Origin of the sequence: Citrobacter sp. Ce119, from assembly GCF_030334525.1 — a bacterium.
Lineage (GTDB): Bacteria > Pseudomonadota > Gammaproteobacteria > Enterobacterales > Enterobacteriaceae > Citrobacter > Citrobacter europaeus.
In genome coordinates this window covers 1-114,386 of record NZ_JAOWDR010000056.1, presented here as the reverse complement: position 1 = coordinate 114,386, position 114,386 = coordinate 1, and the positions used below count along the sequence as shown (strand labels likewise).

Here is a 114,386-nt window from a genome sequence, read left to right as displayed (position 1 = left end):
CCTGCTGTGGTCATTTTTAATCGCGAAATCAATGTCTGCCAGCGTAATTAAATCAGGGGGTGAATAATGTTCATTCCCCAGATGTTTCGGGGTAAATCTCAGTCTGGTGGTAGTTTCTGGCAGGCGATGCTGGGTGGTGTGAGTTCCAGCCAGAGCAAGGCGGGGATCATTATCACTTCTGAAACCGCAATGGCGTTATCGGCGGTCCGGGCATGTGTAACGCTTCTGGCGGAATCGGTTGCGCAGCTGCCGTGTGAACTTTACAGGCGAGGCGCTAACGGAGGCCGTGAACGGGCGACTGACCACCCTGTTTATGATCTGATTCATTCCCAGCCCAACAAAAAAGACACTTCATTTGAGTACTTTGAACAGCAGCAGGGCCTGCTTGGTCTGGAGGGGAATTGCTACTCGATCATCGACAGGGACGGGAAAGGTTATCCCCGCGAATTAATCCCGGTTAATCCCCAAAAGGTCATTGTCCTGAAAGGCCCGGATGGGATGCCATATTATGAACTACCCGAAATTGGCGAAACGTTGCCAATGCGCATGATGCATCATGTGAAGGTCTTCTCACTGGATGGCTATATCGGCAGTTCCCCAATCCAGACGAACGCGGATGTTCTTGGGCTAAACCTCGCCGTGGAAGAGCATGCTTCTCAGGTCTTTCGCCGTGGTACAACGATGAGCGGCGTTATTGAGCGTCCAAAAGACGCTCCGACGATCAAAAGCCAGGATGCTATCGACCGCCTGCTGGCAAAGTGGACGGACAGATATTCCGGCGTTAGAAACGCCTTCTCTGTTGCATTGCTTCAGGAAGGGATGAGCTACAAGCAGTTATCTCAGGACAATGAGAAAGCGCAGCTGTTGCAGTCCCGACAATGGGGCGTGGAAGAAGTGTGCCGGCTCTATAAAATCCCGCCTCATATGGTGCAGATGCTGGCGAAAGCCACGAATAACAACATTGAGCACCAGGGGCTGCAGTTTGTGATGTACACGCTGTTGGCCTGGCTGAAGCGTCATGAAGGCGCATTAATGCGCGATCTGCTTTTACCCAGCGAGCGCGGTGATCTGTACATTGAATTCAATGTTTCTGGCCTGCTGCGCGGGGATCAGAAGTCACGCTATGAATCTTATGCACTAGGCCGCCAGTGGGGCTGGTTATCGGTTAACGACATTCGCCGCATGGAGAACCTTCCACCCATCGCCGGAGGGGACAAATACCTGACGCCTCTCAATATGGTCGACAGTAAACAAATCTTACCTGGCGATAACACGCCAACAGCAAAACAACTGGCAGAAATCAACTCTATTCTGTCCAGAAACTGAATATCACCCGCAGCGCGGGCTGACCTGGTAAACATCATGACAAAAAATTTAATTAATCTGCCGCACCTGGCGGCTATGGTCTTTGGTGTTCCACATTACGTGACACGACAGACAATGGATTCTGTAAAAGCTGTGCTGGTTCCCCGTATTCAGGGATTATCAGAAGAGGCTGGAATTCACATGACGCAGGAGCCTGATAACAATCAGGCGCCAGATTTGGTTCAACCAGCTGGTGGAATGGCTGTTATTCCTGTTCACGGCATTCTGGTTCCGCGTCGTGGGCAAATTACTGCAATGTGTTCTGAACTTACCAGCTATGAGCGCATACGTAGCCAGGTGCATGCTGCATTAAATGACCCTTCCATCAGTGAAATTGTGCTGGATATAAATTCTGGTGGTGGTGCGGCGGTTGGATGCAAGGAACTGGCCGATTATATTTTCCAGTCACGTCAAACTAAGCCTATTACTGCAATTGTGAACTATAGCGCCTATTCTGCGGCTTACTTTATCGCTTCGGCCTGCAGCAAAATTGTAGTCAGCCAGACCAGTGGAGTCGGCTCGATTGGAGTGATTATGGAACACCTGGATACTTCCAGGATGGAAGAGCAAATGGGGCTAACATTCACCACGATTTTTCGGGGAGATAACAAAAATAACGGTACACAACATGAGCCACTGAGTGAAGACGCTCGGGGAATGTTCCAGAGGATGATTGACGATATGTACGAGACGTTTATCACCTCTGTAGCGGAATACCGGAATCTTGCCCCTCAGACGGTGATTAACACGCAGGCCGGAATCTATTTCGGCGCTGATTCCATTTCTGCTGGTCTTGCCGATGAAGTTTCGGATCCTCAGTCTGCGATTAATGCCATTGCAGCAAAGTACAAACAACCTCAAGAAACCACTTCCATAAAGTTGCAGGCCGCCGCGATGGACCTGCAAACCAGAATGTGACCCGGCGCTAATGCGTCATTACCAGAAAGCAGCCTGTTGGCTGCTTTTTTTATGCCAAAAAGAGAGAAAACTATGCCACAGATTGAAGAATTACGTCGTCAGCGTGCGGGTATTAATGAACAGGTACAGGCCCTGGCCACGATTGAAACTACCGGTGGAACGCTGACAGCGGAGCAGTTAACCGAATTTGCCAGCCTGCAGCAGCAGTTTACAGATATCAGTGCCAAAATGGAGCGTCTGGAAGCAGCTGAACGTGCTGCAGCGCTTGTTGCCAAACCGGTTAAAGGTACACAACAGGCTCCGGGTATCAGCATTAAGGCTGAGCCAAAGCAATATACCGGCGCAGGCATGACCCGTCTGGTGATGTCGATTGCGGCAGCACAGGGTAACGTCCAGGATGCTGCTAAATTTGCAACTGAAGAACTGAATGACCAGTCTGTCTCGATGGCCATCAACACTGCCGCCGCGTCAGGTGGCGTTCTTATTCCGCAAAACCTGCACAGCGAGGTGATCGAACTGCTGCGCGATCGCACCATCGTCCGTAAGCTGGGCGCGCGCTCCATTCCGCTGCCGAACGGCAATATGGCGCTGCCGCGTCTGGCCGGTGGTGCGACGGCGAGCTACACCGGGGAAGGCAAGGATGCGAAAACATCAGAAGCGCGCTTCGATGATGTGAAACTCACTGCGAAAACCATGATTGCAATGGTGCCTATCTCCAACCAACTGATTGGTCGTGCTGGCTACAACGTGGAGCAGCTGGTCCTGCAGGATATTCTGACCGCGATTTCTGTTCGTGAAGATAAAGCCTTTATGCGCGATGACGGTACCGGTGATACGCCTGTCGGTATGAAAGCGCGGGCAACTGAGTGGAACCGCCTGCTGCCGTGGGAAGCTGCTGCAGAGGTTAATCTGCAGACGATTGATACCTATCTCGACAACATTATCCTGATGGCTATGGACGGGAACAGCAACATGATCAGCTGCGGCTGGGGCATGTCGAACCGTACCTACATGAAACTGTTCGGTCTGCGCGACGGTAACGGTAACAAGGTCTACCCGGAAATGGCCCAGGGGATGTTGAAGGGATTTCAGATTCAGCGTACCAGCGCTATCCCGGCAAACCTCGGTGACGCTGGCAAAGAGTCGGAAATTTACTTCGCTGACTTTAATGATGTGGTTATCGGTGAAGACGGCAACATGAAGGTGTCGTTCTCACAGGAAGCCTCCTACCAGGACGGGGACGGCAATCTGGTTTCCGCGTTCTCCCGTAACCAGTCGTTGATCCGCGTGGTGACGGAGCACGATATCGGCTTCCGTCATCCGGAAGGTCTTGTACTCGGGACAAAAGTGCTGTTTTAACCGGTCCTGCACTCTGTGCGACCACGGTCGCACAGAGTAAAAGCACGTAATTGCCAGGCCCGCAGCAGCGGGTTTTTTCTTTTCAGGAGCAAAAAGATGACAACGAAAGCAGCAAAAGCAGCGGCAGCGGCGGCTGCAGCCGGGGATGTGAAAAAGCCGGATGAACTGACGCCGGAAAATACAGTGGACGGGGATGACGGTCAGAATACTGCAGCGGGTTCAGGTGATGCCGGAGTTGATCTGACCGGAAGTGAAACAAACGGGGCCACGGGCCTGACGGGAGTTGAAGTGGCGCGGAAAGCGGTTTTTTTCCTGGGACCCTATCATCGTTATTCACGCGGTGATACGGCCTGTTTTGATGCTGAGTACGCAGAAAAACTGGTTGAACGCCATATTGCGGTATGGCCAGAAGATGCGGAAAAGGCGCTGAGTCCCCGCAAGGGAGCCGATGACCATGATACTGACATTGGATGATGTGAAAACCCAGCTCCGTCTGGAGCCGGATTTCACAGAGCATGACGGCATGCTCACTAAAATGGTGGCGGCGGCGCAAAAGAGTATTGAACGTGACTACTACTGCAAACTGGTGGGAAGCGATGACGAACTGCAGGCGCTGCCGGAAGGTGTACGCGGTTTTGTGGCGGATGAAGATATCCAACTGGCCATGCAGTACCTGGTCGGGGATGCGTATCTGAATGGTTTCACTGGTCAGTGGCTGGAGACGGCTGCGGTCCGGCATCTTCTTTTCCCGTTGCAGGAGAACACCGTATGAGCCTGAAGCCGGAAGAGATGAGCTGCCGTCTTTCGATTGGGTATATGCAATCCGGCCGGGGGCCGCTGGGTGAACATCTGCCGGAACAACTGGTCGCGACCGGGAAAGCCTGGGCGAAGCGCGAACTGGTGTCGGGCAGAAAGGTCCGCACACTGGATCAACAGCAGGTTGTTGAAACGTGTCTTTTTACCACTCATCCGAACCTGAATATTGATATCGACTGGAAAATAACAACGTCTGACCGGGTTTATACCGTTCGTAACGTCGAACGTCTTGCGGACCGCATCATCATCACAGGGGAGGCAGACGCACGTCATGATCGAGCTGGCATTAAAGACAGCACTTGAACGCCTGACCGGGCTGGATGTTTACCCTTTGCTCCTGCCTGATGAACTGCAGGAGGGGATTACTTACCAGTGTATTTCCGATCCGGAGCTGTACGCCGGACTGCTGCGCACAGGCCTGATTGCGGGGCGCTTCCAGATAGCGATTCATCTGCTTAATGACTACACCCGTCTGTTACAACTGGATAAAAAAATCAGCGCGGAATGGACCGCTATCGTGCATGGCCAGCTGGAGGGTTTTCCCGTGCAGAATGTGGTCCGGGGGGGAATACAGCAGAGTAAAACGGTACTGACCAGCGGCAATATTCAGTACCGGCTCGTGCGGGATTTTACCTTTCACTACCGGGACGTCTCACCATGATCACTATGGACGTAAAAGGGCTGGACGAGCTGGAGCGGCAGCTTACTGCGCTCGGTGAAAAGGTCGGCACGAAGGTGTTACGTGATGCAGGGCGTGAGGCGCTGAAAGTGGTGGAAGAAGACATGAAACAACATGCCGGTTTCGACGATGCGTCCTCTGCAGAGCATATGCGTGATTCCATCAAAATTCGCTCTTCCATCCGGAAAGGTCGCGGAAATACGGTGGTCACCCTTCGGGTTGGCCCCAGCAAAAAGCATTACATGAAAGCGCTGGCCCAGGAGTTCGGGACGGTTAAACAAGTTGCCGATCCGTTCATCCGTCCGGCACTGGATTACAACGTCCAGAAGGTTCTGCGCATTCTGACCGTAGAAATCCGCAATGGCATTCAGAACAGGTAGCAACCGCTGCCCACTATTTAAGAGAGAATCATTATGGCTGATGAAAATAAAACGCCAAAATCATCCCCTGAGTACGCAATGCTTCCTGCCGGGACGGTGGTGAAGTTTGGGGAGGTAGGAGCCGCTGTAGCGGCGTTGAAACCGCTGATTAACTGCAAGGCGCTGGGCGCGACAGGTCAGACGGGAGGATTTGTCGACTGTACCACCCTGCTGGACAAGAGTAAGCAGTCGGTGTCAGACCTGCCGGAAGGGCCGGAGAAATCGCTGGGCTTCATTGACGACCCGGAAAACGAAGATTTCACCGCATTCCTCAATGCAGCGGAACAGCGTAAGACCGTTCAGTTTTATATTGAGCTGCCGAACAAACGAACGGCCTCAATGATCCTTGCGCTTTCAGGCTGGCAGATGAACGAAATCACCGCCCCTGCCAGTGAAGTTATCCAGATTACGGTGCAGGGTAAGCAAAACAACATTAAATGGGGGATCGCCGCCCCGGCGCCAGATGCCGGAGCGTAATCCGTTTCCCGTTACACGCCGCCTCCGGGCGGTTTTTTTTCGTCTGAAAAACAGGATACACCATGTCTGAATTTAGCCTCTCCGCACTGAAAAATGCACTGCTCAAAACGAAATCCACGCCTACTGAAACTGAAATTTTAGGCACAAAGGTTTACCTGCGTCGGCTGACGGCGGCTGAGCTTATTGATCATGAAGATGCACTCATCGAGGCGCAGACCTCTGGCAATGCCCGCCTGGCGTCTGAGCTGAGCGTACAGATTGTTATCGACAGCCTGGTTCAGCCTGACGGCTCGCCGATTAAAGCCAAAGACAAACCCACGGCGAAGGAGCTGCTGGCGGCACACGATAACGTTGTGCTTCTGGATGCCATCGACAAAGTGAAAAAGCACGCCATCGGTAAGCTGGAAACCGCCGAAAAAAACTGAGTGACTCGCCCTGGCTGGAGCTGATTTTCTGGCTGGCCGACCGCTGGGGCGAGCCTGACCCGTCAAAAATTGCGGCGCTTCCGGCTGACACGCTTTTCCACTGGCGTGCTTTCTTCCTCAAACAGGGCATTTTCAAAAAGCCTTCGCCAGAAGGTTCTGACAATAACCCGCACCCTGTTAAATCCACCACCGCCGCCGTGAATCCGAGTCTGGATGCGCAGTGTGCGGCAGTCATGAAGGTATTAATGTAATGGGTGACGTTGCCTCTCTTGCCGTTGGGCTGCATCTGAATGCAGCGAACTTTAAATCGCAGCTGATGAGCGCCTACGGCAGCGCTGAGAGTCAGTCACGCCAGTTTAACCGCAATGCCCGGGCTGATGCGAAAAAGACGGAGGATGCCTATAAGCGTGTTTCTGCTTCGGTATCAGGGCTGGCTGGCAGGCTGGCAGGTTTTGCCGGGGCAGGGTTATCGCTGGGCACCATTATCAGCACCACGCGGCAGTACAGCCAGTCGTTGTCGGATTTGCAGGCCATCACCGGTGCCACCAGTGCGCAGATGAAACTGTACGATCAGGCGGCGCAGGAAATGGGCCGCACAACGGAATACAGCGCATCACAGGCCGCAGAGGCCATTAAACTGATGGCTTCGGCAAAGCCTGAACTGCTGAGTACCTCTGCGGGGCTGACTGCGGCGACCAAAAGCGCGTTAACGCTGGCCCAGGCGGCAGGGACGACGCTTCCGGATGCCACCCGAACGCTGGCCCTGTCATTAAACCAGTTTGGGGCGGGAGCCAGTGAAGCCGACCGGTATATCAACGTGCTGGCTGCTGGCGCGAAATTTGGCTCGTCGGAGATAGCCGATACTGCTGCCGCGATTAAAAATGGCGGGGTGGCAGCGGCACAGGCTGGCGTGGGTTTTGAAACCCTCAATGCCGCCATACAGGTACTGGCAGAGCGCGAAGTGAAAGGCGGCGAAGCCGGGACCGCACTGCGCAACGTGATCCTGAATCTGGAGAAAGGAACGGACAAGACCCTGAAGCCTTCTGTTGCCGGGCTGAGCCAGGCGCTGGAGAATCTGGCCGGGAAAAACCTGTCAACAAAACAGGCCGTAAAGCTGTTCGGGGTGGAAAACCTCAGCGCAGCATCCATCCTGGTGCAGAACCGCGAGAAGGTGGAGTCGCTGACCGCCGCCCTGACCGGTACGCAGACCGCGCATGAGCAGGCCGAAATCAGGGTAAATAACCTGAACGGCGATCTTCTCAGCCTGACTTCGGCTTTTGAAGGTCTGATTATTAAGGTAGGACAGAGCGGAAACGGCCCGCTGCGCAGTGGTGTTCAGACCGTTACCGATGCCATTAATGGCCTGACGGATAATTTTAATACGGTCGCCAACGTTGCGCTGTATACGCTGATTCCTGTTCTGGCGACAAAACTGACGGCAGGTATCAGGGGGAACATCGGTGCCTGGGTTGAGCAGCAGCAGGCAGTCAGGGCCAGCGCGATGGCGCAGGCCGATATGGCGCGAAAAACGCTGGAAAGTACCGCTGCCACGCTGACGCAGAATAATGCAGAATTCGGGCGTTATCGGGAAATGGAGAAAAGCGCCAGGCAATTTGGCCTTAACGTGAGTTACCAGAGCGAGTTTAACCGCTTAATTCGCCAGGAAACCGAGCAGACACTGCTCTCCACCCAGGCAAAGAGCCAGCTGAATGCAGCCAATAAACAGCTTTCCGTTTCAGCCCGCGCAGCCTCTGCAGCGGTAGGTATGGCCAGAGGGGCGCTGGCACTGGTGGGCGGTCCTGTGGGCGCAGCGATGCTGGCCGGTTCGGCGCTGCTCTATTTCCATAATCAGGCGAAGAACGCCCGCCAGTCGGCGATTGACCTGAAAAATGCTGTTGTTGAAACGAATGAAGAACTCAAAAAACTGTCGCTTAACCAGCTCAACGTGAAGCAGCTGGACATTGATGAACAGTTTGAGAATCAGGTTATTCAGCGAAATAAACTGATTAAGCAAATTCAGGATGCAGACAGCCGTATCGATGTTCTTAGTGGCGTTGACATTTTTGGTCAACTTAAAGGCGTACAGAACGATAAAACCCGCTACAAAGGGGATCTGGATGCCGTTGAGCAGGGGTTAAAACTCCTCAAAGAACGGCAAAAAATAGTCAAAGAGGCCATAGAACAGGCTAAATCAGGGAAAACCGATCCCACGCCGAAGCCGGATAAACCAGGGAATGAAACAGGGAGCGATAAACCTGATACCCCCTGGACCGGGGAAGGCGGTGATACTGGTAAGGGGAAAAAGGCGAAGGTTAACCAGTATGAGCAACTGCGGCGTGAAATCGAAGCAGCACATGCCTCGAGTCTCGGACGTATCAACCTGCAGGAGCAGGAAAGCGCCAGAAAACTCCTTAAAGCCGCCCGTGCAGACGGGGCCAGCGAGGCCGATATTCAGAAGACTTTGCTGCTGAATGCTGAAAACTATCAGAAACAGCGCCTCGAACTGGCAGAACAGTATGCGCCAGCCAGAGCAACTCTTACGAAAGAGCGTGAAGCGAGCCAGGAGCTGAAGTCGCTCCTGAATGCCCGTCTTCTGGATGAAAAGGAATACCAGACGGCCAGAATCACGCTGGCACAAAGTACGGCCCGCGAACTGTTACAGGCACAGGCAGCGGCAATGTCTGCCCCTCTGATTGATATCGCCGGCACGGTTGATCCGCTGGCAGAACTGCGCAATCAACTGGCCGAGCGTCAGTCTTTGCTGCAGGCTTTTTATCAGAACGATGTTATCAATAAAGAACAGTACGAACTGCTGAAGCAAAAGGCTGACAAGGATTCCGCTGATGCGCAGTACCAGACGGCGGTGGAGCTTTATAAGTCGCAGGGAAACCTGAACAGCCTCGCCATTGGCCTGATGGAAACCACCCAGGAGCGAACCTCCAACATGCTGACCGGGATGCTGAACGGTACACAGACACTCCGGGACGGGATGATTGGGTTATTTTCCTCCCTGACACAGTCGGTGATTAAAAACCTTGTCGATATGGCAGCGCAGGCGCTGATCACCAACACCATCCTGAAATCCATCATGGGTATCGGCGGCAGTCTTTTTGGCGGTGCAGCCACCGCGAGCACCGGCACGGCCATCAGCAGTTTTGGCAGCAGTTTTAGTTTTAATGCGAAGGGCGGTGTTTATGACTCACCTTCATTAAGTGCCTACAGTAACGGCATCTATGACAGCCCGACCCTGTTTGCTTTTGCAAAGGGGGCAGGTGTGTTTGGTGAAGCTGGTCCGGAAGCCATTATGCCCCTTGCTAAAACGCCTGACGGTACGCTGGGCGTCAGGGCGCTGGGTGACCCGGGTTCCTCTGGTGGTGGTATGAATGGGTGGATTACTTATTCACCTGTGTATCACATTGCCATCCAGAATGACGGACAAAACGGGGAGATAGGGCCGCAGGCATCGCAGATGCTGGTCAGAATGATCGATACGCGCGTCATGAGCATCCTGAGAACTCAGGGCCGCGATGGCGGCATGCTGGCGGGAGGATAAGTGAAAACCTTTCATTGGGCACCCAGGGAGGGGATGCCGTCTTCTGTTTCCCCTTCAGTGACAACCATAAAATTTGGGGATGGCTATGAGCAACGTCGCCCGACCGGACTCAACCATCAGTTAATTAACTTCCAGCCTGTTTTCCGGACAACGTCGGACAATTCCCGCACCGCACTTGAAGCGTTTCTGGTCGAGCACGGGGGATATAAAGCCTTTCTGTGGCGACCGCCAAAATACAACCGCACGATTAAAGTTGTCTGCCGGGAATGGTCTGTTACGGACAACGTCACGTATTCTGATTTCAGCTGTAAATTTGAGCAGGTTATTGCTTAAGGATCCTTATGCAGGATATTCCTCAGAACACCCTCAACGAAACCACGAAAACCGAGCAGTCTGCCCGCATTGACTTGTGGGTAATCGACCTGACGGCCTTTGGTGGCCAGCGTTACTACTTTTCAAATGAACTAAACGAGAAGGGAGAGCCGGTCACCTGGCAGGGCAGGAAGTATGACGTTTACCCGATACAGGGAACCGGATTTGATCTGGTAGGGAAAGGGACGTCTTCCCGACCGACGCTGGCGGTGTCGAACCTGTTTGGCATGGTCACGGGACTCGCGGAGGATGTGCAGAGCCTCGTCGGGGCCACGGTGGTAAGGCGCGTGGTATACGCCCGTTTTCTCGATGCGGTGAACTTTACAGGCGGCAATCCGGAGGCTGATCCGGAACAGGAAGTGGTCAGCCGCTGGGTGATTGAACAACTGTCGGAGCTGAAAGCCACCACGGCGACCTTCGTGCTGGCCACACCGACCGAAACGGACGGTAGCGTGTATCCGTCGCGGATCATGCTGGCTGATGTCTGCAACTGGACCTACCGTTCGCAGGAGTGTGGCTATGTCGGGCCACCTGTGGCGGACGAGTTTGATAAACCCACGACAGACCCTGCAAAAGATGCCTGCAGCAAATGCCGTACCGGCTGCGAGCTGCGTAATAACCTGCCGCGCATCGGCTGTTTCCTCTCCATTAACCGTCTTTCCTGATGGATACACCCATGAAAAAAACACTCCTGGCGCATGCTGCAGCATGCGCGCCGGCTGAATCGTGCGGCTATGTGGTGAACACGTCTGCCGGGGAGCGGTATTTTCCCTGCCAGAATCTTTCCGCTGAACCGACAATGTATTTCCGCATGGATCCGGCAGATTACCTTCAGGTGCAGGCGGCAGGCGATGTGGTGGCCCTGGTCCACAGCCATCCCGATGGACTGCCGTTTCTCAGCGATGTTGATCGCCGCCTGCAGGTTCAGAGTGACCTGCCGTGGTGGCTGGTCTGCGATGACCGGATATACAAATTTCGTTGCATGCCGTTCCTCACCGGGCGGGCATTTGAGCATGGCGTGACGGACTGTTACACCCTGTTCCGCGATGCGTACCATCTGGCCGGTATTGAGATGCCGGATTTTGCGCGGAAGGAGGACTGGTGGAAGCAGGGGGATAATCTGTATCTGGATAATCTGGAGGCGACCGGTTTTTACCGGGTGAATGCCACAGAGGCCCAGCCCGGAGACATTCTGATTTGTTGTTTTGGTTCATCGGTTGCCAACCATGCTGCGATTTACTGCGGCGACGGCGAACTGTTGCACCATATTCCTGACCAGCTCAGTAAACGCGAGAGGTATACCGACAAATGGCAACGCCGCACACACTCGATATGGCGACACCGGGCATGGCACGAGTCTGCCTTCACGGGGATTTACAACGATTTGGCCGCCGCTTCAGCCTCAGTATAAAAACGGGGGCCGAGGCCATTTACGCGCTGGCCATGCAGGTTCCGGGCTTCCGGCAGAAAATGAATGATGGCTGGTATCAGATACGCATTGCGGGCCTGGATGTGAATGAAACCAGCCTGTCAGCCCGTCTGCACGAGCCGCTGCCGGACGGTGCCATTATTCATATTGTCCCACGCATGGCTGGGGCTAAATCCGGTGGTCTGTTCCAGGTGGTGCTGGGAGCAGTAGCAATAGCCGCGTCCTTTTTTACAGCAGGGGCTTCACTGGCCGCCTGGGGAGCAGCGTTATCTGCCGGTGCTATTTCGGCATCCTCGGTTCTGTTTTCTATGGGGGCGGCCATGATGCTGGGTGGTGTGGCGCAGATGCTGACGCCGCAGGCAAAAATCCCCTCGTCCCGGCAGACCGATAACGGCAAACAGAACACTTATTTTTCGTCACTGGACAACATGGTGGCGCAGGGGAATGCCCTGCCGGTGTTGTACGGTGAAATGCTGGTCGGCTCCCGCACGATCTCCCAGGAAATAAGCACACGGGATGAGGGCGGCGGCGGGCAGGTGGTGATCATCGGTCGCTGATTTACTGCAGCATATTTATATTAAAACAGAACCGCCTTCGGGCGGTTTTGTCGTTTCAGAGGGAACAGATTATGGGTAAGGGTGGTGGCAGCAGTAAAACGCCGCATGAGGCTCCTGACGACCTGAAATCCAGCCAGATGCTGACCGTTGTTGATGCCATCTGCGAGGGGCCGATTGAAGGTCCGGTGGACGGGCTGAAAAGTGTCAGAATTAACAAAACGCCGGTCCTCGACAGCGACGGTAATGCGATGGTTCACGGTGTCACCGTGGTTTACCGCGTGGGGGAGGATGAGCAGACCGCGATGGAGGGGTTCGAAGACTCCGGTGCTGAAACCCTGCTGGGTGTGGAGGTGAAGAAGTCAGAGCCGGTGACCCGCACCATTACCGCTAAAACGGTGGACCGTCTGCGTTTTACCTTTGGTGTGCAGTCTCTGGTCAGTACCAGTACCAAAGGCGACCGCAACCCGACCAGCGTACAGATGCTGATCCAGTTTCGCCGGGACGGGCTGTGGCGAACGGAACGGGATATCACCATTACAGGTAAAACAACCACGCAGTTTCTGGCATCTGTGGTGATCGATGATTTGCCGCCCCGGCCGTTTGAAGTCCGCATGCAACGTATCACTGATGACAGTACGACAGACCTGCTGCAGAACAAAACGGTGTGGTCGGGCTATACCGAAATCATTGATGTAAAACAACTCTATCCGAATACCGCCGTTATCGGGGTAAAAGTGGACGCGGAGCAGTTTGGCAGCCAACAGGTCACGCGAAACTATCTCCTGCGCGGGCGTATCGTACAGGTGCCGTCGAATTATGATCCGGTAAAACGGACGTATTCCGGGCTGTGGGACGGGACGTTTAAACCCGCCTGGACAGATAATCCGGCCTGGTGTGTGCTGGATATGCTGACCCACCCGCGCTATGGCATGGGAAGCCGCATCGGTGTTGCCGATGTGGACAAGTGGGCGCTGTATGCCATTGCACAGTACTGCGATCGGCTTGTTCCAGACGGTTTTGGCGGGACAGAGCCGCGTATCACCTGCAATGCGTATCTGACGGACCAGCGTAAAGCGTGGGACGTGCTGGGGGACTTCTGTTCCCTGATGCGCTGCATGCCGGTCTGGAACGGCAATACCCTGACCTTTGTACAGGACCGGCCCGCCGATAAAGTCTGGACCTATACGCAGAGTAATGTGGTGATGCCCGCTGACGGTGCGCCGTTCATCTACAGCTTCAGCGCCCTGAAAGAGCGCCATAATGCCGCCGAGGTCCGTTACACCGACCCGAACAACGGCTGGGAAACGTCCACCGAACTGGTGGAAAACGACGCTGCCATCCGGCGCTACGGTCGCAACGTCCTGAAGATGGACGCGTTCGCCTGTACCAGCCGGGGGCAGGCGCACCGCGCCGGACTGTGGGCCATCACCACCGAATTGCTGGAAACGCAGACGGTGGATTTTTCCGTGGGGGCCGAAGGACTGCGACATGTTCCCGGCGATATCATTGAGGTCTGCGACAGTGATTATGCCGGCGTGACCGTGGGCGGACGCGTTCTGTCGGTCGACAGCCTGTCCCGTACGCTCACCCTGGACCGCGAGGTGGAAATACCGCCAGGCGGCAATGTGGTGCTGAACCTGGTGGGCAGCGATGGCCAGCCTGTTACCGTCGCGGTCACTGCACATCCGGCCCCGGACCGCGTGACCGTCAGCCAGTTATCCGATGGCGTGGCGGCGTACAGCGTGTGGGGGCTGAAACTGCCGGACCTGCGCCAGCGCCTGTTTCGCTGCGTGGCCATACGGGAGAATGATGACGGGACGTATGCCATCACCGCCGTGCAGCATGTTCCGGAGAAAGAGAGCATCGTGGACAACGGTGCGAAGTTTGACCCGTTGCCCGGCACAGGTATCACGAACACACCACCCGCTGTGCAGCATCTCACCACGGAGATTCTGGCAGAGGACGGGCAGTATCAGGCGCGGGCGCGCTGGGACACGCCGCGCGTGGTGAAAGGCGTTAACTTCTTCCTGCGCCTGACGGTGAAAGCGGAAGATAACAGCGACCGCCTGGCCAGCAGCCTGACCCTGACCGAAACGGAGCACTCCTTCCGCAACCTGACGCCGGGGCGCTACACCCTGACGGTGCGGGCGGTGAACAGCCAGGGCCAGCAGGGTGAGCCTGCCAGCACAGATTTCAGTATCGCCGCGCCGGCTGTACCGTCTTATGTTGAGCTGACTCCCGGCTATTTCCAGATAACCGCCACTCCGCGTCAGGCGGTATATGACCCCACGGTGCAGTATGAATTCTGGTTTACGGATACGCAGATACCCGATATCCGCCAGGTGGAAAGCGATGCGCGTTATCTTGGCACGGCGCTGTACTGGATTGCGGCAAACGCGAGTATCAAACCAGGTAAAGACTATTACTTCTATATCCGTGCCGTGAACCAAGTCGGGAAATCGGTGTTCGTGGAGGCTAAAGGCCAGGCCAGCAACGATGCGGCGGGCTATCTGGACTTCTTCAAAGGGGAAATCACCGAAAGCCACCTCGGCAAAGAACTGCTGGAGAAGGTGGAACTGACAGAAGACAACGCCAGCCGGCTGGATCAGTTTTCGGAAGAGTGGCAGGACGCGAACGGCAAGTGGAATGCCATGTGGGGCGTGAAGATAGAACAGACCGAAGACGGGAAGCACTATGTGGCTGGTCTGGGCCTGAGCATGGAGGATACGGAAGAAGGTAAACTGAGCCAGTTCCTGGTGGCGGCTGACCGTATCGCGTTTATCAACCCGGCGAACGGCAATGAAACTCCGATGTTTGTGGCGCAGGGCAACCAGATATTTATGAACGAGGTGTTCCTCAAATATCTGACGGCCCCGAGCATCACCAGTGGCGGGAACCCGCCGACCTTTATGCTGACGCCTGACGGCAGGCTGACTGCCCGTAATGCGGATATCAGCGGTAATATCAGCGCGAATTCCGGCACACTCAATAATGTGACGATAGCGGAAAACTGCACCATTAACGGGACAATGCGGGCAGAGAATATTGTCGGCGATATCGTTAAAGCCGTGGGGCGGGCTTTCCCCGGAAGCGCTAATTACCCGAATGGGACCCTCACGGTTCAGATACAGGATGACCACCATTTTGACAGGCAGATAATCATTCCCCCCATCACCTTTGCAGGAGGAAAGGCAAAATCAGAGACAAGCAACGAGATATGGACAGACTGTGGGCTTTTGGTGAAGCACAACGGCAGAGAGATATACAACGCAGAACCCGCGATTACAGCGAGATCATTCAGCAGGGTTCTTGATATGCCAGCCGGAGGTGGAAATGTGACGCTGAGCTTCACGGTTTCATCCAGGGGGTATGGCGGCGGGGCCTGGGCTGATATCAGCAACCTGCTGGTCATGGTGGTGAAGAAGAACAGCACGGGGATCAGCATTTACTGATACCTGAATCCAGAAACGAGCGCCTGAATGGACGCTTTTTTATTGCTGAAAACAAGAGGTAATGACATATGTCAGTACAAATTTCTGGCGTATTAAAAGACGGGGCGGGGAAGCCGGTACAGGGTTGCACTATTCAGCTGAATGCGAAGAAAACCAGCCCGACCGTTGTTGTGGAGGTGATTTCATCCACTGTTACGGACGCGAACGGCCACTACAGCATTGAGGCTGAACCGGGTTATTACAGTGTGTCACTGATGCGGGAAGGGTTTCCGCCCTCTGTGGCTGGCGACATTTACGTGGCCCCGACCGATGCGCCGGATACCCTGAATGCGTTTCTCGATGCGCCAAAGGACGCGGACCTTCGTCCGGAGGTGATGAAACGTTTTGAGGAAATGGTCAACCGCACTGCAGCGCTGTGCCAGGAGGCAGAAAAGGATCGGGAGCGTGCGGAAAACGCAGCACAGTCAGCGAAACAAAGTAAGGGTTCAGCGGCATTGTCTGCAACGGCCGCGGTAAAGTCACAGCGCCAGGCGGCACTCTCTGCAGATGCTGCTGATGCGTCAGCCAGGTCTGCTGCCGATAATGCCCGACAGACAGCGCAGGATGTTCTGGCCAGTGCTGCGGATGCTGACAGTGCGGCAAAGTCAGCACAGACAGCGACGGAGCAGGCCGGACAGGCAGAAACAGCCGCTGATACGGCACAGAAAGCGCAGGAGGAAGCGGGAGTTTCGGCACAGTCAGCCGCAGGAAGTGCCGGAAGTGCTGCTGCAGCAGCACAAACAGCGGGTGAACATGCCGGTAATGCAGCCGCATCGGAAACCTCTGCGCGTGAAAGCGCCCTCACGGCCACGCAGGCGGCAGAACAGGGTGATAACAGCGCGGCAGCTGCAGTGCTAAGTGAACAGCATGCCAGGGAGTACAGCGAAAAGGCTGCTAAATCAGAGGCTGCGGCATCAGCCAGTGCAGAATCGGCATCTTCCAGTAATGCATCAGCCCTGCAGTCAGCCGAAAAGGCTGAGAAACAGAAAAATGCAGCCGCTGAGAGTGTCACCCGTGCAGAACAGGCCAGAGATGAGGCGCTGACTTCCCGGAACGAGGCAGTGGAGGCCGCTGAAACAGCGGCGACAGACGCTGCGGAGAAAGCCGCAGGCAAGGTTTCGGAGCAACTGAAAGCCGCTGTAGCTGATGATACTCAGCGCGCCGAAGCCGCAATGGCTGGCGCTGAAAGCGCGGCAGTAGCCTCACAGGGATACCGTGATGAAGCGAGGGATATTGCTGAAAGTCTGAAGCCAGGAGACGCCAGCACCACGCAGAAAGGGCTTGTGCAGTTAAGCAGCGATGACGACAGCGACAGTGAAGCCTATGCAGCGACACCGAAAGCCGTTAAAAAAGTCAAAGACCTGGCAAACCAGAAGGCCCCACTGGACAGTCCGGATCTGACAGGGACTCCAACTGCCCCCACGCCGCCATTAAGTGTCAGTAATAAACAGATTGCGAATACCGAGTACGTTCAGGCTGCGGTTGCTGCATTAGTTGGCTCATCCCCTGAAGCTCTGGATACGCTGGCTGAGTTAGCGCAGGCATTAGGAAATGATCCTAACTTTGCAACCACGATGCTCAATGCGTTAGCGGATAAACAGCCGCTAAATGAAATACTGACGTCGCTGTCCGGGCTGTCTACCTCCGGAAGTAAATTGCCATTTTTTAGCAGTAAAAATACGTTGATGTTGACGGATCTGACGACGACCGGGCGTGGGTTGATTGCTAAAAACTCAATAAATGAAATTCTCACATACCTTGGTTTGGTAGAAACGATAAATTTAGCAGCTGGCGCGGTGCCTTCAACGCGCAGAGTAAACGAAAAAGCGCTTACAGATGATATTTACATCACCTCACAGGATATTTTTAACGGGCAAGTCTTGATGATTGGTGCAGACCAAAATCTGGACAATTTCCAGACGCCGGGGCTGTATGCTCAGGATATGAATGTTAATACCAGTACGGCACTAAATTACCCGGAGAATAATGCAGGTTCTCTGATGGTACTGAGAAGCGCCGGAGTGACACAGATTTACCGCGTGTACAATTCATCCCGCAGTTATACACGTAGCAAGCATTCAACGCAGGCATGGACTCCCTGGATGCCTGATGATTCTTTTCCGGTCGGAGCACCTATTCCCTGGCCGTCTGATACAACTCCTCAAGGGTATGCTTTAATGCAGGGGCAACCTTTCGATAAAGCAGCCTATCCATTGCTTGCGATTGCGTATCCATCGGGTGTTATCCCGGATATGCGAGGCCAGACGATTAAGGGTAAACCGAACGGTCGTGCGGCACTTTCGTATGAACAGGATGGTGTTATATCGCATACCCACGGAGCCAGCGCATCCAGTACGGATTTGGGAACTAAAACCACATCATCGTTTGATTACGGCACTAAGACTTCAAACACTACCGGTGACCATAACCACAACAGAGGTACTATGGAAATTACTGGTACTCTCGGTTACTTCAGAAGTGATAATAGTAGCTTCTATACAGCAAGTGGAGCATTTACACTTGGTGGCTCTGCAGCGGCTAAAAGTTTTACAGGTTCTAATTTTACTTATGGTGTTCCTGTAAACTTTAACGCTTCCAGAACCTGGTCTGGCGTCACAAACACTACGGGTAACCATGCGCACTCTGTTGCAATTGGCGCTCATGCACACTCCATTGCTATTGGTTCACACGGACACTCCGTCACTGTTAACGCTACTGGTAACGCGGAAAACACTGTCAAAAATATTGCGTTTAATTATATTGTGAGGCTTGCCTGATGACTTTTGAAATGACAGGAGAAAACCGAACTATTACTCTCTACAACCTTCGTGCAGATACAAATGAATATATTGGGAAATGTGAAGGGTTTATCCCTGCTAATACCGGATTACCTGCTTACAGTACCAATATTTCTCCGCCGCCAGCGAAGGCCGGTTTTGTCGCTGTATTTAATCTTAAGTCAGAAAAATGGTCACTGGTTGAGGACCATCGAGGGAAAATTGTCTACGACATTCAAACCGGGAAAGCTACCACAATTGACCAGTTAGGTAAGTTACCTGACGATGTTGTTTCCGTTGCGCCGGAAGGCCATTTTGTTAAGTGGAACGGAGCACAGTGGGTCCACGATACCGATGCGGAAAATGAACATCTTCTGATGTTGGCGGAACAGGAAAAAATAAATCTTCTGGCGGTTGCAACATCCGCTATAGCTCCCTTACAGGATGCTGTTGATCTCGACATGGCAACGAAGGTTGAAACCGCACTTTTACTGGAGTGGAAGAAATACCGTGTCTTGCTTAACCGGGTAGATACCTCAAATCCTGAATGGCCTACTCAACCGAATATTCAGGACAGTTAATATCAGGGGCGGAAGACAAATCGATTCGACGTAACTCAGTACGATAGCTTCGCAACGCCGCCAGTTCTGTTTCCTCGCTGGCTGATATATCGATGTCTTTTGTGCAAGAGGACTAAAGTTAACCGCAGAAGAGTGGGCTCAGGCTGGAAGGTTGATTGCTGCAGGTGAGTCAAGAAAACGTTTGGCTATAATTTATGATGTAGGGGGGTCGACGCTATACAAAAAATTACCTGCGCGGTGTTGAGAAGACGCCACGCGTCGTCGTATGCGAGAACGGGCGGCGGCGAACTGGCGAACGTTCGATAGTGCGAGTATTGAATGATTGCCAGTCACGGCGGATTGTACTTAAGCAATATGATGGTTCAAGGCGATTAATCTGAAACCAGCCACAATCAGCCTCTTCAAACATTTCCTGAACAGTACAGCTAATCTGTTCCTTCCCATACTTGCTGGCGTCAGTGTTGATCGCCGGCAGTGTCATGAGCGGTTTTACCCGAACACCAGCATCGGGGGAAGAACGCTCCCTCATCATACTCAGCCCCCTTGAATGCTATCATGTTCACGATGTTTGTACATGTAGGGAGACATGTACTTGATTGAAATGGAGACATAAATCTCACTTATATAGTTTTGTACTATAGTATGATGTCAGTTTCTAATGGAAAGTATAAAGAAACAACTATTGTTGCCGATAATCTATTTTAATTGTATGTTCAACATTGTATATTGATAGTGGAATGTATGTTGTCACAAAGGGTTAGGATATATTAAGAGGTTTGTGTGATAAAGAACTACAAATTGACTACACTTAAGCCCTATGTGATATCAATCACATTTTCATTTTTGCTGTTTTTGTCGTTAACTGAGATTTCTACTTATTATATATATAAGGAGCGTATCGGTTCATATACAGAACGAGTATTGAATAGAAGTGTTAGTCTCATTCAACAGATTGATGAAATAAATGATGGTTATGAGATGTTTGATGCTTATAGTCCCTGTAGTGAACTACAGCTTCATGCTGTAAGAATCGCTCTATGGCCTTATGCACTTATAAAGGATATATCATTTATTTCTAATGGGGCAATTACTTGTACTGCGTTGTGGGGAAAGTTGCCAGCACCATTATTACTCAACATATACGATAGAAAAGTTGAAAAGGATAACTTGACGTGGTTTTTTGGCGTGTTGTTGGAAAATAATGTTAAAGCTGATTTACTAAGCAACCAAAAATTAGCTATAACGATTTCACCATTTGCTTTTAACAGATTTGCTACAGACCATGAAGAGAAAGGATTTTCAGCAATTGTCGGCAATAGAGATCATTCTCTTCATTTGTTTAGGTTTGGTGAACTGGTCGATCTGCTTGAGGAGGCTAAACATGATAAATCCTATCAGTTAGGACTTATTACTACGCAAAGTTGTAATGGAAAACATGACATCTGTGTCATGGGAGGAGTTAAATTTCCGTGGGTGAGTTTCGATAATTGGTTAATGATATTGTTGATTGCATTTACATCTATTGTAACAGGTGTTCTTTTAGGTGTTGTTTATAATCAAAAGGTTGCACGCAAACAATCATTAGTATCAAGATTAAAAAATGCCATAAGAAATGAATCATTATATCTTGTATATCAACCTATTTATAAAATAAAAACCGGTATGGTTATTGGTGTAGAGGCACTAATTAGATGGGATGACCATGATATTGGTAGCATTCCTCCTGATATTTTTATCCCTATTGCAGAGAGACATAATTTAATTCAAGATGTAAGTAATCTTGTATTTCGAATGGTAGTAAAAGAAGCTAGGTCCCTTTCTGAAAAATTTAATGTCTTTATAAGCATTAATGTTAGTTCACAAGACCTTTTGTCTGAATCTTTTCAAAGAAAAGTGTTTCAGATGATCGATGAATTAAATATAAAGCCCGGAATGATAATGATGGAATTAACAGAAAGACAGAGTGCGGATCTAAATTCACTCCAAAAGGTAATTTCTTTATTTAATGATAAAGGTATTTCAATAGCCATTGATGATTTCGGGACGGGCTATTCAAATTTAAACTGGCTGTCAAGTTTACAAATAGATGAAATTAAAATTGATAAATCAATTACAGACTCTATCGATGAATACTCTATAAGTAATAATTTATTATCAGGATTGGTAGAGATTTTTAAAGATATAACTCATAAGGTCGTATTCGAAGGTGTGGAAACATCAACTCAGGTTAATTATTTAACTGAAATGTTCCCTGAGTGCGGTGTACAGGGATGGTATTACTCAAAGCCGTTATCTATAGATAAATTGACAAAATTAGTCGAGGATGCCAATTTGCCTTAATAGTTATTACTTTATTTTCATTGTTTTCACATTCTATATAACACGCGTAACCGCGAGCTATATAAATTTAGCTGCAGAAGGATTTTGATATCTTGCCGCATTCAATCAGCTAGTTGGCTCAAAATTGTATGGAATGTCGCGTTCACCTTCTTCAGCGAGCAGGGCAAGATAGTCCTCTCGTGTCATTGACTGTGAAAAGCGTCCACACATAGAAACCTCCAGCCATATGTCAGACTAAAAGTATTGGGCAGTAAGAAAAAGTGGTGCGCACCGTTAAAGATTTAAACGGAGCTTGTAAAATAAATCGGAATGATTTCTTTGTGAATTGATGAATTCCGAAAGTGAAGGGGGCCTTAATCATTGTGTTCGAGAGCGATTAATAGACAACATTTGACGGACTTTTTCCCAGTAATTCCCCGAAGCTTCCCCTTTCAGAAAACAGACATAAAAAAACAGCCGTAACAGGCTGGTTATTAAAGGATTTTTGGTCGGCGCGAGAGGATTTGAACCTCCGCCCCCCCGACACCCCATGATGGCGAGTTACCGCTTAAGGGCTGCTATGTGCCATGAGCAGACAGTTCGTACGTAACTATTGTGCTCAGATTTTTCATTGAAGGGATTATTGCGCATATCTGAACCCCACCGCTATGGTCGGTTTGTCCCCGGCTGGGGAAGTCCGGAATGCGTTCACCCTAAGAGGATATTCCGCTTATCCTCTGGGGTAGTTTTGGATTAGTTAAGCTTGTTTTAGGTAGACGAGAGTATATTTAATATTCTCTCCGTAAGTTTATCCTCATAACCTTCCTCTACTGGATGATTGAATTTTACAAGAGGACCAGAACTTTTGGCTTGATCATAAGATCTTTCAAGTACTCCAGGTTCAGCACTCATGCTGTTTATCACAGTAGATAAAACGCTAATAGCAATCTTTGATGCGTGAAGGTCGAGTCTCAGATCGTCTAGATTTCTCTCAAGGATTTCAACGCGTTCATTTAAGTCAGCCATTTAATCTCCTGGGTGTCTGGGAAGAAGGGTATTACCACACGATCGCCAATACTGGCCGCTGTCACTTCCGGTTTTGTCTCAACGGCCTCTGTCATAAACTCATGGCCAAAGATGTCACCATGAAGTGCACTGGGGTTTACCCCGATAAGTATGCGGGGCCCGAACCACAGATAGCACTTTACGTTACACGAATAACAATATCTTACGGCGTTTATATACCGGGTTAAGGTAGTGTGTGGTTGCGGGCATGAAGACGGCTATGATAAGTCATTGCTTTCATCATTAGTTCTCCCGTTATTCATCTCGTGCAATCACTCGTTATAACGTCCCGGTCCCGCCGTCAGAACACCAGACCTGCCCGGACGTATAGCTGTTCTCTGGGGAAGCCAGGGTGACATATAGTGGTGCAATTTCCGAAGGCTGACCAGGTCGACCAAGTGGTGAATTAGCACCAAACTGCTCAATTTTCTCCTGTGGTTGGCCGCCACAGCATTGAAGAACCGTCCAGTAGGGACCGGGGGCAACGGCATTTACCCGGATCCCTTTCGGTGCCAGTTGTTTTGCCAGCGATTTTGTAAAAGCTACGATAGCCGCTTTGGTCTGAGCATAATCCAGTAGGATCTCGCTGGGCTCGTAGGCTTGAACTGATGAGGTGTTTATAATCACGCTACCAGGGGATAAATGTTGGAGTGCCGCTTTAGTAATCCAGAATAACGAGTAGACATTGGTCTTGAATGTTGCATCAAAGGCATCAGTTGTAAGTTCCTCAATCGACTCACAGAATTGCTGGCGACCCGCGTTATTGACCAGGATATCGAGCCCACCTAAGGTCTTAACCACCTGACTAATCAATTGCTGGCAAAATGTCTCTTCACGGATATCACCAGGGAGTGCCACGGCTTTTCTTCCTGCTTTCTGAATTAGATCGACGACCTCACGAGCGTCCTCTTCTTCATCAGGCAGGTAGTTGATTGCCACATCCGCGCCTTCACGTGCAAAAGCAATTGCGACTGCTCGTCCAATTCCTGAATCACCTCCGGTAATTAACACTTTTCGGTCAGTAAGGCGACCGCTTCCCTGATAACTTTCTTCACCATGATCCGGACGTGGTTGCATTTTTCCGGCAAGTCCCGGAAAAGGTTGTCTTTGGTGTGGAAAAGGTGGAACAGGAAAACGTTCTGAATTTGTCATATTCGTATCCTGTTTCTCATTATATTTATCCGCCATTCCATCACCTCTCTATATTTACTTGGAAGAGCTAATAAGCGTAGATCAAAATTCACAGCTTGTATCTTAATAATTTCCGTATCAGATTAATCCTGGTTTTAATATTTTTTATTTTTTTGTGCGTGGTCGGTGAGTTAGCGTGTCTTTAATATCATGTTAGCCTTAAAATAAGCCAAGCGAGAGATTTGTAATGTATTGAAAAATAAAGGTGGAAAAATGGTGGATGCCGGAATTAAATTTGACTAAGTCAGGATTACCGCTAACGTTAAGCACTGAACAACGACGGGTACGAAATACACTTTTGTATCTGACTGGCATAACCGATATATGAGGTGATATATGGCAGAGCATCGTGGTGGTTCCGGTAATTTCGCTGAAAACCGAGATAAAGCATCTGAAGCAGGCCGCAAAGGTGGTCAGCACAGCGGGGGAAACTTCAAAAATGATCCGCAACGTGCATCTGAAGCCGGTAAGAAAGGCGGGCAGAACAGTCACAGTGGTGGCCGTAAGTCTGACAATTCCTGATTATTAGTTTCAGTCTCATCTTTTAATAAAAAAGAGTGTCCTGCGGGTCTGGATTAGACTCGCAGTATTTCTCTAGCCCTGAAGGAATCCATATGAATATGAAAACTATTGAAGATGTATTTATTCACCTGCTTTCAGACACCTATAGTGCTGAAAAACAATTAACGCGCGGGTTGGCTAAACTTGCCAGAGCGGCGTCAAATGAAAAACTCAGTGCGGCTTTTAATGCACACCTGGAAGAAACTCGGGGGCAAATAGAGCGTATAGACCAAATCCTTGAACAAGAGCCGGAAATTAAGCTTAAACGTATCAAATGCGTGGCTATGGAAGGACTGATTGAAGAAGCTAATGAGGCCATAGAAGGCACTGAAAAAAATGAAGTTCGCGATGCGGCGTTAATCGCTGCGGCACAGAAAGTAGAGCACTATGAGATAGCCAGTTACGGCACTCTGGCCACCCTAGCGGAACAACTGGGTTATAAAAAAGCGGTGAAACTTCTCGCGGAAACACTTAAGGAAGAAAAAGATACCGACCTGAAACTCACCGACCTTGCGGTAGGCAATATCAATAAAAAGGCCGAGAAAAAATAAAATTACTGACTCGAGGAAATCACGATGAATTATATTGAGCATTACCATGATTGGCTACGGGATGCGCATGCGATGGAAAAGCAAGCGGAATCCATGCTGGAATCAATGGCAGGCCGTATCGATAATTATCCTGATTTACGTGCCAGAATAGAGCAACACCTGACCGAGACAAAACGACAGATTACCGTGCTGGAAGAGATTCTTAAGCGAAATGATATCTCGCGTTCTGTACTAAAAGACTCGATGAGTAAAATGGCCGCGTTTGGCCAGTCGATTGGAGGCATGTTACCCTCTGATGAAATTGTAAAGGGAGCGATCAGCGGCTATGTATTTGAACAATTTGAAATAGCTTGTTATACCTCGCTCCTGGTTGCTGCTGAGAAAGCGGGTGACACCGCGTCCATACCTGCCATAAAGTCAATTCTGGCGGAAGAACTCGATATGGCTGACTGGCTTCTTAAGCATCTCCCGAACACGACGGCGCAGTTCCTTTTGAGATCTGATGCAAACGGCGTCGAAGCGAAAAAATAAGTTCTTTTCAGACTATTTCTGGCAATGCATGCACTGACAAACCACAGTCAGTGCCGTTGCCAGGCTGAAACTTCTTCCACTAAAACCTCAAGGCTATAACAGATCGCTTTTTCAATGACATCCTGACAACTGCCGGAGAAAATGGTTCGTTTTGTTACTATCTGCCCGCGGAAATTCCACGCAAACCAGATTGTACCCGCGGGAGTACCATCCTCTCCGCCGTCAGGCCCCGCATAGCCGCTAATGGCAATACTGATATCTGTTCCGGCGCGTACCCGGGCGCCTTCAGACATTTCTATCACCGTCTGTTCACTTACAGCGGTATATTTCTCCAGCGTACTGGCCTGCACACCAAGCATTTTCTGTTTTGCACTGTTGCTAAAGGTAATGATGCCAATATCATAAAACGCGGCGGTATCTGCCTCTGCGCAGAGCGCAGCAGCCAGACGTCCACCCGTGCAAGATTCAGCTGTGGTTAAGGATAATCCGCTGTCAATGAACGTATTCGCGATCTGTTTTGTTAACTCGCCAGTGGTTTTGGTTTTGTTGTACGCTGATTTTTTCATTTCCCCCCTTAATCCTCATCAGGAATGACTGAAATATGGCCATTACGCTCAAGGATTGCATACTTAATTTTCCCTGGTTCCGTAATGCCCTGACTCTGGCGTGCAGCCACCAGAATATCATCGAGAGAGACATCAACCATTTTCATTTTCTCCATTAACGGTTCGCCGTGGTCCAGCAGAATCACCGGTGAGCCATCAAGAGCAGATTCAGCGCCGCTCATCTGTTTTTTAATGAATCCGAAAAATATATCGATCACTACCAAAGTGACAATGGTGAGCATCGCCCCTGTTATGGAAAAATCATTGCCAAGTAATGCCTGTTGTGTGGCTTCACTAATAATCAATAATAAAATCAGGTCGAAACTGGTCATTTGTAATAATGCGCGGCGTCCAACAATCTTAAATACGACGAGTAAAATAAGATAAATTGCTAAGGCTCTCAGCACCATTTCCATAATGATCTCCTATGGATAAATAAACTGACTGAAACGAATTTCAGGGCCGGAATTTAACTGGATCACACTCATGGCGCTTCCGGGTTTTACTGGTGTAACAAGTAACCAGATTGATATATTTTCTTGTTTTTTATTGGCATTATACACGAGGTACAGATCATCTCCCTTGCTGTACATTCTGTCAGGTAGAGGCCAGATATTTTCTGTTTCATAGAAAGCATTGAAATCTCCACCAATACGATAAATGTTCCCCTCAGAATGTTGACCTGTAGTCGAGATCTTTAATTTAAACTCTGTCTGCAAACGACCAAATCGCTCAAAATCCAGTGTCACTTCTCCGGTAGTATTCTTACTCACGGCATTACTGAAATAACCATCCGAAAAAACACCTAATACCGCCAGGGAAATAATAATGAGTAAAACAGCGAATCCAACCTTATGAAATTTCGACTCAAAATTCAGAAAGTAATGACTTTCTTCAATGCCGGGGACTGTCTGTTTTTTTCTGGGCATGTTTGACCTCTCTGTTTTGCTTGTATCTCGCCAGTTAGATGATTTGTAACGATATTACTTTTTAAGACAGTTCCAGTTTGCCAGATTAAGGAATAGCAACCAGACTTAATAAGTCAAGTTGTTACTGAGGTAAGGACGGAATGAAATTATACGTGATACCATTAATATATTGTTTTTTAATCCCGACAGTTTTCGCTGACGATGACAATGGTGGACTGAAAAAAGATACTGCGCCGCCACCACCACACGCTCTGGATGAGGGGTACCGGGGTACAGAAGATGCGCGAATCATGACGGTTCAACAAGCCAAAAGTATGCATGATGGTGCAACCATCTCCCTGCGCGGGAATCTGATTGATGGTCAAGGTGGAGATAAATTTGTTTTTCGTGACAAAACCGGCAGTATTTATACACTGATTCCACTTTCTGTCTTTGACGGTCGCACGGTAAAACCCGATCAAATGATCAGTATTAACGGCAGTCTTGACACCAAAACGCAACCTCCTGTGGTTCGCGTTAACAGAATACAAAAGTAACATTACTACTGCTCTGCAAATTTCCCGACGCAGAGTAACCCATGCTGGAAGCGTGGTATGGCATACCAGAAGAACTATCCTAAGGTCTGCTTATCGCTCATAGCGGACTTCAGCGGCAGTAAAAGCTTTATCATCGAGGTTTGCCAATAGTGGTAGCGCGTTGAATGCGCCGGCGAAAAACTTGGATTCTTGGCGAAAACTCTTCCCCAAAACTAAAATCAAAGTTTAGATAATCAATGAGTTGTAAAAGGTAGCCACTGGCTGTTTTTGAAAGTAGAAAGCATGATAATTTCAATTATATCAAATGGTAGCTATGAATTTGGCAATGTAATGCTGCGTCACATTGGTTGAGCTAACTGGGGCCCCTGATTTTTCACATTTCCAACGGCACGCGTCACCGCGTGTCGTATAAATTTATCAGCCGGTACGGCACCATCGGCCCGATGAATAAAGCAAGGCTGTTTCTTGTCGTCTTCCTTTTTCCATTCTTACCAGCCATCAGCTAAGCAAATTACACGGCCATGCTGCCAGAGTGGTTTAAACATTCTGCTGATGGTTGCAGTTTCAGAACGTGCATAAATTAGCGGCAGCTTAGACCACCATCGATTGTTAATTTTTGGGGCAAATTTGGGGGCAAAAATCAGTTCGGGGCATGATTTGGGGCGATGAAATGACTCACATTGCCCGAAATTGTCCAAGGCGATTTTTCATTAACTGATTGATTTTATGGTAATTGACTGTAATTGCTAAATTTACAAAATCAATTTTATAGTCTAACGCTGATTATGTGGCTGTGGGGATAAACATTTAATAAACCGCGGGAAGGGATAATGTTCCGGGCGATAAAAAGCCGGAGGCGCTGACGCTTTTCCGGCTTGCATACGACATAAACTGATGGCCGGAACAGGCGCAATTGCCCTCCGGCGTATTACAGATTACTTAAGTTCATCAACCATTGTGACGGCGCGACCAATGTAATTGGCTGGCGTCATTGCTTTCAGGCGCGTTTTCTCGTCTTCCGGCAAAGCCAGACCGTCGATAAACTGCTTCATACCTTCGGCGTCAACGCGTTTGCCGCGGGTCAGTTCTTTCAGTTTCTCGTATGGCTTTTCAATACCATAGCGACGCATCACGGTCTGGATTGGCTCAGCCAGAACTTCCCAGTTATGGTCCAGTTCATCCAGCAGATGATCGCGGTTCACTTCCAGTTTGCTCACACCCTTCAGCGTGGACTGATAGGCGATCAGCGCATAGCCAATACCGACGCCCAGGTTGCGCAAAACGGTAGAGTCCGTCAGGTCACGCTGCCAGCGGGAAACCGGCAGTTTGCTCGCCAGATGCTGCAGTACCGCGTTAGACAGCCCCAGATTTCCTTCGGAGTTTTCGAAATCGATTGGGTTCACCTTGTGCGGCATAGTGGAGGAACCAATTTCACCCGCGATGGTTTTCTGTTTGAAATGGTTCAGCGCCACGTAACCCCAGACATCGCGGTCGAAGTCGATCAGGATGGTGTTGAAACGGGCGATGCAATCAAACAGCTCGGCAATGTAGTCGTGCGGCTCGATCTGAGTCGTGTATGGGTTCCACTGGATACCCAGCGAGGTGACAAACTCCTCGCTGAACTGATGCCAGTCTACTTCCGGGTAAGCGGCAATGTGGGCGTTATAGTTACCCACGGCACCGTTGATTTTACCAAGAATTTCAACCTGGTTGAGCTGGCGATACTGGCGCTCCATACGGTAAGCCACGTTAGCCATTTCTTTGCCCAACGTTGACGGGGTGGCTGGCTGACCATGGGTACGGGAGAGCAGGGGAATATCGCGATATTGTACGGACAGATCTTTCACCGCGTCGATAAGCTTACGCCAGTACGGCAGAACCACTTCGTCACGGGCAGTTTTCAGCATCAGCGCGTGAGACAGGTTGTTGATGTCTTCTGAGGTACACGCGAAGTGGATGAACTCGGAAACGGCGTGCAGTTCCGGGATATCCGCCACTTTCTCTTTCAGGAAATACTCAACTGCCTTCACGTCATGGTTAGTCGTACGCTCAATGGTTTTGATGCGCGCTGCATCTTCTTCATTGAAGTTAGCGACGATCGCATCAAGGAAACCGATTGCGTCGGCAGCAAAAGCAGGAACTTCCTTGATCGCTGCGTGCGCGGCCAGTTTTTGCAGCCAGCGTACTTCAACCTGTACACGGAATTTCAGCAAACCGTATTCGCTGAAAATCCCGCGCAGCGCGCTGACTTTATCGCCGTAGCGTCCATCGACAGGGGAAACGGCGGTCAGTGAGGATAATTCCATAGATCACAACTCCGGGGTTAAATGAGCAAGAATTTGTTTTGCCTGAGTCGTCAGGCGATTACGAGAAAACATGAGTTGCAGACGGCCTCCACCAACCTGATGCCAGAGCACGGCAGCACGGATACCAGCCAGCAGCGAAGCGCGTACTTTAGCCTGAACCTGTGGGCTCTGAAGGATTGCCGGGGAGCCCGTAACCTGAATACGCGGGCCGAGTGGGCTGATGACGTCAACATAAATGCCTGCCATCGCACTCATCAACGTTTCAGACTGCAAGTCAAAATGGTCCAGCTGGCGCTGCAAACCGTTGATACGGTCTCCCAGCGTGTCCATAGCGCCTTTAGCGGCTGAGAGCTTACGCTCCAGCACCATCAGGCTTAACGTGTAGCGGGTGAGTTCCGCGTTCAGCCCCTGACGACTACTGGCATTGAGCACGCCGAGCATCGTTTCCAGACCTAAACGCAGGTTGGCCTCGCTACCGCCAAACACGCCCAGCGTAGAGCTGGGATTCATGTCGATGACACTGTTCAGTGAAACGTGTAATGCATCGGCATCACAATGCCCCTGGTGCGCCAGTTCTTGTACCAGGCGTGCCGACTGGCAAATACCTGCCAGGGCGAGGGTGATGTCATAATAATTCTTTGCCACGTTCACTGCTTCCTTGTATCAGATGTGTAAGTAATTATACCGGCAGAGGCAATCGTTGTTCGATAATGCCGCCGCCGAGGCACACTTCACCATTGTAAAAGACAGCCGACTGACCCGGCGTTACCGCCGCGACTGGCTCGTCGAAAATGACTTCAATACGCTCAGCATCCAGCGCTTTAACGGTGCACGGAATATCGGTCTGACGATAGCGGGTTTTCACCGTGCAGCGCATTGTGCCGGTGAACGGTTCGCGATCAACCCAATGCAGCTGTTGTGCCACCAGGCCGACGGACATCAGGCGCGGGTGTTCATGACCCTGAGCAACCACCAGAATGTTGTTCTCAACGTCTTTATCCACCACATACCACGGATCTTCCGTACCTTCTTTCGTCCCACCAATGCCCAGCCCTTTACGCTGACCCAGAGTGTGGTACATCAACCCCTGATGCTGGCCAATTTCTTCGCCATCAACGGTGATAATTTTGCCTGGCTGAGCAGGCAGGTAACGACCAAGAAACTCGCGGAACTTACGTTCGCCAATGAAGCAGATGCCGGTGGAGTCTTTTTTCTTGGCCGTAATCAGACCGAGGTCTTCGGCAATTTTACGCACCTGTGGTTTTTCCAGTTCACCTACCGGGAACAGGCTTTGCGCGATTTGCTCATGGCCGAGCGTGTAGAGGAAATAGCTCTGGTCCTTGTTGCCATCCAGCCCACGCAGCAGGCGGCTTTTGCCGTCGACGTCGGCGCGGCGCACGTAGTGACCGGTGGCGATGTAATCGGCACCTAAATCTTCGGCGGCAAACTCGAGGAAGGCTTTAAACTTGATTTCTTTATTGCACAGAATATCCGGGTTCGGCGTACGGCCCGCTTTGTACTCTTCAAGGAACAGTTCAAAGACGTTGTCCCAGTATTCTGCGGCAAAGTTGACGGTATGCAGTTCAATGCCGAGTTTGTCACAGACCGCCTGCGCATCCGCAAGATCGGCAGCCGCTGTGCAATATTCCTCGCCATCGTCCTCTTCCCAGTTCTTCATGAACAGGCCTTCTACCTGATAACCCTGTTGTTGCAACAGCCAGGCAGAAACGGAGGAATCGACACCGCCGGACATGCCGACGATCACTTTTTTTGGGCTTTCAGACATAGGAATACTCACGACATTGAACTTCAAGGCGGCATATTCTAGCACGCAGCCCTTTACTTGACACCCTCTGTAAACGGCCAGTTAAATTCGCCAATCATTGCCAGTGGATAGCGCTGTCCGCTCTGATAACAGAGAATGCTCTCGGCAACCAGCGGCGAGCGCAGGTTTGGTGCTGAAAGAATCTCTTCCGCGCTGACCCAGCGACAGCAATCTATATCGTTGTCATGAGGTTCAGTAGCGCACATATTGGCAAGCTCGATAGAAAACAGAAAACGTAAAAAGGGCGTTTTGTCTGGTGCAATCCATTGATGCATTCGAATGAAATGTTGTGGCTGTGCTTTGATACCTGTCTCTTCCCACAGCTCGCGAGCGGCGGCTTGCACTAAAGTTTCATCCGCTTCCAGGTGCCCGGCAGGTTGATTCCACAGGGCTTTGCCATTGATTGTTTCCTCAACGACTAAAAATTTGTCTTCTGCATGCACAATGCAGGCGACCGTAACGTGTGGTTTGAACATACCTGTTCCTTATTCAGTTAGTTGCATCCCGCCACTCGCCATTGGCGAGATTGTCCAGCGTGTAATCTCCCATGGCATAGCGGATAAGGCGCAGCGTAGGAAATCCAACATGTGCTGTCATACGACGTACCTGGCGATTGCGGCCTTCATATAAAGTCACTTTCAGCCAACGGGTGGGGATATTTTTCCTCTCCCGAATAGGCGGGTTTCTCGGCCATAGCCATGTGGGTTCTTCTACCACCTCAATGCCAGCAGGCAGCGTGGGGCCATCATTGAGCGTCACGCCAGTGCGCAGGGCTTCCAGCGCTTCGGGCGTAGGTTCTCCCTCAACCTGAACGTAATAAATCTTCCCCGTGCGCTTGCCGGGTTGCGTTAACCGCGCCTGCAGCGCGCCGTCATTGGTCAGCACCAAAAGACCTTCACTGTCTCGATCGAGTCGGCCAGCGGCATAGATTCCTGGTACGGGAATGAAATCTTTTAACGTGCTTCTGCCTGCCTCGTCAGTAAATTGTGGCAAAACATCGTAGGGTTTATTGAACAAAACCACGCGTTTTGGCTGGTTTTCTTTACGCTGCTTAGTGACTTGTCGTGAGCTGAATCGCTCAACCCGGTGATTTCTAAAAGAAGTTTTTTGCATGGTATTTTCAGATTATATCAATTGCCGCATTATAGCCTAAGAACGAGTGTCTTTCATGGCGGCGAACAATAGGGTAGTATTGACACGCTCATTACAAATCATTAACAAAAAGTTGCTCTAACGCATCCGTGTAGCAGGACGCAAACGCACATGCAGCGTGATGACAGACGAGCAGAACCAGAAGCGCTCGAAGGAGAGGTGAATGGAAAGCAAAGTAGTTGTTCCGGCGGAAGGTAAGAAGATCACCCTGCAAAACGGCAAACTCAACGTTCCTGAAAATCCGATTATCCCGTTCATTGAAGGCGACGGTATCGGCGTTGATGTAACCCCACCGATGATCAAAGTTGTCGATGCTGCTGTCGAGAAAGCCTATAAAGGCGAGCGTAAAATCTCCTGGATGGAAATCTACACCGGCGAGAAATCCACTCAGGTTTATGGCCAGGACGTCTGGCTGCCTGCTGAAACCCTTGATCTGATTCGTGAATATCGTGTTGCCATCAAAGGCCCTCTGACCACACCAGTTGGCGGCGGTATTCGCTCTCTGAACGTTGCCCTGCGTCAGGAACTTGACCTGTATGTCTGCCTGCGCCCGGTGCGTTATTACCAGGGCACGCCTAGCCCGGTTAAACATCCTGAACTGACCGACATGGTCATCTTCCGTGAAAACTCCGAAGATATCTACGCAGGTATCGAGTGGAAAGCGGACTCTGCCGATGCCGAGAAAGTGATTAAATTCCTGCGCGAAGAGATGGGCGTGAAGAAAATCCGCTTCCCGGAACATTGCGGTATCGGTATTAAACCGTGTTCTGAAGAAGGGACTAAACGTCTGGTTCGTGCAGCGATCGAATACGCCATCGCTAACGATCGTGATTCTGTTACCCTGGTACACAAAGGTAACATTATGAAGTTCACCGAAGGCGCGTTCAAAGACTGGGGTTACCAGTTAGCGCGTGAAGAATTCGGTGGTGAACTGATCGACGGCGGTCCATGGGTGAAAATCAAGAACCCGAAAACCGGTAAAGAGATCGTGGTGAAGGACGTTATCGCAGATGCTTTCCTGCAACAGATCCTGCTGCGTCCGGCTGAATATGACGTGATTGCCTGTATGAACCTGAACGGCGACTACATCTCCGATGCGCTGGCCGCACAGGTTGGTGGTATTGGTATCGCACCGGGTGCGAACATCGGTGACGAATGCGCACTGTTCGAAGCAACCCACGGTACTGCACCGAAGTATGCAGGTCAGGATAAAGTGAACCCAGGTTCCATCATTCTGTCCGCTGAAATGATGCTGCGCCACATGGGTTGGGTTGAAGCGGCTGACCTGATCGTTAAAGGTATGGAAGGCGCGATTAACGCCAAGACCGTAACCTATGACTTCGAACGTCTGATGGACGGCGCTAAGCTGCTGAAATGTTCAGAGTTTGGTGACGCGATCATCGAAAACATGTAATCCAGATCCTGGGTTGTATGAGAACGGGAACCGAGTGGTTCCCGTTTTTTTTATGCCTTAACTCGCGGTTGCGTAATACGTAAGCCGCTCACGATTGCTGCCAGCGAGGCCAGAATGCCAGCGGTTATCAGCGAGACGTGCGTGCCACTGTCGCCAAACTGGTTTAGCATCAGCGCGACCAGTGCGGCTCCGGTACTCTGACCCAGCAAGCGCGCCGTCCCCAGCATACCGCTCGCACCACCGCTGCGTTCACGCGGCGCGGAGGTGATAATGGTGTGGTTATTCGGTGACTGAAACAAGCCAAAACCCGCGCCGCACAGTATCATCGGCCAGATGATATTAACATCCGAGGGAGAAGCGGGCAGCAGCACCAGCGAAAACAGCCCGCTTGCCATTACCGCCATGCCCAACGCGCCCAATAGTCCGGCGTGAACGCGTTCAATCAGATATCCCGCCAGCGGAGCCATCACCATGGTTGCCAGTGGCCATGGCGTCAGTAGCAGCCCCGTTTCAACCTCGCTGCGGCCAAGTACCGTTTGCATAAAGAAGGGCAGGGAAACCAATGCCAGCATTTGTGCGCTGAAGGAACATATCGAGGTACAGATCGAGAGTGAAAACAGTGGAATGCGTAGCAGATCAACCGGCAATAACGGAACCGGCAGCGCAAGCTGACGGCGGATGAAGAAATAACCCACCACGATAAGCGCCACAAGTTCGGCGCCAATCAGTTTTAGCGACTGCCCTTGTGCAAACCCGCTGAGCGCGGTGATTAGTAAGCCAAACGTTAAGGCATTCATGACCGCACTTGGCAGATCAAAGCGTGGTTTATTACCGCGGGACGCATTGGGTGGCAAAAAACGCATAGCCAGCAGCAGGGCGATTATTCCCAGCGGGACGTTGATCAGAAACAGCCATTTCCACGAGCCAACAGAGAGAATTGCTGCGGCAATGGTCGGACCCGCTGCCGAAGAGACCGCGACAATAAAGGAGTTGATCCCCATTCCTCGTCCAAGCTGACGCTGAGGATAAATGAGTCGGATCAATGCCGTATTGACGCTCATCAGCGCCGCGCCGCCAAAACCCTGAGCGACGCGCGCCAGTGTCAGCATGTGCAGCGAATCTGACAAAGCACAGAATAGCGATGCCAGCAGGAACACGACCAGGCCGCACTTATAAATGCGCCGGTAACCGAACATATCACCTAAAAAAGAGAACGACAGGAGCGAAACCACGATCGCGATTTGATAGGCGTTCACGATCCAGATTGAGCTGGCTGGTGAGGCCTGAAGATCGGCTGCGATAGTTGGCAGGGCTACGTTCGCGATTGCGCCGTCGAGCACTGCCATAGAGATGCCAATAACAATGGTTAAAATTGCTCCATATCGCTGGGGCAATGGCAGACCATCGGTCTGAGTTTTTTCCATAGGAAGTCAATATTGTCGGAATTTATGATGAGAATAATAATTTTAGCATTGATATTCAGGCGTTAGGTCGCAGATTTGTAACTAAGTAAGCAAAGAGCGATTGCGAGGGGGGATACGTGAAATTATAATAAAAACCGGTTCTGATTTTTATAAAACACTCGAAAGGGGTGATAAATGGCAATCGCAGATCTGGATAAGCAACCCGATTCTGTATCTTCCGTGCTGAAAGTTTTTGGCATTCTGCAGGCGCTGGGTGAAGAGCGCGAAATTGGTATTACCGAATTGTCGCAACGCGTCATGATGTCGAAAAGCACCGTTTATCGCTTTTTGCAGACCATGAAAACGCTGGGTTATGTGGCACAAGAAGGTGAGTCTGAGAAATACTCGCTGACCCTGAAATTATTCGAGTTGGGCGCGCGCGCGTTGCAAAACGTCGATCTTATCCGTAGTGCTGATATCCAGATGCGCGAACTTTCGCGTCTGACTAAAGAAACAGTACACCTCGGTGCGCTGGATGAAGACAGCATTGTCTACATCCACAAAATCGACTCCATGTACAATCTGCGCATGTATTCCCGCGTTGGTCGTCGTAATCCGCTGTACAGTACGGCTATCGGTAAAGTTCTGCTGGCATGGCGTGACCGCGATGAAGTGAAGCAGATTCTGGATGGCATTGAGTACAAACGTAGTACCAATCGTACCATTACAAATACTGATGAATTGCTGGTATTGCTGGATAAAGTGCGTGAGCAGGGTTACGGCGAAGATAACGAAGAACAGGAAGAAGGCCTGCGCTGCATCGGCGTACCGGTGTTTGACCGTTTCGGCGTGGTGATTGCGGGTCTGAGTATTTCATTCCCTACGCTGCGTTTCTCAGAAGAGCGTTTACACGAGTATGTGGCGATGTTGCATACGGCGGCGCGCAAGATTTCAGAACAAATGGGCTATAACGACTATCCGTTCTAATCTGACGTAATCGCGAATGCTAAAAACCCCAGGTATTTTGTACCCGGGGTTTTTTGTGAACAGTCATAACGTTACCAGGCGTAAATAACGTATCGAATGTATTGCTGCGATATTAACCGTTATCGATTATGACCGTGCTTTTCCTGAGCAGGGGACAATCCGACAGGCCAATGATACCACTATTGGTGTGGACGTATTGTGCGGTGCTGGTTCCGCGGGCGGTCAGATATTGGCATTGCAGGCCCAGACCGGCAGCATTCTCTTTACTTCCAATTAAAATTCCATAGCCGCTCAGTAATAAACCGATCCAAACCAGAGCTAACAACACAATAGCGCGGATAATCAGACGCATTACAACCTCTTATCTTTTCTCGTTATTCTTAGATTAGCCTGTACACGGGATGAAACAAGTCAATCATTCCTAAAAAGATTGAATGCCGATACAGTTAACGCTGGGTTTAGGTAACGCATGATAATTTATAGACATAAGATGTAGGGTTGAAGAGTGGAGCTGGAGTGAAAAAAATTCGCTGGGTAGTGCTGATTGTTGTTGTGCTGGTATGCATACTGATGTGGGCGCAGGTGTTCAACATCATGTGCGATCAGGACGTACAATTTTTCAGTGGTATTTGTGCCATCAATAAATTTATTCCCTGGTAAGCGCATTTTCGCAACAGTTGATTACCTTCTTGTGCGGCAGTGGTAAACTACACTGTCTACATTGAGGTGGTGAAATGAACGAAGTTTTGAATTCTGGCGCGTTAAGTTTTGCGTCTTTAGCGGTATCGGTGGTGGTTCTGATTGTCGGGCTTGTTCTTTGGTTTTTCATCAATCGGGCAAGTTCGCGTACTAACGAGCAGATTGAGCTGCTTGAGGCATTGTTAGATCAGCAAAAAAGACAGAATGCTTTACTCCGTCGCCTTTGTGAAGCTAATGAACCTGAGAAAGCTGCAGAGCCTACCGCAGAGCCCGCCAGGGATGAAGACGATGACATCATCCGCCTGGTAGCTGAGCGGTAAAAAAGTCTGGCAGGATGAGGTACTGCTGATGTTGTTCTCAGTTGCTTCATCCTGTCATCAGTGCGTCAGACTATTTTCTTCTACCCTCGTCCTGCAATTAGCGGTCGGACCGGTATGTATTCTCAGTATTTTCAGATGCTCCGACTAATTAATATCTTATCCCCGGTCTGATATAAATATAATCTCCCATACGTTAAAAATATGATTATGTCATTTTTGTGATAACGATCGTCTTATTAACAGCGAAACGTTTCTCTTACTTTTTTTGTGCCTTGTCATCATTCTTTCATTATTTTGGTGCAAAACCAGAAGGCGGATCTCATTTTTACGCTTGTGACATTTTATGCATTACTAAGCATAAAAAATGATATCTGGCAGAACCCATAACAGATAACCTGGAACAACCGAAGCTATTGAGCTATGGTAGAAATGTCCCAGCGTTGGCGCAAGCCAGGCGGGGGAAGAGGGGAGGCGCGTGAATATATCTCTTCTCGAGATGGCGCATAACTGTGCAGTTGCTGTTTGATGAACGACGGGATTTGTGCGACCGATCGAGACACGTTTAAAAATGGCTTGCCATTATTTACGTTGTATGTGATAACACGTTTTGGGTTAAACGAGGTACAGTTCTGTTTATGTGTGGCATTTTCAGTAAAGAAGTCCTGAGTAAACACGTTGACGTTGAATACCGCTTCTCTGCCGAACCTTATATTAGTGCCTCAAGCAGTAATGTCTCAGTTTTATCTATGTTATGCCCGCGGGCGAAGAAAATACTCTAAGGAATTTTGCAAATGGCAAAGATTAAAGGTCAAGTTAAGTGGTTCAACGAGTCTAAAGGTTTTGGCTTCATTACTCCGGCTGATGGCAGCAAAGACGTGTTCGTACACTTCTCCGCTATCCAGGGTAACGGCTTCAAAACTCTGGCTGAAGGCCAGAACGTTGAGTTCGAAATTCAGGACGGCCAGAAAGGTCCGGCTGCTGTTAACGTAACAGCTATCTGATCGATACCACTGATTTGAAGCGCTCAGGCGCAACCAATTCAGATATAAAGCCTCGCTTATGCGGGGCTTTTTAATTCAAATTACGTCAAAATATTACTGAATGACCATCCATTAGCGCTTTGTTGCAAAGGCGTGATGTTCGTAGCATAGTTTTCCCCGCTTTCTTACGGCATTTCCCGTTAAATCAGTCACCTGAAAAACTATCATGCGGGAGTCCAGGTGAAAAAGAAAAACGACATAGATGCGCGCAATTTTACTCCCGTCCGTTTTGCCCTGCTTTGCGTGGCAATATTATTGAGTCTTGGATTGCTGCTGGGTCGGGTTGCGTGGCTGCAAATTGTTACGCCGACGAATCTGGTCAAACAGGAAGACATGCGTTCCTTACGTGAGGTGTCCATCGCTTCGCCACGCGGAATGATTACCGACAGAGAAGGGCGACCGCTGGCAGTTAGCGTTCCGGTTAACGCCGTCTGGGCCGACCCGAAGACGATCGTTAGCAAGGGTGGTGTTGGCTATAACGAACGCTGGCAAGCGTTAGCAAAGACGCTGCATATTTCGCTCACCACGCTGGCTGAACGCGTTAACAGCAATCCGGCCGGGCGGTTTATCTACCTGGCGCGTCAAATCTCTCCTCAGCAGGCTGAATGGGTCGATAAACTGGATCTACCAGGGATCAATCTGCGTGAAGAGTCCCGCCGCTTTTATCCCGCCGGACATGTTGCAGCTAATCTGATTGGTTTCACCAACATTGACGGGCAGGGTATTGAAGGGCTGGAGAAAAGCTTCAATAGCCAACTGATGGGCAAACCCGGCTCCCGCCTGGTACGGAAAGACAAATTTGGCCATGTCATCGAAAATATCACCGAAGTGATGCCGGTACCGGCGCATGAATTACAGCTCAGCATTGATGAGCGTTTGCAGACGGTTACTGAAGACGCGCTGGATAATGCCGTAACGTGGAATAAGGCGGAATCCGGGGCCGCTGTTCTGGTCAATATTGCCACCGGCGAAATACTGTCCATGGCAAGCTTTCCCGACTTCAATCCCAATAACCGTGATGGTGCGGTCCTGGATGATTTTCGTAACCGTGCAATTAGCGACACCTTCGAACCCGGCTCAACCGTTAAGCCTCTGGTGATCATGACCGCTCTACAGCAGGGGATTGTGCAACCGGACAGCGTGATTGATACCCATCCTTTTAACGTTGATGGACATCGCATCCGCGACGTCGGGTTTTACCCGGAGTTATCCCTGACCGGAATTTTGCAGAAATCCAGCGATACCGGCGTATCACACCTTTCGCTGGCAATGCCGGTACAGAAACTCCTCGATACCTATAAAAGCTTTGGCTTTGGCGATCCAACCGGATTGGGGTTAACCGGGGAAAGTAGCGGTTTAATGCCTCAACGTCGCTACTGGAGCGATCTGGACCGGGCAACTTTCGCATTTGGTTATGGGTTAATGGTGACGCCGCTCCAGCTGGCGCATGTGTATGCCACCATCGGCAGCTTCGGTATTTACCGCCCGCTTTCTATTACGCGTATCGATCCGCCGGTAATAGGTACACGGGTGATGCCGGAGGCGCTGGTTCACCAGGTTGAACATATGATGGAAAGCGTCGCGCTACCTGGTGGCGGGGGAACCAAGGCTGCAGTCAGAGATTATCGCGTAGCGGTTAAGACCGGAACGGCAAAGAAAATTGGCGATGATGGCAAATATGTCGATAAATACGTGGCCTATACGGCGGGCGTCGCGCCAGCGAGCGACCCGAAATTCGCGCTGGTCGTGGTGATTAATAACCCGCAAAACGGTGCATATTATGGGGGGGCAGTCTCCGCGCCTGTATTCAGCCAGATTATGGGCGATGTCCTGCGTCTGGAAAACGTCAAACCGGACGGCATGCCAGCCGACTCCGATCATCTGCTGGTGATGCACGGCAGTAGCGTATCCTCGCCGTCGATGTAAGTTATTTTCCAGGGGCGCGATTCGCGTTACACTTGCGCCCTTAAATCATCAGCCGGAGTTGTCATGTCGTTTTCCTGTCCTCTTTGCCACCAGCCTCTTACACAAGTGAATAACAGTTTTGTCTGCCCGGAGCGGCATCAGTTTGACGTGGCGAAAGAAGGGTATGTCAACTTACTGCCGGTTCAGCATAAGCGATCGCGCGATCCGGGTGACAGCGCTGAGATGATGCAGGCGCGACGGGCATTTCTTGATGCCGGACACTATCAGCCGCTGCGTGATGCTATTGTGGATGCGCTCACACAGAGGCAGATTACAGAAGATGCGGCGATCCTGGATATTGGTTGTGGGGAAGGGTATTACACCCATGCGTTTGCTGATGCGCTGGCGGGCTGTAAAACTTTTGGTCTTGATGTCGCCAAAGTAGCAATTAAAGCCGCGGCCCGACGCTATCCGCAGGTGACCTTTTGCGTTGCCTCCAGCCATCGTCTGCCGTTTGCAGATGAGTCAATGGATGCCATCATCAGGATCTACGCGCCCTGTAAAGCGCAAGAGTTGGCCCGCGTGGTAAAACCGGGTGGATGGGTAATTACCGCCACGCCGGGTCCGCGTCATTTGATGGAGCTGAAAGGGCTGATTTATGATGAGGTGCGGTTGCATGCGCCACACGCAGAGCAACTGGACGGTTTTGTGCTGCAACAGAGTATTGCGCTGGGGTATCAGATGCAGCTTCAGGGCAGCGAGGCCGTTGCGTTATTGCAAATGACGCCGTTCGCCTGGCGGGCAAAGCCGGAAGTGTGGGAAACGCTAGCGGGTAAAACGAAGTTTGACTGCCAGACTGACTTTAGTATTCATATCTGGCAGCGCCTGAATTAACCGTGGAAGTGTGCCCAGAGGATCTGGGCGCCGATACCAATCAGTACCACCCCGCCTAAAATTTCAGCCCGCTTGCCCAGCATCGGGCCTATGAAACGACCGATCATCATGCCAAGCGTGGACATAATCAACGTGGCGCAGCCGATGGCCAGCGCAGTGGCAATAATGTTGACCTGCAGAAAAGCCAGGCCCACCCCGACAGCCATCGCGTCGAGACTGGTCGCAATGGCAGTGGTGACCAGCAGCCAGAAACCGTGACGGCGCTGCGGCTCTTCATCTTCATCATCGTTGTCACGAAAGCCTTCGATTATCATTCGCCCGCCTAAAAAGATCAGCAGAATGAAGGCGATCCAGTGGTTCCACTCCAGCACGAATTTGCTGGCCAGCATCCCCATGCCCCAGCCAATCAGCGGCGTAAGCGTTTCAACTGCGCCGAATATAAGGCCAGTCCGCAGTGCTTCAGAAAATTTAGGTTTATGCAGGGTGGCGCCTTTGCCAATTGATGCGGCGAAAGCATCCATCGACATGCCGAAAGCAAGAAGAACGGTAGCGGTGAGATTCATAACAGCGTCCTGACCGGGGTATCCATAAAACACATCACTGCCCCCAGTAACCATGCATACAGGCTGGAATCACTGTGAATACAGCGCCATTCAGATATGCAATGCAGTTGATGTGCCTATGGTCTCGCCTGACGGAACCTGTAAGTTCAGTCCGTACGCGCCACGTTTTTCAACGAGTATGTTGACACGTACATTTCCGGAGTCTGGAAATCGGCTACTCCCCAACGACGGGCGCAACCTTAACATATATTGAGAATATAAAACAAGAAATGGAGAAATAATATTTGACTTCTAATTGAAAACGATTTTCATTTAGATTTATTGATCAATAAAACGTTAAAACAAATAACATTATGAGCGGTGTAATATAGCCTTGGCTATGTTTGTTTTTAAGTTGATATATAAAAAACATAGTTCAGGCTATATTTGTAACTTACTGATTTGAAATTAAAAGTTTATATATTCTCTCGAGATCGTCTATATTTCGTACGCGAATCAGCAATCGTCTATGTTCTAATTGCATCACTAATACACCGTCTTCAGATAAATTCATCTCTTTAATGCGGTTATATTCAATCCAGACGTTGGCGAAGAAAAAACCTTTCTGCTTGAAGATGATTTTGGGTGTACGGATCCAGAACAGATACAACCCCATCAATACCAGAGCACATAATAACCATGTGGTAAATTGCGCGCCATGGCTGGTGACGTTGTTGTAGATAAGAATAGCTACTAAGCCAAGGAAGATAACGCTGTCGACTCTGCTGCGGGGAAGCAGGGCGACAGTCAGCAGAGTGGGGCCATTACGGCGGGGCATGATGAACTGATCGTAAATGGCATACGCCAGCAGCGAAAAGATAAATAGAACCAGCACCAGGTCCGTGATAGTCATGAATCCTCAACCCTCTAAATAGAAAAACCGGGGGCAAGCCCCCGGCGATGTACAACAGTCTTACAGGCCGAGCAGTCCAACAGCGTAGCCCGCGATACCGATGACGAAGAAGCCAACGATGATCCACAGCGGGTTCACTTTCTTACGCAGCAGCCACATACAGGCGAATGTCAGCAGCAGAGGAACCAGACCCGGCATCAGCTGGTCAAGGATAGTCTGCACGGTGGTGACGCGAGTCTGACCATCCTGGCCGGTAATAGTGGAAACCACCAGCGGGATGTTTACGTGCGTCCACTTGTTAACCAATGCCCCCATGACAAACAGGCCGAGGATTGACGCCCCCTCAGTCAGTTTCTGCAGGAAGCCGCCGCCCATATCTTTTACGATATCGACACCTTTACGGTAGCCATATGCCACACCGTAATAACGGGTTGCCAGACGTACCAGGTTAAACAGGATGAAGAACAGCAAAGGCCCAAGCAGACTGCCGCTCATCGCGATCCCTGCGCCGAGTGCGGCGAATACCGGACGAACGGTACCCCAGAAGATCGGGTCACCCACGCCTGCCAGCGGCCCCATCAGACCAACTTTGATACCGTTGATGGCACCATCGTCAATCTCTGCGCCGTTTGCACGCTGTTCTTCCATCGCCAGCGTAACGCCCAGTACTGGAGCGGCTACGTACGGATGGGTGTTAAAGAATTCCAGGTGACGCTTAATAGCCTGCTTACGTGCGTCGTTGTTTTCCGGGTACAAGCGGCGGATAGCCGGCACCATGGAGAAACAGAAACCCAGCGCCTGCATACGTTCGAAGTTCCATGAACCCTGAAACAGGTTAGAACGAATGAACACGCCACGAATGTCACTCGGAGTGAGTTTTTTCTCGGTGGTAGTTTTAGTCATATCAACCATTTCGCTCACCTGCTAGTCCAGTTCGTTATCGAGATCGTTATTGCCAGCCGCAGCAGCAGGTGCACCGGCTACACGGTTATATTTCGGGCTCAGCTGAATGTAGAGGATCGCCATTACTGCGCCAATCACACCCAGAGCAACCAGGTTGAAGTTAGTAAATGCCGCGGTGACGAAGCCAAGGTAGAAGAATGGCATCAGGTAGCCTGCGCGCATCATGTTGATGACCATCGCATAACCGACCACGACGATCATACCGCCTGCGATGTTCAGACCACCGGTCACAACTTCCGGAATGGCGTTAAGCATGCTTTGAACTTCACTGGTACCAACAGAAATCGCCACGATTACCGCCGGAATAGCGATACGCATAGCCTGCAGGAACAGAGAGGACACGTGCAGCCAGGAGAGCGCCGTCAGGTTACCGTTTTCTGCCGCCTTATCCGCCGCGTGCTGGAATGCTACGGTGATAGTACGAACGATGATGGTCAGTACCTGGCCTGCTGCTGCCAGCGGGATAGCCAGCGCGATACCGGCACCGATACTTTGGTGACCCGCGATAACCAGAACGGTAGAGATAATTGAGGCCAGTGCGGCATCAGGCGCAACCGCAGCACCGATGTTCATCCAACCCAGGGCGATCATTTCCAGGGTACCACCGATGATGATACCGGTTTTCATATCCCCGAGAACGGCGCCAATCAGCGTACAGGCCACCAACGGACGGTGGAACTGAAATTCATCGAGTACCGACTCCATACCCGCGATACATGCGACGATGAACACCAGCACAATCTGAAGAGTGGTAATCTCCATTGTACTTCTCCTATTGCTATACAGACTTAAGTGTGAAAACTAAGTAAATGCCAGGGAGTTATTTCGCCTTGGCAATCAAATCCATCATTTTCAGTTTCTGATCGGTAGAAACTTTACGCGCTTCGAGCTCAATACCGCGTTCATTGAGTTTCTTGAAGGCTTCGATGTCTTTTTCATCGACAGAAATTGCGTTGTTTACCTGCGTTTTACCCTGACGGAAAGCCATACCGCCAATGTTTACAGAGGTAATTTTCACACCACCTTCAACGATACGTTCTACGTCGGTAGGGTTGGTGAACAACAGCATCACACGCTCACCTGCATATTTCGGGTTGTTATAGACGCGGATCATTTTTGCGACATCAACCACATGCGCTGTCACACCCGGAGGTGCTACCTGAGTCAGCAGCGTTTTACGCACGGTATCGGCGGCAACTTCATCACTGACGACGATAATGCGTGTTACGTTGGTTTCTTTGGTCCAGCGAGTTGCCACCTGACCATGGATTAAGCGGTCATCAATACGCGCCAGGCCGATCTGCATATAATCGTTCGGACCCATCGGTTTCGCGGGGGCTGCTGCTTTAGGTGCTGCGACTGGGGCAGGAGCGGCTTTTTCCACCGGTTTCGCTTTCAGCGCTTTCACGCCTTCGCTACCGGTTTCAACGGCCAGTGCCACTAATTCATCGAAGCTCGGGTTGTCATCACGCGCCATGAAGGTTTCAACCAGCATGGGAATGTTCACACCGGCGATAACTTCGTAATGCTCTTTATCGACGACAATGCGGCTCGCAGCGTTAAACGGGCTGCCTCCCCATGTGTCAACGAGAAACAGCACGCCTTTACTGGTATCGAGTTTTGCTAACTGAGCGTTGTACTTTTCAATCAGCGTTTCGGCATTTTCGCCTGGAACGAAATCGATCCAGCCGACGTTTTCCTGCTCGCCTAACAGCATTTCTGCCGTCTTAAGTAACTGCTCTGCAGCCCAACCATGTGTGCCTATTACAATAGCAATGGTCACTTGCTACCTCCTTTATTATCGTTAACACATCAACGTGAAGATGTATTTGAATCGTCGTCCGCAATCGAATCGATTCAGATAAGGGTTACAAAGAAAAACCTATGATTTTCGTGAATTATTTTAGATATCGAAAAAAATATTTTATGTGATGAAGATCCGTAATTTAACTTCCGATGAAAAGAAATTTCGAAGGGTAAAATATCTCCGAAACAACTTATTGCAAAGGAAGGTAAATCTTTGCTAAAAACCGGTTGTCTCTGTTATGTTTAGCATCTGTTTAATTACTCAGGAGTATAGGGCAGTAGCCCACCATATGGATCGTCACCGACGTCATTTCACCTTCAGGCCGTATCAAGCCTGTCAGATTGGCACTTTTTGCCACAAATTTTCTCTGCATATCGCTTTAACGCCTGAGATCCTCAGCGCGCAGTTTGGTCATTCCTTAAGCAGGAGCTTGTCATGGAATTATTAATGGACCCGCAGATTTGGGTGGGTTTGCTCACGCTTGTCGTTCTCGAAATTGTTCTGGGTATTGATAACCTGGTCTTCATTGCGATCCTGGCTGATAAGCTGCCGCCGAAACAGCGAGATAAAGCGCGTTTAATCGGTTTGTCACTGGCACTGATTATGCGTCTGGGCTTGTTGTCCGTGATTTCGTGGATGGTGACGCTGACAAAGCCGCTGTTTACGGTAATGGACTATGCGTTCTCGGGGCGCGATCTGATTATGCTGCTGGGGGGTATCTTCCTCTTGTTCAAGGCTACGACAGAGCTGCATGAGCGGCTGGAAAACCGTGAACATGATACCGGGCAGACGAAAGGGTATGCGAGCTTTTGGGTTGTCGTCACGCAGATTGTCATCCTCGATGCCGTGTTCTCGCTGGATGCGGTGATTACGGCGGTCGGTATGGTCAACCATCTGCCAGTGATGATGGCGGCAGTAGTGATTGCCATGGCCGTGATGCTGTTGGCCTCTAAGCCGCTGACCCGATTTGTGAACCAACACCCGACGGTGGTGGTGCTGTGTTTGAGCTTCCTGTTGATGATCGGTCTGAGCCTGGTTGCCGAAGGGTTTGGCTTCCACATTCCGAAAGGCTATCTGTACGCGGCGATTGGTTTCTCGATCATCATTGAGCTGTTTAACCAGATTGCCCGTCGTAACTTTATTCGTCACCAGTCAACGCTGCCATTGCGTGCGCGTACTGCCGATGCCATCCTGCGTCTGATGGGCGGTAAACGCCAGGCCAGCGCGCAGATGGAATCCGACAACCCGGTGCCGGTTCCCGTTTCGGAAGGCGCATTTGTGGAAGAAGAACGCTATATGATCAACGGCGTCCTCTCTCTGGCGTCGCGTTCATTACGTGGCATTATGACGCCGCGGGGTGAAATTAGCTGGGTTGATGCCGACCTGAGCGTGGCGGAAATTCGCGAGCAGTTGCTTTCTTCACCTCACAGCCTGTTCCCGGTATGTCGCGGCGAACTGGACGAAATCATCGGTATTGTGCGTGCTAAAGAGCTGCTGGTGGCGCTGGAAGACGGTGTAGATGTGGCGGCGATTGCCTCTGCGTCTCCGGCTATCGTTGTCCCGGAAACGCTGGATCCAATCAATCTGTTAGGCGTTCTGCGCCGTGCCCGCGGCAGCTTTGTCATCGTCACTAACGAATTTGGTGTCGTGCAGGGGTTGGTTACCCCACTGGACGTGTTAGAAGCTATCGCCGGTGAGTTCCCGGATGCCGATGAAACCCCTGAAATTATTGCTGATGCAGGCGGTTGGTTGGTGAAAGGCGGTACCGATCTGCATGCGTTGCAGCAGGCGCTGGACGTAGATACGTTAGTGAATGAAGATGAAGACATCGCCACGGTGGCAGGTTTAGTCATTGCGGCTAACGGTCATATTCCACGCGTCGGCGATGTTATCGAGGTTGCGCCGCTGAGCATTACGATTGTCGAAGCGAATGACTATCGTGTGGATTTGGTTCGCATTGTTAAAGAACAACCCGCTCACGACGAAGACGAGTAATCGGGTTTAGCGAAACGGCATGACGGGCATACTGTGCCGCCCGTTATGCCGGGTGGGCGGCGGCGTGCTGCCCGCCAGCCATTTTGGAAAATCGCGCAACGGCATCGGCTTCGCATACAAAAAACCTTGCAATAAATGTACGCCGTGTCGGCGCAAATGCTGTGCCTGCGCCTGTGTCTCAACGCCTTCCGCCACCAGTTCAATATTCAGTTTTTTACCCAACGCAATAATGATGTCTGTGACGGTTGAATTCACAGCGTCTGTTCCAATCGCAGAAGTAAATGATTTATCAATCTTCAGCACATCCGGGCGGAGCTTTTCCAGCCAGGAGAGCGAGCTGTTGCCGGTGCCGAAATCATCAATTGCCAGCTTTACGCCCAGCCGATTTAATTCGCGCACTACCCGATAATCCACATCCAGTAACGCATCGCGTTCGGTGAGTTCGATAACCAACTGCTGAATAGGGTGCTGGCTGAACCAGTACTGGTTGAGATCTTTTAGCAGCGTACCATTACGAAAATGGCTGGCGGCAACATTAATTCCAATATGAAACTGGCTGCTCATCGGGAAAACGTGCCGCTGCTGAATGGTTTCTGCGATGACATGACGGGTAAGCGGCACAATCAGGTTGTGCTCCTCAGCGATGGGAATAAAAACTTCGGGAGAGATCCAACCCTGGCGCGGGTTATTCCAGCGTAAAAGGATTTCCACGCCCATGCATTGCTGGGTTTGCGCGTTGAGCAGCGGCTGGCAAAACAGCTCAAATTCCCGTGCCGCAAGGGCCAGATTGATCTCCCAGGAGAAGCTCATTCTGCTGGCGGTTGCCAGCCATGCCAGGTAGCCCACTAATAAACTCAGGATCACTGCCAGCGGAAGCTGTGTTGGCAGATGTTTAATCGCCAGTTCGCTGGCGCCAGGACCGGTGACGCTGATGGTAAAGGGGAAATGCTGCGATGAGAGCTGGTAGCGTTTTTCATTATTCAGTTCAGGGAGCGTATCGACAACACCTTGTCCGTATAGCAAATGGCGATTACCGACGGTTAAGCTGGCATTGGTGATTTGCGGCGGCTGGGGTTCAAGCAGCATCGACGACAATAAATCAATATTAACGATTTCCAGTACGCCATCTTCGCCATCGGCAGAGGATGGATACCATTGCGTCAGAATCGGACTGCCTTTAATCAGCGAATGGTCGGTAGACAGCAGTAGTTGCGGTTCCCGGCTGGGTAATTCAGGCTCCAGTTGACGAACAGGCACATTGCGATAACCAAAAATGCTGGAGCAATAAAGGATCCCGCTTTGAATCAGGCTGATAGAGCGTACCGTTTGTAGCCTGGCAGCATGTTTGCTCAGGGGTAAACGTGCAACTGAGCAGGGGAGACCAATCAACGGCAACAACATATCGCGTCCGGTCTGTAGGGGTAAAAGTATGTCATCCAACTCTTCAACGGCGTGGTTGGCAAAGGTGACGGTATTGTGATGATTTAAATTACGCTCCGAAATAAATCGGACAGCTAATGTGAGGATGAGCGTCAGTAGTGCACATAATGTGCAGACGATTAAGCGATTCCGGCGATAGTTTTTGATGATCCGTTGTGCTGTTTGCATGCGGGCCGCCCGATAAGCCGTTGGTCACAGAAGCCAACAGCAACAGAGCAAGTGTAGTGGGGAAAATTACAGTAGACGAAGGCGAGGGGGCAAAATCGCCCATCCGTCGCAGATGGGCGAAAATTAAGTATTAGTCACACTGAACTTTGATTGCCAGGCCACCGCGTGACGTTTCGCGGTATTTGGCATTCATGTCTTTACCTGTTTCGTACATGGTCTCAATGACTTTATCCAGCGAGACGCGCGGAGCGCTGGTACGGCGCATTGCCATACGCGCAGCGTTGATGGCCTTCACAGAAGCAATGGCATTACGTTCAATGCACGGAACCTGTACCTGGCCGGCAACCGGATCGCAGGTTAAGCCGAGGTTATGTTCCATACCGATTTCGGCAGCAACACACACTTGCTCAGGGCTTGCGCCTAACAGTTCAGCCAGACCAGCGGCAGCCATGGAGCAGGCTACGCCCACTTCACCCTGACAACCGACTTCTGCACCGGAGATAGACGCGTTCATTTTGTACAACGCGCCAATCGCGCCGGCAGCCAGGAAATAACGGGTGTAGATATCCGGGCTGACGGACTCGATGAAATGATCGTAATAGGCCAGTACCGCAGGCACGATTCCGCAGGCACCGTTGGTTGGCGCAGTCACTACGCGACCACCCGCGGCGTTTTCTTCGTTTACGGCCAGCGCGAACATGTTCACCCAGTCGATCACGTTCATCGGATCGTTGGACAGCTTATCACTGGAAACCAGCATACGACGCAAAGCTGAAGCACGACGAGGAACGCGCAGTGGACCCGGCAGTACGCCTTCGGTGTTCATACCGCGATCGATACAGGCCTGCATGGTCTGCCAGACGTTGCCAAAGTACTCTTCGATCTCTTTTTTACTGTGCAGAGCAAGTTCGTTCTGCATCGCCATACCAGAGAGAGACAGGCCGGTGGTGTTACAGTATTCCAGCATTTCAGTGGCGGATTTGAACGGATAAGGCACGCTGACCTCGCCCGCGGCATCCTGACCAAAATGTTCTTCATCAACGATGAATCCGCCGCCGATGGAGTAGTAAGTTTTGCTGTAAATGACGGTTTCGCCATTGTACGCATGGATCTGCATCCCGTTTTCATGCAGCGGCAGGTTGCCATTGTGAAAACGCATCCCGTCATTCTGCGGGAAATCCACTTCGTGCTGCCCCTGCGCAAGCAGCAGGCGTCCACGCGTTTCTACGTCGCGGATAAATCCGGGGATGCTGTCAATATCCACGGTAGCAGGTTCATTGCCTGCCAGACCCATAATAATGGCGATATCGGTGTGGTGACCTTTACCCGTGAGCGACAATGAACCATACACGTCGACGGCGACACGAGTAACGCTGTCCAGTAATCCTTTTTCGACCAGGTCATCGACGAACTGTTTACCCGCCTTCATAGGCCCTACGGTATGGGAAGATGAGGGACCAATCCCCACCTTAAACATGTCGAATAGACTAATCACGATAATACTCCTACAGGGCGACTGGGGTTTCCAGTAACGATGTTATAACTGCGCATAGTGTAAGAGGGAACGCGGCGATCGGCTTAACTATTCACATGAATTAAACTAATAGATAACCGCGGTTTTACTAATGTTGTGACCTGAGTTTCAAGTTGTCTATGGAGCGCGTAAAGATAAGTATAGTCAGGGCTTGACGCCAATTTGCAGCGCCAGCTCACGAATTATTCCGGCGGTCATTCCCCAGACGAAATATTGCTCATACCAGGAAAGCCATACACGATGTGAATCGCCGCGGCGGTAGATATCCAACGGGTGATAACGACCTAAATGCAGGGCCTGCGCCAGCGGCATTTCGAACACGGCGGAAACTTCGTCTTCACTTGCGCGATACGGCAAATTTGGCGGGATAATCCCTACCACCGGTGTGACCTGGAAGCCGGTCACGCTGTCGACCGGTGGCAGAACGCCAATCACCTCAACGCAAGAAGGGGGGATCGCCACTTCTTCCTGCGCTTCGCGAAGGGCGGCGGCAATCAACGAGGCGTCGCTGCTATCCACCGCGCCGCCGGGAAAGGCGACCTGTCCGGCGTGCTTGCGCAGATGAACGGATCGCTGGGTTAACAGCAACCCAGGCTGCGCACGACGTACGACAGGGATCAGTACGGCGGCCTGGCGCTGGTTTAACGCGGCATGGTTGACCTGCGGGCGCAGGAGTTGGAAGCGCGATAAAAAAACATCAAGCGTCAGGCTGCTGTATTCCACGTCTCAGTTCTCCAGTTGGTGCAAAATACGATTCACTTTATCAAACGTTTCCTGATACTCCGCGTCTTCCTGACTGTCCGCCACAATGCCACCGCCAGCGGAACAATAAATTTGTCCGTCTGTGGCCGTCAGCGTGCGAATGGTGATGCTGGTATCCATATTGCCGCAAAAGCTCAGATAACCAATGCTGCCGCACCAGGCGTTGCGTCTTTGCGGCTCCAGTTCGTCAATAATTTCCATCGCCCGCACTTTCGGCGCACCGGTAATAGAGCCGCCAGGGAAGGCGGCGCGCAGCAGGTCGGTGGCGTGTAATGACTCTGGCAGACGCGCGGTAATGGTGCTGACCAAATGATGAACAGCAGGGAACGGTTCGACCACAAACAGCTCCGGAACCTGTACCGAACCCGGTTCAGCAACGCGGCCAATATCATTACGCATCAAATCGACGATCATCAGGTTCTCCGCACGATCCTTCGGCGAGTTCGCCAGCCTCCGGGCCTGCTCTCGATCGGCATCGGTATCTTCAAGCCTCGGTAGCGTGCCTTTAATCGGACGCGTCTGGATGTGCTGGTTTTCCAGCAGAATAAATCGTTCCGGCGAAAGGCTGAGGATTGCGCCTTCCTCAAGACGAATAAACGCGCTAAACGGGGCGCGGTTGGCGCGATTGAGTCTGACAAATGCCTGCCACTCATCGCCCTGATAATGCGCCTGAAAACGTTGGGCAAGGTTGACCTGATAGCAGTCGCCGCTGTGCAGATAGCGCTGTACCTGGCGGAATTTTACGCCGTACTGGGCACGGCTCATATTGGACTGCCACGCCGAGGTTAATGTAAATGGCTCACCTATTGATGATTGTTGCGCGTTGAGCCATTGCAGCCGCGCTTCAACATCGGTATGGCTGAGCAGGGATACGGTCTGCAACTGATGATCGACAATCAGCGCCCAGTCGTAAATGCCTATCGCCATATCCGCAAGTGCAATATCGCGCCCGGCAATAGCGGGCAGAGATTCAAAGCGTCGGCCAAGATCGTAGCCAAACAGGCCTAACGCGCCGCCCTGAAACGGCAGGTCCGGGTGATAATCAGGGGTGATCTTGCGTGCGCTAAGAACTGACTGCAATACCGTCATCGGATCATCAAGCGTGCGTACGGTGGCGTGTCCGTCATCCACAACGGTCTCTTCAGCCTGCGTAACCAACGTGGCGACTGGGTCAGCCACCAGAATATCAAAGCGGCTATGCGGATGGTCGGCGTGACCAGAATGCAACAGCATCGCCCAGGGCAGATGGCTTAAGGTCGAAAAATAGCGTTCAGCGGCGTCCTGACGCCAGGGTAATGTGATTACTGCGGGAGATAACGTCTTCATCAGTCCTGACTCGTTGCTACGCTACTGGCTAACTGCGCGGTAGCATGAAATAATTAGCGCAGACAATTTAGCAGGAGTTAACAATGTTTGCAGGTTTACCTTCACTCAGTCATGAGCAGCAGCAAAAAGCGGTAGAGCGTATTCAGGAGCTGATGTCGCAGGGGATGAGCAGCGGACAAGCCATTGCTCTGGTTGCTGAAGAGTTACGCGCCAGCCATACCGGCGAGCGGATTGTGGCGCGTTTTGAAGACGAAGACGAGTAACGCCGCTTATACCGCAGCGATAATCTTGATCTCAACTTTATATTTCGGGTTCATCAACCCGGCCTGAACGGTACAACGTACCGGCGCGTGACCCGCAACAACCCACGCGTCCCAGGCTTTGTTCATGGCGGCAAAGTCACTTTTGTCTGCCAGAAAAAGGGTGGCATCAAGAATACGTGACTTGTTGCTGCCCTGTTTTTCCAGCACCGCATCAATTTGCGCCAGCGTATTTGCCGTTTGTTCAAAGGCGTCTGCATCCAGATTTTCCGGCACGCCGGTGTAATACAGCGTGTTGTTGTGGATTACCACGTCGGACCAACGCGCTTCGGCATCAATGCGCACAATCGTCATAAATCATTCCTCATTTACGGGTTTTCAAATAGCTTTGGGTTGCGCCAAGACTGCCATAATGTTGTGCCCACGTCACCTCTTCAACTGGCGAAAGAGCCGCTGGCCTGACATAATCCCTGTTCAAATGAACAGGGGGCAGTGTGACGGACGATTTTGCAGCAGACGGTCAGTTGGCTAAAGCGATACCCGGTTTTAAACCGCGTGAACCACAGCGGCAGATGGCTTTCGCAGTCAGTCATGCTATCGAACAATCACAGCCGCTTGTTGTAGAAGCCGGAACCGGAACGGGTAAAACCTACGCTTATCTTGCCCCTGCGCTGCGTGCCGGAAAGAAGGTGATTGTCTCCACGGGCTCGAAGGCGTTACAGGATCAGCTTTACAGCCGGGATTTACCCACCGTGGCGAAAGCGCTGGAGTTCACCGGTAAACTGGCGCTGCTGAAAGGGCGTTCAAATTATCTGTGCCTTGAGCGTCTCGAACAACAGGCGCTGGCGGGCGGCGACCTGCCGGTGCAAACTTTGAGCGACGTCATCCTTCTGCGCTCATGGTCAAATCAAACCCTTGATGGCGACATCAGCACCTGCGTTAGCGTGGCTGAAGACTCTCAGGCCTGGCCGCTGGTGACCAGCACTAACGACAATTGTCTTGGCAGCGACTGCCCGCTGTATAAAGAGTGCTTTGTCGTTAAAGCGCGCAAAAAAGCAATGGATGCAGATGTGGTTGTGGTAAACCACCATCTGTTTCTCGCTGACATGGTGGTGAAGGAGAGTGGGTTTGGCGAGCTGATCCCTGAAGCGGAGGTGATGATCTTCGATGAAGCGCACCAGTTACCGGATATTGCCAGCCAGTACTTTGGTCAATCGCTCTCCAGTCGCCAACTGCTGGATCTGGCGAAAGATATCACCATTGCCTATCGCACCGAGCTGAAAGACACTCAGCAACTGCAAAAATGCGCCGACCGCCTGGCGCAAAGCGCTCAGGACTTCCGCCTACAGCTTGGCGAGCCGGGCTATCGCGGAAACCTGCGGGAACTGTTGGCTGACCAGCGTGTACAACGCGCGTTTTTGTTGCTCGATGACACGCTGGAGCTGTGTTACGACGTGGCGAAACTGTCCCTCGGACGTTCGGCCTTGCTGGATGCCGCGTTTGAACGCGCCACGCTTTACCGCGCTCGTCTGAAGCGCCTGAAAGAGATCAACCAGCCGGGCTTCAGCTACTGGTATGAATGCACCTCCCGCCATTTCACCCTTGCGCTGACGCCGCTCACGGTGGCGGATAAATTTAAAGAAGTGATGGAACAAAAGCCGGGCTGCTGGATTTTTACCTCCGCGACGCTGTCGGTAAACGATGATCTTCACCACTTCACCGCGCGGCTGGGTATTGAAGATGCCGAGTCGATGCTGCTGCCAAGTCCATTTGATTACACCCGCCAGGCGCTGCTGTGCGTGCCGCGTAATCTCCCGCAAACCAATCAGCCGGGGGCTGCGCGTCAGTTGGCATCCATGCTGCGTCCCATTATCGAAGCGAATAACGGTCGCTGCTTTATGCTGTGTACCTCACACGCGATGATGCGCGATCTGGCTGAACAATTCCGCGCCACCATGACGCTCCCTGTACTGCTGCAGGGCGAAACCAGCAAGGGACAACTGCTACAGCAATTTGTCAGCGCAGGTAATGCGTTACTGGTTGCCACCAGCAGCTTCTGGGAAGGCGTGGACGTGCGCGGCGATACGCTGTCGCTGGTAATTATCGATAAACTACCGTTCACCTCGCCGGACGACCCGCTGTTAAAAGCACGGATGGAGGACTGTCGTTTGCGCGGCGGCGATCCGTTTGAAGACGTTCAGTTGCCGGATGCGGTCATCACCCTGAAACAGGGGGTGGGCCGTTTGATTCGTGACGCCGACGATCGCGGGGTGCTGGTGATTTGCGACAATCGTCTGGTGATGCGGCCTTACGGCGCCACCTTCCTGGCGAGCCTTCCTCCTGCGCCGCGTACGCGTGACATTGCTCGCGCTGTTCGCTTTCTTGCCATACCAACGACTGAGTAATTTGTAACGGAGTGTGGTAAGATGCGCGCCAAATTTATTTGACCTGATCATAAACACCCATGCGAATTCTGGCTATCGATACCGCCACAGAGGCGTGCTCTGTTGCCCTGTGGAATGACGGTACTGTCAAGGCTCATTTCGAGCTTTGCCCACGAGAACACACCCAACGAATTTTACCGATGGTCCAGGAAATCCTGGCCGCTGGCGATCTCACGTTAACCGATATCGACGCCCTGGCGTTTGGTCGCGGTCCCGGCAGTTTCACCGGCGTACGTATTGGGATTGGCATTGCTCAGGGGCTGGCGTTAGGCGCGAATTTACCCATGATCGGCGTCTCCACCCTGGCGACAATGGCGCAGGGAGCCTGGCGTAAGTCGGGTTCGACCCGCGTACTGGCTGCAATTGACGCGCGAATGGGCGAAGTCTACTGGGCTGAATACCAGCGTGATGACAACGGAAACTGGCGCGGCGAAGAAACCGAAGCGGTGTTAACCCCCGAGCAGGTGCATGAGCGTTTACTGCAGCTGTCTGGCGAGTGGGTAACGGTCGGCACGGGCTGGCCTGCGTGGCCTGAACTTGGCAAAGATAGCGGTCTGATGCTCCGCGATGGCGACGTTTTGCTTCCAGCGGCTGAAGATATGCTGCCTGTTGCCACGCAAATGCTGGCTGCCGGTAACACCGTGGCGGTTGAACATGCTGAACCGGTTTATTTACGTAACACCGTCGCGTGGAAGAAACTTCCCGGTAAAGAATGAATCTTAGTAGTACATCCCCGGTTAATTCGCGCAGGCGTCAGTACGCAACATGGTGAACAGGCCGGGGCAGAAGCTAAGAAAAGGGAGTCGCAATATGGCGGTGCAAAAGCAGTTCTTGAAAGGTGTGTTGGCGGGAGCATTAGCGTTAATGCTTAGCGGCTGCGTCACCATCCCGGATGCAATTAAAGGTTCGAGCCCAACGCCGCAGCAGGATCTGGTGCGGGTAATGAATGCGCCGCAGCTGTATGTCGGTCAGGAGGCGCGTTTCGGCGGCAAAGTGGTGGATATTCAGAACCAGCAGGGGAAATCTCGTCTGGAAATAGCCACCGTTCCTCTTGATAGCGGAGCGCGACCCGTGCTGGGCGAAGCCTCCCGCGGGCGGATATATGCTGATGTAAATGGCTTCCTCGACCCGGTGGACTTTCGCGGGCAACTGGTTACCGTCGTCGGTCCGATTAGCGGTACGGTGGACGGAAAAATCGGTAATACGCCGTATAAATTTATGCTGATGCAGGTAACCGGTTATAAACGCTGGCATATTACTCAGCAAATTGTTATGCCGCCTCAGCCTATCGACCCCTGGTTCTACGGTGCGCGTGGCTGGCCTTACGGTGGCTACGGCGGATGGGGATGGTACAATCCCGGCCCGGCACAGGTTCAGACCATAGTAACTGAGTAACTCTTTGTATTATTGGTAAAAGAAACAGCGGCTCGTCCGCTGTTTCTGCATTAACGTGGATATAAGAAAAATAAATAGTGACGTGCTTCGCAACCTTGTCGTTGTGTAATAAACAAACTGGTACGCTGAGTTAATATTATGTTAACAGTTTGTTTATTGCCTGGGGTTGTGATGACGACGAATACGCATTTTAGAGGTGATGTATTGAAAAAGGTTTGGCTTAACCGTTATCCCGCTGGTGTTCCTGCGGAGATCAATCCTGACCGTTATCAATCCCTGGTGGAACTCTTTGAACACTCAGTAAGACGGTATGCCGATCAGCCCGCGTTCGTAAACATGGGGGAGGTGATGACCTTCCGCAAGCTTGAAGAGCGGAGCCGGGCATTTGCGGCCTATTTACAACAAGGCCTGGGGCTGAAAAAGGGCGATCGCGTCGCGCTGATGATGCCGAACCTGCTGCAATATCCGGTCGCACTGTTTGGGATTTTACGTGCCGGCATGATCGTCGTGAACGTTAACCCGCTTTACACGCCTCGCGAGCTGGAACATCAGCTTAATGACAGCGGCGCGTCGGCGATTGTCATCGTGTCCAACTTTGCTCACACGTTGGAAAAAGTGGTCGACAAAACGTCGGTACAACACGTGATCCTGACGCGTATGGGCGATCAGCTGTCGACCGCAAAAGGGACGCTGGTCAACTTTGTCGTCAAGTATATCAAACGGCTGGTGCCGAAATATAACCTGCCGGATGCCATCTCGTTTCGCAGTGCGCTGCAAAACGGTTATCGCATGCAGTATGTGAAACCCGAAGTTGTGTCGGAAGATCTGGCGTTCCTGCAATATACCGGCGGGACAACCGGCGTGGCGAAAGGCGCGATGCTCACGCACCGCAACATGCTGGCTAACCTGGAGCAGGTTAACGCCACCTACGGCCCGTTGCTGCATCCGGGCAAAGAACTGGTGGTAACGGCTCTACCGCTGTATCACATTTTTGCGCTGACGATGAATTGCCTGCTGTTTATTGAGCTGGGTGGTCAAAACCTGCTGATTACTAACCCGCGTGATATCCCAGGACTGGTCAAAGAGCTGGCGAAGTATCCGTTTACCGCGATGACCGGCGTCAATACGCTGTTTAACGCGCTGCTGAATAACAAAGAGTTTCAGCAACTGGATTTCTCGTCACTGCACCTTTCAGCAGGCGGCGGCATGCCGGTTCAACAAGCGGTAGCTGAACGTTGGGTGAAGCTGACGGGGCAGTATCTGCTGGAAGGCTATGGTCTGACGGAGTGCGCCCCGCTGGTGAGCGTCAACCCTCACGATATCGACTACCATAGCGGCAGTATCGGGTTACCGGTTCCTTCCACCGAGGTCAAACTGGTGGATGACGACGACAACGAAGTGCCGCCGGGAGAACCGGGCGAACTGTGCGTGAAAGGTCCGCAGGTGATGCTGGGCTACTGGCAGCGACCAGACGCCACTGACGAAATCGTCAAAGATGGCTGGCTGCACACTGGCGATATTGCGGTGATGGATGACGAAGGCTTCCTGCGTATTGTCGATCGTAAGAAAGATATGATCCTGGTCTCCGGCTTTAACGTTTATCCGAACGAAATTGAAGACGTGGTTATGCAACATCCTGGTGTGCAGGAAGTAGCTGCAGTTGGCGTTCCGTCCGGCAGCAGCGGTGAAGCGGTGAAAATTTTCGTGGTGAAGAAAGACGCCTCGTTAACCGATGAAGCGCTGGTTACTTTCTGTCGTCGTCACCTGACGGGCTATAAAGTACCGAAGCTGGTTGAGTTTCGCGATGAGTTGCCGAAATCTAACGTCGGTAAAATTTTGCGACGAGAATTACGTGACGAAGCGCGCGCCAAAGTGGACAATAAAGGCTGAGCGTTAAGTCAGCCAGCAGAAAACGCCGGGTAATCCGGCGTTTTTTTTGGCGTAAACCTAAGAGAGCACGATTTGAATTATCAAATGATCACCACGGACGACGCGTTGGCCACGCTGTGCGAAGCCGTCCGTGAATTTCCGGCGATAGCCCTGGATACCGAATTTGTTCGCACACGTACCTATTATCCGCAGTTGGGGTTGATCCAGCTGTTTGATGGCAAACACGTTGCTCTGATTGATCCGCAGGGGATCACCGACTGGTCGCCATTGCGCGATATTCTGCGTGATACCGCCATCACCAAATTCCTGCATGCGGGCAGTGAAGACCTGGAAGTGTTCCTCAACGCTTTTGGCGAACTTCCGCAGCCGTTAATTGACACACAAATTCTGGCCGCTTTTTGCGGTCGTCCGCTGTCGTGGGGCTTTGCCGCGATGGTGGAAGAGTTTACGGGCGTGGCGCTCGACAAAAGCGAGTCGCGTACCGACTGGCTGGCCAGACCGCTGACCGAACGTCAGTGCGAATATGCGGCGGCTGACGTCTGGTATCTGTTACCGATCACCTCAAAGCTGATGGCTGAAACTGAAACCAGCGGTTGGCTGCCAGCCGCGCTGGACGAATGCCGCTTGATGCAACAGCGTCGCCAGGAGATTCTGGCACCTGAAGATGCCTGGCGCGACATCACCAACGCCTGGCAACTGCGTACCCGTCAGTTAGCCTGCCTGCAACTGCTTGCCGACTGGCGGCTGCGTAAAGCGCGCGAGCGCGATCTGGCGGTAAACTTCGTGGTGCGTGAAGAACATCTGTGGGCGGTGGCACGTTATATGCCGGGCAGCCTGGGTGAACTGGATAGCCTGGGTCTTTCCGGAAGCGAAATTCGCTTCCACGGCAAAACGCTGATCTCGCTGGTAGAAAAGGCCCAGGCTTTACCGGAAGAGTCGCTGCCGCAGCCGCTACTGAATTTGATGGATATGCCAGGATATCGCAAGGCGTTCAAAGCCATCAAGGCGCTGGTTGCCGAAGTGAGTGCGGAACAAAATCTTAGCATCGAACTGTTGGCTTCCCGCCGTCAGATCAACCAGTTGCTCAACTGGCACTGGAAATTAAAGCCGCAGCAGACCCTGCCGGAGCTGGTTTCCGGCTGGCGTGGCGAACTGATGTCCGATCGTCTCAACGCGCTACTGCAGGAATATCCGCAGTAAGTCACCAGACTCGCCGGGTCGCGCCATTGCTGACCCGGCCTGCGAACGCTACAAATCAAGTACCAGGCGCTTACCTTTGGCGCGAGAGCAGCAAATGAGCATGCTCTGCTGGCTGGCTTTTTCGTCGTCGCTAAAGTATTGATCGCGGTGATCCGCTTCCCCTTCAAGAATCGTTGTTTCGCAGGTGCCGCACACGCCTTCCCGGCACAGACACTCAACGCGTGCAGCTTTGTTATTTTCGATAACCTGCAAAATGGTCATCTCTTCCGGAACCACAAACTCGCGCCCGGAACGCGCCAGCACCAGGGTGAAGGCGTCGCCGCTTTTATCTTCCAGCGCAAATTGTTCGAAATGTAGCGTATTGCTATCCAGCCCATGGCGGGAAGCCGCTTCTCTGACGGCATCGTTGAGCACCGCTGGGCCACAGGTATAAATATGCGTGCCGGGTTTAACATCGGCCAGCAGGCGTGCTAAATCAAGGCGGGTGCCGGCGCTTTAGAGGTGCAGATGAATGCGACCGGCGCTGGGGTACTGCAGGAGTTCGTCATGAAATGCGCAGTTGTCCAGGCTGGGAGAGCAATAATGTAGCTGCCATTCTGCCTGAGAGTGTTCCAGCTCCGGGATCTGCGATAAAAACGGTGTGATGCCGATACCTCCGGCAATCAACAGATGTTGTTGTGCCTGAGGGGCGAGGGCGAACAGATTGTTTGGCGTGGAGATCGTGAGCGTGTCGCCGGGTTTCACCTTTTGATGCAGATATCGCGAGCCGCCTTTGGACGCCTCCTCCAGTCGTACGGCGATTTGCCAGGCGCTGGTATCGAAGGGTGAACTCATCAGCGAGTACGCATTGCTGTATAGGTTCTCGCCATCGCGCATCTGTACGATGATATGGCTGCCACCCTGAAACGCAGGCAACGGCTGGCCTGAGGTCGCCATTAGGGTGAAGCGTTTTACCTGCGCGGTAATGGTCTCAATCCGACTGACCCGGACTTCTTGCATTTGATAATCAGACATTGCGGCACTCCCTAAAAAATCTGTCCGGCGCGGTTCAACGACGCGCCGGTGTCTGTCGTTACAGCCCCGGGTTATTCCTGAAACACCTGCGCGACCAGATTATGGAAATGGGCAATGCCATGCTCGGAGATGCCGCTGCCGCTGGTGTCCGCCATAATGCGGCCCTGACCGCGATACCCGCGCGATTTCAGCCCCTTTTGCACGCTTTCAACCAGACGTAAATCTTCAGGACGAAAGACGTTGCGATACCATTCGATCAGTTGTTTCTGCTCTTCGGTCAGCTCTTCGTTGGTGAAGTAAATGTCATAGTTTTGCAGCGTGGTTTCCGCATCCACCGGGAATTCGTAGATAACGGTCATCATGCCTTTGATTGGCGTGACGTTGAGCATGGTGCATGGCCACAGCCAGAAACCGTGGAAGGCGGCATCAACACCTTCTTCGAACTTAAATGACTGCTCTGACGGTTTGGCGAAACCGTGTTGCAGCGTCCAGTTGCCGTGCATGGTGTGCCAGTAACGGTCAACCTGAACCGAGTCGGAAAAACCTGGGTGGGCCGGGCCGCAGTGGTAGCACTCCAGATAGTTGTCGACAATATTCTTCCAGTTTGCCGGGGTACGGGTCGTAAAGCGCGCCGCCAGTTTCAGATCATGCACGTCAGGGCAGGCTTCGATAACTTTGTCTGCAAGACCAGGGAGTTGTTCTTCTACGCTGCCTGCGTTCGGATCCATGTTGATAAACACGAATCCGGCATACTCTTCCAGACGTACAGGGGTAAGGTGCGCTTTTTCGCTGTCGAAGTTGGCGACATTTTCGCAGTTACGCGCATGCGCCAGATTGCCGTCAAGTTTGAACGCCCATGCGTGGTAAGGGCAGGTAATTACATTTTTCGCTTTCCCTTCGCCGCTCAACAGCTGATGACCGCGATGCGGACAAACGTTGTAGAACGCGCGCAGCACGTTATCGCGACCCCGTACCAGCACGATGTTCTCGCCAATCACTTCACGGGTAACATAATCATTGGGCTTTGCCAGCTCGCTACTGTGGGCGACGCAAATCCAGCTTTTAGCAAACACTTTCTCTTGTTCGTGCTCGAAGGCCTGATGGTCGGTATAAAACCGGGCAGGGATAGTCCAGGCGTCCTGCGGGTTGGCACAGAAATTTTGCGGCAGAATAAACTCAGGGCTTAGATTGCTCATTGGAATACCTTTTAATTTGTGAGTAAGAGGGTTTTATACTGGCGCTTAATTGTCGCCTTTGAGTAATGTCCCGGCCGTTGGCGCAACGGGGGCGTTAACTGGCGTTTCGGGAAGATGACTTTCAATTTGATGCGCAGGAACGTGGGCATAGTCCTGCCGTACCCAGCGAAGAAAACCGCCGACTTTCACCAACAGAATGGCGAGGAAGGGAAGTGCGGTCAGAACCACCGTGGTCTTCATGGTTTCCAGGGATGCGCCGGTGAATAAAATCGATAAGGGGATCAGGGTGATGACCACGCACCAGAACAGTCGTAAGCTACGCTGCGGATCTTCCCCTTCCTGCAGGTTACGCGTGCTGGTGGCGGCCATGGTATAGGCGACGGCATCCATGTGCGAGGCAAGGAAAATAATCATGATCGCCAGATACGCCACCAGGAATAGTTTCCCGGCTGGCAACGACATCAACACTTGCTGTACGGCCGTTTCACCGCCCAGTGTCGCCATAACCTGCGGTACGTCGATCACACCGTTCACAAACTGGTGGATTGAGTAGCTTTCCATCACGCCGAAGAAGAACCAGCAGCCAACGGTACTACCGAGGATTAACGCCCAGATAACCTCTTTGATTTTGCGACCACGGGATACGCGAGTGACAAACATTGCCACGCCTGGGGTGTAGGAGATCCACCACAGCCAGTAGAACACCGTCCAGTTGCGGGTGAACTCACCGTTGCCAAGTGGATCGGTGAACAGGCTCATCTGCAAAAAGTTTTGTGTCGTCAGACCAATGGCGTTGATGATGTTATTGGTGATAAATTCGGTCGGGCCGACGATCAGCACCAGCAGCGGCAGTAAGAATGCCCCCCAGCCGACCATTTTGCTCAGACGTTGCAAACCGTTATTGATGCCAATCCAGGAGCTCATGCAGAAAATGCCGCCAGAGAACAGGATCACAAACGCCTGCATGGTGAAGTTATCCGGCAAACCCGTGAGGGCAGATAAACCGCGGGTAAAGGTGGCGGCGGTGACAACCAGAGAGATGGTTAACGCGCCAACTGTTGCGATCAGGAACATCAAATCAACCAGGCGACCCCACACGCCCTGCGGATGGACGCCGGTGATAGCGGCAATAATTCCGGACAGGCTCAGCCCTTTGTTTTTACGCACATGAAAGTGGTAGGCCATTGTTAGTGAGGCCAGGGTATAAGTCGCCCAGGCGCTGATCCCCCAATGGAAAAAGGAGTAGGGTAAGCTATATTCCAGCGCTTTTTGCGAATGCGGCGCGATATTCAGACCCGGAGTCTGGTAATAATAGGCCCACTCAGCAACACCCCAATAGAGTGTTGAGGAGCCTAATCCGGCACATATAAACATAAACAGCCAGGACAGCGTGCTGTATTCCGCTTTCCCTTCACCCAGACGAATGTTGCCGTATTTGCTGGTAGCCAGCCAGACGACCAGACCCATCGCCATCAGAACGAGGATCTGCACGGCGGAACCCAGCATCCGGGTAACTCCGTTAAAAAGGGTATTTGCGACTTGTGCAGACTGCTGAGGGAAGAGACTAAGCGTGGCGGCGATGAAAAGAATAGCCACCAGGCTGATGGCTATCAGCGGCATGTCTTTTTTCTTTACGTTGCTCAACATGGGATCTCCTGGGCACAGTTGCCCGCGTATGGCATTAGCCTGTCGTTGTTATCATGCTGTAGGGAATCAGTGATTTTGTATTTAACAATTTTATTATTTGTTCTTTACATGAATTAAACAATTGCCCGATGCGTGAAGCAATAAAACACGGAACGGAAATAATAAAAGGTGAATTGGCGCAGGTTATTGGCGGCATAAAACGCATAAAAAAGCCGCGTCAGTGACGCGGCTCATATTTCGTGGTTTGACCTCTAACGCAGTGCCTGAGCGATGGCTTCACCTACCTGTTGGGTGGTGGCGTTGCCTTTCATATCTGGCGTTTTCGGGCCGCTGGCAATGACCTGCTCAATTGCCGCCAGAATACCGTCGTGGGCGGCTTTATAGTTGGCATCACCGTTGCCAAGGAAGTCGAGCATCATGGCGCCAGCCCAGATAGTCGCAATAGGGTTGGCGATATTCTTGCCGTAGATATCGGGGGCCGAACCGTGTACCGGCTCGAACAGCGACGGGAAGGTGCGCTCCGGATTTAAGTTGGCAGAAGGCGCAATGCCAATCGTTCCGGTACAGGCCGGGCCAAGATCGGAGAGGATGTCGCCAAACAGGTTGGAGGCAACCACGACGTCAAAACGCTCCGGCTGCATCACAAAGCGGGCGCACAATATATCGATATGCTGTTTATCCCAGCGGATCTCGGGATAGTTAGCCGCCATTGCTTCCACGCGTTCGTCCCAGTAAGGCATGCTGATGGCCAGGCCGTTCGATTTGGTTGCTGAGGTCAGGGTTTTGCGTGGGCGGTTTTGCGCCAACTCGAAAGCGTAACGCAAGATACGATCCACGCCACGACGGGTGAAGACCGATTCCTGGATAACCACTTCGTGTTCGGTACCTTCGCTCACACGTCCGCCGAGGGCAGAGTATTCTCCCTCAGTGTTTTCGCGTACGACGTAGAAATCAATGTCGCCTGGCTGCTTGCCAGCCAGTGGGCAAGGGACGCCCGGAAACAGGCGCACCGGGCGCAGGTTGACGTACTGGTCGAATTCGCGACGAAACTTAAGCAGCGAACCCCATAATGAGATGTGGTCAGGCACGGTGTCCGGCCAGCCAACCGCGCCAAAATAGATAGCATCAAAGGATTGCAGCTGCTCATGCCAGTCATCCGGCATCATCTTGCCGTGATGGGCGTAGTATTCGCAGCTGGCCCATTCCATTTGCTCAAAGCTGAGCGACAACCCCCAACGCTCGGCGGCTGCCTGCAACACATGAATGCCCTCAGGCAGAACTTCTTTACCAATGCCATCTCCGGGGATAGCGGCGATACGCCAGGTTTTCTTCATAGCAGCTCTCACTTGTACGCCATCAAAATTGACTTTCCCCTTATCCTATAATTGACTGATTAATAGTTAATCCCCCTAACTGGTGAAACATAAAACACAGATCATGAATAATCTTCCGCTGCTAAATGATTTACGCGTCTTTATGCTGGTTGCCCGTCGTGCAGGATTTGCCGCCGTTGCCGAAGAGCTGGGCGTCTCACCGGCTTTTATCAGTAAGCGCGTTGCCCTGCTGGAGCAAACGCTGAATGTAGTGCTGCTGCACCGGACAACGCGGCGCGTAACCATCACGGAAGAGGGGGAGCGGATCTACGAATGGGCGCAGCGGATCCTGCAGGATGTCGATCAGATGATGGATGAGCTATCAGATGCCAGGCAGATCCCGCAGGGGATGCTACGTATTATTAGTAGCTTTGGTTTTGGCCGCCGGGTGGTGGCTCCGGCGCTGTCTGCGCTGGCAAAAGAGTATCCGCAATTAGAACTGCGGTTCGATGTTGAAGACCGCCTGGTGGATATGGTGAATGAGGGCGTCGATCTTGATATTCGTATCGGGGATGATATCGCGCCGAACCTGATTGCCCGCAAGCTGGCGACTAACTACCGTATTCTGTGCGCCTCGCCGGAATTTGTGAGGCAGCATGGGACGCCGAAGCAACTCAACGATCTCTCCACTTTTCCTTGTCTGGTCATCAAAGAGCGCGACCATCCGTTTGGTATCTGGCAAATGCGCAATAAAGAGGGCGCGCATTCGATTAAAGTTACGGGGCCTTTGTCGTCTAATCATGGCGAAGTGGTACATCAGTGGTGCCTTGATGGGCAGGGAATAGCTCTGCGGTCATGGTGGGACGTTTGCGACAACATTGCCAGCGGCAATCTGATACACATATTGCCCGAGTATTATCAACCAGCAAATATTTGGGCGGTTTATGTTTCCCGGCTGGCGACGTCGGCAAAAATCCGTATTACGGTTGAGTATTTGCGCCGCTATTTTACCGAAAACTATCCAAAGTTTACTTTGGAATAAAGGTGCAGCAGCCTGGCAAGAAACAGAAAATAAAAAAGGCAGAATAATCTGCCTTTTTTGTAACGATGACTCTCTGAGCAAAGCCGTTATTTAGATTCTTCGGCTTCAGGTAATGTCACGTTCAGTTCGAGGATAGAAATATCGCCGTCTTTTTGCTCAAGCTGTACGGTGACCATTTCAGGATCAATTTGTACATACTTGCAGATAACCTCGAGAATATCTTTCCTCAACTGCGGTAAATAATGTGGCTCGGCGTCACTACGACGGCGTTCCGCAACAATAATCTGCAGTCGCTCTTTAGCGATGTTCGCTGTGCTCTTTTTCCGCGAGAGAAAAAAATCCAGTAATGCCATAACTTATCCTCCGAACAGGCGTTTGAGGAAACCTTTCTTCTCTTCTTCAATGAAGCGGAAAGGACGTTCTTCTCCCAACAGACGGTCTACGGTATCAGCATAGGCTTTACCGGCATCGGCATTGATGTCGAGAATAACCGGCTCACCCTGGTTAGACGCGCGCAGGACTGACTGATCTTCAGGAATCACGCCAACCAGCTTGATTCGCAGAATTTCCAGTACGTCTTCCATGCTCAGCATGTCACCTTTATTTACGCGGCCAGGGTTGTAGCGCGTCAGCAACAAATGCTCTTTAATCGGATCTTCACCGTTTTCCGCACGACGAGATTTCGACGCCAGAATACCCAGAATACGGTCAGAGTCACGTACAGAGGAAACTTCCGGGTTAGTGGTGATAATCGCTTCATCGGCAAAATACAGGGCCATCAGCGCACCGGTTTCAATACCCGCCGGGGAGTCGCAGACGATGAAGTCGAATTCCATCGTTTTCAGGTCGTCCAGAACTTTCGCGACGCCTTCACGCGTCAGCGCGTCTTTATCGCGAGTCTGTGAGGCCGGAAGAATAAAGAGATTTTCGGTACGCTTATCTTTGATTAACGCCTGATTTAACGACGCATCGCCCTGAATAACGTTGACGAAGTCATAAACGACGCGGCGTTCACAACCCATAATCAGATCAAGGTTACGCAGGCCGATATCAAAATCAATAACGACAGTTTTCTTTCCCTTCTGGGCCAAACCTGTAGCGATGGCCGCGCTGGAGGTGGTTTTGCCAACGCCCCCTTTACCCGAAGTAACAACAATAATGCGTGCCATAGAAATTCCTTGTTAAAAAGGGATCAATTCAACGGTTGAACTGTCAAAGCGTTCTCTGCTAATTGCAGACGGGCCGCTTTGCCATAAAATTCTGCTGGGATTTTATCACTCAGCCAATAAACACCTGCGATAGACACCAGTTCTGCCGTCAGATGGGTACAAAAAATTTGCGCTTCCCGATCGCCGCTTGCGCCTGCCAGCGCACGGCCTCTCATCATGCCATAAACATGAATATTACCATCAGCGATAAGCTCTGCGCCTGCACTGACGTGGCTTGTAACAATCAGATCACATTGTGGAGCATAAATGCGCTGACCGGAACGAACCGGCACATTTATTAATCGTGTTTTTGTGATGGGAGTAACGTTTTGCGGCGGAGCAACGGGAGCCGGGGTCTCAACAGGCGCAGAACGAATAGCTTTTTCTTTACCTTCAGTCAGTAAAGGAAGGCCCATTTCGTCGATTTCAGCCTTGAGTCTGGCGTCTTTGCATCCGCTAACGCCAATAATGCGCAATCCGGTAGACGTAACAACTTTCTGCAGCGCTGACCAGTTGACCGGGCTTTCAAGACCACTCACGTTAACCACCACGGGAGCATGTTTTAAAAAAGCCGGCGCCTGCGCGATTTTGTCTTCCAACGCCTGACGAATAACCTCGGGTTCTGCTTCATGTAAATGAACCACTGATAAGGTGAAGCTACTGCCTTTAAGCTCGATTGGCGTGTTTGACATCCTGGCCTTACTCAATTTGCTATTTATCATCCCCAGCGCGGGGTGATATTCCGAAGACTATAAGGCATGTTATAGTCAGTATTATATTGAGGCAAGCCACCATTCCGTGAATTCAGAGTAAAAGATATGTTTTGTGTGATCTACCGAAGCAGCAAACGTGACCAGACCTATTTATATGTCGAAAAAAAAGACGATTTCTCACGCGTTCCTGAAGAACTGATGAAAGGATTTGGTCAGCCGACGCTGGCAATGATGTTACCGCTTGATGGTCGAAAAAAATTGGTTAATGCCGATCTTGAAAAAGTAAAACAGGCCCTGGCCGAGCAGGGCTATTATTTACAAATACCACCGCCGCCAGAAGATTTACTTAAACAGCATCTGGCTGCGACAAAACAAAATACACCAGACGCTAAACGTTAAACTGCATCCGCCAGCAGCACGTTCCATCGATGCAGTACCTGAAATCTATGACTACGTTAGGGGAAAGTAATGTATCAACATCACAACTGGCATGGTGCTCTGCTGGATTATCCGGTGAGTAAGGTGGTTTGCGTAGGAAGTAACTATGCTAACCATATTAAAGAGATGGGCGGAACCCCCCCCGAAGAGCCGGTGCTGTTTATTAAACCGGAAACCGCACTGTGCGATTTACGCCAGCCGCTGGTGATCCCATCTGATATGGGGTCGGTTCACCATGAAGTTGAGCTGGCTGTGCTGATTGGCGCGACCCTGCGACAGGCGACGGAAGATCATGTGCGCAAAGCCATCGCGGGTTATGGCGTTGCACTGGATCTGACCCTGCGCGATATCCAGGGCAAAATGAAGAAAGCGGGGCAGCCATGGGAAAAAGCGAAGGGTTTTGATAACTCTTGCCCGCTGTCAGGATTTATTCCCGTAGCGGAATTTAACGGCGATCCACAGGATACGATGCTCGGGTTGACGGTCAACGGTGAACAGCGTCAGCACGGCTCCACGGCGGATATGATCCATCAAATCGTTCCTTTGATTGCCTATATGAGTCGTTTCTTTACCCTCAAAGCGGGTGATGTTGTGCTGACGGGCACGCCAGCAGGCGTGGGGCCATTAAGCAGCGGTGATGAACTGGCGATCAGTTTTAACGGTCAAACGCTGACGACCCGCGTACTGTAATCTCTGCTTGCCGCCTTTTCGGGCGGCAAAACTTGCATCAGCGTGCCAGACTGGTTATAAGGTGCAGCTTTAATGCAATAGCGGAAACCCTGATGAGCGACATACCTTTCTGGCAAAGTAAAACCCTTGATGAAATGACCGATGCCGAGTGGGAGTCATTATGTGACGGATGTGGTCAATGCTGCCTGCATAAGCTGATGGATGAAGACACCGACGAAATCTACTTTACCAACGTCGCGTGTAAGCAACTCAATATCAAAACCTGTCAGTGCCGTAATTACGAACGTCGATTCGAGTACGAGCCTGACTGCATCAAACTGACGCGCGATAATTTGCCGACTTTTGAATGGTTGCCAATGACCTGCGCGTATCGTCTGCTCGCGGAAGGTAAAGGGCTGCCGGAGTGGCATCCGTTGCTGACGGGGTCTAAAGCGGCGATGCACGGTGAACGTATCTCAGTTCGTCATATTGCGGTGAAAGAATCGGAAGTACGTGACTGGCAGGATCATATCCTGAACAAACCTTCATGGGCGGACTGAGCCGCCCATCGATTAGCAGGCGTTAAGGTTTAAGACTTTTTCGCCTGATACATCTCATCGGAGTGGTTGTCATCTTCCACCCAGAAGTTAATGTTGAATTGTGCGTCGTCGCTTAATTCAACACGATGCCAGTACTGCGGTGGGCTGGTCGCGAACTGACCGGCATTAATCACTACCTTCACTTCGGGCTCTTTTGCGTCTTCATTGGCAAAGCCATAATACGTTACCGTACCTTCCATTACACAGAGCTGACCAAACACGCCTGCTGCGGTGTTATGGTGAGAAAGAAGTGCTGCCGGGACGTTGTCTTTGGTAAAGAAGGGAGTAGAGCGTTTCACTTTCCAGTTTGCCGGGATGCGTAAATGGGACATAAGACATCTCCTTCGTGTGGCATCTATAAGATGTATTTAATATACATTTTATAGATGCCAGCAGGCAATGGATTTAAGGCAAAAAAAACGCTCCTGAAGGAGCGTCTCTGTTAGCGACCGAAGAGGTCACGTTTTTTCGGTTTAAACGGCTGTGCTATGAATACCAGCACGGCGACCACCAGGTAAGCGGCGAAGATCCCCAACAGCCACTGTGGCATTTCCAGGGTTAAAAAAGACCACTGGCGTTCAGCACAGTCACCGGATGCTAAAAACACCTGCGGCAGCCATTTGTCCAGCGGCAGCCAGCTCGGGAAGCGGGCTGCAAAATCACAGGTCATGAACGGTGATGGGTGCAACTGAATCATGGTGTGCTCATACGCTAACTGAAGCCCACGCCAGGCACTGTAAATCCAGATTATCATCGCCACATAGCGCAGCGGTGTCTTTGGCGCGATAGCCCCCACCAGCCCCGCACCCATCACGCCGAATAATGCGCTACGTTCGTAAATACACAACACGCAAGGTTTTAGCAGCATGACGTGCTGGAACCACAGCGCAACGAGTTCCAGCGCAAAGGCGGTTAACGCCAACAATAACCATGCTCCACGACCTCGGGAGCATTGGTTTAAAAATCGCAACATAATAATTTCCCTGCAACATGCGTAGAGACCGCAGTTTAAACCAATTCAATTTATGCGCCACTAGCGGGAATTGAAAATTTGCGTAATCGGATAATTATCATGCAAAAAGTCAAACCGGGCAGTGATTTGCCCGGTTAATTGTTATGAAAGTGTAGCTAACCAGCCCGTTTGAGTCATCCACTCGGTCACCGGTACCAGCGTGAACTCGACGCAAAGCAGACCAACGAGCGTCAGGACGAGAGTATACGGCAGAGCCATCCACACCATGCGGCCATAAGAGAGGCGAATCAATGGTGCCAGCGCGGAGGTCAGCAGGAACAGGAATGCCGCCTGACCGTTTGGTGTAGCCACGGAAGGCAGGTTGGTCCCGGTATTAATCGCTACCGCTAACAGTTCGTACTGGTTGAGGCTGATGGTCCCTTGTTCCAGCGCTGCTTTGGCTTCGTTAATATAGATGGTGCCGACAAAAACGTTATCAGAGATTGAAGACAGCAGGCCGTTAAAGAGATAGAACAGCGTCAACTGAGCATGTTCAGAGGACTGCAATACGAACTGAATGATCGGCGAGAAGAGCTGTTGATCGATAATAACCGCAACAATAGAGAAGAACACGGTCAGCAGGGCGGTGAACGGCAGCGACTCGGTAAACGCTTTGCCAATAGCATGTTCGTCTGTAACGCCGGTCAACGACGTTGCAAGAATGATGACGGACAGGCCAATTAATCCAACCTCTGCCAGATGCAGAGCCAGAGCAACCACCAGCCAGACGCCGATAATAGCCTGAACAATCAGTTTGATTTTATCCTGACGAGTACGTTGCTGACGGCTTTGATCGTCAAATTGTTGCAGGACATCGCGGACGGTCTCCGGCAGCGTTTCGCCATAGCCAAACCAGCGTAATTTCTCGACCAGCACACAGGTTAACAGGCCGCAAATCAGCACCGGTACGGTGACCGGCGACATGCGCAGGAAGAAGTCACCAAAATGCCAGCCCGCCGCTTTGGCGATAATCAGGTTTTGCGGTTCGCCGACCATCGTCATTACGCCACCTAACGCCGTACCGACGCCCGCGTGCATCATCAGGCTACGCAGAAAACCGCGAAACTGCTCCAGTACGACCTTATTGTGCTGATCGATATGGCTGTCATCAAGCATGTTGTTGTCTTCCGCGCGGGAAGAGGCGACGCGATGGTAAATACCATAGAAACCGACCGCGACGCTGATCACCACGGCAACGACGGTCAGCGCATCAAGAAACGCAGAAAGGAAGGCGGCAGCAACGCAAAAAGCCAGCGACAGCAGCGTTTTGGAGCGAATCGTAAGCAGCAGGCGGGTGAAAATAAACAGCAGCAGCTGTTTCATAAAGTAGATGCCAGCCACCATAAACATCAGCAGCAATAACACCTCAAGGTTAGCGGCAACCTCTTCACGCACATGCGTGGCGCTGGTCATACCGATGATGACTGCTTCGATAGCTAACAGCCCGCCTGGTAGCAGCGGATAACATTTTAACGCCATCGCCAGCGTAAAGATGAACTCGGCCACCAACAGCCAGCCCGCAATAAAAGGATTAATAAAAAATATAATCGGGTTAACGACTAAGAAGACGAGCAGTGCAAGTTTGTACCAGTCAGGTGATTGACCTAAAAAATTGCGCCACATAGCGCGACCCCATGATAGCTCCATGGTGATTTCCCTACCTTTAAAAATGAAATCATATTTTTATGTTTGACCGCAAAGCTTAGCGGGAGGAGGGAATACAGGCAAGCTATTCACGCGACGGGCAAGGCTGGCTGCGCTTTAGCGTTATCTGGAAAATGAAGCCTTGATCTACTTTTTCTTCATTGCGTCAGCTATCAGCTATGTAACCCGTCTGGTATGATAACTGTAACTATGTTTTGCTGTGTAATGGAATTATTACTATGGTCATTAAGGCGCAAAGCCCGGCTGGGTTCGCGGAAGAGTACATCATTGAAAGTATCTGGAATAACCGCTTCCCACCTGGCACTATTTTGCCTGCTGAACGTGAACTCTCTGAACTGATCGGAGTGACACGTACCACGTTACGCGAGGTATTACAGCGTCTGGCGCGTGACGGTTGGTTGACCATTCAACACGGCAAACCGACGAAGGTGAATAACTTCTGGGAAACCTCCGGGCTGAATATCCTTGAAACGCTGGCGCGTCTCGATCACGAGAGCGTTCCGCAGCTTATCGATAATCTGCTGTCCGTGCGTACCAACATCTCGACGATCTTTATTCGTACCGCGTTTCGCCAGCATCCTGATAAAGCGCAGGAGGTTCTGGCGACGGCAAATCAGGTGGCCGACCATGCTGATGCGTTCGCCGATCTGGACTATAACATTTTCCGCGGTCTGGCATTTGCCTCCGGTAATCCGATTTACGGTTTGATCCTTAATGGTATGAAAGGATTATATACCCGCATTGGCCGCCATTATTTTGCCAATCCGGAAGCGCGCGCGCTGGCGCTGAGCTTCTACCATAAGCTGTCAGAACTGTGCGAGCATGGCGCTCATGAGCAGGTTTATGAAACGGTGCGTCGCTATGGTCACGACAGCGGCGAGATTTGGCATCGTATGCAGAAGAACCTGCCGGGCGATTTAGCTATTCAGGGACGCTAATTAAAAACCCCTCATTCGAGGGGTTTTGTTTTTACAGACCGTTCATCCTCGGCGGGCAACGCTCCAGCAACTCCACGCTGCCATCTTCATTCTGCTGCTCCAGCATCACGTCAAAACCCCATAGGCGGTGCACATGCTTAAGCACCTCTTTGCGTCCTTTATCCAGCGGAGCGCGGTTATGCGGAATATAGCGCAAGGTGAGCGAGCGATCGCCGCGCAGGTCGACGTTCCAGATTTGAATATTCGGCTCCAGGTTGCTCAGGTTATATTGCGACGACAGCCTGTTGCGGATTTCGCGATACCCTTCCTCATTGTGGATCGCTGAAATCTCCAGATAATTATGACGATCGTCATCCAGTACGGTAAACAAGCGGAAATCACGCATAACCTTCGGTGACAGGAACTGGCTAATGAAGCTCTCATCTTTGAAATCACGCATCGCGAAGTGCAGAGTTTCCAGCCAGTCTGAGCCCGCTATATCCGGGAACCAGTATTTGTCCTCTTCGGTCGGCGACTGACAAATACGTTTGATATCCTGGAACATCGCAAAACCCAGGGCATACGGGTTTATCCCGCTATACCACGGGCTGTTGTACGGCGGCTGGAACACCACGTTGGTATGGCTATGCAAAAACTCCAGCATAAACCGTTCGGTGACTTTACCTTCATCATAAAGGTGGTTCAGGATGGTGTAATGCCAGAAAGTAGCCCAACCTTCGTTCATCACCTGCGTCTGTTTCTGCGGGTAAAAATACTGGCTGACCTTACGCACAATACGCAGGACTTCGCGTTGCCAGGATTCCAGCAGTGGGGCGTTCTTTTCCATGAAGTACAGCAGGTTCTCCTGTGGCTCAGAAGGATAACGCCGGGCTTGTGAAACGGTTTTCTCTTCTTCTTTCTTCGGCAGCGTGCGCCATAACATATTCACCTGACTTTGTAGATACTCTTCACGACTTTTCTGCCGGGCTTTCTCTTCCTGTAGCGAGATTTTTTGTGGACGCTTGTAGCGGTCCACGCCGTAGTTCATCAGCGCGTGACAGGAGTCGAGAAGCTTTTCGACTTCATCCACGCCATAACGCTCTTCACACTGGGTAATATAGTTTCGCGCGAAGATCAGGTAATCGACGATGGAACTGGCATCCGTCCAGCTACGGAACAGGTAGTTGTTTTTGAAGAAGGAGTTATGTCCGTAGCAGGCATGCGCCATCACCAGCGCCTGCATGGTGATGGTGTTCTCCTCCATCAGATACGCGATACACGGATTGGAGTTGATAACGATCTCATAGGCCAGCCCCTGCTGACCATGCTTATACAAGCGCTCGGTTTCGATAAACTTTTTACCAAACGACCAGTGCGGATAGTTGATTGGCATCCCGACGCTGGAGTAAGCGTCCATCATCTGTTCGGAGGTGATTACCTCGATTTGGTGCGGGTAGGTATCCAGTTTGTAGAGTTTCGCCACGCGGTCTATTTCCGCCAGATAGACATCCAGCAGATCAAACGTCCAGTCGGGTCCATCGCTTAACCGTGTGCTGTCCTTGTTCATGGAATCAATCGTAGCCATTCGCGCACCCTCATTGTTGGCGGCACTCTCTGTCTGGAGTACCTCATTTCAAGCATAGATCATGGTGTTAAAAAACGTGCTGCGGCTGAAATTTTTTCTTTGCGATTTCTCGTTAGCGAGGCGTCGAAAAACGGTATGGTCGCAAAATTTTATGCTGGATAAAAATAACGCACAGCAGGAGATGCCAAAGCAGAGAGTTCCCCGCTGTCACCGCTATATGTGAGATAAGTCACCATAAAAAAGCCATATGTTGAATAATATTTTCAACTGAGTTATCAAGATGTAATTAGATGATTGTTCTTTTACTGTTAACGGAGTGGCTATGCGAGTTGTCATACTGGGAAGTGGTGTCGTTGGCGTGACCAGCGCCTGGTACTTAAGTCAGGCTGGACACGATGTCACCGTCATTGATCGTGAGCCCGGTCCGGCACTGGAAACCAGTGCGGCGAACGCGGGGCAAATCTCTCCAGGTTATGCAGCACCATGGGCGGCGCCAGGTGTACCGCTGAAGGCAATTAAATGGATGTTTCAGCGCCATGCTCCGCTGGCCGTGCGCCTCGACGGGACCCAGTTCCAGTTGAAATGGATGTGGCAAATGCTGCGCAACTGCGACACCAGCCATTACATGGAAAACAAAGGACGCATGGTGCGTCTGGCGGAATACAGCCGTGATTGCCTGAAAGCGCTGCGCGCTTCTACCGGTATTGAGTACGAAGGGCGCCAGGGCGGAACCCTGCAACTTTTCCGTACCGCTCAACAGTATGAGAACGCCACCCGCGACATCGCCGTGCTCGAAGACGCTGGCGTACCCTATCAGTTGCTGGAAGCAAGCCGCCTGGCTGAAGTCGAGCCAGCGCTGGCGGAAGTGGCGCACAAGCTGACCGGCGGTCTGCGTTTACCGAATGATGAAACGGGTGACTGTCAGCTGTTTACCCAGCGTCTGGCGCTGATGGCGGAGCAGGATGGCGTTAAGTTTCGTTTTAATACGCCGGTCGATAAGCTGCTGAGCGATGGTGAGCAGATTTACGGCGTTCAGTGCGGCGAAGAGATAGTCAAAGCAGATGCCTATGTAATGGCGTTTGGCTCGTACTCTACGGCGATGCTGAAAGGCATCGTTGATATTCCGGTCTATCCGCTCAAAGGCTATTCGTTGACCATTCCGGTGGCGCAAGATGACGGCGCGCCGGTTTCTACTATCCTTGATGAGACTTACAAAATCGCCATTACACGCTTTGATAACCGTATTCGTGTGGGCGGCATGGCGGAAATTGTCGGCTTCAATACGGAATTGCTACAACCTCGTCGTGAAACGCTGGAGATGGTTGTACGCGATCTCTTCCCGCGTGGTGGTCATGTGGAACAGGCAACTTTCTGGACCGGGCTTCGCCCGATGACTCCGGACGGTACACCGGTGGTTGGGCGAACCCAGTTTAAGAATTTACTACTCAACACCGGCCACGGTACGCTGGGCTGGACTATGGCCTGCGGCTCGGGTCAGTTGCTGAGCGACATTCTTTCTGGCCGCACACCAGCCATTCCTTACGACGATCTGAGCGTGGCGCGCTACAGCCCGGGGTTTACTCCATCTCGCCCACGGCATTTACATGGCGCACATAACTGATAAGGACGTGAGATGACTCGCCCGATACTGGCCAGCATTGACCTGCAGGCGTTGAAACAAAACCTGAGCATCACCCGCCAGGCCGCGCCGGACGCTCGCGTCTGGTCGGTGGTGAAAGCCAATGCGTACGGACACGGCATTGAACGCGTCTGGAATGCGCTGGGCACAACCGACGGTTTTGCCATGCTCAATCTTGAAGAAGCGATAACCCTGCGCGAGCGCGGATGGAAAGGCCCGATACTCATGCTGGAGGGTTTTTTCCACGCCGAAGATTTAACGGTGTATGACAAATATCGTCTGACCACCTGTGTACACAGTAACTGGCAGCTAAAAGCGTTGCAGAATGCGCGCCTCAACGCGCCGCTGGATGTTTACCTGAAGGTGAACAGCGGCATGAACCGGCTGGGTTTCTTACCGGACAGAGTTTCTACGGTCTGGCAACAGCTGCGGGCGATGCCCAACGTTGGTGAAATGACGCTGATGTCACACTTTGCCGATGCGGAGCACCCGGAAGGTATCCGGGAGGCCATGACGCGTATTGCGCAGGCGACAGAAGGGCTGGAGTGCAGACGCTCGCTGTCCAATTCGGCCGCCACGTTGTGGCACCCTGAAGCACATTATGACTGGGTTCGTCCGGGTATTATCTTGTATGGCGCATCGCCGTCGGGACAATGGCAGGACATCGCCAATACCGGCCTCAAACCGGTGATGACCCTGAGCAGCGAGATAATCGGCGTACAAACGCTGAAAGCCGGAGACCGGGTGGGTTACGGAGGACGCTACACCGCTAGCGGCGAGCAGCGTATTGGCATTGTAGCGACCGGCTATGCAGACGGTTATCCGCGCCATGCGCCAGGCGGAACACCGGTGCTGGTGGATGGCGTACGTACCACTACGGTGGGAACAGTCTCAATGGATATGCTGGCGGTAGACCTGACGCCGTGTCCGCAGGCGGGGATAGGGACGCCGGTAGAGCTGTGGGGCAAAGAGATTAAAATTGACGATGTAGCCAGCGCCGCGGGTACGGTGGGTTACGAATTGATGTGTTCTCTGGCGCTGCGCGTGCCGGTGGTGACAGTGTAACTTTTGTAGGGCTGCCTGATAGCGATGCGCTTATCAGGCCTCATTTTGTAGGCCGGGTACGGCGCAGCCGCTACCCGGCAAAAAATATCCGCGTTACTCATCCTCATCTTCAGCAACGCGAACACCGACCTTCAGTACCGCATTATCTTCTTTCTCGGCAACCGTCCAGATCATGCCAGCGAATTCAACCTGGTCACCGACGACCGGCGCGGCGCCAAGCAGATGCTGGACAATATCCCCCAGCGTTTGCTGCTTATCACGATACTCTGTGCCATCATCCAGGCCATAAATCAGCGCCACATCGGCATATTTTGCGCTGGCTTCAAGAATAAAGTCACCGAAGAAGCGCTGGTCCAACGACACCGGCGGGGACTGGCTGAACAGCTTGCCGAGAGCAGGGAGATCGCGCTCGCGGCCAATAACACACAATACATCGCCTTCGCGCAGGCGCGTACTGCCGGAGGGGTGAAATAGCACGTTGTCACGAAACAGGGCGGCAATTCGCGTTTCTTCCGGCATATGCAGGTCGCGCAGCGCGGCGCCCACACACCACTTATCCGCGCTGAGCTGATAAACAAACTGCTCCCAGGGATTATCCGGATGAATATCCAGACCAATGCGCGACACGGGCCAGCCGACGGGAGGGACCACCACTTTGGCTTTTTTAGCGGCCCACGAAAGCGACGTTCCCTGAAACAGCAGCGAGATCAGAACCACGAAGAATGCGACGTTAAAGAACAGGCGCGCGTTTTCCAGACCTGCCATCATTGGGAAGACGGCGAGGATGATCGGAACTGCGCCGCGCAGACCCACCCAACTGATGAAAATGCGCTCGCGCAGATTGAAGCCTCGAAATGGCAGCAGTCCGGCGAACACCGAAAGCGGGCGGGCAATAAATATCATCCACGCAGACAAAATTAACGCAGGGATTGCGATAGGCAGCAGGTCAGACGGTGTAACCAGCAGTCCGAGCACCAGGAACATGGCGATTTGCGCCAGCCAGGCCAGACCGTCGAAGTTTTGCAAAATACCAAACCTGTTGCGGATGGGGCGATTACCCAGCAGGAAACCACACAGATAAACGGCCAGAATACCGCTGCCTTCCAGCGCAGTGGTCAGGGCAAAGATCAGGATCCCTCCGCTTAACGCCAGTAGCGGATAAAGCCCGGCAGGCAGCGAAATACGGTTAATCATTTGCTGGAGCAAGTAGCCGCCGCCGAGTCCCAGCATGATGCCTAAGCCAAACTGCTGGATAATATGCACCGCAAACATCCAGCTTAAACCGGTCTCGTGATTTTGGATCATGGCGATAAGCGTGATGGTCAAAAAAACCGCCATCGGATCATTACTACCGGATTCAATTTCCAGCGTAGAGCCAACACGTTCGTTAAGACCCTTACCGCCAAGCAGGGAAAAGACCGCCGCGGCGTCGGTTGAACCCACAATCGCGCCAATCAGCAGCCCTTCGATAAGATCCAGATGGAACAGCCACGCGGCCATCATGCCAGTGAGTCCGGAGGTAATCAGCACCCCGACGGTTGCCAACGATAGCGCCGGGCCTAAAGCGACGCGAAAAGAGCTGGCCTGGGTGCGCATCCCGCCGTCGAGGAGGATAACCGCCAGCGCCAGGTTACTCACCATGTAGGCAAAAGGGTAATTATCGAAAGGAATACCGCCCACGCCGTCGACGCCCGCTAACATACCGATAGCGAGAAATATCACCAGAATAGGGATACCAAGACGTGATGAAAATGAACTGAGTAAGATACTGCAGGTGACGAGAACGGAACCCAAAATAAAAAGGCTGATAATTGCTGCGGCATCCAACGTTCGGTTACTCCTGAATTACGCTGTTTCGTATTAATAAACCCTAACATATTAACGACAGAAACAGCGTTTTACTTAGCCCTCTTAACCGCTTTTTTTACGATTTTAATACCGGATGCCCACTAATAGTGAGCTGAGTGCCGTTTTTATCGTTTTTCAGCATCGCTCTGGCTCCCAAAGGCAGGGTGACAGTGCGTTGTTCATGGCCAAAATCAAGGCCGTCGATCAACGGAACCGACAGCCTGGCGCGCAGAAAATCACAAACTGAATCAAGATTGTAACCTGCGTCGTAATCATTAGGCGCGCTGCCGCTAAAACTGCCGAGGATAATGGCGTTTTGCTGGGCCAGTATTCCCGCGTGATACAGTTGCAGCAGCATGCGCTCAATGCGAAACGGATGCTCGTTAATATCTTCCAGCACCAAAACGCCGTTTTTGATAGCCGGCATCCACGGCGTACCCATCAGCGAAATAAGCATCGCCAGGTTTCCGCCCCATAGCGTCCCTTCTGTCGCACACGCCGGGCCGTTACCCTGCCATTCGAGGGTGAATTGGGCATTGCGCAGAGCCTGCCAGAAATGGTGCTCGGTGAATGCGTTCATCTCCTCGGCGCCGAAGTTAGCCGCCAGCATCGGGCCGCTGAAGCTAATCACATTCCCCTGCGCCAGCAGACCACACTGGATCGCCGTAAAATCGCTGTGCCCGCACAGCAGCAGCGGGTTGTGTTGCTGGCGGTCCGCCAGCGCCTGCCAGTCAATATCTTCCAGTAAACGGCTCGCGCCATAGCCGCCGCGTACCGCCATCACAATGGTATCGGGCGTTTTCAGATTTACCAGCGAGTTCACATCAGCCAGACGCTCTGCTTCTGTACCCGCAAAACGCTGGCTGCGGCGCGCAATAACCGCTGAATTGTCGACCTGATGACCGGCCTCAGTAAGACGCGCAAGCCCGCGTAAGGCGGCCTGCTGGTTGATACAGTAGCCCGACGGGGCAATTAAGTGAAACCGGGACATGGCATTTCCTTGCTACAACTAAAACCAAATGTATATCATGCCGCGTAGGTATGTCGTTGTCACCTCAGCGACAGGTTCCGGCTATAAGGATAGATGACGTGAAATTGAGATGGTTTGCTTTTTTGGTTGTATTACTTGCGGGCTGTAGTTCAAAACAGGATTACAAAAATCCGCCGTGGAATGCTGAAGTTCCGGTTAAACGCGCAATGCAATGGATGCCGATTAGCGAAAAAGCCGGTGCGGCCTGGGGTGTCAGTCCACAATTGATTACCGCTATCATCGCTATTGAATCAGGCGGTAACCCGAATGCGGTCAGTAAGTCTAATGCGATCGGCCTGATGCAGTTAAAAGCCTCTACTTCAGGACGCGATGTTTATCGTCGTATGGGATGGAGCGGAGAACCGTCGACCAGCGAATTGAAAAATCCTGAGCGCAATATCTCGATGGGGGCCGCCTACCTGAGCATTCTGGAGACCGGGCCGCTGGCCGGGATCGAAGATCCGCAGGTGATGCAATATGCGCTGGTGGTATCGTACGCCAACGGCGCGGGGGCACTGCTGCGAACGTTCTCTTCCGACAGGAAGAAAGCCATCAATAAGATCAACGATCTCAGTCCGGATGAATTTATTGAACATGTTGCGGACAATCATCCGGCGCCGCAGGCTCCGCGCTATATCTGGAAGCTTCAGCAAGCGCTGGATGTAATGTAATTCAGGTGATGTTAATCGCGCACTTTGTTCGATTTTTCCCTGGCTTCGCGCTCAAGGGAAAAAATAATCCGCTGTAAGTTCCGCTCCACCGCCGGGCCGACGTTGAGAAAACGAAAGCTCAGGCGGGGAGTGGTAATGGTTTCGTTTTTACTGTCGATAACTTTGCGTTCGCTAATGGAAATAAGCTGAGCGTCAACGTTATACACCCCCCATTGCTCCATGTTCAGTTCAACCTGCGAGAAGCGCATGCCTTCCACCAGCCCCTCTGGTTTCGGCGTTTCTAACAGCCCGCCCATACCGCCAAGCGACAAATCGAATAAGCGAAAACAGAGTGTGCTGTTGTCCGGCATTTTTACCGTACAACGATAGGGAGGATGCAGCGGAGCGCCGATGCGGAAATATTCCCGACGCTGGACGAACCACAGGGACGGTGGTAACGATGAGATAAATGCGGGTAGTCGCTGGTATTCGCCTTTTTTCAGCTGTGGCAGGGTGAACTCCACTTTGGCTCCCTGCGTTTCGGCGATAATTGTTATCTGGCTGGCACGCTGCACGGCCTGGTTTTCGTATTCCTGACTGCCAAAATCCATGATCAGTTCGTCTGGGTTGACCGCCAATATTTTGCTGATGAACTGGCCACCCGCCCAGGAGATACGCAGCGGAACCTGCTGCGAATTTAAGTCCCGGAGTACGCCTAACACCGCTAACGGATTTTGCTTCAGGAACTGCTCATTGTAGTTACTCACACCTAATGACTCCTGGATGCCTGGTTTATCGTTGGATTATCGGCATCAATCAACGGAACTTAATACAAATGGATGAAATTTTTTACCAACGCCAATGAATTAAGTCTGCGTGAAAACAGCACTTAGCGATGGTTTGCCTATACTTTAAAGGCTGGCGCAGGAATGTCTTGCGCGTGCGTTCACTGGAAAGAGGGCCTGAAAATGGGAATTATTGCCTGGATTATTTTTGGTCTGATTGCGGGGGTTATCGCCAAACTGATTATGCCGGGGCGCGATGGCGGTGGATTTATCCTGACCTGTATTCTGGGTGTTGTCGGTGCTGTGGTCGGTGGATGGCTGGCAACGATGTTTGGTATCGGCGGCGATGTCAGCGGGTTTAATCTCCACAGCTTCCTGGTGGCCGTGGTCGGCGCGATTGTCGTGCTGGGTGTCTTCCGGCTTGTACGACGAGATTAATCGAACGGCCCCCGAGCGGTAATGCCGTTCAGTTAAGCATGTAAGGTGAACATGTGATTCTTGCTCAGGGTTCCGTTCACCTTAACGGTGTCATTTCTCTGAACCGCAGACACCCGTGAACGTGCAAGGGAGGCTCGCCGCCACTTCCCTTGCATCCCAGGCTCCCGGCGGGAAAATCGTCGCTGCGCGAGCTATTCGTCTTATTCCGTCTGCCTGTTGGGTCGGGGCCGAGCCTACGTCCATGCAGTCCGTCCCCTCTGTCCGCATCCTTGCGGACAGACCCGGTCAGCCGTCAACGCCTCATCGATTTTCAGCCGGATACGGGTCATCGCTTCAACTCTCTGACTTTCAGTTAAATCTCTTTTGCTGTTCAGACATAATCAGATAAAAATACAGGTGGTCAGGTGTGGTTGGTCCGGCTGAAAATTGCCGACGTGTTTCCGTAAGGCAGGGAGAACCCGCATGGATGCGGGGTCAGGGCGCGCTTTGCATGGATGCTACCTCGCGCCCGGCCCGATAGCCTGAAGGAATAAGCGGAGGGAACCACGAAGTGGCAATTTTCCTGCCGGGAGCCGGGATTGTAAAGGGCGTGGCGAAGAACGCCCTTTACACGTTCACAGGAATCGGCGTTTCAGAGAAACTATGGATATGAGGTGAACGGAACCCTTTATCTGAGAGTGCATATTCATAACTTCTACCCACACAGGCGATACTTTCTGAAACTAAGGCGTTAACTGAACAGCATTACTCCGAGTGGGGCCGTTTCTCTGCATCGCTATATCAGAATTGATACTCAATCCCCGCCCAGTAATTGCGGCCTTCTTCAATAAATCCTTCACTATAAACGTACTGCGTATCGAACAGATTATTGACCGAAGCGTTAACGCTGAACCCGTGACCGATAGCGTAGTCAGCGCGTAAATGGGTAATGGCGAAACCCGCGGCTTTCTGCGAGCCGTCGCTATTGCTATAGCTCGACGAACGGGCTTCTTCAGACAGCGTAATGCTCAGCGGATCCCACGGTTTCAGCGTCATCCAGGCGGTCAGGGTTTGCGTCGGCAAATCGGTTATTTTGCCGATGTCGCTGCGTTTGACGTCTGCATGGATAAGGCCATAGCTCAGCCCGACGTCCAGCATATCAAAGACCTTACCTTTAACACCGGCATCAAGGCCGGTGTAATCCACCCGACCACTGTTCTGATTCTGGATAGTGTCGGCATCAATGTTGTGCGACAGAATCGCGTCGCTGATGCGGTTGTAATAGACGCTGGCTTCAAAGCCCCAGTTCTGGCTAAGTGAACCATTCCAGGTCAGGTCTACGCTGCGGGCGCGTTCCGGTTTCAACTGCGGATTGACCAGCGCCACCTGGTTATAAGCCGGTTTTGAGGTCGTGTAGCGCTCTTTCAACGTTGGGAAGCGCGTTCTGTCAGAGTAGGACAGCGCCAGTGTGTCTGAATTTTCAAAGTGGTATTTGGTCATCACCTGCCAGTTAAAGGCCGACTGATTGTTGTCATCGTAGTGAGTGACGCTGCCGTTTTTCTCGTGTTTCATACCTTCCAGACTGTCGCGCCAGTCATAGCTTATTCCCGCCACCACATCGACATTGTCCGCGGCTGCCCACTGGTATTCACTGGCAACAGACCAGGTACGGTCTTCGTAACGGTCGTAAGCCGCATTCGGCGCCCCTTTCTCGCGGTGAACATCATCCTTCCAGTTTACGGCGAAAGAGAGCAGATCGTTTTCACGCATATCCGCAGCGAGCTGCAGGCCAGCCCCATCGCTGTAGTCCGAATAATGGCTATAGCTGCCTTTCTTATTTTTCAGATCGGCAAGCGAGTTATACATCATCAGCGTATTTTCAAAAGTATCGCGATACAGACGGCTTTTCAGGGTAAAACGGTCGCCCAGATGGGTAGTTCCCTGATAGTAATAGCTCTCTTTATCGTACTGCGGCCATTGCCAGTAGCGTGATTTCTGACTGCTGGTTCCGGCGTACGGTGGGTTATCTTTTTCACCGTCCTGATTAATATAGGTCAGCACATACTCATCATCGCCGCGAGGGGTAAAGCCCAGCTTCACGATGCCGCGTTTATCATCGGCGGAGGAGTTGGCAATCTTGCCGTGACTGCCCGCAACCGGATTGTCCACGCCGTGCGGTAAGCCAAGGAAATCCTGCTTCAGCTGGCTGCCGCTGAGCTGGATGTAACCCAGATCGTTACTGGCTCCAAATGAAGCGTGCATATCGTGGGCGTTGTCTTTGCTACGACTCCAGCCCTGACGATAACCAATGCTGCCTTCAATTGGTTTGGTGGGCTTTTTGGTGGTGATATTAATGGCGCCGCCCATCTGGTTAGGCCCTTGTAGCAGAGACGAGTAGCCTTTGGAGACTTCAACCGAAGCGATATCGGATGTCAGGAAACGGCCTAAATCGAGGTTGCCGTCATAGGGGATGTACACCGGCACACCGTCAAAAAAGACGGGAACCTGACGGCTGTCAAACCCGCGCACCTTTACCTGCTGCTCATTACGGTTGCCTGATTTTTGCAGCACTACGCCGGGGACGACGCTCAGCGCCTGCGCCACGTTTTGTTTATCCAGCTGTTGGATCGTTTCCTGGCCGAGAACCGTAGTGGTTGCCGCAGAGGCCGGGCTTGACCAGACGGTCATGGTTTCGCTTTCCAGCCCAGCAAAAGCACTATGCGCGAAAGCAAACGACAGGGCTGTGTAAAGACAACTTTTGTTGAAATTCATTCTTTTAGTCCATTTATAAATGTTATATGCCACGTGTGTCCGGGCTCAGGCTAACTTTGATATCCGCAGGCGGAGCGTAGTAAGGCGCGGAAGTGATGAAAAGTCTGATGCCACAGTCGAGATAACTCGCCAGCGAGGCGAGGGTAATGCCGCCAGTCAGCGCCAGCGTGCAATGGGGGGCCAGAGAAGGGGCCAGACGGACAATTTCTGTTGCCTGCTCAGGGGTAAATTTGTCGAGTTGCAGAACATCGGGGGCGGCACGTAGCGCGGCTAATGCTTCAGCTGGCGTATCCGCTTCGACGACGATCTTTTTTTCTGGCGCATGGCTGCGTAAGCGCGCAATCGCGCCTGTCCAGTCGTTTGAGTTGGTAAGAAAACGGCGGTGATTAGCGAACAGCAGTAGCGTCTCGGCGCATCCTCCGCGATGGATAATGCCCCCGGCGGCGAGTATTGCCTGAGTCGCCAACAAACGCGTGCCGGGGATGGCTTTGCGGGTGCAGGCAATCTGCCCATCAGGATAGCGTTGGCGTAGTTGGCTCAACATACTCTCAAGATAGCCCGAAACCCCGCAGCTCCACTCCAGGACATTTTGTACCGCTTTCCAACCCTGGTGCAGCGCTGCCGCATTTCCGTGCGCGCGAATCAATTGCTGTCCGGCGCTGACCTGTTCACCATCGGCCACCCCGTCGCTGACGGTTAAACCTAATGAGGTGAGCATTTGTCTGGCAACGGCGGTGCCGCTAACGCATCCGCCCTGGCGATGGTAAAACGTCATAACACCAGGTTGCGCGCCGATACCCAGCGCGCGGGTGGTCAGATCCCCGCCCTGGATATCTTCCAGCAGCAGCGCGTCGGTTTGCGCCTGCGAAAAGTAGATCATCTCAGCGCCTCCTGCGGAACGCTGTCCCACCAGATAAGCGCCCAGTCACGACTGGCGGGGGCAATCGCGCGAGGATCCTGCTGCTGATACCAGGCTTCCAGACGTTCGATCTCGTCGGCGCTCAGGTCCCCCATACTCCAGCGCACGTTTTCGAGAAAACGTGTCCAGGTGCTGTTGTCCTGCTGGCAGTTGGGTCCGCGGATAAAATCAACGTGCGCGTGGATCCCCATCTGATACAGGACATTAAGCGCATAGATATAGTTGGGAAGCTCAATCACTTCGCGGCCCAGCGCACGTTGAATGGTGGGAGAAACGAAAGATGAACTGACGAGATGAGTGGTATAAACCCGCAGCCGGGCCTGATTATTCAGTTTGGTCATCGCCTGGCGCATATCGGCAACCAGCGTGGAGCGCGAGGCGACGGCGATATCGCACTGGGGTAAATCATCCCAGTGCTCTTCCCAGGCCCGCTGCACCCACTGTACGTGATGGGCATTCATTTGTACGGCGCGGCGGGCAGCTACGCTCAGCATTCCCTGACTGTAATCTACGCCGTAAATTATTGGCATCTTTTTAGCCAGCGCCAGCGAGACCGTACCGGGCCCGCAGCCCATATCAAACAGCGACTCTGCGCCTTTCAGGTCGATCTTCCCCAACAGCTGCAGCAGATAGCTGTCGGTTAATGAGGCGCAATTCTCCGCCATTTTTTCCGCACGTTTATCCCAGTGCTCCGGCTTTTTCTCGGTTCTGTTCGCCAGTTGTAACTGTTTACGGTAAAGATCGGCAAAATCAATGTCGTCAATGAGCATTCTTATCCCTTAATTATGTGAGCCAAAGAGGTGGTGAGCAATTTGTGACGGTGTAACGCGATACAATTCAGCCAGACGATCGGCGGCGAGCTGGTATTCAGGACGTCCCTGCGACACTTCACCGTCTGGCTCGACGCGTACCACGCTGTCGGCGATTGCCCGGGCATGCAGCGGGTGATGGGTCGACATCAGCAGGGCCATACCCGAATTTTTCAGCGTCACCAACGTGTCGAGCAGGCGGATTTGATGCCCAAAATCCAGGCTGGAAGCAGGTTCATCCAGCAATAAAAGGCGCGGACGTTGCGCCAACGCGCGGGCAATTAACACCAACTGCCGCTCTCCGCCGCTCAGTGTGTTCCAGCGTCGAGACGCCAGGTGAGAGATCCCCAGCATCGCCAGCTGTTGATGGGCAATTTCATGTTCTTTAGCCCCGGGAACCGCAAATGCCGCCAGTTGCGGGGCCAGTCCCATCATCACCATGTCCAGCGCGCTGAAGGCAAATGCGCCGTCATGCGCCTGAGGAACCCAGGCGATGGCCGCGGCGCGTTGCCGATCGTTGAGATGATTCACCGCGATGCCATCAAGAAGAATGTCACCGTGAAGCGGCGGAAGAACCCCGAGAATGGTGCGCATCAGGGTCGTTTTTCCACTGCCGTTGGCGCCAATCAGACAACAGACGGAGCCGGGCGAAACCTGAAATGAGACATCGCGTAACACGGGCTGTTGACTGTGGTACCCCAGCGACGCGTGGCGCACGATTAATAGCGTCATGACCGGTTTCCCCGCAGCAAAAGCAGCAAAAAGAACGGCGCCCCAATAAATGCAGTCAGGATCCCCAGCGGAATTTCCGTGCTGCTCAGCGTACGGGCGAGGGTATCGGTAAGCAGCAGCAAAATGGCGCCGATCCCCATGGACACGGGGAGCAACTGCTGATGGTTATTGCCACTGATGAGTCTGCCAATGTGCGGCACAACCAGTCCAATCCAGCCGATGATGCCCGCGATGGCGACGGTACAGGCGGTAATTAACGTTGCGCAGACGATCAGTCCCAGTCGCAATCGGGAGACGTTGATCCCAAGCGATCGTGCTTCATCATCCGACAGGGTGAGCAGGTTCATGCGCCAGCGCAGCAGCAATAGCGGGACCAGTCCTGCGAAGATCAGCGGTGCCGAGAACCACAGATCGTGCGAAGTGATCGTCGATAAACCGCCAAGCAGCCAGAAGGTGATAGACGGGAGTTGGGTATACGGGTCGGCCAGCGTTTTGATGAGTGAAATCCCCGCGCCACATACCGTACCCAGCGCAATCCCGACCAGAACCAGCGTTAAAACCGGGTCGTGGCGCTTGACTCGCCGGGTAATCAACCAGACACCGGCGACCACGAATAAACCGCCCGTGAACGCATACAGTTGAATAAACAGGATCGGTAATCCGAACAGGATTGCCGTACAGGCACCTAAACCGGCACCCGCCGCCACGCCGAGGATATCCGGCGAGACTAGCGGGTTGCGGAACATGCCCTGATAGGTGGTTCCTGCGCCTGCCAGCGCCGCGCCAAGCAGCAATGCAGCCAGAATGCGCGGCAGACGGATTTGCCAGAAGACGATTTTGTCCTGCATCGGGACGCTATCTGTACCGGCAATAAGATTCACGACCTGCTGTGCATCCAGGCGATAAGCACCAGAGACCGCGGCGACGCTCGCGCAAAGCACCACCGCAGCAATCATCAGAAAACCGAGGGTAGATGTTTTCATCAGACAGCCACCAGACGTTGATACTGTGCATCGCTTAGCGTGGTATGCCAGAAGAGTTCGCTGTAGCGCTGCATATCGGCTTTAAAGCTCGCGTTAACCTGCGGATCAAGCCAGGCGTGCAGGCGGCGTAATCCCAGTAAACGGTTGATGCCAGGAGGCGCATCCAGCCAGCCAAACGGTAGACCGCTGAGAAACAGAATGCGTTGGTTGGCAACCGCTTTAACCCCTTGCCAGACCGGATCTTCCCTCAGGTACTGCGCCGTCACCGCATCCTGCACCAGAATAATATCGGGCTGCCAGCTCAGCAGATTTTCCATTGAAACCTGCGTGAGTCCCTGTCGCCCAGGGATTTGCGCCACATTGTGTAAGCCCAGCAGTTCTGCCGCTTCGGTATGCAGTGAACCTTGTAACCCTGTCTCAAGCCCTCTGGCGCCGCGCGCGGCATAAAAACGCAGCTTTGCTCCGGAAGAGTGGGAAAACGCGAGTGCTTCATCAATAAACCGACGAGCCAGTCTGGCCTGAGCTCTGGCCCGCGAGTCGACTCCCAGTGCTTCACCGGCGGCGAGTAACTGTTCCGGGGTACGTCGCAGCTCACCGTTAATCAACAGCCAGGGAATTTGCGTTTGCGCGCTCACCTGTCTGGCCTGAGAAAGCCAGGTTTCATCGGCATTGCCGCAGTCAACAACCAGGTCGGGTTTAAGCGCCAGTAACGCTTCAAGTGAGAGGGTACTGGCGCGCCCTGCCAGCCTGCCCAGTTTCGGCAATGCCCGAATATCATCATGGAACGGGATGGCGGTCTGGCGAGATAAATCAAAGGAGGAAAGCCCTACCAGTTTTTCCGGCGCAACGGCCAGCAGCAGCATGTCGGCGGGCGCCCCCGCGCTGACCACGCGTTGGGTTATATTCGGCCCTGGCGTGCCTCCAACGGCAACGGTTAGCGGCGTTTGCGCCAATGCGGGAAGATGGCGTAGCAGCAGTGCAGATGCCACAAGCTGGGCAAACATCCGTCTTGTCAGTGCCATTATCGGTATCCTGAAGGTTACAAATTCGCTATATATTTACATATACAGCGAATAAAAACATGTTCAGAATCAAATTCTCACGGATGAAAACCCCGGATACCCCATAAGGGCTAGGGGGCATAGAGACAGCTTAAATGGCGGAAAATAAGACAGAAAAAATCCGCGGCATAGCGCGGATTCAGGGCGTAAAACGGCTCAGGTAATGACCTTAAGGCGTCGGTTGAGTCTGTTTTTTAGGTTCGGCAGGGGGAGTACTGGCACTTGCTGGGGTTGGTCGTGATGCGGGTACGCTGTCACAGGGTTTATCTTTGGCGCAAATCAGGTCGAGCATTTTCAGCGTTACGCCATTGGTCCAGCCGAAACCATCCTGCAACGGATATTCACCGCCACCACCGCCTGTGCCTGTGGTGCTCACGTCATACTTCTCAACCAGCTTTTTCTCGCGATCGTAGGTGTGCTGAACATTGGTGAGGAATCGCCAGGTTACGTCCATGGCGACGTTATCCTGACCGTAATTCTGTAACCCGGATGCTGCGACCCACTGGAGCGGGGCCCAGCCGTTGGGTGCATCCCACTGCTGGCCGCTTTTCACCGATGTAGTAGCCAGACCGCCAGGTTGCAACAGGTGCGCCTGGGTTGCCGTGGCGACTTTACCGGCGCGATCTTTAGCCGCCGCATTAACATACAGCGGGAACAGGGCGGCGGCAGTCAGTTGGTTGCGTACTTTGTGGCTCTTCAGATCGTAATCGGCATACCAGCCTTCTTTATCGTTCCACAGGTGTTTTTCGATCCCTTTTTGTCGGGCATTGGCCAAATCTTCATATTGAGCAGCTTTGGCGTCATCACCGGCGGCTTTGCTGGCGAGGGCGATCATCTTTTCCATTTTGAACATCAGCGCATTGAGATCGACCGGAACGATGCTGGTGGTGCGCAGGGTGCCAAGCTGATTGGGGTTATCCATCCAGCGGGAACTAAAGTCCCAACCAGACGCGGCGGCAGAGCGCAGATCGCGGTAGATTTCGGTGGAAGGTCGGTTCGGGTTGCTTTTGGCAGTGGCGATATCTTCCACCCAGGACTCTGGCCTAGGCGTATCGCGGTCATCCCAGTAGCGGTTCAAAATGGTGCCGTCATCCAGTTTAACCACGCGCTTATTTTGCTGACCGGGCTGGAGCGTTTCGACGCCTTCCATCCAGTAGCTGTACTCTTTGAGCATCTGCGGGAGGTATTTTTTCAACGCGTCATTCCCGTCGTGCTGCGCCAGCAGTTCAACCATAAAGGCAAAGAACGGCGGCTGAGAACGGCTCAGATAATAGGTACGGTTACCGTTAGGAATATGTCCCCAGGAATCAATCTCGTAAGCGAAGTTTGCCACCATGTCGGAGACCTTATCCCAGTGATTGCTCTCGGCAAGCCCCAGCATGGTGAAATAGCTGTCCCAATAATAGATTTCGCGAAAACGCCCGCCCGGCACCACATACGGCTCCGGGAGCGGCAACAGCGAGTCCCATTTTTCTGCGTCGGTTGTCGAACGAGTGAGTACCGGCCACAGTCCGTCAATATGTTCGCGTAATGATTGCCCTGCCGGGGGGATGTATTTCTCGCCTTCTTTCGGCAAGGTGAAATTTACTTGCACAAAATGGCGTAGGTCGAATCCGGACTGATTTTTCTGCATCCGGTAATCGGCAAGGATCATTAATGGATCGCTGTTGGGCACCGCGTCTACAAAGGTTTTCTGGTCAGGAAACAGTTTGGCCGTTTGTACATCGTTAAACAGAGGACCAAGCAGAATATCAGGCGGTTGAGGCGTAGCGGCTGGCGCGTCCTCGGCGTTGGCGGCAAAAGAGGAAAGGGCAAAAAAGGTGCTTGCGAGCGTCAGTTTTATCGCAACAGAGAGCAGGCCAGGATGGCGAGTTGCTGGCGTTATCATCGGTTAATCTCCTTAGCGGTGTGCCGAAGTAGCGGCATTTACCATGAGAAAACCTTAGTTCAGGATCGGCCGTTGCGCGTGATCGGCTCCCCATTTTGCGAATAAACAGACATTTCCCGACGCGATTAGAAACGATGCACGCCCTTTATCGGGAAAGGGCGTGCAAATGGCCTCAGCCCGCGAGGTTTATCCGCTTCGCCACGCCGTCAAGGGTCAGAGTGTCACCCATCTTGATGCTATCGACAGCATCACCCTGCTGGCACAGCCAGCACAGACCCATTGCGCGGGCGATAATCGCCGGGTGGGACGCCTCGCTGCCGTCCCGCAGACAGACGCCTTTGATGGCCTTCGGATCCAGTTGCAGCACCGTAGACGGATAAATGACATCAGCGACCAGAATAGTGGGGCGGATGAACGCGGGAATTTGCTCGGTCTCTCCCGTCAAATGCTGAAGAGAACGAGATAATAAATCTTCAATATCGATGTACCGCGCCTGCAGGTAGGGATCGTCGAGCTGTAAATACTGCTGGCTGAGTTCGCTTAACACCTGATGCCATGCCCAGGCGGCGCTGCACTGCTTTTCACTCATTACGCCGCAGGCCATATCAAACAGTTCAGGATCGTCTAACAACGTGTGATGACCGGAGAAAATCGCGGCGATATCGGCGGAATATTTCTCTTCGGCAAGTGCGGTTAAAGCATTTAAGTCATTCAGCGTGCTTTGAATGGCGGCCCGTAATTGCTGCTGCTCAGTCTGCAATGATGCTGCAGGCTGCAGGCTTACCTGTGGTGAGTACGGCGTGTAACAAAATGCCGTCCCCGTTGCCAGTGAGGGGACGTGAGTCGCTACGTTATCAGCATGTACGGGCTCAAGCGATTCACCGAAATTCTCAGCCGCCAGCTGTTTAAATGCGGCCAACGCATCCTCAGCCTGTTCACCCTTGGCAATCAGGCGCAGCGTGTCGTTACAACGCACCTGCAGCAGAGCTATTTGGTTCAGGCTATCTGGGACCACGCACTTGCCATTTTTCTCCAGCCACATGTCGGCGTTAAAGCCAGACAGTGTGGAAACCAGCCGTGAAGCGGGACGAACGTGGATGCCGTTGGGGTTTTTCACCACAATGGCAACTGAATGAGCATTTGCATCCGGCGCAAATTCAGCCGATGTCGGTTTTGCGGTGGATGACGAAGGTAAACCCAGTTGCTCACATTTGGCGTCAAGGGCGTTCATGGCGTCACGGATGACCCGCTCGACGTCAGCGCCCGCGGCGGCGCTAACCGTCGCGGCTAACGTGCCTTCAACCAGCGGCGCGGCACACAGCCGCACTCTGGCGGCAATGTTAGGGTCGAGCAGTTCCAGCGCGGTTTCCGCACTCAGTAACGCACTACCGATATCCATCATCACCAGCACGTGATCCGTATCGGCCACGGACTCGATGGCTTCCATCACCTTAATCGGATCGGTGCCAATCGGATTTTCAGGATCGTCAATGCCTGCGGCAATGGCGATTTTGCAACCATCACCCATTAACATCTGCCGGGCCAGCGCGCCGACGCCTTCGCCCAGTTGGGCGCTGTGAGAAACAATAACCAGGTTTACCATCGCTTTATCCTTACTCTCTGGACGCCTGAGCCAGCATTTGCATCATAAACATTACGGACGTTGCGCCAGGATCCTGATGCCCAATGCTGCGCTCACCAAGATAGCTGGCACGGCCTTTACGGGCCTGCATGGTGATGGTGCTTTGCGCTGCGGCTTCCGCTTGCTGGCTTGCCGCTTCCAGCGCCGCCTGTACGCTCAGTTTCTGTTCGCAGGACTGGCGTAAAGATTCCACAACCGGCAGCCAGACATCGCACATGGTTTTGTCGCCAGGTTCAGCCTTCCCACGGCTAACTACACCTTCTGCGCCATCACGAATCATTTGATACAGCTCTTCAAGCGTCAGGCTTTGATGAGCCTGAGTCACCTGGGCGGCGCGGATAAAAAAGGTGCCAAACAGCGGGCCACTGGCTCCGCCGACGCTTGAGAGCAGCACCATACCGGTGTTTTTCAAAATAAAACCGATGTCTTTATCGGCGATGGACGGCAGCTTTTCGACTACTTTGCTAAATCCGCGGTGCATGTTCAGACCGTGGTCGGCATCGCCGATCTCCCGGTCAAGTCCGGTGAGAAAATCACTTTCGGTGGTGAAGATCTCACCGCAACGATAGAGCCAGTTAACAATTTGCGTTCTGTTGAGGGACATCATGAATCTCCTTATTTACCCCAGTTGAGAGCAGGGGTGTGAACCGGCGCATCCCATAAGCTCAGCGTTTCGTCATCCACCTGTAACAGGGTGATTGAGAAGCCGGTCATATCCAAAGAGGTACAGTAAGAGCCGATCAGGTTGCGCTCAATGATGATGCCTGCATCCTGGCAACGGCTTTCGAGGCGGTTATACACGCCGAACAGTTCTGACAGCGGCGTCGCGCCGAGATTATTAACCAGCGCAATGACGCGATCGCCGCTTTGCAACGCTCGTTTGCTTTCTTTACCTTCCTGCCACGCGCCCTGGACGTTGTCCCAGTGGCGCAGCGTACGGCTGTAGTTGCCGTTTTCAAGTAGAGTATCGAACATTTCATCAACGGTCTGATCGAGAGAGGAGAAGGCGCGGCGGTCTATGCCTGGTTCCCCGTGGATACCTACGCCAAACTCCATTTCGTTATCCTGCAACGTGAACGAAGGTTGTCCGGCGGCCGGAACGGTACAGGCGCCAATGGCTATGCCAATGGAGTGGCCCTGGTTGTTCAGCTTACGACCCAGCGCCGCACAGGCTTCCAGTGAGTCACCGCGTTCGGCGGCCGCGCCGACCAGTTTTTCGATCAATACGGTATTGGCCACACCACGTCGCCCAGCGGTATACAGACTGTCTTTCACCGCTACGTCGTCATCTACCACCATGGTGGTGACTTTGACACCGCTTTCGTGCAGCAGCTCGGTAGCGGTTTCGAAATTAAGAATGTCGCCGGTGTAATTTTTGATTATCAGCAGCACGCCTTCGCCGCCATCAATTTGCATAGCGCATTCGAACATTTTATCCGGCGTGGGTGAGGTAAAAATCTCACCCGGACAGGCGCCAGAGAGCATGCCCTGACCAATGAAGCCGCAATGCATAGGCTCGTGTCCGCTGCCGCCGCCGGAAAGTAGCGCCACTTTGCCCATCACCGGCGCATCTGCGCGGGTGACATACACGGGGTCCTGATGCAGTGCCAGGGAGGGGTAAGCTTTCGCCAGTCCGGCGAGTTGTTCATTCAGTACGTCTTCAACACGGTTGATCAATTTTTTCATTATTTATGCTCCGCAGACAGTCCTGGATGGCTGCCAGCTTCGGGCAGGCATCTGATGTAGGGTATCGGTTTGTACAACGTCACGGCGACCGCTCGCTGCCGATAAGGTAATTTTGCACATGGGTTTATAAAAGAAAATTGTTGCGCGAAGCGTTTCATTACGAAACGTCACCACCAACTATTGTTCCATATTGAAACGTGATGATGCGAAAATCAGCGAAAATGAGATGTTGGGCAGTGTTAGGTGGAAGAACAGTTACACGCCAGATTTTGCTGAAAAAAAACCACCTGCGAGGCAGGTGGTTTATGCACAGGAAAAGATCCAGCCTTAGCCCGGATAAATTCCGCGATCTTTTCGTGCCAGCAGAATGCGTTCACAGGCAACAATGTAGGCAGCGGTACGCAGGGAGCAGGATTTCTCTGCTGCTTTTTCCCACACATGCACCATCGCATCGGTCATGATTTTGTCCATGCGATTGTTGATCTCTTCTTCGCTCCAGAAGAAGCTTGCCATGTCCTGAACCCATTCGAAGTAGCTGACGGTTACGCCGCCGGCGTTACAAACAACGTCAGGAACAACGACGATACCGCGGCTGGCCAGAACGTCGTCGGCGTCCGGATAGGTCGGTCCGTTGGCACCTTCGAGTACCAGTTTACAGGTCAGCGTTTCCGCGCGGTGACGGGTGATCTGGCCTTCGAGTGCGGCCGGGATCAGAATATCCATCTCCAGGCTCCAGAAGGCTTCGCTGGCGATGGTCTCAGCGCCCGGGAAACCGGCAATCTGCTTGTGCTCTAACTGCCAGGCAGACAACGCGGCCATATCAATACCCGTTGAGTTAAACAGCGTTGCGGTGTGATCCTGAATCGCGACTACACGCGCACCCGCTGCGGCGAACAAGCGGGCGGCTTCGCTGCCGACGTTACCGAAACCTTGTACCGCCACGCGAGCGCCTTCAACTTCAATGTTCGCACGACGAGCGACTTCCAGACCGCTGACGAAAACGCCGCGACCGGTGGCTTTATCACGGCCTAACGAGCCGCCGAGGTGAATAGGTTTACCGGTGACCACGCTGGTCACGGTGGTGCCGTGGTTCATGGAGTAGGTATCCATCATCCAGGCCATGACCTTTCCGTTAGTACCTACATCCGGCGCAGGAATGTCTTTCTGCGGCCCAATGATAATACCAATTTCACTGGTATAACGGCGGGTTAAACGCTCCAGTTCCCCTTCGGACAGCGAGAACGGATCGACGCGCACGCCACCTTTAGCGCCGCCGTACGGCAGGTTTAACGCCGCGCATTTGATGGTCATCCATGCGGACAGGGCCATCACTTCATTAAGATCAACATCAGGATGATAACGCACACCGCCTTTGCCCGGACCGCGGGAGAGGTTATGTTGCACGCGATACCCTTCAAAATGACGGATAGAGCCGTCATCCATCTGCACCGGGATATCGACAATCAGCGCGCGTTTTGGGTGGCGCAGGGTATCCACCCAATGGGAAAGTTCGCCCAGGTAAGGGGCCACACGCTCGATTTGTTGCAGGTAGGTATTCCAGGCAGATGTGCTGCTATCTGAAGCGTAAGATAACTTATCCATGATAAACCTTAGTTATAAAAGTAAGATGTTCTTAATTTGGCCGTGGTATACAGTGAATCTCACCATATAAACTTAAATTTAACATTTTTTTCATGGAACAGCCTGCCTGGCCAACACGACTTATCGGTATGAATAGTGTGGGCTTTGGTTTGAGTGTGAATAGTTATTCTTCGGTTGTGGCGATATCGCGGTTATTTTGCGTTTTGTATGACTTAATATGCGTGAATTGTAAAAATTGTAATTTGTCAGATTTATGACGCACCTCTAAAAGTAAATAATATGATAATAAAATGTGTTTGCTTTATTGCTATTAAGCTGCGCGTCAGTAGGTCACTGCGATGGTGACAGTATCGGCATAGTTGTCTGGTGTGTAGTTCGCGCTGGGAACGGTGGCATAAACCGGGTAGGTTGTGGTTGTCCCCGTACCGTTGCCCGCGACGGTATTGAGTGATGTATTGCCCCAGATCGTGCCGGACGGTCCCGGAGTCGAACTAAGTTGATAGGGGACTTTATCCGTATTTGACCCCGTGCCCGCCATCACGCCGCTGCCTGCCGTATTGCCGTTGGAGGGCTGAAGGCCGATGGTGTAAGGCGTGTTATTGGAACATGCTACGCCCACGGTATTTGACGCCGTAAGGTTACGCCCGGTCGCTCTGGTTGGTGCAAAGCTAATATCGGTTGCAGAGGTGATATTGCACTGCTTGCTGACAGTCGCCGATACGGTGAAAGGAAGCCTGGCGGCAACGGTATCGCCACAGGTGGTCGGCGGGAAAAGTAATCCGGGATTGAGGGTGACGAGGGCTGTCGCCGTCGTATAGCTATCCTGATAGCTTCCGGGGACGGCTGAAGTTTGTGGCGTGACGATCTGCGCTGATACCGTCAGTGAACCCGTTACCGGCGTCAGATTCAGCAGGCTAAGCTGTACCATGGGAAAAGTTGTTCCCGACTGATACTGGCTCCCCCATACCCTGGTGCGCCCGGCATCCTGGTAAAGCTGGTATGCCAGTGTTCTGGCAGGCGTACCGCTTAACGACATATTTCGGGGGGTAACCTGGCCACTGACAGCTGAGGCGCCAATATTAAAACAGAGATTGATCCCAGCCAGCGTGTCGCCAAGTTCTTTGGCGCAGGTGTAATTGAACGTCATTGATGACGTTGCGCCTGTCGCAGACAACGGATTGACTGAACCCAAATTTATGGGCTGCACGTTGCTCACCGAGCAGGTTACCGCATGACCGATCGCCGGGAAAAAGAGAACGGCAGCGATGAGTAACAGATGTCTTAACCTCATGAGCGCACTCCTGTTAGTATGATCGGCAAACCCGTGGGCCTATTTGCACAATCCCTTTTGCTGACGCGGGATAGTCAAATTGCACGCGACAACTGCCGGTGTCCGTATCAACGCGCAGCGTATTGTGCTGCTCCAGCGTGTCGAACCAGGTCATCCCATCAAAACCAACGACAGACGACTGGCCCGTAGTGCTGACGGCGTATGCCATGCTGCCTTCGGGAATTGGTTTACCCTGATTGTCGACGAGGATGACCTGCGCAGCGCGTACGGGAGTGATGCCAAAGCTAACCAGAGTACCGGAACGATCGGCAGGCGTTGCGTTCGTCTCAACGCGTGCAATCCGCATATTGGCGGGGAGATCCATTGGGTCAATACTAATCAGGTTTTTTTGATAACTGTTGAGGGGCGTGACCAGCAGTAGCCCCTGGTCGTCGCTGCGACCAATCAGGTTATTTTGCAATTTGACCGGAACATCAGGTACACCGTCAGTTGATACGACGGCAAAACCATTATTGATTTCTCTTGCTGCAAACAAGCCGCCTCCCATGGCCACCAGCGATCCGGTTGCGCCTGCATAACCATAATGGTTATCGGGTAAACGGCTAAATCCTGCGTACGCTTTACCATAACGCCCCAGATATCCCACTTCGCCCTGGCCACTTTGCCGGGAAGCCTGCTGACTGGCGGCCAGATTCCAGCCCCAGCCGCCGTCGGCAGGAGGCGTCAGGCTGGCGTTGAGCTGGTAGCCGGTTTCATCGTTGGTACGTTGTAGGGCGCTGCTGGCGCTCAGATTGTTGTCGGTAGCGATCGTCACCATCAAATAGAGACTGCGATCGCGGTTATCGTCAATGTTCTGATTGAATCCGGCATTCAGTGAGATGTTGTCTGTAACAGATTTAAACCAGCTGGCGTTGGCGTAGCGCACCGCATTTTCGTGTGGATAACGAAACTGCAGGTAGCTCAGGCTGACATTACCGGCAGCTTCGAATGAATAGCCAATGACTGTGTTGCTGTTAAGCGTCGGTGGCGGCTCACCGTAATGGGTGGCGACATCGCGATAATCGCCGGAAGTTGCTGTGGTACTGGTACTGAAATTAAACCGTTCACCGGACCAACGGTAACCAAAACTGTACAAAAACCCGTTCTTTCCTGAGTCGGTACTTGCGGCAAGTGAGGTCGAAAACGTGCCGCTGCGGGTTCCAGGGATCCAGTCGTTACTGAAGCCCGCGTTAATCAGTCCATCGCTGGTTTCCGTATGAGTCCCGGCGGTGAACGTATTGCTAAACCCGCGGCGCCACGTAGCGCTCAATACCGGTGCGCTGGCATAATCAAAAGAGGAGTAACCATAATTTTCACGTACCGTGCCCAATTCAGCCGACCAGGCAGTTAATCCTTCCCGCAGGAGTTGCTGATCGTTGTAGAACGAGAAATTTTGTACGCTCGTTCTGCCCAGTGCGTCCGTCATCATTACCTGACCCGTTCCCGCGCCGCTGATGTTAGGCATGGTGTTAATCTGAAAACTACCTGCGGGGACTTCTCCGTTGTAGTACCTGACGCCGTCCACGTACAGCTCAACGTTTGACGGCAACGTCGCGGATCCCAGATATGCAGGGAGCGGGGTGGTTGGCTTATAGGGCTGCAAACCAAAATCGGTTCCTATCTGAATACCGCCGATACGCGTCGGTCGGGACCAGATGAGTGAACTTGTCAGGGTATCGCCAACGGTGAGCGCCAACATCGAATCAGGAAATGACGTACGCCAACTGGTGTCGAGGCGCTCAAAGCTGTTATCGGCATATTCCTCGGTGGAGTACTGCGTCAACTGGGTGGTGCTGAGCACGCCGGCAGCATTGAAGGCGCGAAGTTCACTGAAAGTGTTGATTGCACTTTCATCCCCCTGTTGGGTATAGATATCATAATTGAGCAGCGCCCCGCGTGATGTTGTCGCCGTTGGCGCGGTTTCGGTGGGCGAGTTAAGCTGCGTGGTCGCAAGATCGAGTGAACTGAGTGGCACAGTAAGCGAGAGCGTTTGCAATTGAACGTTGTAGTCAATGGTTAGCTGGGGGATATCATTCAGGCAGACGGCGTTAGTGGCATCTGGAGCAAAGCGGAACCCCATTTTACGCAGGGTATCTGCTCCCGCATAAAGCTTTCCATTATCGTAGCCAAAATGTACCAGCCCAACGGGATTCCCATTTAAGGTGACGTCGAGATACAAATCGACCCCCATAATCTGCGAAGTGCTATTAATAACACTATTTTCGTTCTGGTTATTATTCAGCGTTTGTGCGCAAACCATTCCCGAAATTAATACTCCATTGAGAAAGCAATATTTCACCAGAAGCCAGGATCTGTTACAGATCTTGTACTGTTTTTTGGCCATTGATTGTGACTTCAACTTTCCCGCCATAATGATTATTACTGGCCGACGGGGAGACTATCCAGCGCATTATTGAGCCGGGTAAAACGTAGCCTAATAGTCCGGGTGTTATGACTTTTTTAGCACCGTCAGGGCTTATAAATGTTGCAGCGGATAATTGCGCATGCCCATTTCCCTGATTGCTGACTTCAATAAATTTTTTGCCATTCAGTTGTTGTAATTTCCATTGCAGTTTTGCCTGCGTTTGTGCCGCTGATGTCGGTTGAATGAAAACGGGAACGGAATAATGCAGCACAAACTGAAGCTTATTTTTTTCTACTTTTGCAGGCGGCAACTCATCTATCGACAAACGATAAGCGTCTTCGGCATGCGCCGAGGGAGGGCTTGTGCGAATAACACGAATCAACTGACGTTCTCCAGGGGCTAATGCCAGCATCGGCGGGCTAATGACCAGCCCCTGAGAGGGAGAAAGTTTGTCGTCATAAGCGCTCTGGCTCCAGCGAAAAACCCGAACCTGGGCGTTGAGCACATTTTCACCTGCATTACTCAGCCAGATACCATCGGCATTTTGCGTCGCTTGCAACGTTAATGTAACCGGGGCTATTTGCAGCCCGCTGGCGGCGGCGGGGTTAACGCTCGCCACCATCCCTAACAGGCATGCGCAGGCACACTGCTGAACAGGCAGTTTTACTTTCATGTAGCTTCCTGAAGTTAGTAGTTAACGTTAACCGTTACCGTGTCGGCATAGTCGTCAGGAGTGAAGTTGGCGCTCGGTGCGGTGGCGTAAACAGTATAGGTTTGTGCCAGACCGGTCCCCGTCGCCGCTACGCCATTTCCAGGCGCGGTGTCGGTGGCGGTATTACCCCACACCGGACCTGTTGCTGACGTGCGATTTAGCTGATAGGGCACTTTGTCGGTATTGGTGGCAGCGTTAGCCACAGAGGACATGGCGCCTGAGCCCGTCGTCGTCCCTCCATTGGCAGCCGACGGTGCCAGGCCGATAAAATAGGGCGTGGTTTTTGAGCAATTAATTGAAATAGTGTTGCTTGCACTGGTATTTGTCGCTGTGGTATTCACCGGACCAAGCGTGATATTTGAAGCCGAACCAGCAGTTACGGTACAGGCCTTCTGAATCGTCATCAGCACCTGAAATGTTCCGTTAACGGTTGCTGCATTTGCCACTGATATAATGGAAAAGGCGCAGCAACAAAGAATTAAGCGTTTGTCTAAGACTAGAGCCATATCCTTTACCTTTTTCAAATAACCACATTTATTACTTTAGAAAAACAATAATGTGGCACAAGAAGACATAATTTAACCCTAGAATAAGTATTAGGCGTACGCCAGTTGATCTAATGAATTTTACTTAGGAAAAAGGTGATGGCGTCTACAAAAAAATAATACCAACGGGTGAGTATGTTGTTTGGTTTTTATGCTATGTCGGGTGTTTAGTCAAAAGGCCAGGGGGCAGCATATTCAGTGGATGGTACTCAAATGACCACCCAAAATATGAGAATCGTAGGTTTTATCTTCCTTAATTCAGTACCGTATTACCTGTTGGTTATGGGCTGTGGAAAACGACCTTATAACCTTGTTCATTCCAGTGTTGTAGCAGCTCATTTTGTCTACGGGTTGGCGTAATACCGGTCCAGACAAAAAGCGTCTGACCTGGGAAAAGTTCTGGTCTTGGCGATTCAATGGGTTCAGCAAGAACGGCAATATGCCAGCCAGATTGCGATAAGCGCCAGGCTTCGAGCCACAGACGGGTTCTGTCTTCAACATCCCAGGCCATCAGGATGGCATCTTTCCCTGACTTGCGCCGCGTTTCAGACAGCAGTGTGGCAACATATTCAATCAACGCGCCATCAAGCATACTGTTCATAATGCGGGATGTATTATGATCAAGCATTAACCGTTGACGTACGGGAAGATAAACGTGATCAATCAGTGCATCTACGGGATGGACGCGACCAAGTGCGATAATTTTGGCTCGCAGCTTCGGTGGATGCGCCATGCGAAGCATGCTCATCATCTCTTCTTGCAATTGATTCCAGTCATCGTCAGTTTGACGGGTACTGGTTTCCAGTAATGCTTTTACTTTGCCAACGGGTGTGCCACTGTTAATCCAACGTTTTATTTCTTCAATACGTTGAATATCTTCTTCATCAAAGAGACGGTGGCCACCTTCGCTGCGTTGAGGTTTGAGTAAACCGTAACGTCGTTGCCATGCCCGGAGGGTGACAGGATTTATCCCGCAACGTTCTGCGACATCTCCAATGCTGTAATAAGCCATAGTTCCCCCAGACACTCCTGATTCTCCGTCACCGATATGCGGTTCCTGTTACTTTGTACAAGATGCATCAAATTGTACAAAACATACAGAGAATTCTAGCAAAATTAAGATTTACTTTACTATCACGCAGGGGGAAATGCTGAATTTTTAAGTTCAGCATGAGAGAGAAGGGTGTGAATTGTTGTTTACTAACAATGTCTTAGGTGTTCTGGTGCTGAGAAATCATTTTTTCTCTGGCCATGCAACAGACGGCGTACCATTCAGGCAGGCTTGTGCAAAAAGGTTACCCTGGAAGATTTCAATACCTGCGGACTCAAGCCACATCCACTCTTCAGGTTTTTCAACGCCGACTGCGGAAATCATGATTTCCAGCGAAGTGCAGCATTTGATAATTGCCTGAATGATGGCCTGTCTTGGTCCACTTTTATGCACATCCGTGATGAGCTCGCGGCTTATCTTAATTCGGTCGGGTTGAAAACGAGACAGAAGCTGAAGCCCGGCAAAACCTGCCCCAAAATGATCTATCGCCACACAGATCCCCGCAGCCTTGAGTGACTTCACAGCCTGCGCGAACGTATCAAAACGAGAAATAACTTCGCTTTCGGTAAATTCTACAATGATTTGTTCAGGCACCAGTCCGTGCGCCGCGATTTCGTTTATCAGAAAGCTGACTGCATCGGGTTTATTTACCAGGGTCATGGGGAGCAGATTGACTGAAAGCATTTTGTCGTTAAGTCCCAGCGCGCTTGCCATTGCAAAAGCAGTCTTTTTGCTCTGCAGATCCGCGGTATACAGTTCCTCAGGATTTAAGTTGTCAAAATAAGTTGCGGGCGTTTCACCGTCTCTACCACGAATAAGTGCTTCAAGGGCAATGACGCGTTGCGACATAGGATCGATAATGGGTTGAAAAGCAAAGCTGAAATCGATATCGGACGGGAGTGTGCTTTCATCCAGGAGAGTACAAGAGTCGTCGGCAATAAAACTCCAGTAATCAGGCGCAGGTATTTCAAAATAGCTCGATTTTTCCGTCGCAAGGACAAATGTGCGGAAAAACTGTAATGCCCTGTCATCATACGTGAGCTGAAATTTAGATGTTCCCTTGTTAAGTACCGCTTGCAGGAGGTCATTGCGTTCATGTTTTTGTAAATCAAATAACTCCATCCCCGCCTTTCCGAATCTTCTCGCAGGCGCGTAATCACACATCAGCTCAACGATATTGTGGTGCCGTGGATCGTTACATATACAACGATAAATCTCCTTTACCTGCTCCTCAGGGCCTTCAAGCAGTTGGAAAAAGTGGCGACCGTTAAAGAGTAAAATCCCCGTAACATCAGATCGCCTGTTTTTGAGGTTTGCGGCTGCCACCATATCCTCAAGCGCTTTGAGGGGGGCGTCATCACGTAGATGGCTACGGTAAATAATGGTCGTGAGCATGGACAGTCCGGGATCATGGGGGGAAGAGGTATGGACAGTATCAGACAAACCAGCTTATGTCCTGATTTTAATACATTATTCTAACTTTATTTTTACAAACAAAGACCCCTAAAATGATCAAATTCATTCGTTAAACGATGTGTGTTGTACAATTGAATTTGATTTCATGTAGAATGAAACTTATACAACTCATTGATTGTATTGGCTTAGCACTTATTGCTAAAAATTAACGAGCTGCGTTGTACACATTTTTGGTACAACTTTGCTACTGTTATAAAACTTAATATTCACCAGCATTTTGTTACAGGAGCATGACATGCAGCAGCATACCGTTCGTACTGATTCTGCAAGCGCGATTTCTCGTTACTTTGCAAAGGCGCATCTGCCAACCCAACAGGAAACATTGGGAGAAATCGTCACTGAGATACTCAAAGATGGGCGAAATCTGAACCGCAAATCACTTTGCACCAAGCTTCTGAGCCGTCTTGAAAAAGCATCAGGGGAGAACGAACAGAAACATTACAATGCGTTAATTGGCTTGCTTTTTGAATAAAAGGAAGTCTGACATACAGAATCGGAGTAAATACTGACGTCGTTATGAATAAAACTGACAGTGAACGCTTGAAACATGAAATTACAGGTTTGGCTGTGCTAGAAATTTTGCGAATGCATACAGACGTTTCGTTAGCTGCAGTGATTAAGCAACTGCGACTTATGCAGGCCAGTGAAATGGATAGCGCACGCAAGCAATTAATTGACAGCGTTATCAATGATTTCACAAACATTAATCCGGGAAAGATAAGCAGAAAACCGGATAAAACCAGAGATGAGAGTGCTTTCAGTGCCAGCAAAAACCCTAAATTACATTAAAGATAATCTTCCAGACTATACAAGCGAGGTTACCATGCTTCATGAAATTAATGTCCACAGTGTAATGACGGATAAAGCTTTATCAAGTTACTTCCATAATGCAGGTGAGCTATTAGCAGATGAGTCTGTGGTATTGGGGCAGGCGGTAACAAATGTAATTCTGGCTGGTGATAATGTTAATAATAAAAATATCATTTTAAGCCTGATTGGTTCTCTGGAGTCAACAGTTGACGTTGTCCAGGCAGATGTTATCAGAAAAACCCTGGAAATAGTGTTGCGTTACACAGCTGACGATGTCTAATAAATTTTCATATTAATATAATATGTACAGTACCTTTGTTATATGCTTAAAGCATTCATGCTGAGCATTTTTTTGATTAAGACTATACATAGCACCCTCTCATTTTTATGACTACATTTTATGGGGTTGATATGGCCAATTCTATTCCGGAAAGCTTTATTTTTTGCTGTGCGTTGTATAAAAATATAGAGCGTAAGGTAATGTTAAAACAAGGTTATATCAATAATGATGTTCTTGTTCAGGCTTTTAGTATTCAGTTGAAGAATGAGAAGAATGCGATTTTAACCGATCTCTATACACAGATTTTGGCTCATCTTCAACCCGACAAAGTAGTACAACACGGTTAGGTTTATTGTGATTTTTCATTGAGGCCATAATGATGAACATCGTTCAGGAACAAGTTGGAAACGCAGAGTTATGGCTTGATGATATTTTTATCAGGCAAGGGTTAAAGAATATTCTTGCCGATATATTTTTCGAAGATGACCAGACGCGTCTTGTTTTCTTCACCGCCAATCACTTTGATGCGGTAAAAAAGCAAAAATATGATCTGAATACGCATCGTTTGGTACTGTTGATTGATGGTCATCAGTATCAGTATCTCAATGATATTTCACTTTACAGACTTCCAGTGGATATTGGCGTTGGCTCAATTAAACAATTTATTATTGATATCACTCGTGCTGGTGGTGAGCACGAGAATCAATCGAAAGCATGTATCTCTTTGACCGCACGAGATAAATTTATTTTAACGCAGTTAGGAGAAGGTCGAACTATTTTTGAGATATCCGCCTTGTTAAATCTACACTTAAAAACGATTTACCAGGCCAGGCAGAATCTGATCAAGAAACTTGGCTGTTCTGGGCTGATTGATTTTCAGGGAATACTGCGAGCGCAGGTATTCCGCAACTGGCTGGAACATGCCTGAGCATCGATAATCTTAACGAGCTGAGCGGTATTTTTTTACCTGTACAGGTTCAGCTCGTTAATAATGCACTCAGGTTCTTCACGCAGAGGCATATTGTCTATGTCCAGAACCCCATCATTTTTTTGCGGATCATCAGCCCGCAGGCCTGCAAACAGTGGGGTAAGATCCTGTTGTGCTTCACCTCGTTCAGCCATCAGCTCGAACGTTTTATTTTTTGCCTCGTCGTGGGTCAGGGCACTGACCAGAACCTCGGCGATTTGCTCGCGGGATATCACACCATCTTCCGGTGTCCCTGCGTGGCGACGATCCCCCTGAAGCATAACAATTCTGTGTTCATCATCATTGTTGTAATCAAACCAGCCGGGCCGGACGATGGTATAGGGATGACCGCTGGCCCTGACCAGACGCTCGGCACGTCTTTTCCAGTCATGAACCTCAGTTCGTTGATTCCAGGTGCTGAGCCGCTCAGTCACGCCAATCGTGGTCATCAGGCTGATACGAACAGACGTATCCTTGAAAATCCGTAAAATATTACGTACTCCGCCGTAATCGATCGCTCTGGCACCAATACGACCCTGACCATCGGAACCGAGCGTGAAGATGATGGCATCAATATCTTTCGGTAATTCGGTGAGTGTTTCAGGCATTGAAACATCGCCGTAAAAAATATCTGTTCCCCGAGGAAGCGATTTCACTTTGCGCTTATTTCGGATTAGCGCTAAAGGCTGATGGCCCATTTTGATAGCGGTATTGACGACATGAAGGCCAATACTTCCTGTCGCCCCAGCAACGAGAATTCTCATGATAAACCTTCTGATAATTCGGACTTATTTTCGATACAGTCAGAATATCAATTATCATTATGGTCAGTAATAGGGCTAAAATGATTGTGTCTATGAACACCCTTCATGAGTGTGCGATGAAGGGAATGCGCCATAAGGAAATCGCCCATGCTGAAAGAAAACTTCAATGAACTGCAAATCTTTCTTGTGGTGGCAAGGGAGCGAAGTTTTACCAAAGCAGCGGGTAAACTGGGCGTTTCTCAGTCTGCACTCAGCCACGCGATGAAGGCCCTGGAGGAAAGGCTGAATATCCGCCTTCTGACCCGTACGACACGAAGCGTTGCCCCTACGGAAGCCGGTGAGAGAATCATTGCCTGCCTTGAACCGCGTATTGCCGATCTTGAGCAGGAGCTGGAATCACTGGTTCAACTGAACGGCACCGCCTCCGGCAATATCCGTTTATCTGCCGGGGAGCATGCCGCGCGAAGTCTGGTATGGCCGAAGCTAAAACCCTTCCTCAGGGAATACCCGGAAATCAATCTCGAACTGGTGGTGGATAACGGCTTTGTCGATATTGTTGAGGGGCGTTTTGATGCCGGGATCCGCTTGGGCGAAAGTGTGGATAAGGACATGATTGCGGTAAGGATTGGCCCTGACATGAGAATGGCTGTGGTAGGAGCGCCGTCTTATTTCGCTGCAAATCCTGCCCCTGAAACGCCGCACGAGCTACAAAATCACCGGTGCATCAATATGCGCCTGCCGACGGCCGGTGGGCTTTACCACTGGGAGTTTGAGAAGGATGGGAAACCGTTACGGGTCAGAGTGGAAGGGCAGGTCACGTTTAATCTGCAGGCGGAAAGAATTGATGCGGCGTTATCCGGTTTTGGTATCGCCTGTATACCTGAAGACAGGGTGCAGGATTATCTACAGTCAGGAGAGCTTATTCAGATTCTGCAGGACTGGTGTCCGTCTTTCCCCGGATACTATCTTTATTACCCGAGTCGTAAACAGCATCCACCCGCTTTTGCGCTGATGATCGATGCACTTCGCTACCAGGAATAACGGGTCCGACAATCTCAGCGGACCCGTTCGGGTATTAACGGCCTACGCGAGCCTGATGCTCAGGAGAGTAACGTTCGCCGACGATTTTAATCGTTTCAAGCGCCTGGGTTATCTGCCGTGAGTCATTCTGCGAAAGGATGATGTCGGCAGCCCCCAGGTTTTCCTCCAGCCGGTGCAGTTTGGTGGTACCAGGAATAGGAGCAATCCACGGCTTTTGTGCCAGCAGCCATGCCAGCGCGATTTGTGCAGACGTCACGCCTTTCTCTGCCGCCAGTTCCCCCAGCAATGAGACCAGCTTTTCATTGGCTTCAATCGCCTGCTCGGCGAAACGCGGCACTTGGCTTCTGTAATCATCTTTCCCAAAAGTGGTTCCTGGCTTAATTGATCCCGTCAGGAAGCCTTTGCCTAATGGGCTGAAGGGCACAAAACCAATGCCCAGTTCCTCCAGTAACGGCAGAATCTCCTGCTCAGGCTCGCGCCACCACATCGAGTATTCGCTTTGCAGCGCAGTGACCGGTTGCACGGCATGCGCACGACGAATGGTTTGCGCACCCGCCTCGGACAGACCGAAATGTTTAACTTTGCCTTCAGCGATCAGGTCTTTTACCGTACCCGCAACATCTTCAATGGGGACATCCGGATCGACACGGTGTTGATACAGCAGATCAATGACATCAGTCTTTAGACGGCGTAATGATCCTTCAACGGCTTCACGGATATGCTCCGGACGGCTGTTTAAAATCTGCTGCTTGTTGTCGTCGCCAAAAGTAAATCCAAACTTAGTGGCGATAACCACGCGGTCACGAAACGGTTTTAAGGCAACGCCTACCACCTCTTCATTAAGGAAGGGGCCATACACTTCAGCGGTATCGAAGAAGGTGACGCCACGTTCAACCGCTGCACGAATGAGTTCGATAGCCTGCCGGGTATCGGTCGCCGGGCCGTAGCCGTGGCTTAAGCCCATGCAACCGAGCCCAAGCGCGGAGACTTCGAGTCGGGATTGACCCAGATAACGTTTTTGCATTGTATGAATACCTCTTTTATCGCGACTTAAACATCAAGCTTACGGCCAGCCAGCCATTCAACTCTGGCAGGATCGCGATGGGAAAAGAATGTACTCGTTGCGGTGTCGATAGCGGTAACCTGCAGCATATCTTCAGCGCTGAGTTCAAAATCGAGAATGTTAATGTTCTCTGCCATGCGTTCTTTGCGCACAGATTTTGCCAGTGAAACGATGCCTCGCTGGAAGATCCAGCGCAGCACAACCTGGCCTACGCTTTTGCCGTACTTCTGGCCAATTGCCGTCAACACCGGGTGCTGGAACAGGCCGTTTTTACCTTCTGCAAACGGTGCCCAGGCTTCCGGCTGAATGCCGCGGCTTTGATTCCATGGAACCGCATGCAACTGTTGGTTGAAGGGGTTAACTTCAATCTGGTTCACCGCAGGGGCCACTTTGTTGAAGGCGATAAGGTCGGCCAGTCGGTCAGGATGGAAGTTGCTTACGCCGATAGCACGAATTTTGCCAGCCTGCTGCAGTTCTTCCATCGCACGCCATGCCCCATGGACATCGCCGTAAGGCTGGTGAATCAGATACAGGTCAACGTAATCAAGCTGCAGTCGGTTCAGAGAGCGTTCGAACTGGGCTTTAGCGCCTTCGTAATTCGTATCCTGCAGCCACAGTTTGGTGGTGACAAACAGTTCATCACGGGCGATGCCGGTCTGTTTCAGCGCGTTCCCGACCTGGGTTTCATTCTGGTAAGACGCGGCGGTATCGATCAGACGGTATCCAGTATCGATGGCATCAATAACGGCTCTTTCGCATTCAGCGGCATCCGTCATCTGAAAGACACCGAAGCCCAGCAGGGGCATTTCAATCCCGTTGTTCAGTTTTACAGTTTGCACGACGTTATCCTTCAGTTGTTGTGTTGGAAAAGCATAACGCAAACTGATTTATTCGATTAGATGGGGTAATTAGCTAGGGTTTATTAGGTGGGCTCATTAATTTGGAGGGGCTCAAGGTCGGCTTTGTGCCAGGAGGGGACATTACAGATATGGCCGCGCGGTGTCACTTGCGGGGGTTACATGATTTACCTGTAATCAAGTGCAATAGCAAACGGGCAAATATTCTTGAGGCTGCGGGGAAGTGCAGCCTCAGTGATATGACTGTGGAAAGCGGTTTATTATTTCTTTGCTGCTCGAATCAGGCCGTCAAGCCCATTCCTGATGACCATTAAGCATTGGGTTCGGGCGGGTATTTGCCAGATCTTTTGCCGGGACTCCGTTCTGTGTTTCCTGCGTTAGGATACGGACCCTGTGACCGGAAAGATCCTCCAGTAGCCACGCATGATGGACATCGAGTCGTTGAGCGGTATCTTTTTCACCGGCCCATCCGTGCCATGCCAGACGAGCAGGTTTACCTTCAGCAGGTGGAACAAACTCCACAACCTGAGCTTCAACTGGGAAACCAAACGTGCTGAAGTAGAAGCGAACCCCATTTTCCAATTCTGGACCTTTGTTGTCATAAAAGCGCACATCGGCGGAATTTTTATAGTATTCCGGCCATAGCAATGGCTGACTCAGGAGCGGCCAGACATCATTGACGTTCAGACCTGAGATGATCATTTCATTAGAAACAAAGTTATCGGTAAAACCCGGAACAAAGCCTTCTGGCCAGTTAATCGCGTTCATAAATTTCTCCAATTGCTATAGTTGAGTGCACTGCGTGTGTCATTACGGCAGTAACGTGATGACAGTGATTATTGGTGCAATGGAGTTATAAGGCGAATTGTCATTACTTATATTCTTAATAAGATAAATTATATCAGGACGCGGGATGTTGGCTTACTTCTGCGCATAAAGCACGAATCCACTGATGACTTGGGTCACGATGGGTTCGCTCATGCCAGGCCATGCTCTTGGTAAAGCCGGGTACTTTCAGGGGCAAAGGGAGAATGATGAGATCGTTGTTAGTCAGGACCATGCGGTGAGGTACAACTGCAATCATATCAGTCACTTGTAATATATCAGGTATCACCTGAAAACTATTAACTGACATGCCTACTCGTCGTGTCAGACTGAGCTTAGCCAGTGCTTCATCTGTAACACCGGTGAAGTTACCTTCTGAAGACACCAGAATATGTTCCTGTTTGCAAAATTGTTCGAGCGTCATTTCTGAACTCGCTGCCAGAGGATGATGACGTCGTGCTACGCAGACATAATCTTCTTCATAGAGCGCTCTTCCATGCAGGTCTTCGGGGGTTGTTTGCGGTGTTATCAAAGCCAGATCAACTTCACCCCGAGATAACTGCTGATACATTCGCTCATTGTCCACGGGCCGCACGGCGATTTTAATATACGGTGCACGTTGTTTTAGCTCAGCCATCAACGGAACGACAACAGCCTTAAGTGCATAGTCCGTTGCGACGATGGTATAAGTCAGTTCCACCGTCACGGGATCAAATTTCTTTGGTTTCAGCAGGATAGCGATATCGGTGAGGATTTGTTTTACCGGCGTAGAAAGTTCGTTGGCCCGCATTGTGGGGACCATACCGTGGCTGGTGCGAACAAAGAGTGGATCGTCAAAGTAATCACGCAAGCGAATAAGCATACCACTGACGGCAGGCTGCGTCAGTGAGAGGCGCTGTGCAGCCCGAGTCACGCTTCCCTCATCCAGTAATGCATCAAGGGCCTTAAGAAGGTTAAGGTCGAGGGTTCTGATATCATTTTTCATAATGAACTAGCCTGACAGATATTAAAATTTTAATTCAGGCTAAATGCTCGGGAAAAGGTTGTCTAGAAGGTTTGCGAGTGTTTTCCTTTTGGGGGAACTTCCATTTCTGGATGGTAGGCCTTGTACGGATAAGTCCGCTCTTCAGCTCAAAGCAGACCTTGGAATTGAAAGCAGAGGGACTACCTGACACAATTTTGCACAGTGAAGAGTCGGGCGTTGTTAACGTTCAGATTTTCAATGTATCAATGACCATCCGCAGGGCGGGAGAGACGTTGCGATGAGGATAATAAAGAAACAATCCTTCCATTCGCAGGCTGTAACGCTGCAACACCCTGATAAGCTTACCGCTTTCTAAATCATGCGCGACCAGTTCAACAGGAACATAGGCCAATCCGAGGCCCAGTCGGGCGGCCTCTGCTTCCATATAGCTGTCGGATAAGGCCCATTGCCCTTCGGGTTGATGAGTGATTTTTTTATCATCCTGAGTGAGTTCCCACTGGTATACGCTGCCGTCGGCAAACTGATAGGCGATACAGGGATGCGTCTTTAAATCTGTCGGGGTTTGCGGAAAAGCGTAGCGACGAAAATGTTCCGGAGTCCCCACAATCGCCATCTCCATATCGGGCGTGATGCGCACCGCGACCATGCCCTGGCCGACTTCAGGCCCCAGACGGACACCAGCATCGAATCGCTCTTCGATGATATCGACGAACCGGCTCTCATTCATCAGTTCCAGTCTGATATCAGGATAGCGCTGTTTAAATACCGCCAGCTTTGGCAGCAGGCATTTATCAATGGCGTGCTGGCTGGCATTGATACGTACCGTACCGGAGGGCGTCTCTCGATAGTGCGCCAGCGTGGCAAGCCCAAGATCTAACGTATCAAATCCAGATGCCGTCTTCTGGTAGAGCTGCTCGCCTGCTTGCGTCAGCGATAGTTTACGCGTGGTACGCACCAGCAGCTGGACGCCCAGCCTTTCTTCAAGCTCGCGAACAGAACGGCTGACTCCTGACTGAGCAAGCCCCAGCCGCTGAGCCGCTGCGGTAAAGCTGCCTTCCCGCACCACCTGCATAAACAGGTACAGCTCGTTGTAGTTCTCCCTTTTCGCCATTGAAAAATCCCCCCGGAATGACAGCAAATTCAGTATTGATTTATAACAATATGGTATCAATCTTAGCAGTAATCGCCCTCTAATCAGCACTAATTCTGCTCACTATAATGAGCCCATCAAAACAAAGCACCGCAGCGTTGTCCGTCGGAAACCTGTATCTCTCTGTTGTTTTTTATGGGGATTTTTTATGAAAGCCTTCACCCGAACGCTAAAAACTACGATGCCGGCCATGCTGTTATTCGCATCATTAAGTGGAGCCTCAACAATGAGTTTTGCTGATTCAACCAATCCGAGTGCCCCTGTTTCCATGACAGATAAGTGGGACAAGACCTTCGCTGAGAGCCAGAAAGTCGAACATCGTAAAGTCTCGTTCCAGAATCGATATGGCATCACCTTAGTGGGCGATCTTTACCTGCCTAAAGACCGTGGCGATCGCAAGCTGGCTGCGATTGCGGTCAGTGGGCCTTTTGGCGCGGTGAAAGAGCAATCCAGCGGTCTGTATGCGCAGACGCTGGCGGAACAAGGATTTGTTACCCTGGCATTCGATCCCTCTTACACGGGGGAAAGCGGCGGCTATCCGCGAAACGTCGCCTCACCGGATATCAACACTGAAGATTTCAGCGCGGCAGTGGATTTCTTAGGGCTGCAAAAAGAGGTGGATCGCAATCGTATCGGGCTGCTCGGTATTTGCGGCTGGGGTGGCATGGCGTTGAACGACGCTGCGATGGATACCCGCGTCAAAGCGGTGGCTACCAGCGTGATGTACGACATGAGCCGGGCGATGGGCCATGGTGTGGGGGATGGCAAAGACCGTTATTCCACCGCCGACCGTCGTGCTGTTCTGCAATATCTGAATGAACAGCGCTGGAAGGATGCGCAGAGCGGCACGTTCGCACACGGCGGTCATGATATTAACGTCGACAGCAACGGTAAGGTCAGCGCGGGCGAGCGCGTTCTGCCAGAAACGCTGCCGGCAAATCCGCATCCGATACTGAAAGAGTTCTTCGATTACTATCGCATGCCGCGCGGCTTCCACGAGCGTTCCGTTAACTCGACCGGGGCGTGGACGGCAACGATGCCACTGTCGTTTATGAATATGCCGCTGCTGAGCTACGCCAGTGAAATCACCATCCCCACGCTTATTGTGACCGGTGAGAAAGCGCATTCACGCTATTTTGCTGAAGATGCTTTCAAGGCGATTGGCAGTAAAGACAAAGAACTGGTCGTGGTGCCAGGGGCAAATCATGTGGACCTCTACGATAACGTGGCCGGAAAAATACCTTTCGCGAAGTTCGAACAATTTTTCCAGACCAAACTGAAATAAACCCTCTCCTGAATTGATGCAAAGCCACCGGCCTCTGGCGGGTGGCTTTTATCCTGATCTTCGTGAAATTTCACTATGTCGACGCTAAACCAAACACCATCACATCCTCATCAGCGCGCATACTGGGGCGGTATTTTTGCCATGACCCTGTGCGTGTTTGTGCTGATTGCTTCTGAATTTATGCCCGTCAGCCTGCTCACGCCGATTGCCCGCGATTTAGGCGTGACGGAGGGGCTGGCAGGCC

114 protein-coding genes and 7 pseudogenes (1 of these 121 running past the window's edge) are annotated in these 114,386 nt (G+C 51.6%); 58 read left to right on the top strand and 63 right to left on the bottom strand.

All coding sequences use genetic code 11. The features are described from left to right. From OGV80_RS15645 to OGV80_RS15555, 19 genes are all read left to right on the top strand, one after another. On the top strand, positions 1-67 hold the 3' portion of the coding sequence (locus OGV80_RS15645) for a hypothetical protein (RefSeq protein WP_003832363.1). The gene continues 113 nt to the left of window position 1, outside the view; 67 of the gene's 180 nt are visible here — the last part of the coding sequence; its start codon lies off the left edge, out of view; the stop codon is at positions 65-67. Beyond that, entirely contained in the window at positions 67-1,326 is a 1,260-nt protein-coding gene (locus OGV80_RS15640; protein ID WP_003832365.1) for a phage portal protein, read from the top strand. Before OGV80_RS15645 ends, OGV80_RS15640 begins: the two co-directional genes overlap by 1 nt. 36 nt (positions 1,327-1,362) lie before the next feature. Next, positions 1,363-2,283 carry a S49 family peptidase gene (locus OGV80_RS15635; RefSeq protein ID WP_100194318.1) on the top strand — a complete coding sequence of 307 codons (921 nt, stop codon included), beginning with the start codon at positions 1,363-1,365 and terminating at the stop codon, positions 2,281-2,283. Positions 2,284-2,355: 72 nt separating this feature from the next. Continuing rightward, a complete protein-coding gene (locus OGV80_RS15630) occupies positions 2,356-3,642 on the top strand; it encodes a phage major capsid protein (protein ID WP_286515018.1) in 1,287 nt (428 codons plus the stop codon). A 96-nt stretch (positions 3,643-3,738) separates the two neighbouring features. Next, complete coding sequence (locus tag OGV80_RS15625) at positions 3,739-4,116, top strand: hypothetical protein (protein ID WP_100194320.1); 378 nt, start codon at positions 3,739-3,741, stop codon at positions 4,114-4,116. Next, positions 4,097-4,414: a head-tail connector protein gene (locus OGV80_RS15620; protein WP_032950890.1), complete on the top strand. Its 318-nt coding sequence runs from the start codon at positions 4,097-4,099 to the stop codon at positions 4,412-4,414. Before OGV80_RS15625 ends, OGV80_RS15620 begins: the two co-directional genes overlap by 20 nt. Next, positions 4,411-4,761, top strand: coding sequence for a head-tail adaptor protein (locus OGV80_RS15615; RefSeq protein WP_100194321.1), 351 nt, complete (start codon positions 4,411-4,413; stop codon positions 4,759-4,761). The genes OGV80_RS15620 and OGV80_RS15615 overlap by 4 nt, the downstream gene beginning before the upstream one ends. Continuing rightward, a complete protein-coding gene (locus OGV80_RS15610; protein ID WP_100194322.1) occupies positions 4,730-5,119 on the top strand; it encodes a hypothetical protein in 390 nt (129 codons plus the stop codon). Before OGV80_RS15615 ends, OGV80_RS15610 begins: the two co-directional genes overlap by 32 nt. Beyond that, positions 5,116-5,517, top strand: coding sequence for an HK97-gp10 family putative phage morphogenesis protein (locus OGV80_RS15605; protein ID WP_286515021.1), 402 nt, complete (start codon positions 5,116-5,118; stop codon positions 5,515-5,517). The genes OGV80_RS15610 and OGV80_RS15605 overlap by 4 nt, the downstream gene beginning before the upstream one ends. A 33-nt stretch (positions 5,518-5,550) precedes the next feature. Continuing rightward, the gene (locus OGV80_RS15600) at positions 5,551-6,033 is read left to right on the top strand and encodes a phage tail protein (protein WP_286515022.1); all 483 of its coding nucleotides are present in this window, start codon (positions 5,551-5,553) and stop codon (positions 6,031-6,033) included. A 62-nt stretch (positions 6,034-6,095) separates the two neighbouring features. Then, complete coding sequence (locus OGV80_RS15595) at positions 6,096-6,458, top strand: phage tail protein (protein ID WP_075847155.1); 363 nt, start codon at positions 6,096-6,098, stop codon at positions 6,456-6,458. Between the two features lie 250 nt (positions 6,459-6,708). Continuing rightward, a complete protein-coding gene (locus tag OGV80_RS15590) occupies positions 6,709-10,011 on the top strand; it encodes a phage tail tape measure protein (RefSeq protein WP_286515023.1) in 3,303 nt (1,100 codons plus the stop codon). Next, the gene (locus OGV80_RS15585; protein WP_053090390.1) at positions 10,012-10,344 is read left to right on the top strand and encodes a phage tail protein; all 333 of its coding nucleotides are present in this window, start codon (positions 10,012-10,014) and stop codon (positions 10,342-10,344) included. A gap of 8 nt (positions 10,345-10,352) precedes the next feature. After that, positions 10,353-11,048, top strand: coding sequence for a phage minor tail protein L (locus OGV80_RS15580; protein ID WP_016152743.1), 696 nt, complete (start codon positions 10,353-10,355; stop codon positions 11,046-11,048). A gap of 11 nt (positions 11,049-11,059) precedes the next feature. Further along, positions 11,060-11,794: a C40 family peptidase gene (locus OGV80_RS15575; RefSeq protein WP_286515024.1), complete on the top strand. Its 735-nt coding sequence runs from the start codon at positions 11,060-11,062 to the stop codon at positions 11,792-11,794. Continuing rightward, positions 11,692-12,369: a tail assembly protein gene (locus OGV80_RS15570; RefSeq protein ID WP_286515026.1), complete on the top strand. Its 678-nt coding sequence runs from the start codon at positions 11,692-11,694 to the stop codon at positions 12,367-12,369. Before OGV80_RS15575 ends, OGV80_RS15570 begins: the two co-directional genes overlap by 103 nt. Positions 12,370-12,440: 71 nt before the next feature. Continuing rightward, on the top strand, positions 12,441-15,821 hold the full coding sequence (gpJ, locus tag OGV80_RS15565; RefSeq protein WP_286515028.1) for a phage attachment tail tip protein J: 3,381 nt from the start codon (positions 12,441-12,443) through the stop codon (positions 15,819-15,821). Positions 15,822-15,889: 68 nt separating this feature from the next. Then, the gene (locus OGV80_RS15560; RefSeq protein ID WP_286515030.1) at positions 15,890-18,637 is read left to right on the top strand and encodes a prophage tail fiber N-terminal domain-containing protein; all 2,748 of its coding nucleotides are present in this window, start codon (positions 15,890-15,892) and stop codon (positions 18,635-18,637) included. Continuing rightward, on the top strand, positions 18,637-19,218 hold the full coding sequence (locus tag OGV80_RS15555) for a tail fiber assembly protein (RefSeq protein WP_286515282.1): 582 nt from the start codon (positions 18,637-18,639) through the stop codon (positions 19,216-19,218). Before OGV80_RS15560 ends, OGV80_RS15555 begins: the two co-directional genes overlap by 1 nt. Here OGV80_RS15555 and OGV80_RS15550 read toward each other — a convergent pair. Further along, positions 19,190-19,273: a tail fiber assembly protein gene (locus OGV80_RS15550; RefSeq protein ID WP_232585360.1), complete on the bottom strand. Its 84-nt coding sequence runs from the start codon at positions 19,271-19,273 to the stop codon at positions 19,190-19,192. The two genes, OGV80_RS15555 and OGV80_RS15550, sit on opposite strands and share 29 nt — an antisense overlap. Positions 19,274-19,333: 60 nt before the next feature. On the opposite strand from OGV80_RS15550, the pseudogene OGV80_RS15545 reads away from it, so the two are divergent. Further along, positions 19,334-19,462, top strand: a pseudogene (locus OGV80_RS15545) (helix-turn-helix domain-containing protein); the annotation flags it as partial. A gap of 127 nt (positions 19,463-19,589) precedes the next feature. On the opposite strand, the pseudogene OGV80_RS15540 reads toward OGV80_RS15545, so the two are convergent. After that, positions 19,590-19,732 (bottom strand): annotated as a pseudogene (locus tag OGV80_RS15540) (DinI-like family protein); the annotation flags it as partial. A 284-nt stretch (positions 19,733-20,016) separates the two neighbouring features. On the opposite strand from OGV80_RS15540, the gene OGV80_RS15535 reads away from it, so the two are divergent. After that, on the top strand, positions 20,017-21,558 hold the full coding sequence (locus OGV80_RS15535; protein WP_153647147.1) for an EAL domain-containing protein: 1,542 nt from the start codon (positions 20,017-20,019) through the stop codon (positions 21,556-21,558). Between the two features lie 114 nt (positions 21,559-21,672). On the opposite strand, the pseudogene OGV80_RS15530 reads toward OGV80_RS15535, so the two are convergent. From OGV80_RS15530 to OGV80_RS15515, 3 genes and pseudogenes are all read right to left on the bottom strand, one after another. Further along, positions 21,673-21,768, bottom strand: a pseudogene (locus tag OGV80_RS15530) (SOS response-associated peptidase); the annotation flags it as partial. Positions 21,769-22,305: 537 nt separating this feature from the next. Next, positions 22,306-22,563, bottom strand: a complete 258-nt coding sequence (locus OGV80_RS15525; RefSeq protein ID WP_016152751.1) for a hypothetical protein — start codon at positions 22,561-22,563, stop codon at positions 22,306-22,308. A 318-nt stretch (positions 22,564-22,881) separates the two neighbouring features. Further along, a complete protein-coding gene (locus OGV80_RS15515) occupies positions 22,882-23,790 on the bottom strand; it encodes an SDR family oxidoreductase (protein WP_016152752.1) in 909 nt (302 codons plus the stop codon). A 339-nt stretch (positions 23,791-24,129) separates the two neighbouring features. Between OGV80_RS15515 and OGV80_RS15510 the strand changes: the two genes are divergently transcribed. From OGV80_RS15510 to OGV80_RS15500, 3 genes are all read left to right on the top strand, one after another. After that, positions 24,130-24,315: a con-10 family general stress protein gene (locus OGV80_RS15510; RefSeq protein ID WP_016152753.1), complete on the top strand. Its 186-nt coding sequence runs from the start codon at positions 24,130-24,132 to the stop codon at positions 24,313-24,315. A gap of 92 nt (positions 24,316-24,407) precedes the next feature. Continuing rightward, the gene (locus tag OGV80_RS15505) at positions 24,408-24,905 is read left to right on the top strand and encodes a YciE/YciF ferroxidase family protein (RefSeq protein WP_016152754.1); all 498 of its coding nucleotides are present in this window, start codon (positions 24,408-24,410) and stop codon (positions 24,903-24,905) included. Positions 24,906-24,929: 24 nt separating this feature from the next. Then, complete coding sequence (locus tag OGV80_RS15500) at positions 24,930-25,436, top strand: ferritin-like domain-containing protein (protein WP_016152755.1); 507 nt, start codon at positions 24,930-24,932, stop codon at positions 25,434-25,436. A 47-nt stretch (positions 25,437-25,483) separates the two neighbouring features. On the opposite strand, the gene OGV80_RS15495 is transcribed toward OGV80_RS15500, so the two are convergent. The 3 genes from OGV80_RS15495 to OGV80_RS15485 are packed head-to-tail and all read right to left on the bottom strand — an operon-like array spanning position 25,484 to position 26,970. Then, entirely contained in the window at positions 25,484-26,002 is a 519-nt protein-coding gene (locus OGV80_RS15495) for a 2-oxo-tetronate isomerase (RefSeq protein ID WP_016152756.1), read from the bottom strand. An 8-nt stretch (positions 26,003-26,010) separates the two neighbouring features. Continuing rightward, positions 26,011-26,457, bottom strand: a complete 447-nt coding sequence (locus tag OGV80_RS15490; protein WP_075847167.1) for a DUF421 domain-containing protein — start codon at positions 26,455-26,457, stop codon at positions 26,011-26,013. A 9-nt stretch (positions 26,458-26,466) separates the two neighbouring features. Then, positions 26,467-26,970, bottom strand: coding sequence for a hypothetical protein (locus tag OGV80_RS15485; RefSeq protein WP_016152758.1), 504 nt, complete (start codon positions 26,968-26,970; stop codon positions 26,467-26,469). Positions 26,971-27,110: 140 nt separating this feature from the next. Here OGV80_RS15485 and OGV80_RS15480 point away from each other — a divergent pair, with 140 nt between their 5' ends. Next, positions 27,111-27,506: a YdeI family stress tolerance OB fold protein gene (locus OGV80_RS15480; RefSeq protein WP_016152759.1), complete on the top strand. Its 396-nt coding sequence runs from the start codon at positions 27,111-27,113 to the stop codon at positions 27,504-27,506. Positions 27,507-27,844: 338 nt separating this feature from the next. On the opposite strand, the pseudogene OGV80_RS15475 reads toward OGV80_RS15480, so the two are convergent. The 6 genes and pseudogenes from OGV80_RS15475 to rluE all read right to left on the bottom strand — a co-directional run. Next, positions 27,845-28,108 (bottom strand): annotated as a pseudogene (locus OGV80_RS15475) (SOS response-associated peptidase family protein); the annotation flags it as partial. Positions 28,109-28,441: 333 nt separating this feature from the next. Next, positions 28,442-29,812 carry an adenylosuccinate lyase gene (gene purB, locus OGV80_RS15470; RefSeq protein WP_016153410.1) on the bottom strand — a complete coding sequence of 457 codons (1,371 nt, stop codon included), beginning with the start codon at positions 29,810-29,812 and terminating at the stop codon, positions 28,442-28,444. Between the two features lie 3 nt (positions 29,813-29,815). Then, positions 29,816-30,457, bottom strand: a complete 642-nt coding sequence (hflD, locus tag OGV80_RS15465; protein ID WP_016153409.1) for a high frequency lysogenization protein HflD — start codon at positions 30,455-30,457, stop codon at positions 29,816-29,818. A gap of 34 nt (positions 30,458-30,491) precedes the next feature. Further along, positions 30,492-31,598 (bottom strand): tRNA 2-thiouridine(34) synthase MnmA, encoded by a 1,107-nt coding sequence (gene mnmA, locus OGV80_RS15460; protein WP_003832402.1) that lies wholly within the window; start codon positions 31,596-31,598, stop codon positions 30,492-30,494. Positions 31,599-31,651: 53 nt separating this feature from the next. Beyond that, on the bottom strand, positions 31,652-32,113 hold the full coding sequence (locus OGV80_RS15455; protein ID WP_047411995.1) for an NUDIX hydrolase: 462 nt from the start codon (positions 32,111-32,113) through the stop codon (positions 31,652-31,654). Positions 32,114-32,126: 13 nt separating this feature from the next. After that, a complete protein-coding gene (rluE, locus tag OGV80_RS15450; RefSeq protein WP_043015994.1) occupies positions 32,127-32,750 on the bottom strand; it encodes a 23S rRNA pseudouridine(2457) synthase RluE in 624 nt (207 codons plus the stop codon). Positions 32,751-32,952: 202 nt separating this feature from the next. On the opposite strand from rluE, the gene icd reads away from it, so the two are divergent. Continuing rightward, positions 32,953-34,203, top strand: coding sequence for an NADP-dependent isocitrate dehydrogenase (gene icd, locus OGV80_RS15445; protein WP_003030769.1), 1,251 nt, complete (start codon positions 32,953-32,955; stop codon positions 34,201-34,203). A gap of 50 nt (positions 34,204-34,253) precedes the next feature. Here icd and OGV80_RS15440 read toward each other — a convergent pair whose 3' ends face one another. Then, a complete protein-coding gene (locus OGV80_RS15440; protein WP_087050941.1) occupies positions 34,254-35,627 on the bottom strand; it encodes an MFS transporter in 1,374 nt (457 codons plus the stop codon). Positions 35,628-35,801: 174 nt separating this feature from the next. Between OGV80_RS15440 and kdgR the strand changes: the two genes are divergently transcribed. Continuing rightward, entirely contained in the window at positions 35,802-36,593 is a 792-nt protein-coding gene (gene kdgR, locus OGV80_RS15435) for a DNA-binding transcriptional regulator KdgR (RefSeq protein WP_286515279.1), read from the top strand. A 112-nt stretch (positions 36,594-36,705) separates the two neighbouring features. Here kdgR and OGV80_RS15430 read toward each other — a convergent pair whose 3' ends face one another. Continuing rightward, positions 36,706-36,945 carry a YobH family protein gene (locus OGV80_RS15430; protein WP_003034975.1) on the bottom strand — a complete coding sequence of 80 codons (240 nt, stop codon included), beginning with the start codon at positions 36,943-36,945 and terminating at the stop codon, positions 36,706-36,708. A gap of 164 nt (positions 36,946-37,109) precedes the next feature. Between OGV80_RS15430 and mgrB the strand changes: the two genes are divergently transcribed. The 6 genes from mgrB to rlmA all read left to right on the top strand — a co-directional run bounded on the left by mgrB (position 37,110) and on the right by rlmA (position 41,451). After that, positions 37,110-37,253: a PhoP/PhoQ regulatory lipoprotein MgrB gene (mgrB, locus tag OGV80_RS15425; protein WP_003034977.1), complete on the top strand. Its 144-nt coding sequence runs from the start codon at positions 37,110-37,112 to the stop codon at positions 37,251-37,253. 74 nt (positions 37,254-37,327) lie between these two features. Continuing rightward, positions 37,328-37,612, top strand: a complete 285-nt coding sequence (locus OGV80_RS15420) for a YebO family protein (protein ID WP_043016039.1) — start codon at positions 37,328-37,330, stop codon at positions 37,610-37,612. A 635-nt stretch (positions 37,613-38,247) separates the two neighbouring features. Beyond that, complete coding sequence (locus OGV80_RS15415) at positions 38,248-38,391, top strand: DUF2627 domain-containing protein (protein WP_006684179.1); 144 nt, start codon at positions 38,248-38,250, stop codon at positions 38,389-38,391. Positions 38,392-38,403: 12 nt separating this feature from the next. Beyond that, a complete protein-coding gene (cspE, locus tag OGV80_RS15410; RefSeq protein ID WP_001062678.1) occupies positions 38,404-38,613 on the top strand; it encodes a transcription antiterminator/RNA stability regulator CspE in 210 nt (69 codons plus the stop codon). Positions 38,614-38,832: 219 nt separating this feature from the next. After that, positions 38,833-40,578: a peptidoglycan DD-transpeptidase FtsI2/PBP3(PARA) gene (gene ftsI2, locus OGV80_RS15405; protein ID WP_043016040.1), complete on the top strand. Its 1,746-nt coding sequence runs from the start codon at positions 38,833-38,835 to the stop codon at positions 40,576-40,578. A gap of 63 nt (positions 40,579-40,641) precedes the next feature. Then, positions 40,642-41,451 carry a 23S rRNA (guanine(745)-N(1))-methyltransferase gene (gene rlmA / locus OGV80_RS15400; protein WP_047410564.1) on the top strand — a complete coding sequence of 270 codons (810 nt, stop codon included), beginning with the start codon at positions 40,642-40,644 and terminating at the stop codon, positions 41,449-41,451. Here rlmA and mntP read toward each other — a convergent pair. The 5 genes from mntP to manX all read right to left on the bottom strand — a co-directional run bounded on the left by mntP (position 41,448) and on the right by manX (position 45,652). Further along, a complete protein-coding gene (gene mntP, locus OGV80_RS15395) occupies positions 41,448-42,014 on the bottom strand; it encodes a manganese efflux pump MntP (RefSeq protein WP_043016042.1) in 567 nt (188 codons plus the stop codon). The two genes, rlmA and mntP, sit on opposite strands and share 4 nt — an antisense overlap. 433 nt (positions 42,015-42,447) lie before the next feature. Beyond that, the gene (locus tag OGV80_RS15390) at positions 42,448-42,906 is read right to left on the bottom strand and encodes a DUF986 family protein (protein ID WP_047410567.1); all 459 of its coding nucleotides are present in this window, start codon (positions 42,904-42,906) and stop codon (positions 42,448-42,450) included. Positions 42,907-42,966: 60 nt separating this feature from the next. Next, on the bottom strand, positions 42,967-43,818 hold the full coding sequence (locus OGV80_RS15385) for a PTS mannose transporter subunit IID (RefSeq protein WP_003833769.1): 852 nt from the start codon (positions 43,816-43,818) through the stop codon (positions 42,967-42,969). Between the two features lie 12 nt (positions 43,819-43,830). Continuing rightward, positions 43,831-44,631: a PTS mannose/fructose/sorbose transporter subunit IIC gene (locus tag OGV80_RS15380; RefSeq protein ID WP_003021004.1), complete on the bottom strand. Its 801-nt coding sequence runs from the start codon at positions 44,629-44,631 to the stop codon at positions 43,831-43,833. A gap of 58 nt (positions 44,632-44,689) precedes the next feature. Then, the gene (gene manX / locus OGV80_RS15375; RefSeq protein WP_005122176.1) at positions 44,690-45,652 is read right to left on the bottom strand and encodes a PTS mannose transporter subunit IIAB; all 963 of its coding nucleotides are present in this window, start codon (positions 45,650-45,652) and stop codon (positions 44,690-44,692) included. 262 nt (positions 45,653-45,914) lie between these two features. Here manX and OGV80_RS24525 point away from each other — a divergent pair, with 262 nt between their 5' ends. Beyond that, positions 45,915-46,124 carry a protein YoaL gene (locus OGV80_RS24525; RefSeq protein WP_008785027.1) on the top strand — a complete coding sequence of 70 codons (210 nt, stop codon included), beginning with the start codon at positions 45,915-45,917 and terminating at the stop codon, positions 46,122-46,124. Further along, complete coding sequence (yoaE, locus tag OGV80_RS15370) at positions 46,112-47,671, top strand: CNNM family cation transport protein YoaE (protein WP_087052761.1); 1,560 nt, start codon at positions 46,112-46,114, stop codon at positions 47,669-47,671. Before OGV80_RS24525 ends, yoaE begins: the two co-directional genes overlap by 13 nt. Before the next feature lie 6 nt (positions 47,672-47,677). Here yoaE and pdeD read toward each other — a convergent pair whose 3' ends face one another. From pdeD to pabB, 4 genes are all read right to left on the bottom strand, one after another. Continuing rightward, positions 47,678-49,279, bottom strand: a complete 1,602-nt coding sequence (gene pdeD / locus OGV80_RS15365) for a cyclic di-3',5'-guanosine monophosphate phosphodiesterase PdeD (protein ID WP_043016045.1) — start codon at positions 49,277-49,279, stop codon at positions 47,678-47,680. Between the two features lie 130 nt (positions 49,280-49,409). Further along, positions 49,410-50,774 (bottom strand): L-serine ammonia-lyase, encoded by a 1,365-nt coding sequence (gene sdaA / locus OGV80_RS15360; protein WP_043016046.1) that lies wholly within the window; start codon positions 50,772-50,774, stop codon positions 49,410-49,412. A gap of 183 nt (positions 50,775-50,957) precedes the next feature. Further along, entirely contained in the window at positions 50,958-51,536 is a 579-nt protein-coding gene (locus OGV80_RS15355) for a CoA pyrophosphatase (RefSeq protein WP_087052762.1), read from the bottom strand. 3 nt (positions 51,537-51,539) lie between these two features. Then, on the bottom strand, positions 51,540-52,901 hold the full coding sequence (gene pabB / locus OGV80_RS15350; RefSeq protein ID WP_087052763.1) for an aminodeoxychorismate synthase component 1: 1,362 nt from the start codon (positions 52,899-52,901) through the stop codon (positions 51,540-51,542). 83 nt (positions 52,902-52,984) lie between these two features. Between pabB and OGV80_RS15345 the strand changes: the two genes are divergently transcribed. Further along, positions 52,985-53,164 carry a YoaH family protein gene (locus tag OGV80_RS15345; RefSeq protein ID WP_003020986.1) on the top strand — a complete coding sequence of 60 codons (180 nt, stop codon included), beginning with the start codon at positions 52,985-52,987 and terminating at the stop codon, positions 53,162-53,164. A gap of 6 nt (positions 53,165-53,170) precedes the next feature. Here OGV80_RS15345 and OGV80_RS15340 read toward each other — a convergent pair whose 3' ends face one another. Next, positions 53,171-53,515: a RidA family protein gene (locus OGV80_RS15340; RefSeq protein ID WP_042307863.1), complete on the bottom strand. Its 345-nt coding sequence runs from the start codon at positions 53,513-53,515 to the stop codon at positions 53,171-53,173. Positions 53,516-53,655: 140 nt separating this feature from the next. On the opposite strand from OGV80_RS15340, the gene yoaA reads away from it, so the two are divergent. From yoaA to rnd, 5 genes are all read left to right on the top strand, one after another. Continuing rightward, on the top strand, positions 53,656-55,566 hold the full coding sequence (yoaA, locus tag OGV80_RS15335) for a DNA repair helicase YoaA (RefSeq protein WP_080625329.1): 1,911 nt from the start codon (positions 53,656-53,658) through the stop codon (positions 55,564-55,566). 59 nt (positions 55,567-55,625) lie between these two features. Further along, a complete protein-coding gene (gene tsaB / locus OGV80_RS15330) occupies positions 55,626-56,321 on the top strand; it encodes a tRNA (adenosine(37)-N6)-threonylcarbamoyltransferase complex dimerization subunit type 1 TsaB (protein ID WP_043016049.1) in 696 nt (231 codons plus the stop codon). Between the two features lie 94 nt (positions 56,322-56,415). Continuing rightward, positions 56,416-57,000 (top strand): Slp family lipoprotein, encoded by a 585-nt coding sequence (locus OGV80_RS15325; protein WP_043016050.1) that lies wholly within the window; start codon positions 56,416-56,418, stop codon positions 56,998-57,000. A gap of 204 nt (positions 57,001-57,204) precedes the next feature. Next, positions 57,205-58,890, top strand: a complete 1,686-nt coding sequence (fadD, locus tag OGV80_RS15320) for a long-chain-fatty-acid--CoA ligase FadD (RefSeq protein ID WP_123915245.1) — start codon at positions 57,205-57,207, stop codon at positions 58,888-58,890. Positions 58,891-58,974: 84 nt separating this feature from the next. Continuing rightward, positions 58,975-60,090: a ribonuclease D gene (rnd, locus tag OGV80_RS15315; protein ID WP_047410574.1), complete on the top strand. Its 1,116-nt coding sequence runs from the start codon at positions 58,975-58,977 to the stop codon at positions 60,088-60,090. Positions 60,091-60,138: 48 nt separating this feature from the next. Here the strand turns inward: rnd and OGV80_RS15310 are convergent. From OGV80_RS15310 to OGV80_RS15295, 4 genes and pseudogenes are all read right to left on the bottom strand, one after another. Continuing rightward, positions 60,139-61,104: pseudogene (locus OGV80_RS15310) on the bottom strand (PDR/VanB family oxidoreductase). Between the two features lie 71 nt (positions 61,105-61,175). After that, positions 61,176-62,300 carry a carnitine monooxygenase, oxygenase subunit YeaW gene (gene yeaW / locus OGV80_RS15305; RefSeq protein ID WP_043016054.1) on the bottom strand — a complete coding sequence of 375 codons (1,125 nt, stop codon included), beginning with the start codon at positions 62,298-62,300 and terminating at the stop codon, positions 61,176-61,178. 45 nt (positions 62,301-62,345) lie between these two features. Continuing rightward, positions 62,346-63,947, bottom strand: a complete 1,602-nt coding sequence (locus OGV80_RS15300) for a BCCT family transporter (RefSeq protein ID WP_286515274.1) — start codon at positions 63,945-63,947, stop codon at positions 62,346-62,348. 251 nt (positions 63,948-64,198) lie between these two features. Beyond that, positions 64,199-65,281, bottom strand: coding sequence for a tartrate dehydrogenase (locus OGV80_RS15295; RefSeq protein ID WP_043016056.1), 1,083 nt, complete (start codon positions 65,279-65,281; stop codon positions 64,199-64,201). 103 nt (positions 65,282-65,384) lie between these two features. On the opposite strand from OGV80_RS15295, the gene OGV80_RS15290 reads away from it, so the two are divergent. Further along, a complete protein-coding gene (locus tag OGV80_RS15290; RefSeq protein WP_043016057.1) occupies positions 65,385-66,302 on the top strand; it encodes a LysR family transcriptional regulator in 918 nt (305 codons plus the stop codon). A gap of 86 nt (positions 66,303-66,388) precedes the next feature. Here the strand turns inward: OGV80_RS15290 and minE are convergent, their stop codons facing one another. Genes minE through minC form a run of 3 tightly spaced genes read right to left on the bottom strand, consistent with a single transcriptional unit; the run spans position 66,389 to position 68,202 of the window. Then, a complete protein-coding gene (gene minE, locus OGV80_RS15285) occupies positions 66,389-66,655 on the bottom strand; it encodes a cell division topological specificity factor MinE (RefSeq protein ID WP_001185666.1) in 267 nt (88 codons plus the stop codon). A 3-nt stretch (positions 66,656-66,658) separates the two neighbouring features. Beyond that, on the bottom strand, positions 66,659-67,471 hold the full coding sequence (minD, locus tag OGV80_RS15280; protein WP_003020956.1) for a septum site-determining protein MinD: 813 nt from the start codon (positions 67,469-67,471) through the stop codon (positions 66,659-66,661). A gap of 23 nt (positions 67,472-67,494) precedes the next feature. Beyond that, complete coding sequence (minC, locus tag OGV80_RS15275) at positions 67,495-68,202, bottom strand: septum site-determining protein MinC (RefSeq protein WP_043016058.1); 708 nt, start codon at positions 68,200-68,202, stop codon at positions 67,495-67,497. 126 nt (positions 68,203-68,328) lie between these two features. Between minC and OGV80_RS15270 the strand changes: the two genes are divergently transcribed. From OGV80_RS15270 to ycgN, 3 genes are all read left to right on the top strand, one after another. After that, positions 68,329-68,622 (top strand): YcgL domain-containing protein, encoded by a 294-nt coding sequence (locus OGV80_RS15270; RefSeq protein WP_043016059.1) that lies wholly within the window; start codon positions 68,329-68,331, stop codon positions 68,620-68,622. A gap of 69 nt (positions 68,623-68,691) precedes the next feature. After that, positions 68,692-69,351 carry a fumarylacetoacetate hydrolase family protein gene (locus OGV80_RS15265; protein ID WP_043016060.1) on the top strand — a complete coding sequence of 220 codons (660 nt, stop codon included), beginning with the start codon at positions 68,692-68,694 and terminating at the stop codon, positions 69,349-69,351. Between the two features lie 92 nt (positions 69,352-69,443). Then, positions 69,444-69,890, top strand: coding sequence for a cysteine cluster protein YcgN (ycgN, locus tag OGV80_RS15260; RefSeq protein ID WP_003020944.1), 447 nt, complete (start codon positions 69,444-69,446; stop codon positions 69,888-69,890). 29 nt (positions 69,891-69,919) lie between these two features. Here ycgN and OGV80_RS15255 read toward each other — a convergent pair whose 3' ends face one another. From OGV80_RS15255 to nhaB, 3 genes are all read right to left on the bottom strand, one after another. After that, positions 69,920-70,261, bottom strand: a complete 342-nt coding sequence (locus OGV80_RS15255) for a TehB family protein (protein ID WP_016153372.1) — start codon at positions 70,259-70,261, stop codon at positions 69,920-69,922. A 110-nt stretch (positions 70,262-70,371) separates the two neighbouring features. Beyond that, positions 70,372-70,902, bottom strand: coding sequence for a disulfide bond formation protein DsbB (gene dsbB, locus OGV80_RS15250; protein WP_043016061.1), 531 nt, complete (start codon positions 70,900-70,902; stop codon positions 70,372-70,374). A 141-nt stretch (positions 70,903-71,043) separates the two neighbouring features. After that, positions 71,044-72,588 (bottom strand): Na(+)/H(+) antiporter NhaB, encoded by a 1,545-nt coding sequence (gene nhaB / locus OGV80_RS15245; protein ID WP_043016062.1) that lies wholly within the window; start codon positions 72,586-72,588, stop codon positions 71,044-71,046. A gap of 236 nt (positions 72,589-72,824) precedes the next feature. Here nhaB and fadR point away from each other — a divergent pair, with 236 nt between their 5' ends. Further along, complete coding sequence (fadR, locus tag OGV80_RS15240) at positions 72,825-73,544, top strand: fatty acid metabolism transcriptional regulator FadR (RefSeq protein WP_043016063.1); 720 nt, start codon at positions 72,825-72,827, stop codon at positions 73,542-73,544. Positions 73,545-73,575: 31 nt separating this feature from the next. Here the strand turns inward: fadR and OGV80_RS15235 are convergent, their stop codons facing one another. Next, the gene (locus OGV80_RS15235; RefSeq protein WP_043016064.1) at positions 73,576-75,108 is read right to left on the bottom strand and encodes a SpoVR family protein; all 1,533 of its coding nucleotides are present in this window, start codon (positions 75,106-75,108) and stop codon (positions 73,576-73,578) included. Between the two features lie 322 nt (positions 75,109-75,430). Between OGV80_RS15235 and OGV80_RS15230 the strand changes: the two genes are divergently transcribed. Beyond that, positions 75,431-76,729, top strand: a complete 1,299-nt coding sequence (locus tag OGV80_RS15230) for a D-amino acid dehydrogenase (RefSeq protein ID WP_286515272.1) — start codon at positions 75,431-75,433, stop codon at positions 76,727-76,729. 12 nt (positions 76,730-76,741) lie between these two features. Beyond that, on the top strand, positions 76,742-77,812 hold the full coding sequence (gene dadX / locus OGV80_RS15225; protein WP_286515270.1) for a catabolic alanine racemase DadX: 1,071 nt from the start codon (positions 76,742-76,744) through the stop codon (positions 77,810-77,812). Between the two features lie 93 nt (positions 77,813-77,905). Here dadX and OGV80_RS15220 read toward each other — a convergent pair whose 3' ends face one another. Next, positions 77,906-79,639 carry a potassium/proton antiporter gene (locus tag OGV80_RS15220; RefSeq protein WP_047410620.1) on the bottom strand — a complete coding sequence of 578 codons (1,734 nt, stop codon included), beginning with the start codon at positions 79,637-79,639 and terminating at the stop codon, positions 77,906-77,908. A gap of 97 nt (positions 79,640-79,736) precedes the next feature. Then, a complete protein-coding gene (ldcA, locus tag OGV80_RS15215; RefSeq protein ID WP_087052770.1) occupies positions 79,737-80,651 on the bottom strand; it encodes a muramoyltetrapeptide carboxypeptidase in 915 nt (304 codons plus the stop codon). 98 nt (positions 80,652-80,749) lie between these two features. Between ldcA and emtA the strand changes: the two genes are divergently transcribed. After that, entirely contained in the window at positions 80,750-81,361 is a 612-nt protein-coding gene (emtA, locus tag OGV80_RS15210; protein WP_016153365.1) for a membrane-bound lytic murein transglycosylase EmtA, read from the top strand. 11 nt (positions 81,362-81,372) lie between these two features. On the opposite strand, the gene ycgR is transcribed toward emtA, so the two are convergent. After that, positions 81,373-82,107, bottom strand: coding sequence for a flagellar brake protein YcgR (gene ycgR / locus OGV80_RS15205; protein WP_043016069.1), 735 nt, complete (start codon positions 82,105-82,107; stop codon positions 81,373-81,375). A gap of 201 nt (positions 82,108-82,308) precedes the next feature. Between ycgR and OGV80_RS15200 the strand changes: the two genes are divergently transcribed. After that, positions 82,309-82,563 carry a GlsB/YeaQ/YmgE family stress response membrane protein gene (locus tag OGV80_RS15200; protein ID WP_003020908.1) on the top strand — a complete coding sequence of 85 codons (255 nt, stop codon included), beginning with the start codon at positions 82,309-82,311 and terminating at the stop codon, positions 82,561-82,563. 780 nt (positions 82,564-83,343) lie between these two features. Here the strand turns inward: OGV80_RS15200 and OGV80_RS15195 are convergent. The 17 genes from OGV80_RS15195 to OGV80_RS15115 all read right to left on the bottom strand — a co-directional run bounded on the left by OGV80_RS15195 (position 83,344) and on the right by OGV80_RS15115 (position 104,034). Further along, the gene (locus OGV80_RS15195; protein ID WP_087052771.1) at positions 83,344-85,314 is read right to left on the bottom strand and encodes a TonB-dependent receptor plug domain-containing protein; all 1,971 of its coding nucleotides are present in this window, start codon (positions 85,312-85,314) and stop codon (positions 83,344-83,346) included. Positions 85,315-85,336: 22 nt separating this feature from the next. Continuing rightward, positions 85,337-86,194: a ModD protein gene (modD, locus tag OGV80_RS15190; RefSeq protein WP_087052772.1), complete on the bottom strand. Its 858-nt coding sequence runs from the start codon at positions 86,192-86,194 to the stop codon at positions 85,337-85,339. Continuing rightward, positions 86,191-87,003 (bottom strand): class I SAM-dependent methyltransferase, encoded by an 813-nt coding sequence (locus tag OGV80_RS15185; protein WP_087052773.1) that lies wholly within the window; start codon positions 87,001-87,003, stop codon positions 86,191-86,193. The genes modD and OGV80_RS15185 overlap by 4 nt, the downstream gene beginning before the upstream one ends. Before the next feature lie 9 nt (positions 87,004-87,012). Then, entirely contained in the window at positions 87,013-87,774 is a 762-nt protein-coding gene (locus OGV80_RS15180) for an ABC transporter ATP-binding protein (protein WP_087052774.1), read from the bottom strand. Beyond that, positions 87,771-88,730 carry a FecCD family ABC transporter permease gene (locus OGV80_RS15175; RefSeq protein ID WP_370867277.1) on the bottom strand — a complete coding sequence of 320 codons (960 nt, stop codon included), beginning with the start codon at positions 88,728-88,730 and terminating at the stop codon, positions 87,771-87,773. Before OGV80_RS15175 ends, OGV80_RS15180 begins: the two co-directional genes overlap by 4 nt. Positions 88,731-88,756: 26 nt before the next feature. Beyond that, complete coding sequence (locus OGV80_RS15170) at positions 88,757-89,779, bottom strand: ABC transporter substrate-binding protein (protein WP_087052776.1); 1,023 nt, start codon at positions 89,777-89,779, stop codon at positions 88,757-88,759. A 208-nt stretch (positions 89,780-89,987) separates the two neighbouring features. Then, a complete protein-coding gene (locus tag OGV80_RS15165) occupies positions 89,988-91,706 on the bottom strand; it encodes an alpha,alpha-trehalase (protein WP_286515264.1) in 1,719 nt (572 codons plus the stop codon). Between the two features lie 172 nt (positions 91,707-91,878). Beyond that, entirely contained in the window at positions 91,879-93,309 is a 1,431-nt protein-coding gene (gene dhaM / locus OGV80_RS15160) for a dihydroxyacetone kinase phosphoryl donor subunit DhaM (RefSeq protein ID WP_286515263.1), read from the bottom strand. 10 nt (positions 93,310-93,319) lie between these two features. After that, entirely contained in the window at positions 93,320-93,952 is a 633-nt protein-coding gene (gene dhaL, locus OGV80_RS15155; protein ID WP_043016078.1) for a dihydroxyacetone kinase subunit DhaL, read from the bottom strand. 11 nt (positions 93,953-93,963) lie between these two features. After that, positions 93,964-95,034: a dihydroxyacetone kinase subunit DhaK gene (gene dhaK, locus OGV80_RS15150; RefSeq protein ID WP_047410647.1), complete on the bottom strand. Its 1,071-nt coding sequence runs from the start codon at positions 95,032-95,034 to the stop codon at positions 93,964-93,966. A gap of 327 nt (positions 95,035-95,361) precedes the next feature. Beyond that, positions 95,362-96,636: a Glu/Leu/Phe/Val family dehydrogenase gene (locus OGV80_RS15145; RefSeq protein ID WP_043016080.1), complete on the bottom strand. Its 1,275-nt coding sequence runs from the start codon at positions 96,634-96,636 to the stop codon at positions 95,362-95,364. 322 nt (positions 96,637-96,958) lie between these two features. Continuing rightward, positions 96,959-97,927 carry a Csu type fimbrial protein gene (locus tag OGV80_RS15140; protein ID WP_047410671.1) on the bottom strand — a complete coding sequence of 323 codons (969 nt, stop codon included), beginning with the start codon at positions 97,925-97,927 and terminating at the stop codon, positions 96,959-96,961. 13 nt (positions 97,928-97,940) lie between these two features. Continuing rightward, on the bottom strand, positions 97,941-100,226 hold the full coding sequence (locus OGV80_RS15135) for a fimbria/pilus outer membrane usher protein (RefSeq protein WP_286515260.1): 2,286 nt from the start codon (positions 100,224-100,226) through the stop codon (positions 97,941-97,943). A 55-nt stretch (positions 100,227-100,281) separates the two neighbouring features. Further along, positions 100,282-101,004 (bottom strand): fimbrial biogenesis chaperone, encoded by a 723-nt coding sequence (locus OGV80_RS15130; protein ID WP_181230489.1) that lies wholly within the window; start codon positions 101,002-101,004, stop codon positions 100,282-100,284. Between the two features lie 14 nt (positions 101,005-101,018). Beyond that, positions 101,019-101,549 carry a Csu type fimbrial protein gene (locus tag OGV80_RS15125; protein ID WP_003833507.1) on the bottom strand — a complete coding sequence of 177 codons (531 nt, stop codon included), beginning with the start codon at positions 101,547-101,549 and terminating at the stop codon, positions 101,019-101,021. A gap of 319 nt (positions 101,550-101,868) precedes the next feature. Then, on the bottom strand, positions 101,869-102,600 hold the full coding sequence (locus OGV80_RS15120; RefSeq protein ID WP_043016084.1) for a MerR family transcriptional regulator: 732 nt from the start codon (positions 102,598-102,600) through the stop codon (positions 101,869-101,871). Positions 102,601-102,822: 222 nt separating this feature from the next. Beyond that, complete coding sequence (locus OGV80_RS15115; protein ID WP_286515248.1) at positions 102,823-104,034, bottom strand: diguanylate phosphodiesterase; 1,212 nt, start codon at positions 104,032-104,034, stop codon at positions 102,823-102,825. A 316-nt stretch (positions 104,035-104,350) separates the two neighbouring features. Here OGV80_RS15115 and ycgZ point away from each other — a divergent pair, with 316 nt between their 5' ends. From ycgZ to OGV80_RS15090, 5 genes are all read left to right on the top strand, one after another. Then, positions 104,351-104,587 (top strand): regulatory protein YcgZ, encoded by a 237-nt coding sequence (gene ycgZ / locus OGV80_RS15110; RefSeq protein ID WP_043016086.1) that lies wholly within the window; start codon positions 104,351-104,353, stop codon positions 104,585-104,587. 44 nt (positions 104,588-104,631) lie between these two features. Beyond that, positions 104,632-104,904, top strand: a complete 273-nt coding sequence (locus OGV80_RS15105; protein ID WP_043016087.1) for a hypothetical protein — start codon at positions 104,632-104,634, stop codon at positions 104,902-104,904. A gap of 34 nt (positions 104,905-104,938) precedes the next feature. Continuing rightward, positions 104,939-105,205, top strand: coding sequence for a biofilm development regulator YmgB/AriR family protein (locus OGV80_RS15100; protein ID WP_043016088.1), 267 nt, complete (start codon positions 104,939-104,941; stop codon positions 105,203-105,205). A gap of 131 nt (positions 105,206-105,336) precedes the next feature. Next, the gene (locus tag OGV80_RS15095) at positions 105,337-105,552 is read left to right on the top strand and encodes a hypothetical protein (RefSeq protein WP_087051484.1); all 216 of its coding nucleotides are present in this window, start codon (positions 105,337-105,339) and stop codon (positions 105,550-105,552) included. A gap of 29 nt (positions 105,553-105,581) precedes the next feature. Then, entirely contained in the window at positions 105,582-106,133 is a 552-nt protein-coding gene (locus OGV80_RS15090) for a helix-turn-helix domain-containing protein (protein WP_075146281.1), read from the top strand. 35 nt (positions 106,134-106,168) lie between these two features. On the opposite strand, the gene OGV80_RS15085 is transcribed toward OGV80_RS15090, so the two are convergent. Beyond that, on the bottom strand, positions 106,169-106,936 hold the full coding sequence (locus tag OGV80_RS15085; protein ID WP_286515246.1) for an SDR family oxidoreductase: 768 nt from the start codon (positions 106,934-106,936) through the stop codon (positions 106,169-106,171). 147 nt (positions 106,937-107,083) lie between these two features. Here OGV80_RS15085 and OGV80_RS15080 point away from each other — a divergent pair, with 147 nt between their 5' ends. Beyond that, positions 107,084-107,977 (top strand): LysR family transcriptional regulator, encoded by an 894-nt coding sequence (locus OGV80_RS15080; protein WP_087051480.1) that lies wholly within the window; start codon positions 107,084-107,086, stop codon positions 107,975-107,977. A gap of 34 nt (positions 107,978-108,011) precedes the next feature. Here OGV80_RS15080 and OGV80_RS15075 read toward each other — a convergent pair whose 3' ends face one another. From OGV80_RS15075 to OGV80_RS15055, 5 genes and pseudogenes are all read right to left on the bottom strand, one after another. After that, entirely contained in the window at positions 108,012-109,001 is a 990-nt protein-coding gene (locus OGV80_RS15075; RefSeq protein ID WP_181230486.1) for an aldo/keto reductase, read from the bottom strand. A 26-nt stretch (positions 109,002-109,027) separates the two neighbouring features. Next, positions 109,028-109,879, bottom strand: a complete 852-nt coding sequence (locus OGV80_RS15070) for an aldo/keto reductase (RefSeq protein WP_286515243.1) — start codon at positions 109,877-109,879, stop codon at positions 109,028-109,030. Between the two features lie 278 nt (positions 109,880-110,157). Next, a pseudogene (locus tag OGV80_RS15065) lies at positions 110,158-110,665 on the bottom strand (SRPBCC family protein). A 133-nt stretch (positions 110,666-110,798) separates the two neighbouring features. Continuing rightward, complete coding sequence (locus OGV80_RS15060; RefSeq protein ID WP_043016096.1) at positions 110,799-111,707, bottom strand: LysR family transcriptional regulator; 909 nt, start codon at positions 111,705-111,707, stop codon at positions 110,799-110,801. Between the two features lie 226 nt (positions 111,708-111,933). Next, positions 111,934-112,818 carry a LysR family transcriptional regulator gene (locus tag OGV80_RS15055; protein ID WP_075146276.1) on the bottom strand — a complete coding sequence of 295 codons (885 nt, stop codon included), beginning with the start codon at positions 112,816-112,818 and terminating at the stop codon, positions 111,934-111,936. A gap of 265 nt (positions 112,819-113,083) precedes the next feature. On the opposite strand from OGV80_RS15055, the gene OGV80_RS15050 reads away from it, so the two are divergent. Beyond that, entirely contained in the window at positions 113,084-114,142 is a 1,059-nt protein-coding gene (locus OGV80_RS15050) for an alpha/beta hydrolase (RefSeq protein WP_286515212.1), read from the top strand. 75 nt (positions 114,143-114,217) lie between these two features. Then, positions 114,218-114,386: pseudogene (locus OGV80_RS15045) on the top strand (MFS transporter); the annotation flags it as partial.

What these genes read in the sequence shown, in the direction of transcription:
- OGV80_RS15605 (WP_286515021.1), top strand. Translation starts at nt 5,116, where the DNA reads ATGATCACTATGGACGTAAAAGGGCTGGACGAGCTGGAGCGGCAGCTT.
- OGV80_RS15135 (WP_286515260.1), bottom strand. Translation starts at nt 100,226, where the DNA reads ATGGTTTGCGCACAAACGCTGAATAATAACCAGAACGAAAATAGTGTT.
- ycgZ (WP_043016086.1), top strand. Translation starts at nt 104,351, where the DNA reads ATGCAGCAGCATACCGTTCGTACTGATTCTGCAAGCGCGATTTCTCGT.
- OGV80_RS15180 (WP_087052774.1), bottom strand. Translation starts at nt 87,774, where the DNA reads ATGACGCTATTAATCGTGCGCCACGCGTCGCTGGGGTACCACAGTCAA.
- OGV80_RS15165 (WP_286515264.1), bottom strand. Translation starts at nt 91,706, where the DNA reads ATGATAACGCCAGCAACTCGCCATCCTGGCCTGCTCTCTGTTGCGATA.
- OGV80_RS15385 (WP_003833769.1), bottom strand. Translation starts at nt 43,818, where the DNA reads ATGGTTGATATGACTAAAACTACCACCGAGAAAAAACTCACTCCGAGT.
- OGV80_RS15120 (WP_043016084.1), bottom strand. Translation starts at nt 102,600, where the DNA reads ATGGCTTATTACAGCATTGGAGATGTCGCAGAACGTTGCGGGATAAAT.
- OGV80_RS15080 (WP_087051480.1), top strand. Translation starts at nt 107,084, where the DNA reads ATGCTGAAAGAAAACTTCAATGAACTGCAAATCTTTCTTGTGGTGGCA.
- OGV80_RS15295 (WP_043016056.1), bottom strand. Translation starts at nt 65,281, where the DNA reads ATGAAGAAAACCTGGCGTATCGCCGCTATCCCCGGAGATGGCATTGGT.
- OGV80_RS15255 (WP_016153372.1), bottom strand. Translation starts at nt 70,261, where the DNA reads ATGTCCCATTTACGCATCCCGGCAAACTGGAAAGTGAAACGCTCTACT.
- pabB (WP_087052763.1), bottom strand. Translation starts at nt 52,901, where the DNA reads ATGAAGACGTTATCTCCCGCAGTAATCACATTACCCTGGCGTCAGGAC.
- OGV80_RS15115 (WP_286515248.1), bottom strand. Translation starts at nt 104,034, where the DNA reads ATGCTCACGACCATTATTTACCGTAGCCATCTACGTGATGACGCCCCC.
- pdeD (WP_043016045.1), bottom strand. Translation starts at nt 49,279, where the DNA reads ATGCAAACAGCACAACGGATCATCAAAAACTATCGCCGGAATCGCTTA.
- dsbB (WP_043016061.1), bottom strand. Translation starts at nt 70,902, where the DNA reads ATGTTGCGATTTTTAAACCAATGCTCCCGAGGTCGTGGAGCATGGTTA.
- OGV80_RS15580 (WP_016152743.1), top strand. Translation starts at nt 10,353, where the DNA reads ATGCAGGATATTCCTCAGAACACCCTCAACGAAACCACGAAAACCGAG.
- cspE (WP_001062678.1), top strand. Translation starts at nt 38,404, where the DNA reads ATGGCAAAGATTAAAGGTCAAGTTAAGTGGTTCAACGAGTCTAAAGGT.
- OGV80_RS15050 (WP_286515212.1), top strand. Translation starts at nt 113,084, where the DNA reads ATGAGTTTTGCTGATTCAACCAATCCGAGTGCCCCTGTTTCCATGACA.
- yoaE (WP_087052761.1), top strand. Translation starts at nt 46,112, where the DNA reads ATGGAATTATTAATGGACCCGCAGATTTGGGTGGGTTTGCTCACGCTT.
- OGV80_RS15390 (WP_047410567.1), bottom strand. Translation starts at nt 42,906, where the DNA reads ATGACTATCACGGACCTGGTGCTGGTTCTATTTATCTTTTCGCTGCTG.
- OGV80_RS15630 (WP_286515018.1), top strand. Translation starts at nt 2,356, where the DNA reads ATGCCACAGATTGAAGAATTACGTCGTCAGCGTGCGGGTATTAATGAA.
- OGV80_RS15130 (WP_181230489.1), bottom strand. Translation starts at nt 101,004, where the DNA reads ATGAAAGTAAAACTGCCTGTTCAGCAGTGTGCCTGCGCATGCCTGTTA.
- OGV80_RS15600 (WP_286515022.1), top strand. Translation starts at nt 5,551, where the DNA reads ATGGCTGATGAAAATAAAACGCCAAAATCATCCCCTGAGTACGCAATG.
- gpJ (WP_286515028.1), top strand. Translation starts at nt 12,441, where the DNA reads ATGGGTAAGGGTGGTGGCAGCAGTAAAACGCCGCATGAGGCTCCTGAC.
- OGV80_RS15085 (WP_286515246.1), bottom strand. Translation starts at nt 106,936, where the DNA reads ATGAGAATTCTCGTTGCTGGGGCGACAGGAAGTATTGGCCTTCATGTC.
- OGV80_RS15125 (WP_003833507.1), bottom strand. Translation starts at nt 101,549, where the DNA reads ATGGCTCTAGTCTTAGACAAACGCTTAATTCTTTGTTGCTGCGCCTTT.
- OGV80_RS15170 (WP_087052776.1), bottom strand. Translation starts at nt 89,779, where the DNA reads ATGGCACTGACAAGACGGATGTTTGCCCAGCTTGTGGCATCTGCACTG.
- dadX (WP_286515270.1), top strand. Translation starts at nt 76,742, where the DNA reads ATGACTCGCCCGATACTGGCCAGCATTGACCTGCAGGCGTTGAAACAA.
- ldcA (WP_087052770.1), bottom strand. Translation starts at nt 80,651, where the DNA reads ATGTCCCGGTTTCACTTAATTGCCCCGTCGGGCTACTGTATCAACCAG.
- OGV80_RS15270 (WP_043016059.1), top strand. Translation starts at nt 68,329, where the DNA reads ATGTTTTGTGTGATCTACCGAAGCAGCAAACGTGACCAGACCTATTTA.
- OGV80_RS15415 (WP_006684179.1), top strand. Translation starts at nt 38,248, where the DNA reads ATGTGTGGCATTTTCAGTAAAGAAGTCCTGAGTAAACACGTTGACGTT.
- OGV80_RS15430 (WP_003034975.1), bottom strand. Translation starts at nt 36,945, where the DNA reads ATGCGTCTGATTATCCGCGCTATTGTGTTGTTAGCTCTGGTTTGGATC.
- OGV80_RS15345 (WP_003020986.1), top strand. Translation starts at nt 52,985, where the DNA reads ATGTTTGCAGGTTTACCTTCACTCAGTCATGAGCAGCAGCAAAAAGCG.
- OGV80_RS15300 (WP_286515274.1), bottom strand. Translation starts at nt 63,947, where the DNA reads ATGTTGAGCAACGTAAAGAAAAAAGACATGCCGCTGATAGCCATCAGC.
- kdgR (WP_286515279.1), top strand. Translation starts at nt 35,802, where the DNA reads ATGGCAATCGCAGATCTGGATAAGCAACCCGATTCTGTATCTTCCGTG.
- minE (WP_001185666.1), bottom strand. Translation starts at nt 66,655, where the DNA reads ATGGCATTACTGGATTTTTTTCTCTCGCGGAAAAAGAGCACAGCGAAC.
- OGV80_RS15075 (WP_181230486.1), bottom strand. Translation starts at nt 109,001, where the DNA reads ATGCAAAAACGTTATCTGGGTCAATCCCGACTCGAAGTCTCCGCGCTT.
- OGV80_RS15635 (WP_100194318.1), top strand. Translation starts at nt 1,363, where the DNA reads ATGACAAAAAATTTAATTAATCTGCCGCACCTGGCGGCTATGGTCTTT.
- OGV80_RS24525 (WP_008785027.1), top strand. Translation starts at nt 45,915, where the DNA reads ATGTTTAGCATCTGTTTAATTACTCAGGAGTATAGGGCAGTAGCCCAC.
- OGV80_RS15440 (WP_087050941.1), bottom strand. Translation starts at nt 35,627, where the DNA reads ATGGAAAAAACTCAGACCGATGGTCTGCCATTGCCCCAGCGATATGGA.
- OGV80_RS15055 (WP_075146276.1), bottom strand. Translation starts at nt 112,818, where the DNA reads ATGGCGAAAAGGGAGAACTACAACGAGCTGTACCTGTTTATGCAGGTG.
- mntP (WP_043016042.1), bottom strand. Translation starts at nt 42,014, where the DNA reads ATGAATCTCACCGCTACCGTTCTTCTTGCTTTCGGCATGTCGATGGAT.
- icd (WP_003030769.1), top strand. Translation starts at nt 32,953, where the DNA reads ATGGAAAGCAAAGTAGTTGTTCCGGCGGAAGGTAAGAAGATCACCCTG.
- OGV80_RS15615 (WP_100194321.1), top strand. Translation starts at nt 4,411, where the DNA reads ATGAGCCTGAAGCCGGAAGAGATGAGCTGCCGTCTTTCGATTGGGTAT.
- OGV80_RS15500 (WP_016152755.1), top strand. Translation starts at nt 24,930, where the DNA reads ATGAATTATATTGAGCATTACCATGATTGGCTACGGGATGCGCATGCG.
- OGV80_RS15640 (WP_003832365.1), top strand. Translation starts at nt 67, where the DNA reads ATGTTCATTCCCCAGATGTTTCGGGGTAAATCTCAGTCTGGTGGTAGT.
- OGV80_RS15230 (WP_286515272.1), top strand. Translation starts at nt 75,431, where the DNA reads ATGCGAGTTGTCATACTGGGAAGTGGTGTCGTTGGCGTGACCAGCGCC.
- modD (WP_087052772.1), bottom strand. Translation starts at nt 86,194, where the DNA reads ATGATCTACTTTTCGCAGGCGCAAACCGACGCGCTGCTGCTGGAAGAT.
- rlmA (WP_047410564.1), top strand. Translation starts at nt 40,642, where the DNA reads ATGTCGTTTTCCTGTCCTCTTTGCCACCAGCCTCTTACACAAGTGAAT.
- OGV80_RS15145 (WP_043016080.1), bottom strand. Translation starts at nt 96,636, where the DNA reads ATGGATAAGTTATCTTACGCTTCAGATAGCAGCACATCTGCCTGGAAT.
- OGV80_RS15505 (WP_016152754.1), top strand. Translation starts at nt 24,408, where the DNA reads ATGAATATGAAAACTATTGAAGATGTATTTATTCACCTGCTTTCAGAC.
- OGV80_RS15455 (WP_047411995.1), bottom strand. Translation starts at nt 32,113, where the DNA reads ATGTTCAAACCACACGTTACGGTCGCCTGCATTGTGCATGCAGAAGAC.
- OGV80_RS15575 (WP_286515024.1), top strand. Translation starts at nt 11,060, where the DNA reads ATGAAAAAAACACTCCTGGCGCATGCTGCAGCATGCGCGCCGGCTGAA.
- OGV80_RS15095 (WP_087051484.1), top strand. Translation starts at nt 105,337, where the DNA reads ATGGCCAATTCTATTCCGGAAAGCTTTATTTTTTGCTGTGCGTTGTAT.
- OGV80_RS15060 (WP_043016096.1), bottom strand. Translation starts at nt 111,707, where the DNA reads ATGAAAAATGATATCAGAACCCTCGACCTTAACCTTCTTAAGGCCCTT.
- tsaB (WP_043016049.1), top strand. Translation starts at nt 55,626, where the DNA reads ATGCGAATTCTGGCTATCGATACCGCCACAGAGGCGTGCTCTGTTGCC.
- yeaW (WP_043016054.1), bottom strand. Translation starts at nt 62,300, where the DNA reads ATGAGCAATCTAAGCCCTGAGTTTATTCTGCCGCAAAATTTCTGTGCC.
- OGV80_RS15100 (WP_043016088.1), top strand. Translation starts at nt 104,939, where the DNA reads ATGCTTCATGAAATTAATGTCCACAGTGTAATGACGGATAAAGCTTTA.
- OGV80_RS15195 (WP_087052771.1), bottom strand. Translation starts at nt 85,314, where the DNA reads ATGAATTTCAACAAAAGTTGTCTTTACACAGCCCTGTCGTTTGCTTTC.
- OGV80_RS15175 (WP_370867277.1), bottom strand. Translation starts at nt 88,730, where the DNA reads ATGATTGCTGCGGTGGTGCTTTGCGCGAGCGTCGCCGCGGTCTCTGGT.
- OGV80_RS15480 (WP_016152759.1), top strand. Translation starts at nt 27,111, where the DNA reads ATGAAATTATACGTGATACCATTAATATATTGTTTTTTAATCCCGACA.
- OGV80_RS15495 (WP_016152756.1), bottom strand. Translation starts at nt 26,002, where the DNA reads ATGAAAAAATCAGCGTACAACAAAACCAAAACCACTGGCGAGTTAACA.
- OGV80_RS15490 (WP_075847167.1), bottom strand. Translation starts at nt 26,457, where the DNA reads ATGGAAATGGTGCTGAGAGCCTTAGCAATTTATCTTATTTTACTCGTC.
- rnd (WP_047410574.1), top strand. Translation starts at nt 58,975, where the DNA reads ATGATCACCACGGACGACGCGTTGGCCACGCTGTGCGAAGCCGTCCGT.
- OGV80_RS15560 (WP_286515030.1), top strand. Translation starts at nt 15,890, where the DNA reads ATGTCAGTACAAATTTCTGGCGTATTAAAAGACGGGGCGGGGAAGCCG.
- OGV80_RS15510 (WP_016152753.1), top strand. Translation starts at nt 24,130, where the DNA reads ATGGCAGAGCATCGTGGTGGTTCCGGTAATTTCGCTGAAAACCGAGAT.
- OGV80_RS15420 (WP_043016039.1), top strand. Translation starts at nt 37,328, where the DNA reads ATGAACGAAGTTTTGAATTCTGGCGCGTTAAGTTTTGCGTCTTTAGCG.
- OGV80_RS15525 (WP_016152751.1), bottom strand. Translation starts at nt 22,563, where the DNA reads ATGGCTGACTTAAATGAACGCGTTGAAATCCTTGAGAGAAATCTAGAC.
- purB (WP_016153410.1), bottom strand. Translation starts at nt 29,812, where the DNA reads ATGGAATTATCCTCACTGACCGCCGTTTCCCCTGTCGATGGACGCTAC.
- OGV80_RS15485 (WP_016152758.1), bottom strand. Translation starts at nt 26,970, where the DNA reads ATGCCCAGAAAAAAACAGACAGTCCCCGGCATTGAAGAAAGTCATTAC.
- OGV80_RS15185 (WP_087052773.1), bottom strand. Translation starts at nt 87,003, where the DNA reads ATGCTCATTGACGACATTGATTTTGCCGATCTTTACCGTAAACAGTTA.
- OGV80_RS15090 (WP_075146281.1), top strand. Translation starts at nt 105,582, where the DNA reads ATGATGAACATCGTTCAGGAACAAGTTGGAAACGCAGAGTTATGGCTT.
- OGV80_RS15105 (WP_043016087.1), top strand. Translation starts at nt 104,632, where the DNA reads ATGAATAAAACTGACAGTGAACGCTTGAAACATGAAATTACAGGTTTG.
- OGV80_RS15555 (WP_286515282.1), top strand. Translation starts at nt 18,637, where the DNA reads ATGACTTTTGAAATGACAGGAGAAAACCGAACTATTACTCTCTACAAC.
- OGV80_RS15625 (WP_100194320.1), top strand. Translation starts at nt 3,739, where the DNA reads ATGACAACGAAAGCAGCAAAAGCAGCGGCAGCGGCGGCTGCAGCCGGG.
- OGV80_RS15325 (WP_043016050.1), top strand. Translation starts at nt 56,416, where the DNA reads ATGGCGGTGCAAAAGCAGTTCTTGAAAGGTGTGTTGGCGGGAGCATTA.
- ycgN (WP_003020944.1), top strand. Translation starts at nt 69,444, where the DNA reads ATGAGCGACATACCTTTCTGGCAAAGTAAAACCCTTGATGAAATGACC.
- fadR (WP_043016063.1), top strand. Translation starts at nt 72,825, where the DNA reads ATGGTCATTAAGGCGCAAAGCCCGGCTGGGTTCGCGGAAGAGTACATC.
- OGV80_RS15610 (WP_100194322.1), top strand. Translation starts at nt 4,730, where the DNA reads ATGATCGAGCTGGCATTAAAGACAGCACTTGAACGCCTGACCGGGCTG.
- OGV80_RS15200 (WP_003020908.1), top strand. Translation starts at nt 82,309, where the DNA reads ATGGGAATTATTGCCTGGATTATTTTTGGTCTGATTGCGGGGGTTATC.
- OGV80_RS15265 (WP_043016060.1), top strand. Translation starts at nt 68,692, where the DNA reads ATGTATCAACATCACAACTGGCATGGTGCTCTGCTGGATTATCCGGTG.
- dhaK (WP_047410647.1), bottom strand. Translation starts at nt 95,034, where the DNA reads ATGAAAAAATTGATCAACCGTGTTGAAGACGTACTGAATGAACAACTC.
- OGV80_RS15515 (WP_016152752.1), bottom strand. Translation starts at nt 23,790, where the DNA reads ATGGCGGATAAATATAATGAGAAACAGGATACGAATATGACAAATTCA.
- nhaB (WP_043016062.1), bottom strand. Translation starts at nt 72,588, where the DNA reads ATGGAGCTATCATGGGGTCGCGCTATGTGGCGCAATTTTTTAGGTCAA.
- OGV80_RS15140 (WP_047410671.1), bottom strand. Translation starts at nt 97,927, where the DNA reads ATGAGGTTAAGACATCTGTTACTCATCGCTGCCGTTCTCTTTTTCCCG.
- dhaL (WP_043016078.1), bottom strand. Translation starts at nt 93,952, where the DNA reads ATGTCCCTCAACAGAACGCAAATTGTTAACTGGCTCTATCGTTGCGGT.
- OGV80_RS15590 (WP_286515023.1), top strand. Translation starts at nt 6,709, where the DNA reads ATGGGTGACGTTGCCTCTCTTGCCGTTGGGCTGCATCTGAATGCAGCG.
- minD (WP_003020956.1), bottom strand. Translation starts at nt 67,471, where the DNA reads ATGGCACGCATTATTGTTGTTACTTCGGGTAAAGGGGGCGTTGGCAAA.
- OGV80_RS15235 (WP_043016064.1), bottom strand. Translation starts at nt 75,108, where the DNA reads ATGGCTACGATTGATTCCATGAACAAGGACAGCACACGGTTAAGCGAT.
- rluE (WP_043015994.1), bottom strand. Translation starts at nt 32,750, where the DNA reads ATGCAAAAAACTTCTTTTAGAAATCACCGGGTTGAGCGATTCAGCTCA.
- OGV80_RS15570 (WP_286515026.1), top strand. Translation starts at nt 11,692, where the DNA reads ATGGCAACGCCGCACACACTCGATATGGCGACACCGGGCATGGCACGA.
- minC (WP_043016058.1), bottom strand. Translation starts at nt 68,202, where the DNA reads ATGTCAAACACGCCAATCGAGCTTAAAGGCAGTAGCTTCACCTTATCA.
- OGV80_RS15380 (WP_003021004.1), bottom strand. Translation starts at nt 44,631, where the DNA reads ATGGAGATTACCACTCTTCAGATTGTGCTGGTGTTCATCGTCGCATGT.
- OGV80_RS15595 (WP_075847155.1), top strand. Translation starts at nt 6,096, where the DNA reads ATGTCTGAATTTAGCCTCTCCGCACTGAAAAATGCACTGCTCAAAACG.
- mnmA (WP_003832402.1), bottom strand. Translation starts at nt 31,598, where the DNA reads ATGTCTGAAAGCCCAAAAAAAGTGATCGTCGGCATGTCCGGCGGTGTC.
- OGV80_RS15620 (WP_032950890.1), top strand. Translation starts at nt 4,097, where the DNA reads ATGATACTGACATTGGATGATGTGAAAACCCAGCTCCGTCTGGAGCCG.
- dhaM (WP_286515263.1), bottom strand. Translation starts at nt 93,309, where the DNA reads ATGGTAAACCTGGTTATTGTTTCTCACAGCGCCCAACTGGGCGAAGGC.
- OGV80_RS15340 (WP_042307863.1), bottom strand. Translation starts at nt 53,515, where the DNA reads ATGACGATTGTGCGCATTGATGCCGAAGCGCGTTGGTCCGACGTGGTA.
- OGV80_RS15290 (WP_043016057.1), top strand. Translation starts at nt 65,385, where the DNA reads ATGAATAATCTTCCGCTGCTAAATGATTTACGCGTCTTTATGCTGGTT.